This is a genomic window from Steroidobacter agaridevorans (genome assembly GCF_009932555.1).
Taxonomy (GTDB): Bacteria; Pseudomonadota; Gammaproteobacteria; order Steroidobacterales; family Steroidobacteraceae; genus Steroidobacter; species Steroidobacter agaridevorans.
Map to the genome: position 1 here is coordinate 61,972 of NZ_BLJO01000010.1, position 113,728 is coordinate 175,699.

The window sequence follows — 113,728 nt, forward strand, 5'->3', positions numbered from 1 at the left end:
GAGGCGTGACGTAACGGGTGACGACGACGGTTCGCAAGCGTTGAGGATCCACACTGCTTTCGGCGGCGGGAGTATATAGCCCAGATTCAGGCGGCTGGGAGCAGCTAATGCGACGAAGTGATGTGTGGTAGCGCGCTCAAGGCGCGCTACCGAGGTGAAATGTCCTGCTTATTAGAATGAGTCTTCAGACAATCAGACAATGCCGCCGCCAAAACTCTGACTCGCCGGACGTTTGTTGGCGCACTCCAGCCGATAGTTACTGCGGCGATAAGCGGCCACCGGATCGATCGCCGCGCCTTTCTGCAGCCGGGCGCGAGCCAGGATGGGCTGCACGTCGGTGGTGAACGCACGCTTCAGCGTCTGCGCCGCCATCAGCGCATCGTTCTGCTGTTGATAATCGGCAAGCACCTGCCGATCCACCAGCAGCGCCTGCGCATAAGCCCGCTGCAACTCGATGGCGCTGATCATCAGGCTCTCGATGGGATCGGTGACATTGTGGGACTGATCCAGCATGTGCGCCGGTTGGAAGTCCGGCGCCTGGCGCCACTGCGCATCGACCAGCTCGTTGAACACCAGGAACAGGCGGTACGGATCGATCGAGCCGGTGTCCAGATCGTCGTCGCCGTACTTCGAATCGTTGAAGTGGAAGCCGCCGAGCCGGCGGGCATGCACCAGGCGTGAGACGATCATCTCGATATTCACATTCGGCGCATGGTGGCCGAGATCGACCAGGCAGAACGCTTTCGGGCCAAGCGTCTGCGCCGCGAGCAGCGAGCTGCCCCAATCCTGAATCACGGTCGCGTAGAACGCCGGCTCATACATCTTGTGCTCGATGAGCATGCGCCAGTCCGCCGGCAGCGCCGCGTAGATCTGGCGGGTCGATTCGAGATAACGCTCGAAGGCACGGCCCAGATGCTGCTGACCGGGGAAGTTCGCACCGTCGCCGATCCAGACGGTCAGCGCCTTCGAGCCGAGCAGCTGGCCGATGCGAATGCAATCGATGTTGTGCTCGACGGCCTGGGCTCGCACCGCCGCGTCGGTGTGCGTGAGGCTGCCGAACTTATAAGAAAGCTTCTGGCCGGGGCGGTCCTGAAACGTGTTCGAGTTGACCGCATCGAAGCCGAGCCCGAGCGCGGTGGCCCGCTGGCGCAGCGCCGGCACGTCGTCGGTGTGATCCCAGGGCAGATGCAGCGAGACCGTGGGAGTGGCGCCGGTCAGGCTATGAATGACCCCGCAGTCCTCGAGCTTCTCGAACACATTGCGAGGCTCGCCGATGCCGGGGAAGCGTGCGAAGCGAGTCCCGCCGGTGCCGACGCCCCATGAGGGAATGGCCACGCCAAAGCTGGCGACGGTTGCGGTGACGGCGTCGATGTCGACGCCACGGCGACTCAGGATCGCGCCGAGCGCAGCGTAATCGGCCTCAACGTCTTTCAGCAGCTTCGCGTTGCCGTCGGCGATGAACGAGCGATCGCGCGGGTCGGAATAAGTGCCAGCCATGATGTCCCCCTCAACTCGCAGGGGATCGGGCGCGCCGCGCCGATCCCCTGCTCTCAAACCGTACTCGACTACCGCGTGAAGGCGGCTGCGTTACCGGCGTCGACGTTGATGATATTCCCGGTCGACTTCGATGCACGCTCGGATGCGAAGAAAGCCACCGCCTCCGCCACGTCCTCGGGATATACGCTGCGCTTGAGCAGGCTGCGCTCGCGGTAAATGGTTTCGAGCTCGTCGGTGCTGGTCTTGTACTGCTCGGCGCGCTGCTGGGCCCACTCGCCCTGCCAGATACGCGAGCCGCGCAACACAGCGTCCGGGTTCACGACATTCACGCGAATGCCGACCGGCGCGCCTTCCAGCGCCAGGCATCGAGCCAGATGCAGCTCGGCAGCCTTGGCCGTGCAGTAGGCGGCGGCGCCCGGCGACGCGGCCAGTGCGTTCTTGGAGCCGATGAACACGATGGAGCCGCCGATGTTCTGCGTCTTCAACAGCTGGAATGCCTGTCGCGAGACCAGGAAGTAGCCCGTGGACAGGATGTCCATGTTCTTCTGCCAGGTCGCGAGGCTGGTCTGATCGACCGGCGACGCCGACGCGATGCCCGCATTGGAAACGCAGATATCGACGCCGCCGAACTTCCACGAGCTGTCGCGGAAGCTGGCGACGACCGCGTCCTCGCGCGTCACGTCCATCCAGGTGCTGGCAACGACGTCGTTGCCATACTGTTTCTTCAAGCCCGCTTCGGCTTCGGCGAGCGCGTCATGATCGATATCGCACAGCACGACACACGCGCCTTCTTCCATCAACCGGCGTGCGGTCGCGAGGCCAATGCCGCCCGCACCGCCCGTGATGAGCGCGACGCGGCCCGCCAAAGGTTTCGGCTTCGGCATGCGCTGCAGCTTGGCTTCTTCCAGATCCCAATATTCGATATCGAATGCTTCCTGCTCCGGCAGGCCGCGATACGTCGACACCGCAGCAGCGCCACGCATGACGTTGATCGCATTGATATAGAACTCGCCGGCGATGCGCGCAGTCGCTTTATCGGCAGCGAACGTGATCATGCCGACGCCCGGCACCAGGTAAACGACCGCATTCGGATCGCGCATCTTCGGCGAGCCGGGCCGCTTGCAACGTTCGTAGTAAGCGGCGTAACGCTCGCGATACTGTTCGATGGCCGGCTGCACGCGACGGGCGAACTGCTCGATCGACTCGTTCGCCGCGTCGAACGGCAGCACCAGCGGCCAGATCTTGGTGCGCAGGAAATGATCCGGGCACGACGTGCCGAGATCGGCGAGCGCCTGCAATTTCTCGCTGCCCACGAATTCCAGCACCGCCGCGCTGTCGTCGAAGTGACCGACCTTGCGCGAAGTGCCAGAAATCAGGCCACGAATGCGCGGCATGATGGCGGCCGCAACTTCACGACGCTTTTCCACCGGCAAGGGCTGAGATTTGAGCGCACCGAACGGCAGCTTGCCGCGGCTCTTCTCAGCCAGCCACGTCGTCGCACGATTGATCACATCGAGCGTGTTCTCGTAGCAGTCCTTCGCAGTATCCGCCCAAGTGAACACACCATGCGCTTCGAGCACCACGCCGCGCGCTTTGGGGTTTTCACGAGTGAACTTGCGGAGCGCCAGGCCCAGTTCGTAGCCAGGGCGAATCCAGGGCAACCAGCCGATCTCGTCGCCATAGATTTCTTTGGTCAACGCCTTGCTGTCGGCGGACGCCGCAATCGCAATCAAAGCATCCGGATGCATGTGATCGACGTGCGCACGATCGACCAGGCCGTGCAACGGAGTATCGATACTCGCGGCCCGCGGATTCAGGTTGAACGTGCAGTGGGAATACAGCGGCACCAGCACGCTGTCGCTGTCCTTGCCCTTGTAGAACGGCTCGAGCGACAGGAACTTGTCCATATATAAGGTGGCGAAGCCGTCCAGCTTCATGGTGCCCAGGTCGCCGCCCGAGCCCTTCACCCACAGCACCTTCACGTCCTGGCCGGTGAGCGGATCCTTTTCGATGACCTTGGCGGAGGTGTTGCCGCCGCCAAAGTTGGTAATGCGCTTGTCCGAGCCGAGCAGATTGGAGCGGTACAGCAGCAGCTGGGCCGGCGTCATCCCGGCCGCGAGCGCATCGTTCCAGCGGTTTTCGACCAGCAACGAAGACGACTCGGCTTGCACCGGCTGAACCACACTCATCTAATCTCCCCCACAGGCAGTTTGATCGCGTTCGGGCATAAAAAATCGCTCCGCGCGCTATGAAATGACTGTTTACCACACGAATCGATCATATACAATCAGATGCGAGCATAATCGATCAGCAACGCGACAGCCGTGATCGAAACTGCTTTTAGGAGGTTCCATGTTGGAACGTGAGCGCCATAGCCTGATTCTGAAGCTCGTCGAAGAGCGCTCCATCGTGAGCGTCGGCGACCTGTTGGATTTGCTCGGCGCATCCGAGGCGACCATCCGTAGAGACATCAACACGCTGGCCGAGCGTGGCGAAGTCAAACGTATCCGCGGTGGCGCCGAAGCGGTGCGTCCGCGGCATCAGCCGCACCTGGTGGGCATGCCGTTCTCGCTGAGCCAGGACATCAGTGTTCCGCAGAAGCGCGCCATCGCTCGCGTAGCCGCGGAGCTCATCACTCCGGGCGAGAGCATCATTATCAATGGCGGCACCACCACGTTCGCGCTGGTGGAATTTCTCGCCGACCACGATCTGGACATCCTGACGAATTCGTTTCCGATCGCGGCCAAGCTGCTCGCGACCAGCCGCAATCGGATCACGCTGCCGGGCGGCACCATCTTCCGTGAGCAGAACATCGTGCTCAGCCCGTTCGACAACGACACCATCGACAACTTCTGGGGCAACAAGCTGTTCACCGGCTGCTACGGCCTGAACCGCTTCGGCATCATGGAAGCCGATCCGTTGATCGTGCAGGCGCAGACCAAGCTGTTGAAGCGTACCGAAGATGTGATCGTGATGGCCGACAGCAGCAAGCTGCGGCAGAAGTCGGCGATGATCGTCACGGGGCTGGAGCGGATCTCCACCATCGTCACCGACGACGGCGCCAAACCGGAAGAGTTGGAAGTATTCAAAGCGGCGGGCATCAAAGTGATCGTCGCCTCGGTGAGCCAGGACGACGAGTTGCAGAAACTCGCGTGAGTCAAAGCGCGGCGGCACGACCATAACGGTTGGCCGCCTGGATGCGGGGGATGAGAATGCGTAGAAGGGCAATGCTCGTGGGTGCGGTCTCGCTGGCCGCCGTGATGATCGCGGGCTGCGGCGATCGGCCGCAAGGCGCGGGCGACGGCAAGGCAGGCGAAAAACTTCGCATCGGCATCGTCGCCAAGAACCTGGGCAGCGGCTTCTTCGACGCCGTCCACAAGGGCGCGGACGAAGCTGCGGCGACACTCGGCGCAGAAATCATTTTCACCGGCCCCACCACGCCGACCGCCGAAGGGCAGATAGAAACATTGAATGCGCTGATCGCCCAGCGCGTCGACGCCATCGCGATTTCGGCGAACGATCCCGATGCCGTCGTGCCGACACTGCAGCGAGCGATGCAACGAGGCATCAAGGTCATTTCTTATGACTCCGCCGTTGCGAAGGCTGGCCGCGCCGTTCATCTCGCTCCGTCGTCGGACGAGTTGATCGGTCAGACCGTGGCGCAGCTCGCCGCCGAGCTGGCGCCGGAAGGCAAAGGCAAGATCGCGGTTGTTTCAGCGACGCCGACGTCGACCAATCAAAATTCCTGGCTCGCGCAGATGAAGCAGGCGCTGCCGCAGTACCCGGGGCTGGAGTTCGCAGGTGTTGTCTATGGCGACGATGTCGCAGACAAGTCCTATCGCGAGACCGTGGCGCTGGTGAAGCAGCATCCGGACCTCGCGGTCATTGTTTCGTTGAGCTCGGTTGGCATCGTGGCCGCAGCCAAGGCCATCGAGGATCAAGGGCTCACGGGCAAAGTGAAAGTCACTGGACTGGGCCTGCCCTCCGAGCTGGTCGGCTATGTGCGCAAAGGCGTCGTGCCGAAATTCGCGATCTGGAATCCCATCGACCTCGGCTACGCAGCGACTCAAGTCGCCGCCCAGCTCGCGCGCGACGCAAATCCTGAAGACGGCACGGAGATCTCATTGGGGCGCGTGGGTGCGGTGACGTTCGATGCCGACGGTGTCGGCGCGATGGCCAAACCGTTCATCTACGACCAGAGCAACGTCGAGCAGTTCGCGGCGATTTTCTGATGTCGGCGGCGATCCAGCAGGCACCGGCGCAGCCCATTCTGACGCTGACGCAGGTGAAGAAATCCTTCGGCGGCGCGCACGCGCTGCGCGATGCCAATCTCGATTTGTATCCGGGCCAGGTGACCGCGCTGATCGGCGAGAACGGCGCCGGCAAATCGACATTGGTCAAGATTCTGTGCGGCATCCATCAGCCGGACGGCGGTGAGCTCACGCTCGACGGCCGCTCCATCCGCGTGCGCGATCCCGAGCATGCGCGGCAGCTTGGCATCAACGTCGTGCATCAAGAGTGCGTGGTGTTCGACAATCTGACGGTTGCTGAGAACATCTTCGTCAGCAACCGCCCGAAGAATGGCCGCTTCATCGCATGGCGCGAGATGCGGACCCGGGCGGCGGAGATTCTGCGGCAGCTCGATGTTTCGTTCTCGCCCGACATGCTGGCAGGCCAGCTCAGCGTCGCCCAGAAGCACATCGTGCAGATCGCCCGCGCGTTGACGAGCGAAGCCCGCGTGTTGATTCTCGATGAACCGACCGCAGCGTTATCCCACCGCGAGGCTGAGGATCTGTTCCGCATCGCGCGTCGGCTGCGGGATGCCGGCTGCGCGCTGCTGTTCATCAGCCACAAATTCGAAGAGATCTTTTCGCTGGCGGACCGATACGTCGTGTTTCGCGATGGTGCGTCGGTGGGCAACGGCATGATTGCCGGCACCGGCAGCGAACAGCTGATTCGCATGATGGTCGGCCGTTCGGTCGAGCAGTTGTTTCCGAAACTGGAAACGACGCTGGGCAAGGAGCTGCTGCGCGTCGAGAGCCTGTCGCGTGCCCAGGAATTCGACAACATCTCCTTCTCCGTGCGACAGGGCGAAACGCTCGGCATCTATGGATTGGTCGGCGCGGGCCGCACCGAGCTGGCGCAATGTTTGTTCGGTTTGACGGCGCCGGATTCCGGCTCGATTCAGGTGGGCGGCAAGCCAGTATCGATCGCCAATCCAGCGGACGCGGTCCGTCATGGTCTGGCGTATGTTCCCGAAGACCGTCAGCAACAAGGCGCCATCCTGCCTTTCTCGATTGCCGCCAATGTCTCGCTCACCAATCTGAACTCGCTTGCACCGCGCGGCATTTGCAGCCGGCAACGCGAGTCGGCACTGGCGAATCATTGGATTTCTGCGCTTGGCATCAAAGCGACCGGCCCCGAGCAGAATGTCGGCGACCTGTCCGGCGGCAATCAGCAGAAGGTCGTGATTGCGAAGTGGCTGGCGCGCTCGCCGAAAGTTCTGATTCTCGACGAGCCGACCAAAGGCATCGACGTGGGCGCGAAATCGGCGGTGCATGCCGTCACCAGCGCGTTTGCTCAGCGGGGCAACGCCGTCGTGATGATCTCGTCGGAGTTGCCGGAGATCCTCGGCATGTCCGATCGCATCCTGGTCATGCGTCGCGGGCGCGTGCGTGCCTTGCTGGATAGAAGTGAAGCGACGGCGGAAAACGTCGTCCAGGCGGCGACCGACGCGTGATTCCAATGATACAAAACTCCGCCGCCCGGCGCGATCTCGCGCTCGGGGTCATCGTCGTGTTGTTGCTGGCTTCGGTCACGGCCGCGTTTCCGCAGTTCGCCCAGCCCGGCAACCTCGCCGAAATTCTCGACGACAGCGCCATTCTGATCCTGCTCGCGCTGGGGCAGATGTTGGTGATCCTCACGCGCGGCATCGATCTGTCGATCGCGGCGAATCTGGCGCTGTCGGGAATGCTGGTCGCACTGTTGAACAAGAACTATCCGGGCTTGGGCGTCGCGCCCGTGCTGTTGATCGCTCTCGTCAGCGGCACACTGCTCGGTGCGATCAACGGCCTCCTGGTGTGGCGGCTGAAGCTGCCGCCCATCGTCGTCACGCTCGGCACGATGTCGGTGTATCGCGGCGTGATTTATTTGCTGTCCGGCGGCACTTGGGTGAACGACAACCATATGTCGCCGCAGTTTCTCGGCTTCATTCGTTATGAGCTGCTGGGTCTCACCTTGCTCTCGTGGCTCGCAATCTTCGCTGTCGCTGCCTTTGCGGTGGTGATGCGTTACACCGTGTTGGGCCGGAATCTCTACACCGCCGGCGGCAATCCCGCCGCTGCGACCTACACCGGCATCGATCCCGGTCGCATGCAATGCATCGCGTACACGATCTGTGGCGCAATCGCCGGGCTGTGCGGTTATTTGTGGGTGGCACGCTTCGCGGTCGCCTACACCGACATCGCGCTTGGCTTCGAGCTGCAAGTGATCGCAGCATGCTTGATCGGCGGCGTCGCAATTGCGGGTGGCATCGGCACCGTGGCCGGCGTGGTGCTTGGCTGTCTGTTCATCGGTGTCATCAGAAATGCGCTGCCATTGATCGGCATCTCACCGTTCTGGCAGATGGGCATCAACGGCCTGGTCATCGTCGTAGCGGCCGTGCTGAGCGCGCGACGGCGCGAAGACAAGCGCGCCATCCTGGAGGCCCAAGCGGCATGAACACGCCAGGACACAAAAGCCTGCTGCGGCGGGGCTCGACGTTCGCGCTGATTCCGGTCATCGAGGCGACCTGACCATGCAGAGATTCAAGAGTCTGTTGCGCTGGGAGTCGATGCTCGCGCTGGTGCTGGTCATCGAGTTCGTCAGCTTCGCCAGCCTGTCGCCGTACTTCCTGGATGTGTGGACGCTGTCGGATGCCACGTTCAACTTCACCGAGCGCGCCGTCATTGCTCTGCCGCTGGCGCTGCTGATCATCGCGGGCGAGATCGATATCTCCGTTGCAGCCATCATCGCGTTGTCGTCCGTTGCGATGGGCTTGGCCGCCGCGGCCGGCATTCAAACGCCGGGCCTGGTTGCGATCGGCCTGGGCACGGGGCTCGCAGCGGGCATGGTCAATGGCGCACTGGTGACCTTGGGCCGCGTGCCCTCGATCGTCGCGACCATCGGCACGATGACGCTGTTTCGCGGGCTCGCCTATGCCGTGCTCGGCGATCGCGTGCTGAAGGAATATCCGGAATCGTTCTCTGTGTTCGGCCAGGGCTACGCGGCAGGCCCGTTATCCATCGAGCTGAGCCTGCTCATCGTACTTGCCGTCGTGTTCGGCTTGTTTCTGCATGTGACTCGCTGGGGGCGCACCATCTACGCTTTGGGTGCGAATCCCACCGCAGCGAAGTGGTCGGGCGTACCGGTCGATCGCTATCGCTTCGCGCTGTTTGCAGTGACCGGCCTTTGCAGCGGACTCGCAGCGGTGCTGCTCACATCGCGCCTCGGCTCGACGCGGCCGTCGATCGCGCAGGGCTGGGAATTGGAGATCATCAGCATGGTCATTCTCGGCGGCGTATCGGTGTGGGGCGGCAAAGGCACCATTCCGGGCGTGCTGCTCGCGGCCGTGGTGCTGGGCTTCGTGAACTTCGGGTTGGGGCTGTTGAACGTGCCGGGTATCGTGATGTCCATCATCGTCGGTGCGCTGCTCATCACCGTCGTCGCCATTCCGGTGATCGCCGAGCGCTGGTGGGGCCCGGCCCGCCGGCTTTCGTAACAACCTATGACGCATCCGCTGATCGCACTGATCGATATCGGCAAGACCAACGCCAAGGTCTCCGTCATCGATCCGCAGACAGGCACCGAGATTCGCGGCAGCCGACGGGCCAATGCCGTCGTTCAAGGTCCCGCGATGCGCGAACTGGACGTCGAAGCGATCAGCCGATGGTTGCTGGACGCGTTGCGCGACGCGCCTCATCGAGATCGCATTCGCACCATCGTTCCGGTCGCTCACGGAGCCGCCGCGGCCCTGATCGATCGCGACAATCGTGTAGTCGCCGCGCCGGACTATGAAGATGCTTGTTTCGAACGAGTGAACGCGGAGTATGGACAGCAGCGCGACGCTTACCAAAGCACGTACTCGCCAGACCTGCCGCTCGGACTGAACCTCGGCCGTCAGCTGTTTTTCCTGCAAGAAGCCCAGCCGCAGCTGTTCTCGCGAGTTGCTCACGCGCTGCTCTATCCGCAGTTCTGGGCATGGCGCTTGAGCGGCGTGATGGCCAGCGAAGTGACCTCGCTCGGTTGTCACTCCGATCTTTGGCTGCCACGAGAGCAGCACTTCTCGAAGCTGGCGCAGGTCCGAAGCTGGGACAAGCTGTTTCCGCCGAAGAAACTCGCGAGCGATGTGCTTGGGCCGATCTCGGCTGAGATCGCAGCCGCGACGGGCCTCGACCCGCAATGTCAGGTCACCAGCGGCATTCACGACTCGAACGCATCGTATCTGAAGTTTCTGATCGCGCGAGACCGCGAGGAGCCGTTCACGGTGATTTCGAGCGGAACGTGGACCGTCGTCATGGCGAACCGGGCGGATCTGTCACGACTTCGCGAAGACAAGGACATGCTCGCGAGCGTCGATGCCTTCGGATCGCCGGTGGCAACGGCGAGATTCATGGGCGGTCGCGAGTACGAAGCGATCGCGGGAACGGACGTCCGTCCCAATATGCCGGCGCTGCTCAATGTGATCGAGCGGCAGTCGATGGCCTTGCCGGCGTTCGCGAGTGGCGGACCGTTTGCCGGGCGCGAGGGGCGCGTAATCAATGCCGAGTCGTTGTCGGGCTCGGAACGGGCCAGCCTCGCAACGTTGTACATCGCGCTGATGTCCGAGTTGCTGATCGAGATGTTGGGCGCCGACGGCGCCGTGCTGATCGATGGCCCGCTCGCGACGAATCCCTTGTTCGGGTCGATTCTCGGTGCGTTACTGCCCGAGCGATCGATCGAGTTGAGCTCCGGCGACGGCGGCAACACGCGGGCTGCTTGTTATCTCGCGCGCTTCCATGACGCGCCACCTTCACCGATGACACCGGCGACTGCTGCGAGTCTCAAAGGATTGCCGGCCTATCGGGAAGCCTGGCGGAAACTGCTGGTGAGCTGACGACTCAGGTATTGCGCTTCGGGCCGAAGTCCGGTTCCTCGGTTCGTTTCTTGTCGCCCTTCTTGTCAGGCTCCTTTTTGGCATCGGACTTCTTGTCTTTGCCGTTCTTCTGATCCTTGTCAGCCGCCGGCTCGCCGATATCTTTCAAGTTGTCGCGGACTGCGCGAACCGAGATGCTGCCTTCGAGCGAGCGCGCAAAGGCGCTGACGAAAGCGTTATGCAGTACGCTGACAATGGTTTCGAGAATGCTGGTCTTGGGATTCTCGATCGTTCCCGTGAACGGGATGCGTGCGGCGACCTGCTCCTTCTCATCGTTCTCCAGCACGTTGGCCGCAAAATCCACCAGGCCTTCCCAGATGCGCTTCAGCACATTCTCTTCCGGCTCCTCGCTGCTGTAGATGTTGACGTGCTCCAGGATCGGCTTGGCGTAGCCTTTGAATTTGCCGTCGGCCGCGGCGAGCTCCAGGTACAGCTCGAAGTCGCCGGCCTCGGCATCGGCCTTGATGTACTGGCGCAGCCACGGATTCACTTGCGGCAGCTTCACGTTGCGCAACTGCAAGTTCACATCGAACGTCGGCTTGGCCTCGAGCGGATCGACGCTGCCGCTGACCTTGACGGAACCGCCGTCGAGCACCTGAGCATCGGCGCGAAAGCCGGCGAATGTTTCCTTGCCGCTGTCGACGACGTTGGTGAGATTGGTGAGCTCGCCTTCCAGCCTGGTCGCTTTGATCGCGTCCCGGGTGCTGATGCCAGGCGCGGTGAAGGTCACCGTGCCGTTGTGAACGCGCACCGTGTTGAACTTGAACGGAAACAGCTGCTCGAACCGGTCTGCCCAGTTCACGCCTTTACCGGTCTGCGACTGCTGTTCGTTCTCGGCCTTCACGAAGTTCACGTTGGGATTGAAGAACTCGGCTTCGGACACCAGCGAGCCGTGCAACAGACTGCGCCATTCGACCGAGAAATCGATGCGATCGCTGCTGAAGAACGGCACCGGCTGGCCCGAGCCGGTTTTCACGATCTGGATGTTGTCGATGCGGTAGGCGCCGCGGATCAGCGAGAGATCGACGTCGTCGATGTGGCCGTCATAGTCTTCGAGCGCCTGGAGCTGGTCGTTGACACGGTCGCGAATGAGGGTCGGCAGCGCTGCACGGATCGCCACAGCCAGGACGACCACGATGACGACGGCAATCAGCCATTTCTCACGCCTTCTCATGCCCCTGCAACGCATGCGGCTGGAAAGTGGTTTCGCCGGCAGCAAGACTTTGCCGGGCATTTCCCGCAATATTGCGGTTTTATCCTGACGAGGTCCCTCGCATGAACGCACGGCGTCTGGCAATTCTGACACTCGCCGCTCAGCTGGCCGTGGCGTTGGCCGGCTGCGGCAAACAGGACGGCTCGGCTCCGACCGGCCGCGACGCGCCGGTCATCCGCATCGACGGCTCGAGCACGGTGTTCCCGATCGCCGAAGCGGTCGCGGAGGAATTTCAGGTCGAGCAGCGGGGCGCGGTGCGCGCGACCGTCGGGCTGTCCGGCACGGGCGGCGGCTTCAAGAAACTGTGTCGCGGCGACATCGATATCTCGAACGCGTCGCGCCCCATCCTCAAAGAGGAAATGGAGATGTGCCGCGCCGCCGGCATCAACTTCATCGAACTGCCCGTGGCGTTCGACGCCATCACGGTCGTGGTCAATCCCAAGAACGATTGGGTGAAGTCGCTCACCGTCGCCGACCTGAAGAAGATGTGGGAGCCGACCGCGCAAGGCCAGGTCACGCGTTGGAACCAGGTGCGTCCCGAGTGGCCCGATGCGCCGCTGATGCTGTTCGGCCCGGGCGCGGATTCGGGCACGTTCGATTACTTCACCGAGGCGGTGACCGGCAAAGCAAAGTCCAGTCGAGGCGATTACACCGCGAGCGAAGACGACAACGTGCTGGTGCAAGGCGTGGAGAACAACAAGAACGCGCTTGGCTACTTCGGCTTCGCCTATTACATCGGCCACAAGGAACGGATGCGCGCCGTGCCCATCGAGAAGGACGATGGCACTCAGGTTCTGCCGAGCAATGCAGCCGTGATCGATGGCAGCTACCAGCCGCTATCGCGTCCGTTGTTCATTTATGTGAGCGACAAGTCGGCGCAGCGCCCCGAAGTGCGCAAGTTCATCGAGTACTACCTGACCGAAGGGCCGGCGCTCGCGGCCGACGTGGGCTTCGTACCGCTGCCCGAAGAGGCCGCGAAGACGGCGCTTCAACATTTCAACGACAACCGCTTGGGCACGGTGTTTGGCGGCGTACCCGAAGTGGGCGTCACCATCGAGGAATTGCTGAAGCGCGAGACGACGCAGTAATTATTTGCCTCCGCTGCCGGACGGCGCACTCGCCTGCAGCTTTCTCTTCTCGTCTTCACGCGCCCCGGCAAGGATGCCGGGCAGCGCGTAATTGCCTTCGTGGCACGCGTATTCGTAGATGGGCTCGTCGGTCGCGTAGAACGGATACTCGGCGGTCCACGGCTGTAAGAACGCGACCGGATCTTCCAGCGTCACGCGATAGTTGATCTTGTCCGGCCCGACGCGGGTGAAGCGCTCGGTGATCTTCATCTTCGGCGTCGAGCCACGGAACGATTCCCTATCGGTGAAGTTGGTGGTCTCGACCACCAGCGTGTCGCCTTCCCAGCGGCCGACGGAATCGCCCATCCATTTCTGCACGCCGCTCGGCTTGGCATTCAAACGGATGATGCGCGCGTCGTGGACCATCTCCACCAGGATCATGACCGTGTCCCGGCTCTGCACGATCTGATAATGATTGTTGTAGAGAACCGGCAGCATCGGCGGCCCCGAGCTCGAGCCGAACGCCAACAGGCAACGCTCCGCAAGCGGCCGCGCCTCGGGACCGTCGAAATTGGTCCGCATCGTCATGAAGCGCTCGCGCAGCATATTCTGCCGTTCCGGCGTGAGCGGAATGCGTCCGTCCTTGGGCGCGACGATCAGCGAGCTGCGCCGCTCGCCATTCACCTCGACCACGCTCTGGCCGCGATCAATCCAGAAATTGTTATAGCCGCAGTCGGCGCCGGTGAATCCGAGGCCGCAGCTGTTCGGTAAGTCCTGGGTGCGGGTCTTGGGATCGGTGGGCGCATCCGCCTCGTCGTTGAATTGCTGGTTCTGGGACTCGATGGTCCGGGCCTCCTCGGCGCTGATGACCAGCCGCTCGCCGAATTCCTTGGGCCGTTCCAGCGGCGTGATGGTCGCGTTGGTCCAGATCCCTTGCAGGTCCGGCTGCCCGTCGGCGGTGCGAGGCGGCTTCCATGCGTCGGCGGCGTCGGCCGAGGCTGTCAGCAACAGGGCGCACATCGCAACCGTGATCGCACCGCGTCCGCTCATGACTGTTTCCCCTTCTCGTTTCCATCAGGGCCGTCGTCCATCGCGCTCGAATAAAATAGATCCGTGGCGCGCATCGATGCAAATGCGGAACGCAAAGAATAATGTGCATGCTACAGTCTGCAGAGCAGATCAGAACAAACATTCAAGCGAAGGAATCCGCTATGACCGAGCCCGCCCAGAATGGCGACCGCGCTACCTTCAACGAAGTCTTGTGGCGCGAGCTGCAAGCGTTGCGGCCGGAGTACTGCGCGTCGAAATCGTTCGAACCGGCAAAATTCAGCGCGGAGCGGCCGGACGACGCCGGCACCGATGCTCAGTATCAGGACAACCTGCGCGAGTTGTTTCAGATGATCGGCACGCTCGACGCCGATACCGACAGCAGCAAAACGCAACCGCCGCTGTCCGCGCTGTGCCTGTCGGGCGGCGGCATTCGCAGCGCCACGTTCAACCTCGGCGTCTTGCAGGCCCTGGCCAAGAACAAGCTGCTGCCGGAGTTCGACTATCTCTCCAGCGTCTCCGGCGGCGGTTATATCGCCAGCTGGCTGCAGGCCTGGATTCACCGACAACAGCAGCAAGCAGATACGGCCGAGGAAGTGTTTCAGGAGCTCGGCGGCCGCCCCAAGCAGCCGGTCAAACCGCTCGCGCCCGAGCCCAAGCCGGTCGATCACTTGCGCCAGTTCAGCAACTACTTGACGCCGCGCCTCGGTCTTTTCTCGGCCGACACATGGACCGCCGCGGCCATCTTCGTGCGCAATCTGCTGCTGAACTGGCTGATCATTCTGCCGCTGCTGGCCGCGCTCGTCGTGATCCCTCAAGGCGTGTACCTGCTCGTGCAGAGCACGGTCAGCCCGGGCTTGGGAAGGAATCTGATGTACGCCTCGGTGATCGTGGAGCTGCTGGCGAGCTTTTCTGTTTATTACCACCGGCGCTTCGTGCGAGACCCCGATACGCCATCGCAGCGCTATTCGTTGCTCTGCGTGTTTCCGATCGTCGCCGCGGCGTCGCTGCTGTCGTTCACCGGACTGGGCTATGCAAGGGACCCCGACATCGTGCTCGACGCACCGTTCTGGTCGGCGGACAACGCTCCCCTTCTGATGTTCTCGGTGCTCTGGTGCACGGCGATCCCGTTGGTCGGCTGGCTGGTCGTCGAGCTGCTATATCGGCTGCGCCATAAGATTCCGTCCGAGTGCGTGCACACCGGCAAGTTCGAGTCCGGCGCGCTGCTGATTTCCGGGCTGGCGGTTTCATTGTTGTTGACGTGGGCCGTGCGTGCCCTGCTGCTGCCGTTCTACAACCACCCCGGCTTGTATGTGATGCTGACGTTGCCGGTGCTGCTCGGTTTGTATCTATTGGCGCGGACCCTGTTCGTGGGCCTGGCGAGCATGAGCGAAACATTCGTCACCGGCGCCAGGGCCGCGCTGGTCAACGATGGGGATCGCGAATGGTGGGCCAGGCTGTCGGGCTGGATCCTGGCGATCGCGCTGGGCTGGATCGTCGTCACCGCGCTGTGTGTGTTCGGCCAGTATCTGCTCGACAAGATCGTCTTCTCGGGCATATTCGACACGGAAGGTGGCCCCTTGAAGCTGCTGATTGCCGCGGCAGGCGGTATTTCCGGTATCGCCGCGGCCTTGCTTGGGAGCCGAAGCAACACTACGACCACAACGACGGACAAACCCTCGACCATGCAGCGAGTTGGGCTGGCGCTGGCGGCACCGATCTTCATAGTCTGCGTTGTGGTGGTGATGTCGTGGACAACCGCGGCGCTCGGCGGCTGGGTCATCGACAACCCACACGTCGCCGACGAGCACCTCTTTACCAATCCGATGCAGCGTCACTCGGGATTGCAGCACACCGACATCGACTTGTTCTGGACGCTGCCTGGCGTGCTATTGGGTGCGGCGCTGATCATGGGCCTGATCGTCAACGTGAATCGCTTCTCGTTGCACGGCTTCTATCGCAATCGACTGGTGCGCGCATACATGGGCGCGTCTCACACGAATCGTGAACCCGATCCGTTCACCGGCTTCGACGCATCGGACAACCTGCGCATGCACAAGCTGCGGCCGACTCAAGGCGCGCAGCGCCTGTTGCCTTTGATCAATGTCACATTGAACGTGCTTCGCGACGGCAATCTTGCATGGCAGGAGCGCAAGGCCGAGTCGTTCTCGATCACACCTTACTTCTGCGGCAACTTTCACGAAGGTTACCGCGCGTCTGAAATGTACGGCGGGCAAGGCGGCATCTCGTTGGGCACGGCGGTGACGATCTCGGGCGCCGCCGCCAATCCGCACATGGGTTATTGCTCGTCGCCGGCGCTGGCGTTTGTGATGTCGTTGTTCAACGTCCGGCTGGGCGCCTGGCTCGGCAACACCAATGCGCAAGGCGAAAAGGCGTATCACTTGCCTGGCCCGCGCCAGGCGTTGTCGCCGATGCTCGGCGAGTTGTTCGGCTACACCACGCCGGACTTCAAGTACGTGAACCTGTCCGATGGCGGCCACTTCGACAATCTCGGCCTGTATGAAGTGGTGCTGCGTCGCTGCCGGTACATCATGGTCTGCGACGCCGGCTGCGACCCGGACGCCAAGCTCGGCGACCTGGGCAACGCGATCCGCAAGATCCGCATCGACTTCGGCATTCCCATCAAGTTCGAGAAAGAGATCGAGATCTATCCCAACAGCGCCGCCAGGCAGGGCCTGTACTGCGCGACCGCTCGTATCGATTACGATGCCGTCGACAAGGGCACGCCGCCCGGCCGGTTGCTGTACATCAAGCCCACCTTGCGCGGACGGGGCGAGCACCCGGTGCCCTATGACGTGTACAGTTATAGCCGGACGGTCGACTCGTTCCCGCATGAGCCCACCAGCGATCAGTGGTTCAGCGAGTCGCAGTTCGAGAGCTATCGGGCGCTGGGCTTCCATTCGCTGGAGCAGATCCTGCGCGGCATGCCGCCGCAGGACTTCGGCGACTTCTTCGCGCGTGTCGCGAACTACATGAGCCCGAACCGGAAGCGCCGGGCCTTCAAGGAACGCGAGGCACCGCCCCTGTCTCGCACGTTACTGGACGACGAGTGAGATGCCATCACGGCGCGACATCCTTTGGATGTTGGGCGCAACAGGTTTGTCTTTGTCGAAGGTGAGTGATTCTGTGGCAGCGTCAACGTTGAATCCGGTGCGAGTACGAACCATCACTGCAGGCGTGGAGCTGAGCCCGGCCCTCGAGCTCGATCGCGTCGAAGCGGGCGTCGCCTTTCTCACGCGCGCCAGGCGAGCTTTCGAAAGTGCGGGCTATGAAGTTCAAACCGTTCGCGTGGCGGTGAACCCAGTCATTGCATCGCTCACGCCGGCTGCGCGGGACCAGGCGCTGGATCAGTTGCGTCGGATCGATGAGCTGGTCGCGTCACAAGGGGCGATCTTCAACATCGGCCCCATCCTCACCGAGGATCGATCGGACGACAGCCTGGTGGAATGGTCGCAAGCGCTAGTGAAGGGCACTCAGTCCATCAGCTTCTCGACCGCGATCGCCACGCCGAATGGCGGTGTGTTGCCAAAGGTCGCCGCGACCACGGCGAAGATCATGATCGCTCTGGCGAACGCACTTGCCGACGGCATGGCGAACTTCCGGTTCGCCGCCGCTGCGAACATTCCTCCCGGCACACCGTTCTTCCCCGTCGCCTGGCATCAAGGTCCGGCGTCGTTTGCGCTTGGCTTGGAAGGGGCGTCGGTCGTCGAATGGGCGTTCGCTTCGATGCGCACCGGCGATGATCCAATCGAGAAATTGAGAAGTGCGCTGAACGAAGTGCTCACGCCGGTTGAAAGACTCGCGAATGAGCTCGCCCAGCGTGAACGCCGTCAGTATCTCGGCATCGACACATCACCCGCGCCGGCGAAAGATCGCAGTATCGCCGCCGCTATCGAAGCGCTCACTCGCACGCCGTTCGGCAGCGCCGGCACGCTCGAAGCTTGCTCCATCGTCACTGCGGCGCTGAAGTCGGTGTCCGTTCGCACCTGCGGCTATTCCGGGCTCATGCTGCCCGTCCTCGAAGACCCCCTGCTCGCTCAGCGCGCCGGTGAGAATCGCTACAGTATTCGCGATGTGCTGCTGTACTCGAGCGTGTGCGGCACCGGCCTGGACGTCGTGCCGATCCCCGGCAACACCTCGCCCGATAGCATCGACGGCCTGCTTCGAGACGTCGCGTCGCTCGCAACGCGTCTTCGCAAACCTCTCTCCGCTCGCCTGTTCCTCGTCCCCGGCAAGAAAGCCGGCGACCTGGCTCGCTTCGACGATCCGGTGCTCACCGATTCGGTCGTAATGAAGCTGGACTGAGCCTGGCTCGCGACCGTGACACGCGAGCGGCGATGCGCAGGCCGAGTGTGAATATCACGAGCGCTCCGGCTGGAATGTAGGCCGGACTAGAAACTGCGCGAGCCAGGTAACTGTTCGCGAAGATCAGCCAGATGTAGTACGAGCCCACGGTGTGAAGCAGCGACCACGCGCGCGGGCTGATGAGTCGAGCGGTGCTGTCGAACGAGGTCGCGGTCATCAGCCCGATGAACACATAGGCCAGCCCGCCAAAGATCCACGTGATCGCATTTGTTCCTGCCGCCAGCTCCGCCGGCGCGATCCGACCGAGCGCGAACAGGGCGAGCAGGTGAACGAAATGCGAGAGCGCGAACGAGACGCCGAGGTAGCGGCGATTGCGCAGCTGCCAGCGGGTCCAGGTGTTCGGCCAGAAGTAACAAGCCGCCGACGCGGTAAACGCCAGCGAGAACAAAGTAAACGAGCTGCGGGCCGTTGCCCGAATGATGCCGCGAACGCCCTCGACAGGCCCGCCCGCCATCATTGCTTCCATGGTCACGACCAAAGTCAGCGCGATTGCCACAGCGCCGACGATGGACCAGCCTTCCCAGGCATCCTTGGACCTTTTGTCCATATCCCGCTCCCCTTATCTCGGGCTCAGGCCCGATTGTGCTGCGGTGAGCCATCATACTCGTTTCACCGGCAAGTGCGCGCTGTTGGCCGACAGGCCATGGCGCGTAGCAACTGCCCGCCCTACAGTTATCCCCCTGAAATGCAGCTGAACTAACATTCGCAGTCGCGATGTGACGTTGGAGGAACGATGCGGACCTTTTTTGTCAGACATGGGTCCCTGGTGAGGCGCTGGAGCTACATGCTCGCGGCGTTGCTCGCTATTGTTCCGGCCGTCGTCATGGCCGACTCGACCGAAGAAGAAGTCACGGCCGTATGGAAGGCCCAGCAGGTGGCTTTTGAGTATCGCGGCTACAGCACGATGTACTCGTGCCGGAGCCTCGAAGACAAATTGGAAATCATCCTGCGCACGGTCGGCGCTCGCGAGAACGTGCGATTGGAAAGTTACGTTTGCGACGAACAGCTGGGCATCGCCCGCTTTCAGATATCGATGCAATCGCCGGTGATCGCGTCCGAAGAGAACATCCGCGAGCTCACCACCCATGACTCGAAGGACGAGCTGGTTGCGCGTGTGAATGGCGCTCAACTCCCCAGCGCCGTGGATCTGGAACGCTTTCCCGCCGTGTGGAAGAAGGTGTCGTTCGCTCGCGATCGCTACATGCGCCTGGAGCGAGGCGACTGCGAGCTCGTCGAGCAACTGCGCCGGCAGATCCTGCCGCGCATGTCCGTGCAAGTCGTGAAGGACAACATCCGCTGCTCGTCGGTCTTTGGAAACATCGGCTCGCCGCGCTTGATTGTTTCAGCGTTGGTGCCGGCCAAGGACCCGCTGAAGCGCTAGCCCTCGATCATGTCGCGGATGCGTTCCGCCAAGGTTTCCAGCGCGAACGGTTTGGTGATCATCTGCATGCCCGGCGCCAGCAAATCGTTGCTGACCGCGGCATTGTGCGCATAGCCGGTGATGAACAGCACTTTCAGATCCGGACGATGCGCACAGGCCGCGTCGGCGAGCTGGCGTCCATTGAAACCAGGCAGGCCCACATCCGAGATCAGCAAGTCGATACGCACATCCGAGAGTGCGATGGCGAGCCCGCTCGGCCCATCGACCGCCTGCAAGGATCGATAACCCAACTCGGCCAGCAGGTCGACGACCAGATCGCGCACCACCTGCTCGTCCTCGACGACCAGCACCACTTCCTCACGGCCGGCGGGCAGCAGCGTGACCGGCGCGGGATCCGGCTCTTGTGAGAACTCATGCTCGCCGTGATATCGCGGCAGATAAAGCTTGACCGTGGTGCCCCTGGCCAGTTCCGACTGGATTTTTGCGTAGCCGCCCGATTGCCGGGTGAATCCATAGATCATGGACAAGCCGAGCCCGGTCCCTTGACCGATGGGCTTGGTGGTGAAGAAAGGATCGAACGCGCGGCTCATCACTTCCGGCGACATGCCCACGCCGTTATCGCACACGGAGATGGCGATGTAGTCGCCCGGCATCACATCGCGCAGTTTCGCTTCGTGCGCATCCTCGAGATGTTCGTTGGATGTTTGGATGATGAGCTTGCCGCCTTGCGGCATGGCGTCGCGCGCATTGATGGTCAGATTCAGCAGCGCGCTTTCCAGTTGATTCTGGTCGCAGCGCGTGAGCCAGAGATCGGGCTTTTCGACGAACTCCAGGGCGATCGCCTCGCCCAGCGTCCGGCGCAGCAACTCCTCCATGCCGAAGATCAAGCGATTCACATGCACGGGACGCGGATCGAGCGCCTGGCGACGAGAGAACGCGAGCAGGCGATGAGTCAGCGCGGCCGCTCGATTCGCAGCGGTCATCGCCGCCGAGACATAAGCGTTCACATCGATCTGCTGGCCGCGCGCCAGCTTCCTTTGCATCATGTCGAGCGAGCCGATGATGCCCGTCAGCAGATTGTTGAAGTCATGCGCGATGCCGCCGGTGAGCTGGCCGACCGCTTCCATCTTCTGAGATTGGCGCAGCGACTCTTCCGCTTCGCTCAGTCGCTGCTGGTCCCGCAATCGCTCGGTGACGTCCTGCGCATACTGAAAAGCGCCGATCACGCGTCCTGAAGGATCGCGCAACGAGGTGTAGGTAATCTCGAAATGCCGATCCGGATCGCCGTCGCTGGGCGCAGCCGGTTCGATCAGCGTGAATTCCTCTCCAGCCAGCGCGCGACTCCAACGACTCCCCGACAACGCAAGTTGCTCGCGCTGCGTCTTCATCAGCTCCAGCAGGCTCTCACCGACCTGTGGCCGCACGCCGAGGCGACGCTCGAAGCGATCGGCGTACGCCTTGTTCATCGCCAGGTATCGATAGTCGTTGCTGACAGCGGCGACCAAGGCCGTCACCGAGTCGAGCAGTTCGCCCCATAGCTTGCGCTGAGCAACTGCATCTTCAACCCGTTGTTCGAGCGTCGCGTTGAGCTGTCGAAGGGCATTCTCGGCTCGTGCACGTTCCACAGCTTCCCAGGTGCGCTCGGCGGTCTCTCGAGCCAACCTGACTTCATCGTCGGTCCAACGACGTGGCTCGGCCTGATGCACGTATAAAGCACCGACCAATCGTCCGCCCTTGATCAGCGGCACCGTAATGCCGGAGCGCGCACCGATCGCGCGATAGACATTCGCCCCGCTCGCATCCTTCGTCAGCGGATCGTTGAAGCCGTCCTCGAGCCGCACGATATGACCGGCTTGCAGCTCCCGAACCAGGTTCATTCCGAAATCGGTGAGTCGATGCTCTCCAGCGAGGCTGGCCATGCCCGGCGCCGTCCAATCGCAAACGACCAGCGCGCTCTTGCCCGAACTTTCGATCTCGCCGTAACCGACGCGCCCCGCGCCGAGTTGGCGGCCGACCATTTCCGCGGCGGTCAGCATGATTTCGGACGCGTCGCTCAGGCTGCGCAGCTTGTCGCTCAGCGCCAGCTGAAATGCCAGCTGCCGCTCGGCGCGCACCTTCCTGGTGGTCTCCATGCACAGGACCATGATGCCGCCGACGTGGCTTGCGGCGTCCGTGTCATCGATGGGGCTGAAGCTGTAGGTCCAGTAGATTTCCTCGCGCTGACCGAAGCGCGGAATCATGACCAGATGGTCTTCGGCCCAGGTCGCGCCGGCGCCCGACATCACACGCTCGATCTGCGGTCCCATCACAGACCACGTTTCAGACCACACTTGCCGTAATGAAGCGCCGAGCATCGCCGGGTGACGCTCCGGCCCGAGCGCGCCGCGATAAGCGTCGTTGTAAAAGCAAATGAGCTCCGGGCCCCAGAAAACGCAGGCCGGATGATGCGTGGTGAGCAGGATTCTCAGCGCGGTCCGCAACGACTGCGGCCATTGTTCGGGCGCGCCCAGGGAAGTGCGCTCCCATTCGAACGCGCGGATGAGCTCCCCCATCTCGCCGCCCCCGCTCAAAAAGTCGGCAGATCCTTCCACACGAATGACAGGCGAGGTGCTCACGCCCGAAGGGTGCCGCCTTCGTGCGTGCCGGTCAACGCAGCGCCAGCGCGATTTTCCGTGATTTAAAACATTTGGCGCGAACGGGCAGAATGTTACTGCAAGGCCTGATACACCAGGTTGCGCAACAACGATCGGTAATGAGTGCGCAGCTGAATGTCCGATGCTTGCAGCATCATGACGGCAACCAGTTTTTCCTGCGGATCGACCCAGAAGTAGGGACCGGTCGCGCCGCCCCAGTAATAATCTCCGAGCGAGCCGGGCACCATGCTTCGGCCCGCCTCCTTACGCACGCCGACGCCGAGTCCATAGCCTTGTCCGTATTGGGGCAAGGGCGCGGTCAATCCCAACTCCAGAGTGAATGCCCCATAGGTGGCATCAGGCGGAAGATGATTGCTGGTCATGAGCTCGACGCTCTTTCGTGACAGCAATCTGACACCCTCCAGCTCGCCGCCATTCAACAGCATCTGGCAAAAGCGGGCGTAATCCTCGGCGGTCGATAACAAGCCGCCGCCGCCAGAGAACCATTTCGGCGGCTTCGCGGGGTTGTATCCAATGATCAACGGCGGTGCGCCCGGCGCCGATTGCGCCTGCGCCAATCGCGCCGTTTGCTCGGCGTCCAACAGGAATGAGGTGTCACGCATACCGAGCGGCCTGGCGATGCGCTCGACGATGAATCGATTCAGATCCAGCCCGCTCTGCACTTCGACGATCCGGCCGATGACGTCGTTCGACATGCCGTACTCGAACGCCGCGCCCGGCTGAAACGCCAGCGGCAACTGCGCCAGCTTGTCGATCATCTGAGCATTGGTTTGCTGGTCGTCCATCGTGCCGGCCGCGCGATAGGCCCGCTGCACCAACGAGTCGCCGAAAATTCCGTAGGTCATGCCCGAGGTATGGCGCATGAGATCCTGAACCGTCATTTCACGACGCGCCGGCTCGAGCGCCAGACGACGCTCGCCGCTGCCTTCCTTGACCTCGACGCCCACTTGCAGGTTCTTCAGTTGCGGCAGATAGACGGATGCCGGATCCATCAGCTGCAGCTTGCCTTCCTCCGCCAGCATCAGCGCCGCGACCATGGTGATCGGCTTGGTCATCGAAGCGATACGAAAGATCGAGTCGGCACGCATGGTGCTGTTCGCCGCCCGATCCTGGAAGCCGAAGCTCTGGGCGTAGGCGACCTTGCCTTGTCGCATGACCATCACGACCGCGCCGGGGATCTTGCCGCTCTGCACGTCCGCATTGAATGCATCGGTCAGCCGCTGCAAACGTTGCGAAGAGAGTCCGACAGCTTCCGGCTTCGCAGCTTTGGGCAGTGGCGCCGCGAGGGTCGGCCCACCGGCGATCGTCAATGCCGCAGCCAGCATCCCACCGAGATATTTCTTCATGCTTGGTAAGCTCAAACGATGCCCGTGGCGTAGTACACGCCGATGACGAAGAACACGGCCAGCGTCTTCACGCAGGTGATGGCGAAGATGTCTTTGTACGATTGCCGATGCGTGAGGCCCGTGACGGCAAGCAAGGTGATCACGGCGCCGTTGTGAGGCAACGTATCCATGCCGCCGCTGGCCATCGCCGCCACTCGATGCAACACCTCAGGCGGAATGCCCGCAGCTTGCGCCGCCGACATGAAATGTTCGGACATGGCGGCGAGTGCGATGCTGAGCCCGCCCGACGCCGAGCCGGTGATGCCCGCGAGAGCGGTGACCGTGATCGCTTCGTTCACCAGCGGATCGGGAATCGACATCAACGCGTCACGAATGATCAGAAACCCCGGCAACGCCGCAATGACCGCGCCGAAGCCATACTCGGACGCGGTATTCATCGACGCCAGCAATGCGCCACCGACCGCCGTCTTCGTCCCCTCGGCAAACTTCGTGACAACCGGACGGAAGGCAAACAACAACACCGTCACGATGCCCAACAACAACGCGCCCATCACGGCCCAGATCGCCACGACGCTCGACAACTGCGTGACCAACGGCTGCGCGAGCCCTTCGAGGTGAGTCTCGATCGTCGGTTCGTAAAGTCGCGGGATGAGTCGCGTCAGGAATAGGTTGGAAATGCCGACCACCAGCAACGGCAGAATGGCCATGAGCGGATGCACGGAATTGCCCATCGTCACTTGTTCCGGCTCGTTGCTGTGTCCCGTGCCGTAACCTTCGCCACTAAGCAGCGCTTGCCGACGCCGCCACTCCAGGTACAACAAGCCGCACGTCAGGATGAAGCCGCCGCCGATCGTGCCGAGCAATGGCGCAGCCCAGGTGGTCGTGCCGAAGAAAGTCGTTGGAATGATGTTCTGGATCTGCGGCGTGCCGGGCAGCGAATCCATCGTGAACGTGAACGCACCCAACGCGATCGTGCCCGGGATCAGGCGCTTCGGAATATCTCCGCGACGAAACATCTCGGCGGCGAAGGGATAAACCGCGAACACCACGACGAACAGCGAGACGCCGCCGTACGTCAGCAGCGCACACACCAGCACGATGGAAAGAATCGAGCGCTCCTGGCCGACCAGGCGAATCACGGCGGCGGCGATGGACTGCGAGAACCCCGACAGCTCGATCAGCTTCCCGAACACCGCGCCGAGCAGGAACACCGGGAAATAAAGCTTCAGGAATCCGACCATCCGCTCCATGAACAGGCCGGTGAACACCGCAGGCACGGCGGCAGGATCGGTCAGCAGCACGGCCAGCAAAGCCGCCAGCGGCGCGAACAAGATCACGCTATAGCCGCGATACGCAGCCAGCATGAGCAATACCAACGCAAGCAGGACGATGGCGAAAGTCATTGCGCCCCTCACGGCGCAATCGCTGTCGCGGTCGCGCGCCCCCCGTCATGGCCATTGCTGGCCGGATCGGAATTAATTCATCAGATGATGATTTTCGGCCAGCTTGCCTTGCCGGGGCGGCGCGTGTCAACCGCCCGGCGCTATCAGTACACTGGCCGGATGGATAACGTTACTCACACCATCATCGGCACGCTGGTCGGTGAAGTTGCGGCCCGAGTCGCACCGAGCCAGAACAGCACGCTGCCCGCGATCACCCGTCGCAACCTGTGTGTCACGCTGGCGGCGATCGGCAGCAACCTGCCCGATGCCGATCTGCTGTATTCGTTCTTCGGCGCCGATCTCAACTACCTGCTCCACCATCGCGGCCATACACATACGATCCTGGTCGCGTTGCTGCTCGGGGCGGCGGCGCTCGCGATTACACGCTGGTGGTTGAGACGGCGGGGCTTGCAAGCTTCATCGCAGGACTACGCCCTGCTGGCCGCGGTGTTGTCGTTCACACCGCTGCTTCACATCGCGATGGACTTCACCAACAACTACGGCGTCCATCCGTTCTGGCCGGTCGACAACCGTTGGTTCTATGGCGATTCGGTCTTCATCATCGAACCGTTGTTCTGGGCGGCCTGCGCGCCGCTGGCGTTCATCTTCAAAACGCACATTGCGCGCTTCGCAGTGCTGCTGCTCATGGTCGCAGCGATTGCATTGTGCTTTTTGACCGGCATGGTGCCGCGGCCATTGGCTGCGGCCTATTCCTTGTTGGTCGCAGGGATGCTGCTGATCGGCCAACGCGCATCGGCCAATGTCGCGCTCGCAGCCAGCGTCATCGTCTGGCTCGGCTCGACGGCGATGTTCGCAATCACCGCGCAGGCGGCCAGATCGCGAATCGATGCGGTCGCGGCTCAACAGTTCCCGGACAGCACGCTGGTCGATCGCATCGTCACGCCCATGCCCGTCAATCCGGCATGCTGGGAAGTCATGATGCTGCAAAAGGAAGCGGACACCGCGGTCATACGGCGAGCGATGCTCACCATGGCGCCCGGCTTGCTGACGGCCGATAGATGCCTCAGCCGCAGCCTCGATATCGAAATCACTGCGCCGCTCGTGCCGGTTCCCAAGGAAAGCGCGGCGCAGGTGAAGTGGTACGGTCAGATCAGCACGCCGCTTGCACGATTGGTGGATCTGGCGCAAAAAAATTGCGAAGCGGCCGCTGCGTTCCGCTTCATTCGCATGCCGTGGCTCGCGAACGTCAAAGAAGGTCTGGTGCTCGGCGACCTGCGTTACGACCGCGAGCCCGAACTGGGCTTCGCGGAGATCGTCATCGCCGATCCACCGAACTGCCCGCGCCTCGTGCCGAACTGGGTCGAGCCGAGGCGCGATCTGTTGCGAGGTTATTGACGCTTGGCCGTGAACGTGCCTTCGCCGAACTGGCCGAATACCGCCTTGCCTTTCATGGTGTCGCCTTCCACCGTGCCGGTGTAGTCGAGCTTCAGGTCGGTCCCCTGGACACTGATGGTGAAGTCGAACGCCACTGCGGCGCCATTCACCGTGCCCTGGTAATCGACGCTGCCCGCTTGGCCAGTGATCGTGCCCGCCAGCGCGGAGCCGGTCTGGCGCACGGTCATTTGTGCATCCTGCGCGCCCATCTGGCTCTCAGTGGTGAGCACCCAATTGCCGGTGAGGTCCGCGCCTTTCGGCGCTGGTGGCTGGGTCGGTGTGGTGGAGCAGGCGCCTAACACAATTGCGGCGGCCGCGATAATCCATGCTCGTGTCTTGTTCATTGGTTCTCCCTGTGGTGTGCCAAAGCATAGCCCAGGGCGCGCGACCGACGAATGCGATTCGGTAACAACTCGGTCAAGGCGCGTGAAGCTTTGTCAGCCCACTCCGACGCGAGCCTGCATGACAGAAAAGTCAGCATGCTGTCAGCGAAAGATGGCTAAGCTGGTGGCCCAAATTGTTCCTGTTGTTCTGTCCCAGCCATAACTGCCAGGTGTCATCCATGAATCGAGTGCTTCGTACCGCCGTGTTCGCGACCTTGCTGGCCCCCGCTCTCGCGCTGGTGGCCCAGGCCTCCGAGCCGGCCAACGTCAAAGAACTGCAGAAGGCCCGCCACGACCATTACCACGAGCTCGGCGATTCCTTCAAAGTGATCCGCGATCAGATCAAGAACGACCAGCCGGACCTGGCTGCGATCAAGACCGCCGCGAAGGTGGTGAACGACGCCGCCGCGACTCAGGAGAAGTGGTTCCCGGCAGGCTCCGGCCCGGAAGCCGGCAAGACGCAGGCCAAGGCCGAGATCTGGACCAAGCCCGCCGAGTTCAAGACCGCGATGACGAACTTCGCGAATGCCGCTCCCAAGCTGCAGACCGCCGCCAACAGCGGCAACGTTGCCGCCATCAAGACCGCGTTCGCCGACACCGGCAAGACCTGCAAGGGCTGCCACGAAACATTCCGCGCCGAAGAGCACTGATCGCTCCGACCGCCCGCCATCAAAAGCGCCCGGGTGAGCTACGCTCTCCGGGCGCTTTTTTTGCGCGGAATAATCGGGAGGTTGCATGATCATTCGTGAATGGCGCGGCCGCGCCGCTCGATCGCGGACTGCCCAGTATCCAACTCACTTCAGAACGAACGTCGTGCCGGAGCTGCGCAACGTCCCGGGATTTCTCGGCGCGACGCTGAGCAAACGTGAGGATGGCGAGCAGGTTGAGTTCGTGGTTCTGACGCGCTGGCAATCGATGGAAGCAGTGCGCGCTTTCGCGGGCGCCGATCCTAGCCGGGCGGTCGTGGAGCCCGGAGCTGTTGCCGCGTTGAACGACTACGATCACACGGTGCGGCACTACGAAATCATCGAGGACATCGCTCCGGAATAACGAGCTCACCGAAAGCCCAATTCCACCAACGCCCGATCCATCCTCGTCCTCATCGCCTCCGATCTCATCGGGAACGAGCGAAAGAAAACCTCGCGCGTGAGTGAATCGTTGCGCTGACGTACGTTGTCCGCCCAGAAGCGTGCGCGAGCGGTGTGGCCGGCGAGCGTGTGAGCTGCGGCAGCGATGACTCCGATCAATACATGTGCACCGGGCGAGCGAGCGCCGCGCTCCGCCCAGTGGGCGGCTTGTTCGTCTTCGTTCGACGCCATATGAGTAAGCGCGCGCGTTGCGAGCATCGCATAGTGCAGCGGATCGAGCGGACTCAAGCGCATCGCCAGATCGACGTGCTCGCGACCTTCGAACGCCTTGCCCGCCAGCGCCTCCGTCCAGGCGCGAGCGTATATGCCTTGCGCATAGTGCGGGCTGATGTCAGTCGCGCGTTCGAGCCAGCTCAGGCTGGTTTCGAGATCGCCTTCCAGCCAATAGGTGCGACCCATGGTGAAGTTGACGAAGGGATCGAGCGGGTCGAGCTCGAGCCCACGCTCCGCGAAGCGACGGCCCCGATCGATCGCGCCGGCGATGTCGTCCGTGTAATGCATGAACGCACTTTGGAAGTGCACGAACGACATGCCGGCATTCGCGCGAGCAAACGTCGGATCCAACGCCACCGCCCGTTGAAACAAATTCAGCGCCGCGCTGTTGTCGACACGATTGAATCGATACAGGTGCTGCAGACCTAGATGATATGCAGACCACGCATCGAGATTCTCGACTGGGGCGAGGCGAGCCAGGGACGCTTCGTGCAGCGGGATTCGGATCTCGAGCGCCATGAGCACTTGCGACCGAATCTGCTCGCGCATCGAATGCACATCGTCGATCCGGCCCGCGAATCGATCGGCCCAGACGACGGCGCCATCGTTTGTATCGACCAGATCGACCAGGATCACGAGCCGGTCAGCCGACACCTCGACCGTGCCTGACAAGCAGTAACGCATACCAAGCAATCGCCCGATCTCACCGAAATCGGCCTCTGGCACACGCAGACGGAAAGAGGAGCCACGCGCGGTGACGAGCAACCAGCGCAGTCGCGAGAGATCGGCAATCAGCTCATCCGGCAGCGCGCTCGCCAGCGCCGCATACCGTTCATCGCCAGCGATGTAACGAAAAGGCAGCACGGCCAGCGAAGGACGGGACATCCGGTCGAGGCGGCGGACCATATCCACCAGAGCGGCATCTGTTCTGTTCGATTCGGCCGCCGAGATCGCGGGTCGCAGGACGCGGGTCTTGGCTACGAATCGATAGCCGTTGCCATGAAGGGTCCGGATGAATTGCTGAGACTTGCCGTCATCGCCGAGTGCCTGACGGGCGGTCTTCACCCGGCTCGCCACGGCCGCATCCGAAACGACACGGCCGTCCCAGACCTTCTCGATGATCTCGTCCTTGGAAACCACACGCTCGCTGTTCGCGACCAGCAGCGCGAGCAGCGCAAATACCTGCGGCTCGAGATCCACGAGCTTGCCGTCGCTGCGCAGCTCGACGGTTGCCAGATCCAGCTCGTATCGGCCGAACGCGTAGATCATATGGCCGGTAGGATACGGCCAGCCCGCGCGAATCCCAACAATCTCCAGGATTTCTCCAGGCCGTCTGCAAGCTTGGGCGGCGCGGCCGTGACACGATTTTCCCACTGGAACCGGAATCGTCCGCGCCAGCCAACCCAGGAGATGACCATGCCGCTCGTCACTATCGATGTAATCAAAGACGTCTTCACCCCGACTCAGAAGAAGGAGCTCATCGCGAAGGTCACCGAGGCGATGATCGCGGTGGAAGGTGAAAACATGCGCCCGGTCACATGGGTTCGCATCAAGGAGTTCGAAGGAGGCGACTGGGCGATCGGCGGCAAAGCGCTGAAGGCTTCCGACGTTCACGCGCTTGCAGCAGGCAAGGCCGCCTAGACGCTCGTCCGGATCCGCGTTTCGATGCTATCGGCGCGGATCCGGCGCCATGTCCATCTGTGCCGACAGACTTTTTCGGCCAGGCGATTCGGAACGCCTGGCCCGCGATCGCGTTAACCGTGGGTGGCATTGCATGGAGCTCGGACATGGACCCAGGAACCCGGCACCGAATTCGCCTGGCTGGCGGCACGGAGTTGTCCTTCATCAGGGCGGGTGACGCCTCACGGCCTGCCGTGCTGCTCCTCCACGGATTTCCGACCTCTGCGCGATCGTTTCGGGATGTCATCCCGGCGCTTTGGCAGGTTGCATACGTGATCGCGCCGGACCTGCCCGGCTCGGGTGAGTCCGACGTGCTGCCGGCAGTCTCGTTCCCAGCCTTCGGTGCAGCGATTTGCGAGTTGCTCGCGCAGCTCGCGATCGGGCCGCGCTACATCTACCTCCATGACTTTGGCGCGCCGGTCGGATTTCACGTTGCCATGCAGGCGCCGAAACAAGTACTCGGCCTCATCATCCAGAACGCCAACGCGCATCGCACGGGCTTCGGACCGCAATGGGCGGAGACGATGGCCTACTGGTCGCAGCCGACAGCGAATAACGAAAAGGCAGCAACTGCGCATCTCACATTCGAAGGCACGCGCGATCAGTACGTCGCCAATGTGCCATCGGACGTAGCTGCGCGGATCTCGTCCAAAGGCTGGGAGGAAGATTGGCGAGTGATGTGTTTGCCGGGCCGGATGGAGACGCAGCGCGCGCTCATCAAGGACTACGGAAACTACGCCGCGCGCTTCGACGCCATCGCCGAATATCTGGCGCGCTGGCAACCGCCTGCGCTGATGCTCTGGGGCAGGCACGACGCGTTCTTCGATATCGCCGAGACGCTGTCATGGATGCAGGCGCTGCCAAGAATGGAAGCTCACATTTTCGATGGCGGCCATTTGCTGCTCGAGACGCACGCGGCCGCCGCTGTGCCGCTGATGCTCGACTTTATCTGCCGCACCCGCCAGGCATAGCGCCGGTCAGCGAAACAGCCGTGGCGCCAGATCGTTCAGACTGCGGCGCCAGGTCTGCCACTCGTGAGCCGTGCCGTCGGATTTGAAGTACACCAGCTTCACGCCGGCTGACTCCAGCGCCTCCACAGCCCCGCCGATACTCGTAAGAAACATGTCCGGCTCGGCGCTGCCCACGCCGATCCACAGCAGTCGAACTCGCTGGTTGAAGGCCGCGGAATCAGCAAACATGCGGTTGTAGGCGATCTTGGTATCGAACGGGCCCGTAAAATCGATCTGCGCCCGCTCGCCCATCCGGTCGTTGCGAATCATGGGCCCGCTGAGCGACGCGATGTAGGCGAACTTGTCGAGATGATGAGACGCAATGAAAAGCGTCTGCATGCCACCCATCGACAAGCCCGCCATCGCGCGATGATCGCGGTCCGGGATCGTCCGATACGAGGCATCGATCGTCGGGATCAAATCGTCCACGATGACCTTCTCGAACGCACTGAAGGCACCTTGCATGTTCTGCTGCCTGATATCCGGTGTATTCGGCGTCGTATAGCCGCGATCCATCGCCACGATCATCGGCTTCGCTTTGCCGACGGCGATCAGGTTGTCCAGAATGAACTGCGCACGACCTTGCCGGGTCCAGCCGGTCTCGTTCTCTCCCGCGCCATGTTGCAGGAACAGCACGGGGTAGCGAGTCTTCGTGTTCTTGTCATAGTCGGGCGGCGTGTACACGAGGGCACGCCGCCACGCGCCGGTGGTCTTTGAGAAGTACGTTCTCTCTCTCACTTCTCCGTGTGGAACGTCCTTGATGGAATAGAAATCGCCAGCAGGGTCCGGCACGTCCAGGCCGCTGGTGGGCTTCCCGTAGCCGAAGAATGTTTCGCTCGCAGGATCGTTGACCTGGATACCGTCGAGCACGAACCAGTAGTAGTGAAATCCGGGCACGGCCGGCGGCGTGGTCACGCTCCACAGACCATCGGCATTCTTGGTCATCGGCAATGGCCCCACACCCAATCCGTCGCCGCCAGCAACGGCGACGCTACGCGCCTCCGGGGCCCTGAACGTGAAAGTGATCTTGCGGTCGGGGTGAATGACGGGCGGCTGCGCGGCCGCTGGCGATTGCTCCGCGCCATAGGTAAGCGTTGCGAGCAATGCTTGCGCAATCAGTAGGAACGTTGCGCCAATGGATAAATGTTTCATGGCGGGCTCGATCGCGTGGTTGCCACGGCCGTCATCATAGCCAAGATGGACGTTTCCTATACACTCTCATCGGGCCGACCTCAGGATCGTCAGACATGCAGTTCACCCGCGACGCCATTCAAGACGCTCAGCGAACCGTTTACTCGGTGATGCCGCCGACGCCTCAGTACAACTGGCCGTTGCTGAAGCAGGCGCTGGGCTTCGATCTCTGGGTGAAGCATGAGAACCATACGCCGCTCGGCGCATTCAAGGTGCGCGGCGGGCTGACCTACGTGGGCTGGCTGCGCCGAACTCAACCTGACGTCCGGCACCTGGTCAGCGCCACTCGCGGCAATCATGGCCAGTCCATCGGGTTCGCGACCCGACAGCACGGCTTGAAGGCCACCATCGTGGTCCCGCATGGCAACTCCGTAGAAAAGAACGCAGCGATGCGCGCATTGGGCGTTGAACTGGTTGAGTACGGAGAAGACTTTCAGGCCTCCGCCGAATACGCCGCCGTCCTCGCGGAACAGGGCAAGCTGCATCGGGTGCCCTCTTACCATCCGGAGCTCGTGCGTGGCGTCGCCACGGCTTACGTGGAATTTTTCGAGGCGTTACGCGATGCACCGCCCGATGTTTTGTATGTACCCATCGGCCAGGGATCCGGCATCACGGGCGCATCGATCGCTCGAGCGTACTGTGGCGTGAAGACCCGGCTGATTGGCGTGGTGTCGACCCTGGCGCTGGCTTATCAAAAATCATTTCAGAGCGGCGTGCCTGTCGATTCACCCGTCACCACGGCCATCGCCGACGGCATGGCTTGCAGGTCAACCGTACCTGAAGCGCTCGAGGTCATCCGGCGGGAGGTGGACGACGTTATTGCCGTCAGTGACGAAGAGATTGCGAGCGCGATGCGCCTGATCTACACGTCCACGCACAACGTCGCCGAAGGCGCCGGCGCAGCAGCTCTTGCAGCCGCGACTCAGCAGCGGGATCGATGGGCTGGCAAGCGAGTTGGCGTCGTGTTGTCTGGCGGGAACGTCGACGCAGCAGTGTTTGCTCGCGCGCTGAGGAACGAGATCTAGGGTTATTCGACGCCTTGCGCATCCAGCGCCCTCAGCATTCTGCTGAGCGCGAAGTGCCGATAGCTGAATAGCGCGAGCGAGCGAATCTCGCGCCAGTTCGCGTCCTTCGTGACATCGAGCGCGATCCAGCCGTTGTGCCCGAGATACGCGGGAATGCTGAAGTTCCCGTCGCGAATCAACAGCGCTTGTTGATCGACGCCGACCCAGAAAGCGAGCTGCAGTTTGCGATCCGCTCGATAGCAGTACGCCTGCGCGAAGACCTTCTTGCCCGCGCGCCACACCGGATTGCCGAACTGCTTGTCCTCGCTCGTTTCGGGAAGCGCAAGACAGATCGCGCGCATCTCCTTCAGCACGGCCTGACCGCGCTTCGATTGCATCGGATCGATATCTTCCGGCTTCAAGGCCGCGGTGGGCGGCGTGATCTCGATGGTGTCGCCCAGCGAGTTCGACAACGATGCCGGCGCGACCTTCGTATATGCCTCGCGCACCAGCGTCGCGATCGTTTTCCAGGAAATGCCCTTGTCGAGATTTACACCCAGCCAGCCGCGAGGGCCCACGTAGGGCGGCACGAAGAAATGCTTCGGCTCGTGCTTCACATAGTGAGATTGCGCGCCTTGCGGTGCGTTGAGCCACAGGGCGATGCGGCCGTCACCGTGATGGTTGATGACATAGGACGCAAACGTTTTGCCCTTCACCCGGAAATCGGGCGAGCCGTGCGCGAGCACTTCTTCAGTTTCGGGAAACCAGAGGCAGATTTCGCGGACGGCCTGACTGATGTCCTTTTTCTTTGCCATGGGCGGGCAAAAGCCGTTCGTGAGTTCAGATCGAGAGGGGGCGCCGGACGGCAAAAAGCGTTCTTCTCCTGGCGTGCTGAGAATATACCCCAGCCGGGGGCTTGCCGGAAGGCCCGCGTCGTGCCCCAGTATCGCCGGCCTTGCCGTAAAGGAGGCCGTGATATGCGCATACTGTTGACCACCTTCGGATCGCGTGGCGATGTTCAGCCCTTGCTTGCGCTTGCTGTCGCATTGAGAGCGCTCGGCGCGGATGCCCGCGTGTGCGCGCCACCCGATGCGGAGTTTGTAAACCTTTTCGCTGCTGCCGACGTACCGTTGCTGCCCGCCTTCAGGTCGGTGCGCGATTGGATCGCAGAGATGCTGCCAAAGCGCGCAACCCTCTCCTTGCCCAAAGTGGCCGCGCAGGTGATGGTCGCTCAGTACGAGGCGATCAATCGAGCCGCGGAAGGATGCGATGTGATGTTGGCGACCGGTCTCTTCTCGTCGGTATCGGCGGCGCGATCCGTTGCGGAGAAGCGGGGCATGCGCTACGTGCACGCGGCCTATTGCCCGATCTTTCTTCCTTCGCCGCAGCGACGGCCGTTCGAGTATCCGAGTCACCCTCTGCCGCGCGACGTGACGGACAATCAAGTGCTGTGGGACCGGGATGTACAGGTGATGAACGAGATCTTCGGTGAAGGGTTCAATGCCTTGCGTGTCTCTGTCGGTCTGCCGAAGGTCGACAACGTGCGTGACTATTGCTACACCGGCCAGCCGCTACTTGCCGCCGATCCGGTGCTCGCACCGTGGCGGCGCCCAGCACCGCTTGATGTCGCGCAGACTGGCGCTTGGATCTTGCCGGATGCGAGGCCGCTTCCGAATGAGCTGCTTGCATTCCTCGATGCTGGCGCGCCGCCTGTCTATGTGGGCTTGGGCAGTCTTCCCGCACCGGAGCAGTTCGCTCGAATGGCGATCGATGCCGTACGCGCGCAAGGTCGTCGTATCCTCATGTCGCGCGGCTGGGCGGAGCTTGCGTTGATCGATGAGCTCGACGATTGTTTCATCGTCGGCGAGGTCAACCAACAGGCGTTGTTTCCTCGCGTAGCTGCCGTAGTCCACCACGGCGGCGCCGGCACAACGACCGCGGCCGCGCGGGCGGGAGCGCCGCAAGTGATCGTGCCTCAGCTTGGCGATCAACCTTATTGGGCCGGTCGAGTTTGGGACTTAGGTATCGGCTCGGCGCATGACGGGCCGACACCAACTCCCAACTCGCTCTCTTCCGCGCTCGAGGCGGCGTTGAGTAATGGAACTCGCGCGCGAGCGCTGGCTATGGCAGATGCGATCGTGGGCGATGGAGCGATGCGGGCGGCCAGGCTTCTGATGGAATAAACAACCAGGCCGGCTCAACCCGCCAATACGCGCGCGCCCTCGCCGTCGAACCGCAGCCTCAGCTCGGAGAAATAGGCCATGGCGAGGGCCGCGCCCCACAACATCATTCCAACCTCGGTCAGCATGAGTGACCAGCCGGAATACAGAACAGGCCCGAGGAATGGATACGTCACGATCGAAGAAGCGGTCAACCAGAACGAGAGTCCCCGACCCCACCGTTTGAACAGCCAGAGCCCGACTGCCCCGACAATCGCGCCCACGACCAGGACGAGCGCGAGGATGCCCATGGCGAGAGCGAGCCATAGTTGCGGCTCCCCGGGGTCGTAGGCTTCGTATGCGTCATTGAGCTCCTGAGGGACCAACCCTGGCATGAAGAAGTCGACCAACGAGCCGAGTATCGCCAGGACCAGCGAAGCCAGGACAAGGAAGCGGAATATTGCGGTCTGACTCATATAGATTCATTGGCCCTCGGGTGGATGGGACTCGAGCTTCTCGAGATCTACTTCAGGCCGTTCCCGATCCGGCGCGAGCATGTCGACCAGCGCTGCGAGTGTGCGGGATATATCACGACAGCCGCGGCCGCCGCGAGTGACCTCGTCGAGAGAACGCCGCTCGCACTCCAGATGGAGTGCCAACTGTTAATTCGAACGGACAGTGGCCGGCCGTTAAGGCAAGGCGTAACCGACCGTCGATTGAGCGATCAGATGTTCTTCCGAGCCCTGCCACAATCTCACATCGACCGTGGCCAGCCGCTTGCCGAGTTTTATCAGACGGGCATCGGCAACCACCGTGTTCCATCGGCAGGCGCGGAGAAAAGCGACATTGATCGTATGTGTCACGGCCATGGCAACAGGGCCGATATGTGCAAGCACGACGGCGTAAGCAGCGACATCGATCAACGTCATGAGTGCGGGTCCCGAGACGATGTTCCCCGGCCGCGCCATCTCCGGGCGCGGCTGTAGAGTGAGCTGCACGTGATTGAGTTTCACGAACGCCACTTCGCCCACCGCGGGGCGCGCAGCCGCGAGGAAGGCGTCATCGAGGAAGGCGGTGAGCCCTTCCTTGTCGAAACAAAGTTTATTCTCGATCATGGCGGCAGCGGGCAAAGACGGATGGATACTACGCGCATGAGCACCAAACCAGAACCATCGGCGGTGGCAACAAACGCAGTTCGGATCGTTCGCGACTTCGACACGAACTGCGCAACTGTCTGGCGCGCGTGGACCGATCCGAAGATCGTAAGCCAATGGTTCGGCTCCGACCCGGCGGGCTCCGTCCTGAAGGCGACCTTAGACGTTCAGCCTGGCGGGATCTACAGCATTACCTTCCGAGATAGCAGCGGACAAGAGCATACGGCCAGCGGCCAGTACCGCGCCGTCCGCCACCCGCGGGAGCTCTCATTCACCTGGACCTGGAAGAGCGAGCCAGATCACCAGACGCTGGTGACAGTTTTGCTGGAGGATCGCGAGGGCGGCACGCGGATGACATTCGAGCATTCGCAGCTCTGGGCAGGCTCATCGCATGGCTACGCTGAAGGCTGGCGCAGTACCTTCGACAAGATGGCGCGCGCCCTCGCAGGTCTCGAAATGCCTCACCTCGAACCTTGAGGATGTGAAATGGATTTGTCCGCCGACCGTTGGAGAAACATCACACCCGCCGAGCGCCATACGCTGGCGCGGCATCTGGCCAGCGAGCTCCCGTCCGGCTTCGTATTCGACCGCGTTGCCACCTTTCGCCTGGGCGAGCGACAACAGGACGTGGCTCTCTACAGAAACGGCGGCGCAAGCTTCGCGCTGTTGCCAGGCGGCGTCGTGACAGTCGGATACGATCCAAACAAAGCATGGGAGCCGAGCCCGGATGAGCTGGAGAGCTGGCAAGGCTCAGCCGAGGAATACGGGATCGAAGGCACGATCGGGGACTATATTGGCAAAGTCACGCTGCCGCTTCGATGCGTAAGGCTTGCGCCGCTGCTCATGGAAACGACTGCCAGCGAACTCGGCTGGGACAGGATTGGCCTCGATGATCCTGAAGTCAAAGCCATCCTGCGCGAGCATGGCGATCGCACCAACATTACCGTCGTCGGAGGGCGCGACGATGCGAAAACACGCGTTCACAGGGACGAGAAAGGACGGCTAACCGCGGAACACTCGATCCCACGCACCCATGCGCAGCTGGCGGAGGAGCTCGCTAAGAGCGGCTTTCGGTTTCCGAGTTCAGATGAGTGGGAATATGCCTGCGGTGCTGGCTCGCAGACGTTGTTCCGCTGGGGCGATCATGTCCCTTGCGACCGTTACCCGACGGACATCAGTCCGGAGGAGGCCGCCTGGCGCAGAGAATGGGCTCTGTCTGGAGGCAATCTTTCGCCACCCGCCGAAAAGTTCGTCTCCGACTGGACCTGCCATTGGCAGCCGAACGCCTTTGGCCTGCTGATCGCTTCAGATCCTTACAAATACGAGCTGGTTGCTGAAATCGGCATGACTCGCGGTGGCGATGGCGGCACGATGGTCTGCGGCGGCGTGGGCTTTTTCATGGGCTGGTTGACCCTCGCCACCGCCTACTTCGAGGACAATTCGTGCAAGCACGACCCTGCGGAGTCGATCTCGCCGGGATACACAATCGGGCGGCGCGTATTGGAATTGCGCTGAGCTCTAACGCGCGGCATACGCGACCCAGCCACGAAACGTGAAGCCGGTATAAAACAAACTCACATCGGTGAAGCCTGCGTCGCGCAGGATCGCCTCGTCCTGCTCGGGTGCGAGGATCGGCAGCTGTGCAGCGATGGCTGTACGTGCATTCGTAGCACTCGCGGGATCGACGCCCGAAGAGATCGCAAAGGAGGCGTAGCGCGATAGCCAAAGCGCACGCTCCGGCTCGCCTTGCGGAAAGCTGAGATGCGCGACGACCAACGGCGCGCCGGGTTTCAATCGACGCCGAATTTCCCGCACCGTACGCAGTCGCTCTTCGGGCGCAACGAAGTGAAGGGTCAGCAGACAGGTCGCCGCATCGAAGGGACCTTCGGGTGCGACATCGATGTAGCCTGGATGTAACCGCACTCGAGGTACGAGCGGGCCGAGCGTCGCCTCGGCGAGTTTCAGCATTGCGGCGGAAGGATCGATTCCATCGAACTGCCAGCCGGGCTGGCTCTCCGCAAACACCTTCAATTCCAGGCCGCCGCCCGCGCCAACCACCAACACTCGTGCATCCTGGGGAGCCCGCTCGGCGATTAGCAGCCTGGCCATACGCTGCAGATCGGCGAAGCCTGGCACGAGACGCGGCGGCCCTTCCGCATATCGCGACACAGCTTCGGGATCTGCAAAGACGTCGGAGGGCTTACTCATGGGTACTTTTCGCAGATTTACCGAGGTGATTCAACACCGCCAATTGCCAACCTGCGCTCGCCCGAGTAGGCTTCGCCTCCTTCCATTCACCAACCCAGGAGAGGTCCAGAGAACTATGACTGTGCGAACCGCGATCTCCGCCGGGTTGATGCTGCACGCCCGCTAGACGAGCGAGCTTTTGCGTTCACCCCGGCGCTGTTACGCCCGTTCCTCGGACGAGGAGCGGATGGCATCGCGTTTCTGTGGGGTTCTCGCATGGCTTCTTTGTCACACCTTGGCTGGCGCTCGTTTCATTCTCAGCAACTGACGCTCGAAGATCTGGAAACCGCTCATCCCGCACGCGTGAGCAGCGTGCATCGGAGCGGTCTGGTGGTGATTTCGGAACAGGGCACGATCAACGTCACCGTTCCGCCCCGCTTGCTCGACACTCTGGAGCTGCCCATCACCGTGGGCGACTGGGTGCTCGTCGAGCACGCGGCGCCGCGCGTCCAACGCGTGATCGCGCCGTATTCCGTGATCAAACGTCACGCAGCCGGCACCGATCGTCGGCTGCAAACAATCGCAGCGAATCTGGACACGCTGTTCGTAGTCACGTCATGTAACGACGACTTCAATCCGTCGCGCCTGGAGCGATACCTCGCCGTGGCGTTCGAAGCGCAGGTCGAACCCGTGATCGTGATCACGAAGGCCGACCAGTGCGACAGTCCCGAACCGTTCATCGACGAGGCGAACGCATTGGGAACGACGGCCGCGGCGATCGCCGTCAATGCAATGGATACGACGACGGTGGCAGTGCTCGAGCAATGGCTGCAACCCGGTCAGACCGTCGCATTCGTCGGCTCGTCCGGCGTCGGCAAATCCACGCTGGTCAACACCCTTACTGGAAACACTCAACAAGCGACCGGCGGCATTCGCGAGGACGACAGCAAAGGCCGCCACACGACGACGTCGAGAGAGATGTTTGCTCTCGACAGCGGCGCGTGGGTCATCGACACACCGGGCATGCGGGAGCTGAAGATCGGCGCCGTCGAGGCCGGTCTGCGAACGGTGTTCGACAACATCGAAACGCTCGCAGCTCAATGCCGCTTCCGCGATTGCAAGCATGACTCGGAAGCGGGCTGCGCAGTGCTCGCGGCCGTCGCCGCCGGGCAACTCGACGCTCGGCGCCTGGCGAGCTATCACAAATTGCAACGCGAGGCCGCGCTGGCGGGAATGAGCACCCACGAGCGTCGTGCCCGCGACCGCAGTTTCGGCCGGATCACGTCATCGGCGCTGAAAGTGAAGGAGAAAAACAAGCGCTGAATTGCATGTCTATTACCGACACCGGAGCGAGGCAATGCACCTTCATTGCCTCGTTCAGGAACCCGCCGCTCGGCGGCGGGTTACATACCAGTCCAGGCTTCGAGGTGAGTGCACATGATCGATCAAGGGCAGGCGCTGGAGCTCAAGACTCGCTTGCGAGACCGGGCAGAGCAGCTGCGCGTCGACTTGCAGCGGGAGCGGGCGAAGTCGCTCGAAGAGACCCCTGGGAACGTGGCGGAACGCGCTCGGGATGCCGAGGACGACTCGTTCGCGACGCTGGTCGTCGATACCAATCTGACGGAGATCGAGCGCGACGTGGACGAGCTGCGGATGATCGACTCGGCACTGCAGCGGATCAACGCGGGCACGTATGGAACTTGCGTGGACTGCGGCAGGGAGATTCCGATCAAGCGCCTGCAGGCGGAGCCAACGGCCGAGCGCGATGTGGAATGTCAGGAGCTCTACGAGAAGACGCACGCCTCGGCACGCACGCCGAGCCTCTGACGATCGCGAGAGCCGATGTTACTTCGGCTCTCGATCCGGATACTCCTCCAGCACCCTCGCAACGATCTCGCGCGTCTCGTCCTCGTTCGGCTCGGACTTGAGGAATGAAGCATCGAGCGAGCCGCTCCACACTTGCGCATTCTTCGCTGTGTCGACGATGTCGATAGTGAAGGTGCCCGCTTGCTCGCTGCGCTTGCCAATCGGCAGCGTGACGCCGATGCCGCCACCGACACCGCCGGAACCGCCGCCCACACCCACGCCGACGCCGGGTTTGTTTACGGGCCGCTCATGGATGTCGAGCGCATACGTGACGCGACAGTCGCCTTTCTCGGCAGCTTGGGCATAGCCCTTCTCCTTGAGTTGCGACATCACCTCGCTCTTCACGCGCTGCTCGGTGAGGGTCGCGGGTTGCTGCTCCGTCGGCAGCCATTCGAACGATTGGCAATTCGGCAGGCCGCTCTCCGCCATATCGACCCGCACTTTCGACGGAGCCGTGGCCGTGCAGCCCGCGAGCAATGTCGCACCCAGCAGCAAACCCGAAGATACAGCGACAGTCTTCATAAGCAGCCTCAAGGATCGTACTCGTAATGCCACGGCTCGTAAGGCGATTGCAGTGGCCCGCGGAAGTTACTGTCCGCCATCGCCGCCTGCAATTTCTTCGTCCACCCCGGCGCATCCCAATTGCGCTTGACCGTGGCGGTTTCGGTAGGCGCCACAAGGGCGCCGTCCTTCATGATCTGAAAATCGATGGCCCGCAGCTGGCCGTGTCGAGAAATCCCCGGCGCGGCGAGCGGCGCGGCCGTCGGGGGCCGCCAGCGGGTCAAGAATGATTTGAAACGCTCGACAGCGTCGGCTTGATCCGGTGAGCCATAGGCAGATTTGCCAATCTCGGCGAGCGCCTGCTTATGCAGCGACGCGGCCACTCTGCCGACGGATGCATTCGTATTGAAACGAACGATTTGCAGCTCGAGGCTGCGCGCCTCGGTGTTGGCGTACAGCGTGTAACCCGGATTCTGCGACTCGAAACGGGCTCGAACCTTCTCGGTCTCGGCGAGCAGTGCGCGATACTCCGGTGAGCGCGCGTGCTTTTCGATCTCGTCCGCCGTCCAGCTCCAGCGCGAACGCAAAGTGTCGCCGGCTCGCAGATAAGAGCGCGCCGCCAGCAATCGGCGCGGCGTCCCGTCGATTTGTTTCAAGGCCGCGGCAGTTTTCTCGGGCAGACTGTCCGCGATGTGCGTCAGATATTCATCGAGCGCGTCGTCGGCCGACGCGAACGTCGTCTGCAACGGCGCAAGCAGCAAGGCGACAATCGCTACGATGCCGATGCGCCTCGCCACTCACAGCGCTCCGCAACTCACAGCGACGGCGTCACCGTCGAGGGAGTCTCGGCTTCCTTTTCGATGACGATGGAGCCCTTCAGCACCAGCGCGGCGATCGCGCCGATGGCCGCGAGCTGCGGCGCGAGCAGCGTGCCCACGACGCCCAGCGTCAAAGGAATATCGATCAATACGCGGCCCTCCTCGTTCTTGATGATCACGCGACGGACGTTGCCGGCGCGGATGATCTCCTTGATCTTGGCGAGCAGCGTATCGCCGCTGAACTGAAATTCTTCTGAACGCGGCGGCTCGTTACGGGTGGAATGCGTCTCGGTCATGGCAGTGCCTCCGGGAATGGTCATCCGATCAGCTCCTTCAACTTGGTATGCCCCGTGCGCGACATGGGCAGCTTGCTGCCGTCCGACAGGATGGCCAGCCAGCTGTCCTTGCCGTACAGATCGATCCGCGCCAGGCGTTCCACGTTCAGGATGAACGAACGGTGGATACGCACGAAACGCGTGGGATCCAGCTGAGTTTCCAGGTCGCTCATGGTCTGCTGCTTGCGCAGCCGCTTGCCGGCGGCCGCGAACGACAGGTAATCGTCCTGGGCTTCGATGAAATCGATCCGTTCCAGGGGCAGCACGTGCACGCGCCCCTCGTGACGGATCAGAATGCGCTCCAGCGTGCGCCCGGGCGGGCGGGCCGACGCCGACAATTGCTCCGGCGACGGCGCGGGCGTTTTGTTTCGCAAGCGCTCGGCGGCACGCTCGACAGCCGCGGCCAAACGCGGCGGCTCGACGGGCTTCAACAAATAGTCGACCGCATGCACCTCGAAGGCGCGTAATGCGTACTCGTCGAACGCTGTGCTGAATATGACGGCGGGGGCGCGCTCGCCCAACAGCTCCAGCACTTCGAAGCCGGACAGCTTCGGCATCTGGATGTCCAGAAACATCAGATCGGGATTCAGCTCCTCGGCCAGCTTCACCGCCTCGAAGCCGTTCGCCGCCTGCCCCACGATTTCGATGTCCGGCAACTTGACCAGGTGCTCGGCCAGGATGGAACGGGCCAGGGTTTCGTCATCGACGATCAGGACACGCACGGGAGATTCCTTTAAGACGTTGCATGGGTGCTGACGGCCGGCAGCAGGATCGAAACTCGAAACGCGGTCTCGCTGGCATCGACATCGACGCTGGCGCGATGACCGCACAATGTTTCCACGCGCGAGCGCACGTTGACCAGGCCGACGCCGGTGCTGCGCGAAGGCGGCCGATCGGGATCGCAGGGATTCGCGACCACCAGCTCCAGAAAACCTTCCCGGCGACGGGCCTGCACGCAGACTTCACCGCCTTCGAGCATGTGCGCAACGCCGTGGTGAACCGCATTCTCCACCAGAGGCTGCAACATCAGCGGCGGCACCGCCACTTCCCTCACGTCGTCGGCGATGTCGAAACTGGCGCGCAACCGATCGCCGAAGCGCACCTTCTCGATGGCAAGAAAAGTTTCGGCCAGCGACACTTCCTCGGCCAGCGGAATTGCCTGCTGGCGCGCCAGCGTCAGACTCTTGCGAAAGAACGTCGCCATCAGAAAACACATTTGCCGCGCGGCCTGGGTGTCGTTGCCGATCAACGCCGCCACCGAGTTCAAGCTGTTGAACAGGAAATGCGGATCGAGCTGCGCCCGCAGCGATTTCAGCTCGGCTTCGCGCGCCAGGACCTGCAGCTCCAGTGCGCGCCGTTCCGCATTCCGTGAACGTTGAAATGCACCGGCGAGATAGTGACCGAGCACCGCGAGCGACATGCCGATGGCGCCCGCGAATACCAGCAACGGCAGCAGCCCCGCCGCCGACTCCGGGTAAACCTCACCTTCTGGCAACAGCCACATCGCCCACGCGGACGCGATGGCGATCCAAACGATCAACGACACCAGCCCTGCGATCGCCCACGTCGTGACCAGGCGTGCGACCGGCGTGTCGTCGGGCGGCATGGCCTGCACGACGTACCAGAACGACAACGATTGCAGGCCGAGCACGATCGCTACCGGCACCGCGAACTCCAGCGACCAGGCCACGGGCGCGTTGCCGCCGAACACGAACACGACGGTCAGCAACAGGCCGAACACTACCCACACGCCGAGATACAGCAGCAGGCGGCCGCGGTGTTTGAAGATCGGATGCATTAATTTTTGATCTCGACGCCGGCCATCACCACCATGCCTTTGACGACCAGATGTTTGGTCGGCACGACACTGGTGGGGCGTCGCTTGTCGATGAACCCGGCCAGCAACGTCGTGACTTCGCTGGTCACGGTCCAGTCCGGCGGCACATAGATTTCCACGCCGCCCCAGAATGCAAACACTTCGATCACGGCGCTGTCGCCTTCCATGCGGGCGCTGGTCAGATCCAGTTTGATGCCGCCCATGATGGCATTCAGATCGGCGCCGCGAAACGGCCGCGACACCGGCCGGAGCTCGTGACCCGAGAGCATCGCGAACGAGCGCACGAATTCAGCGCTGTCGCTGGCCTGCGCACTGCCGAAGCTGAAGCCCTGATTCGTGTTATTCGTCTGATTCGTGCCGTTGGTGCTGGCGGTGCCGTTGATGTTTGGCGTGCCGGTCGATGAGGTCGTGGAATCGGGCCCGCTGGGCGGACCGCTCAACGAACGAAACACCAGCACGCCGCCGACGAACAGCAATATGCCGGGCAATATCAGCTGGCCGAGACTGACGTGGATCCAGCCGATCTTGTCGGCGAAGATCCAGAAGCCCACCGTGACCAGCACCCAGCCCCACGCGCGACTGCGTTTGTGTTGGGGATGACGGATCATCGCGACGCCGACCGCGACCAGCGCCAGCGGCCACAGGCTGCGCAAGATATGACGCGCTTCGAACCAACCGAGATTGTCGGCGAGCAGCGTGCCGCCGAGCAGGATGATGAGCAGCCCGACGATCAGCCGGGTCGAGAACATCTCGTGACGGGGGCTCGGTTGCTGCGCCGGGCGCGGCGGGTGCAACGGCCAATCCTCGTCCTGCTTCCGATTCGGATCGTCTCCTGGCGGGACCTGGTTCATGACACACCATTGCCCGACGGGCCGTTTCCCGAAGGCGGCAGCCGATCTTCATGCCGATGCAGGATGAAGCCCAGGCCCGCGGCGATCACGAAGATCGGCCAGGCGCCGGACCAGCCCAGCCCCCACCAGTTATTGAAGCCCATCAAGCAGTACAGACCGATGGCCATGATCCAGACACCGCCAACGCGGTCCATGTGCCGGCTCGGCACGATCAGGCCCCACCCGCCGATCAGGAACAGCGCCCACGGCAAGTATTGCCACCAGCCCCACGGCAACCCGTAGCCCAGGTTGACTGCCAGCAGCAGCCCACCCATCACGAGCAGGAAAATGCCCAGCACCAGCCGGGAGCGGCGCGGCCGTTGCTGTGCGGATAAATCGTTCATCGAGTGACTCCAGCCGTGAGCGCCCTGGATACAGGCCCGACGACGGGCACGAGGCCCTGAAGATGACGGGGGCGCTGACGGACTAACGACCATGGGCTCCGAAACTAAGTCCTGCCGCAGAGGGTTACCAGCAACTACCGGTGAACGGCGGATACGCGCCGGTAGGTGAGCGCGGATGTCTTTTCGTGGCGACTTAACGTCGCCGCGAACCGCGCGAACGCCGGGACACGGATGTACCGGCTGGCCGAGGATCCAGGGATGGCTGGTACAGCAGACTTGTTAAGATCTCCGCCCATGAAAAGCGCATCATGGATCGGTCGGGCCCGCTCGTGGCCATTGCTCGCGGTGTTGCTGCTCTCGGCGTGCGCCAGCTCGCCTCCGCAACAGGGCTCCTCCAATGCCCGGCCCGCCCCAGAACGCAGCGACGCGGATCAGATGGCCGCCACCGCTCTGGCGCTCTGGGGCACGAACGCCAGCACTAACGGCTCGCAGGCGCTGTCGCAGATTCAGCAAGCGACGCAGGCCGCGCCGGAGCGGCCCGAACTGCTGTGGTTACATTTGCGACTTTGCACGGAAGTGCCCGGCTGCGAGCCCCAGCCCATCGAAGCGCGCTTGCGCAAGCTCGATCCGGGCAGCGGCGCCGTGTGGCTGGGACCGCTCGCGCGAGCGCAGGCGCGCCGTGATGCACGAGCAGAAGCGCAGATTCTCGAGATGATGAGCAAAGCGGCGCACTTCAATGTTTATTGGACGACGCTCGTTGCGAAGCTCAGTCCTCCGTTGAGCCGCACGCCCGTCGCAACGTCCGCCGCGCAACCCGTCCCGACGCCGCTGACCAATGCGATGAATTCAACGATAGGCTGGTTGTCCTCGCTCGCGATTCCCGCGTTTCGCGCAGCGACTCAAGCGTGCGATGAACAACATGTGCGCGAGCCAGAGACTCGCGTGCGTTGTCAGCAAGTGGCTCAGGCATTGCAGAAGAGCGATACGACTTTGGCCGAGGGGATGGGATTGGGCATCGAGCAGCGCCTGGCGATTCCGGACTCTGCCAGTGCGATGCAAGTGACGGACAAGATCCAGACGGTGCGCCATCAGAGCCGGGCGGCCGCCGCCGTCGTGGCGGCGCAAGTGGAGAAAGAGAAATTCTCCGAGCAGCAGCTCAAGCTGATGGAGCAGCTGAAGAAGGAACAGGATGTGTCGCGGGCGATCTTGCGGTGGGCCGGTCAGCCGCTGACGCCCTGACGTCGTCGGCCGGCGATTCGCGGCCCCCTCTTCGGAAGGTTTACTTTTATTTTTTCCCCTGCGGGGGGCTTTCGGAAGGAGCCGCGGCCGCGAAGCGGCCAGCGATCTCGTTGAGCACATTCCCCGAAGGGGGAAAATAACCTGCTGCCGCGTTATGCGGCCGCGGCCTGCTTCTGCTCCGGCTCGCCGAGGGCTTTCGCCAAATCGCCCAGCAGGGCGGCGAGCTCGCCGGTCATCAGGGTGAAATCGATGTCGAACTGCTCGCCGGGATTCGCCGACTCGCCTTCCGCCGGCGTGTCCTTATCCATCAGCAGGAATTCGACTTTCTTCACGTGCAGCTTCTCGTTCAGCACGAACGAGACCCGATCCTTCCACGTCAGGCCGAGGCGCGTAGCAAACATACCGCCAGTGATCTGCGCGCGGATTTCCTTGCCGTCGAGCGGGTGACGCACGTAGCGAATCACCGGCTTGCTCTGATCCGCCGCCTGCAATTCGCAATCGTCATCGATGGTGAACGTGACGGGCGCATCGCCCAGCGCCAACCATGCAGTCATTGCCGACGCCGGCGAGCGCTCCGTTTCCAGCAGCGTGACCTGCAAGCTGCCCAGCGTGTCTCGCAACGTCTCGACCAGCTCTTCGGCTTTGCCTTCGCTGGACGCATTGACGACCAGCCAGCCGTGCGCCGGATCGATCCACGCATGCGTGATGCGTTTACGCGTCAACGCCCGACCGCGCAGCTCCTCGGTGACGCGCATCTTCAATTCGCGCATCTGACGACGGCCGACCGGGTAGCCCTGCTCCTTGGCGATCTCCTTGGCGCGATCGGTGGCGACCTGGCGGATGATGGAGCCGGGCAATAACTTCTGATCGACGCCGAGCGCGATCAGGTGCTGGCCGTTAACCGTGTGGACGTAGCGCTCCAGGTCGCTGGAGAACACCCAGCCCTTGCTCTGCATGTCGAAGCTGCCGCACGGCATGAGCGAGCGCGCGGCGAGCTTCTCTTCCAGCTCAGTCGCGGAGACAGAGAAGTCGTCGGGCAGGCGATAGACGATGAGATTCTTGAACCACATGGGCGGGCGCCGGCGCAAAACGGCGGAGTATACGTGGCGTACGCCGTCCGACCAGTCCTTGATTTTCCGGAAAATCTCCTGCCTCGATCCCCGATCCGGCCAGGCGCGAATATCGACGGCTATCGCGTTCAATCAGAACGGAATCGCCGAATTCGTGGGTCCGATAGCCGGCGCTCTCCAGCGCGTCATCCGCGCGAAGCAGCGCAGCTTTGTCGGCGAATGCTTGCAGCAACTCGTAATGGCTGGTCCCGGGCTCGTGCGTACCGGACAGAATCACGTCGACCACGCGCAGCTGCGTCTCGGCCCCGATCCGTAGGTTCGCGACGCTCTCGCCGGCCGCGACCGAGCCGAAAGTCGCGGCGCTGTGCTCCAGCGCCCGCACGACAGTCGTGCCGATCGCGACGATCCGCCGCCCCTCGCACAACGCGGCCGCAATCGCCTCTTCGGTCGCGACCGGAATCCGGTACGGCTCATCGAACGGCAGCATGCGATCCAGCTCCGGATCGCCCGTGGAAGAAATGCCCGCCGCGTGCGTGAGCGTCGCGAACTCGATGCCTCGCGCCTCGAAGTCCGCGAGCATCTGCCAGTCGAGCACAAAGCCGGCGGACGGTGGCTCATAGGCCACCGGCGTGCCCGCAATCGATGTCCAAACATCCCACAGCGACAGTGGCTCGCTGAGATGAGCGTATTGAATGGGACGACCGTGCGTGGCCAGGCCTCGCCACAACTCATCGACCTCAGCTTCGAAACGCAGCGCTAGCAGTCGCGGATGACCGAGAACGCGTTCGACACGCGCGCTCAACGAGCCCAGCTCGAGCTCATCGCCCGCCTCGAACACAGGCGGCGGCGGCCGATCTTCTGTGCGCGTGCGAAAGTCACCGGCCCCGAATGCCACGGCAATGAATCGCTGCACATCTCGATGAGCCAGCGATGGTTTCCCTGCGAGCCTCACCTCGATGCTTCGTCCAGTGCGCGCGTGCACGCCCTGCAAACTCGCCGGCAGCGTCGCTGCGTCATTCGCAATCACCAGATCGCCAGGACGCAGCAGGTTCACAAACTGCGAGCGCGGCGCATGACGGATCGCGCCGTGCGCGTCGACATACAACAAACGCGCAGTCGCGGGACGTTGAGTGGGACGATTGGCTGGCATCATGAGGCGTTTCTCAGCGCCGGGCGCGCCGGCAGCAAGTCACAAATGGTTTCCGCAAGCTCGTATGCTGATTGGGCCGGTTGCTTGAGCGTCGACGGATCGGCGTCAGGCAAAGCAGCCGCATGCATCGGCGTATCCATATCGCCTGGATCGAGCGCGATGAATCGCACCCCTTGCGCAGAGATCTCTTCGTTCCAGATGCGCGTCATATGGGCCAGTGCAGCTTTGCTAGCGCCATAAGCGCCCCACTGCGGGTAGGCGTTGACAGCCGCATCGCTGGAAATGTTCAACACCACCGAGCCTTTGCCTTCACGCGCGGAAGCAGCGAGCGAGCCGAGCAGCGCCTTCGTCAATCGGAACGGGCCGAGCACGTTCGTTACCAGCGCGCGCTCGAAATCCTCGCACTGAGTGTCACCGAGCAAGCTCAGCGGCACCGGCCCCAGATCGGACGCGTTGTTGATGAGTACATCGAGCCCGCCCAATCGGCCGGTGACTTGCAGCGCGATACGGTGAATGTCGTGCTTGTTCGAAACATCGCCGACGATGCCGTGCGCGGACGCTTCCGCCGCCACGGCAGCAACGCGAGTTGGCGTGCGAGCGATCAGAGCAACCTGTGCTCCGCGACGCGTAAGCTCTCTGACCAGCGCCAGGCCGAGCCCCGAGGTGCCGCCAGTGATCGCGACTCGTACGCCATGCAAGTGACGCGGAGTTTCGGACTGTCGTTGAGTTTGCATAGGGCCTCCTTCGATGACAGCATCTTAGGGACCCGCAGAAACTAGCCAACCGTCGTGTCCACTATATTGGCAAGCGGTAGCAAGCATGGACAAAGCATTTAAATACTCGGGATCGGGCATCCTGCCACGACTCTCGTGCGAGTCGGCAAAAGGCGTGACTTTTGCCTCTCGCCGCCGCAAGCGGCGGAGTACATCCATGTACCCAGGGCTGTAACACCATGGATAAACCTGAATTGGTGGCCGAACACCTCGCCCGCAATCTCGTCGCCTTTCGCCAGGTGCGCAATCTCACGCAAGGCGCGCTGGCGAAGAGCGCCGACGTGCCGCGCTCCACCATTGCCAATCTGGAATCGAGCAACGGTAATCCGTCGCTCACGGTGTTGGTCAAGGTTGCCAATGCGTTGGGTGTGCCGCTCGATGAACTGCTCGCGTCGCCACGAGCGAAGGTTCGGAAGTGGTCGAGCGAGGAGATGGCGTCACAGAACGCCGGACGTGGCGTCGCTATTCGCTCGTTGATCCCGGAGCGCGTGCCGGATGAAGTGCTCCAGGTGATGGATTTCGCGCCGGGCGCATCGATGCGAGGCTCGCCTCACTTGCCCGGCACGCGAGAATTTTTTACGTGCCTGTCAGGGCACGTGACGATCTTCGTCGCCGGCGACCGCTTCGATCTCGCCGCCGGCGATGTGCTTGCCTTTCCCGGCAACGTGCCGCATTCGTACAGGAACACCGACGCGAATCGGCCCGCGCAGGGCGTCTCGGCCGTGCTGTTCGCTAGAGCGGGCGTATAAATGCAGCTCGCCGATGACTCCCTAAGCGTCAGCGACTTTCAACACCAGCTTGCCGAAGTTCTCGCCGCTGAACAATTTCAGCAGCGTCTCCGGGAATGTTTCCAACCCGCTGACGATATCCTCACGCGTCTTGAGCTGCCCGCTCTTCAGCCAACCCGCCATCTCCCGCCCCGCTTCGGGATAACGATCGGCGTAATCGAACACGACCATGCCGGTCATGCTGGCGCGATTGACCAGCAACGACATGTAATTCGACGGCCCCTTCACACCCGTAGTGCTGTTGTACTGTGAGATCGCCCCGCAAATGACGATGCGCGCCTTGCGGGCCAACTGCGTGAGCACGATATCGAGAATGTCGCCGCCGACGTTGTCGAAATAAACATCGACGCCTTTGGGGCAATGCTGGCGCAGCGCCTTCTTCACATCGTCGGACTTGTAATCGATGGCGGCGTCGAAGCCGAGCGTTTGCGTGAGGTAATCGCACTTCTGCTTGCCACCCGCAATGCCGACGACGCGACAACCTTTGATCTTCGCGATCTGACCGACGACGGTGCCCACCGCACCGGCCGCCCCTGAAACAACGACCGTCTCGCCTGGCTGCGGCTTGCCGATATCGAGCAAGCCGAAATAGGCGGTCATCCCCGGCATGCCGAGCGTGCCGAGATAAACCGGCAGCGGCGCGACCGAAGGATCGACCTTGCTCAATCCTTTGCCGTCGAGCGTCGCGTATTCCTGGATGCCGAGCGTGCCGTACACGAAATCGCCGGCATTGAACTTGGGATGTTTGGACTCGACGACTTTGCCTACGCCGCCGGCGCGCATGACTTCGCCGAGGGCCACGGGTGGAATGTATGACTTGCCCTCATTCATCCAGCCGCGCATCGCCGGGTCGAGCGACAGATATAACGTCTTCACCAGTACTTCATTGTCGCCAGGCGAGCGCACCGGTTCTTCGACGTAGTTGAAGTCGGTGCGCTTCACCGCACCTACCGGCCGGGCTGCCAGACGGAACTGATGATTGCGAAGAGTCATGCGGCCTCCGAGCGTCGTTGCTGGAGGCAAGCATAAGGGATGTGGCCGCGAAAAATCGCGGCCCACATTACGGACGCGAGCGATTACTGCTCTGCAGTGTCTTCGTCGTCGTCAACGACGTCGTCGTTATCTTCCTCATCGCCGCAGTCCGCTCCAAGCCAGCGGCCTTTGAGCGTGCCTTTAATCACGAATGCGTCCGGCCCGTCGCCCGCCTTCAGATCGAGCGTGCCGTTCATGGTTTCCGGCGTCGGCGTGTTCACCTTGAAGGTGCCCGAGCCCTTGGTCTTGCCGGTGCACACCATGCGGATTTCCTGACTGGTGCGCGTGGTGCGAACGATGGTCGAAGTGCAGTCATCGGAGTTGGAGGAATGGAACGGCTTGTCCAGATCCTCCTGTGTAATGCATTCGCTGCTGGTTTCCGGTTCCGGCTCTTCCGCAGCGGCGGCCTTGAGGTCCGCGGCCAGCTTGGCGCGCTGCTGCGGCGTCATCTTGTCCATCACCTCCTTCGGCAACGGCGGCATGCCGCTGAAACGCATGATGGAGGTCATTTCCCACAAGCCGAGCTTGACGTTGAGACGCTCGGGAGCGGCCGCAGCCACGCTCAGGGCCGTCAGTGTCAGCGCCGCGATCGCAGTCGTTTTCAGCATTTTCATGGTTGTCTCAGGTTAAGGAACGTGGTCCGCTGTCACAGCGTTTCCACTTACTCGCCGGCGATTGTTTCCCGCAGAGGTGTGATGTGGCAACTCGCAAACTTTCACGCTATCGCGCCATGCGCGATTTCAACCAGACCGCCGAGCCCAGCGGCCGGCAAAAGGTGGACAAGTCGCCGGAGCTGCGTTTCGTGATCCAGAAGCACGCGGCCACCCGGCTGCACTTCGATCTCCGGCTGGAGCTGGATGGCGTCTTCAAATCCTGGGCAGTCACGCGCGGCCCGTCGCTCGACCCCAAGGACAAGCGCCTGGCCGTGGAAGTGGAAGATCACCCGCTCGATTACGGCGACTTTGAAGGCACCATCCCGAAAGGCCAATACGGCGGAGGTACAGTACAACTCTGGGATCGCGGCTTCTGGCGGCCCGAAGGCGAGCTGTCGGCCGAAGCGCAATTGAAAAAAGGCGAGTTGAAATTCCAGGTCGCCGGCGAGCGCCTGAAGGGCAGTTTCGTACTGGTGCGCATGAAGGGCGATCGTTATGGCGGCAAGCGCACCAACTGGCTGCTGATCAAACATCGCGACGCCTATGCCTTGGATGCGAAGGGCGTCGAGAAAATGATGGGCGAGGATCGCTCGGTCGCGTCGGGCCGTCCGATGGCGTCGATCGCTGCCGGCAAGGGTCGCGCGCCGAAACCGTTCATGCTGAGCGGCAAGCCCACCAAAGCCAATGCGGTATGGCACTCCAATCGCGACCCGGTGGAAGCAGCGCCCGGCACGACTGGAGTCGCTCACAAGAAAGCGCGCGCTAAGAAAACTTCAACCAAACGCGTCCGCATTCCGGCGTTCATCGAACCCGAGCTGTGCAAGCCCGTCGACCGCCCGCCGGTTGGCGACGGCTGGGGTCACGAGGTGAAGTTCGACGGCTATCGCCTGCAGCTGCGCATCGCGAATGGCGAAGTCACATTGAAAACTCGCAAAGGGCTCGACTGGACCCACAAGTTTCGAGCCATCGCCGATACGGCCGCCGAGTTCCCCAACGCCATCATCGACGGCGAAGTCGCCGCGCTCGACGAGAACGGCTCGCCGGACTTCGCGGCCCTGCAAGCTGCGCTGTCGGAAGATCGCACCGACGATCTGATCTTCTTCGCGTTCGATTTCATGTACAGCGACGAGGGCGATCTGCGCTCATTGTCGCTGCGGGATCGCAAGGCCGCGTTGCAGGAGTATTTGGGCGAGCAAGGGCAGGATTCGAGCTCGTTGATCCGTTATGTCGATCACTTCGAGACCGCCGGCGACGCAGTGTTGCAGTCGGCGTGTCGCATGAACCTCGAAGGCATCATTTCCAAGCGTCTCGATGCTCCGTATCGCGCCGGCCGCATCGGCGATTGGACGAAATCGAAGTGCCGCGCCGGGCAGGAAGTCGTGATTGGCGGCTGGACGCAAACCGGCGCGAACTTCCGTTCGTTGATCGTCGGCGTGAATCGCGACGGTCATCTCGTTCACGTCGGCCGGGTCGGCACCGGTTTCAGCGGCGACAAGGTCCGTCAGCTGTGGCCGAAACTGAAAAAGCTGGAGACCGACGAGAATCCCTTCGGCGGCAAGACAGCGCCGCGCAAGAAGCCCGAGATTCACTGGGTCAAGCCCAAACTGGTCGCGGAGATCGAGTTCGCCGGCTGGACCGGCGACGGCAATATTCGTCAGGCGGCATTCAAGGGTTTGCGCACCGATAAACCAGCGAGCGAGATCGTCGCGGAGCGGCCGGCCGAAGCCGAAGAGGTCGATGTCGTGGAGCCGACGCCGAAGGCCGCTCGCGGGAAGACCAAAGCCGCAACGAAGACTGCTACTCGCGGCAAAGCGGCGAAGAAACGTTCCGCCGCTGCGAAGTCGAGCAAGTCGGCCGCCGCAGGATCGAACGTCGTCATGGGCGTGCCCATCTCGAGCGCCGACAAAGTTCTGTGGCCGAACGCGAACGACAAGAAGCCCGTGACCAAGCTTGACCTCGCTCGCTACTACGAAAGCATGGGCGAATGGATCATGCCGCACATCGCGGGTCGTCCCTGCTCCTTGATCCGCGCACCGGACGGCATCGGCAAGGAACGTTTTTTCCAACGCCATGCCATGCAAGGCACGTCGAGCCTGCTCACGCTGGTGAAGGTGTTCGGCGATCACAAACCGTATCTGCAGATCGATCGGGCCGAAGCCCTGGCGGCGATTGCGCAGATCGCGGGCATCGAGTTGCATCCCTGGAACTGTCAGCCCGGCAAACCGGAAACGCCGGGCCGGCTGGTGTTCGATCTCGATCCCGGACCGGATCTCGACTTCAACGATGTCATCGCCGCGGCGAAAGAGATCAAAGAGCGGCTCGAAGCGCTGGGCCTGATTGCCTTCTGCAAGACGACTGGTGGCAAAGGCCTGCACGTCGTCACGCCGCTGGCCGATTCGAAGAACAATCGCCTGAAATGGCCGGAAGCAAAGGCGTTCGCACAAGGCGTGTGTACGCGCATGGCGGAGGACAGTCCCGATCGCTACCTGGTGAACATGTCGAAGAAGCTGCGCGGCGGAAAGATCTTCCTCGACTACTTGCGCAACGATCGTATGGCGACCGCGGTCGCGCCCTATTCGCCCCGCCTTCGCGAAGGCGCGACGGTTTCCATGCCGCTGAACTGGTCGCAGGTGAGAGCAGGTCTCGATCCGACGCGTTACACCATGCGAACTGCGGCGGACTACGCCAGCAAGGCTACCGAATGGCAGGACTACTGTGATGCGGAGCGGCCGTTGGAGGATGCGATCCGGAAGTTCGTTCAGCCGCGACAAACGGCCCACCGTCGCAAGCACTCGAATCACTCGCACGCGATGACTTAACATCGCTGCATGAGAAAACTTGCGAGCGCGTTGGCCGTCCTTTGCGGCGCATGGATTGCGACGCCGGCACTCGCGGACATTGCGGACGACCTGAATCAGCTTCGACGCCAAGGCTGCGACAATCGACCCGGCGTTTCGCAGCCGCTGCGATCCAGTAAAGGGCTCGATGTCGTTGCGCGAGAATGGTCGAAGGGCGGCCGATTGCGGGATGCGATGGAGCGCGGCGACTATCGATTCACGAACTCCGCCTCAATGCACGTGGAAGGCGCCACCGACCGGAAAGCCATTCTCGATGTCCTGCGCGCCAACTATTGCGAGACCATCACCGACGCCACGCTCAAGGAAATTGGTGTTTATCAGAAGCGCGATGGTATCTGGATTGTCGCGGCGACACCGTTTGTCACGCCTGGCGTGAAAGATGCGGCGCAGGTCAGCAAGGAGGTTTTATCGCTCGTGAATGCGGCCCGTGGCAAAGCCCGCAAGTGCGGGCGGAAACAATTTGCGTCGGTTCCACCGTTGACGCTGTCCGCCGTGTTGAATCGGGCCGCGTTGATTCATAGCCAGGACATGGCGAGCAAAAGCTTTCTCGAACACCGGGGCTCAGATGGGAGCATGGTCGGCGAACGCGCGGCGCGCGTTGGTTACAAGTGGCGCACCGTCGGAGAAAACGTCGCCGACGGCGCCCAAACGGCCGAAACCGTCGTCCAACTCTGGCTCAAAAGCCCGGGCCACTGCGCCAATATCATGACGGCCGGATTTACCGAGATGGGCATCGCTTTCGCGGTGGATCGCAAGAGCGATGCGGGCATTTACTGGACACAGGTGTTCGCGGCGCCTCGATGAAGCGGAAGATCGTCTCGTTTCAGCAAGATGACGAGCAGCACTGGGTGGCGCGGCTGGAGTGTGGGCACAACCAGCATGTTCGTCACAATCCACCTTGGACCAACAGACCGTGGGTCGTTACGCCGGAAGGCCGCCAGGCGGCGCTCGGAGTGGAATTGGATTGCAAGAAATGCGATGAGGGCCGACCGCCGGATTGAGAGCGCCGAGGATTGTTCCTCGGCGCCCTTACCTATCGTTGTTACTTGCGCGAGGCGCTCATCGAACCGTCACCTTCGGTGGAGACTCCACTGCGCGATGCGGAGGCCGAGCCGTTCGCATTGCCGGCGATGTTCAAACCACTGGAAGGCTGCGAAGACTCCGACGCCGTCGTGGCCTTCGGCGCATCCGCGGCCTTCGGAGCATCGAGCAGACCACCGCCCGCATTGCTCGATTCGCTGGCATTCGCTGCGCCAGTCGCGCCGCCTAACAAGCCAGACGCGGAACCTTCCTTGCTCGGCTGCGCCGCAGACGCGGCGGTTGTTGGCTCGGCAATGCCCTGAGTTGCATTAGAAACATTTGGCGCCTCGCCGCTCGCCAGCTTTGCGGGAGCCACGTTCGCCAACTCCGGCTGCGGCAGCGCCGCTCCATTCACGGCTCCACTGCCCGCACCCTGCGCAGCACCGACGAGGTTGACGCCATCGCGACTCACGTTCGAGGCCGCCGAGCCGGCCACATCGGCGGCGCCTTCAATCTGCACGTCTTTCACCGCACCGACCGCTGATGCTGCAGCGGATGAAGTCGCGGCCGTCGCCATCTGGCGCGTCTCGCCCACCTTCTCTCGCGTCTGATCAACCGTGCCGGTCGCTCGATCGCGCACAGCGCTCGTCGTGCTATGCGCACGATTCGTCGCGCGCTCCGCAGTGTCACGAGTGGTCCGGCGCAGCGCCCCTCTGTCGAGGTCGGCACCGAGCGATCCATTCAGTGTGCCGTGCGTGGCCATGCCCATATCGCGCAGACCACCCGACAATCCACCGCCCAACCCGCCGCCGAGCCCGCCCAAACCCTGAGCGTTGACAGCGGCACAATTCAACACGGCAGCCACCGCAACACCGATCAGCATGTAACGAACTTTCATGTGAGTCTCCTGTCCGGCACGCAGCCAATCTGCAGCCTTTGATAGGAGTACGAGGCAGCCAGGCGATTTCTTCCGCCGCCACGAAAAAAAGATGAGCTTGACGTAATGAGCCCGCAATGCGCCCAACACTACCACGGTGCTCGATGGGCCCCTTCGTACGGTCACGCCGCCACGCTAAAGGGGCTCTTTGTGCGCTCAACGGCGACAGTGTAGATGAGCCTGCTCGTACGGTCATGCCGCCGAGGGTGCGGAATGCACGTCTTCCTAGGCTCGACTTCACCACAGTGGTGTCGGCGTCTGTCGGGAAGGGGTGTCTTCTTCCGGCAGCTTTTCGGCACATGGACGGGGCCGAAACAGCAGGGCTCATCATGGGCTCGGCGGTGCCTTTCAGCGAAGCATGCTTCGCTCCGCCGAGCGGGTGTACATGGATGCATACCCTGGGCTTGCACGGAGCAGGACTGCGCAGTGCAATGGGACGCGAGGAGCGCAATGCGCTCCGGCGGGCGCCCGGTGCCGGGAGGAGACACCCCCTTCCCGGCAGCCGCGAGCCACTGCCCGTAACTACCCAGCGACTCTTCTCCGGTAGACGCAAGCACTGCGTCTGCCGTGCCGACAGCGCGAGCCGCCGCGGCCTCGGCGATCAGTGCGCAGCCGAGGACAGCTGCTCCGGTGGTCGGAGATCGTTCCCAACGAGCCCATTGCCGTAGATCTTATCGACACCTCGCGCACCCAAATCGGTTGCCCGGGCAGCGAGATCTGCGATAGCCGCCTCGGCTTGTTCCTTACCTCCAACAGCGAGGAGCTGGCGCGCCAGCAGCCCAGCAACGAGCGGCGCAGCGAACGAGGTCCCGCGCACTACACCGAAGGGAGCCTCAATACCTGCAGCAGACATGTTCGCCCCGGGCGCCGAGAAATCGACGTGCTTGCCTCGACAGGCCTCCACGAGCACTCGTTGTTTCGCATCGACGCCGGTTACAGCAACGACTTCCGGATACGCAGCAGGAAACAAAGGCGGCGCACTCGGCCCATCGTTACCCACCGCAGCGACGACGATGTGCCCTCGCGCCGTAACGACTCGAACGATTCGTTCGAGCAACACATTGGCAGGCCCGACCAAGCTGATATTGATGACAGGAACCTTTTCCCTCGACATCCAAGCAAACGCCTCGGCAACGGAATCGAGCGCACCGCCAGTCGCCAGCCCACAATAAACATCCGCCGCAAACAGCTCCGCGCCCGGCGCGGCGCCATGAAACACATCGCCCTGACCGACCAACAACGAGGCCACGGCTGTCCCGTGCGCGCTCGGCACAGCGCCGCCAGTGCAGCCGTGCTCGTGCACGTTGACGCCATTGAATACGGGATGAGAGCGCTGTACGCCGCCGTCGATCAACCCAACTCTGGCGGTTACCGCAGGCGACCCGTTCGACGCCACGACAGATGTTTCCTCCGCGGCAGCAGCCGGAACTACCCCGCTCTCCAAATAAACATGGTTGTAATCGTACGTCCCCTCCGGATCCTCTCTCCGCAACCGCTCCAGCGCACGCCGGGTGGACATCCCCTGCGGGGCCTGCAGGACGACAATGGAAACATCCAGCCCTTCCAACGTCCTCGTCCGCCCAATCCCAAATCCGGCCGCACGCGCGCGGTCCAACGCAGCCGGCGTAGGCGACAACGCCACGACCTCGCTGCGAACGATCGGCGCGCCGCGGGGGTCAGCTTCGAGAACCGTCCGATTTGTCCGAAGCAGATGACGAATCCTCACCTGCCGCAGCTCTCGCAGGCGCTGCGGATCGGCCTGATCGAGCACGTCATTGACGGTCCGATTGAGCGGTTCGGTCGGCAGCCCCGGCAAGTTGGGCACCTGCACCTGCGGCAGCGTGACCTGCGCACGCGCCACCCCGCCGGTCGCAAGCAGCAGGAAAGCAAGCAGGATGGATTTAGTCGGGAACATGAGTACGCTCAGCCATCTTCTGAATATACGCGCCAGGAACCCGAATCCTTCCAAGTCGCCCGCCGGCGTCAGGTTGGGGCACAATTATTTTGACCGCTCGGGAATAAACCCAGACTCGAACTCGTAGTAATGAACGAGACACCCGCCAGCACGCAGTCCTCCTTGCAGCAGGTGCGCGAGCAGATCGTGGCGCTTCTGCCCAGGTTGCGGCGTTTTGGCCGCGCGATCGCCCGCCATCCGGCCGATGCGGACGATCTGGTGCAGATCTCGATCGAACGCGCCCTGTCTCGCCATGAGCAGTGGCGGCCCGAGGCGCCGTTTCACAGCTGGATGTTCGGCATCATGCGCAATGCCTGGATCGATGAGGCTCGGGCTCGCGGCCGCCACGGCAAGGTCCTGGCGCCGGAAGAGGCCGGCCTCGACGTGCCCGACAACGCCAGCGAGGCTCAGCTGCGGCTGTTGTCGGTGCAGCGAGCGATGGCTTCGTTGCCGGAGGAGCAGCGGATGGCCGTGGCGCTGGTGCTGGTCGAAGGGCTCTCGTACAAGGAAGCCGCCGAGGCGCTGGACGTGCCGATCGGAACGTTGACGAGCCGGCTGGCGCGGGGCCGCGAGGCGCTGCAGAAGCAGCTGGAATGAAGGTGGACCATGCAGTTCTCGGATGAAATCCTGATGGCGTATGCCGACGATGAAGTCGACGCCGACCTGCGCCGCCAGATCGAAGCTGCGATGGCGCTCGATCCATCGATCGCCGAGCGCGTCGCGAAGCATCGCAGTCTGCGGGCCGATCTCGGCGTCGCATTCGACGGCGTCCTCGACGAGCCCATTCCCGATCGTCTGCTCGAAGCCGCAGCGTCATCGCCCGCCAAACCCGCGTCCGTCACCGATCTCAAAGCAGCTCGCATGGCCAAGGAGCGGGCCGCCCATCCGCGACGCTGGTCCTGGGTGGAATGGACCTCGATCGCTGCCAGCCTGATCATCGGCATTCTCGCCGGGCGCACCGCCCTGCATCCTTCGCGTTCTGATTTGTTTGCAACCAGTGCCGACGGCATCGTCGCGCGCGGCGAGTTGTCCGCCGCACTCACCGATCAAATCGGTGGCGATGCCAAAGATGCAAAAGTTCGGATCGGGCTGACGTTCCGCGTTACGAGCGGCGATTACTGCCGCACATTCGTCACCGCTTCGGCCGCCGGGTTCGCGTGCCGCGAGCCGAATGAATGGAAAGTGCGCGCATTGAGCGAAGGCGGTTCCGACGTCAACGGCGGCGACTATCGCATGGCCGGCACCGAACTGCCGCCGGCCATTCTCGCAGCCGTGGAACAAAGCATGGCCGGTGAGGCGCTGGATCGCGAACAGGAACAGGCCGCCCGGGCGCGCGACTGGAAAAAGTAACGCAGCACGCGACGCAGTTCCGGAAACAAACACTCGGTTGCAGCGTTGCCGCCCGAGGCCCACTACAATTCAGGCATGGATTCCTTGCTAGAAGAAGAACCGGCGCCGCGTCGGCGCTTTCAAAAGCGCTGGCTCTGGTGGGCATTCCTGGCGTGGTGGGCGGCAGTCGCATTGTGGAATGTCAGCAAGCCCATGCCACCCGGCACCGATGTCAGCTCGCCGCTCATCACCGCCGCAGCCAGCGACGTGCAGTTTCTTTACGACCTCACGACCGCGTTGCCGGACGGCAAAGCCGTTCGCGAGCAGCGCATCTTCGATGAAGTGTTCGACATCATCGATCAGGCGCAGTCGTTCGTGATCGCGGATTTCTTTTTGCTCAACGACATGATGGGCGCGGCCGACGGCGTCTATCGCCCGCTCAGTCGCCAGCTCGCGGACCGGCTGCTCGCGCGCAAGGCCGCCAATCCCGCACTGAACATTCTGCTCATTACCGATCCTATCAACGATGTCTACGGCGGCATGCCGTCGCCGTTGTTGAATGAGCTGCGCGCTGCCGGCATCGAAGTCGTCAGCACAAATCTCGATCGGCTGCGCGACTCCAATGCCATCTACTCGGCGCTGTGGCGCATGTTCCTGCAATGGTGGGGCAACTCGCCGGACGGCGGCTCGATGATGAATCCGTTTGCGCCGCCGGGCAGTCCGCCGATTACGTTTCGCAGCTGGCTGGCGCTGGCGAACTTCAAAGCGAATCATCGCAAGGTCATCCTTGCCGATCGTGCCGACGGCACGCTCACCGGCATGGTCACGTCGGCAAATCCGCACGACGGCAGCAGTTCGCATTCGAATGTGGGGCTGCGCTTCAATGGCGCTCTGGCGCAGGAGATCGTCAACAGCGAAAGGGCGGTGGCGCGCTTCTCGGGCTGGCGAGGTCAACTCTACGCCCCCGCCCCCATACCCCCTGCGACCGAGCCTGCCGATCCCGTGCAACTGCAATTCCTCACCGAGGAAGCGATTCGCGATCACCTGGTCGGCGCGATCGACACGACGCGCAACGGCGACGCAGTCAGCATCGCGACGTTTTATCTCTCGGACCGCAAGATCGTGAAGTCGCTGCTGAACTCCGCGTCGCGTGGCGCAAAAGTCCGGCTGATCCTCGATCCCAACAAAGATGCGTTCGGACGCGAGAAGGACGGCGTGCCGAATCGTCCGGTCGCCAGCGAGCTGGTGAGAAGGAGCGACGAAAAGATCCAGGTGCGCTGGTATCGCACGCATGGCGAGCAATTCCACACCAAGCTCGCCCTGGTAACGCACGGCGACCGGCTGATCGCGTCGCTGGGCTCGGCGAACCTCACCCGGCGCAACATCGGCAATTACAATCTGGAAGCGAACGTCGCGGTGGAGCTGAGCGCGGCGTCACCGCTGGGCATCGAGCTGATCAGCTATTTCGACCGGCTGTGGAATAACGACGGGCCACCCGGAACCAGCTTCACCGCCGGGTTCGGCGCCTGGAAAGACGATGACACCGGCCGCTACTGGCGCTATCGCTTGATGGAAGCCACCGGACTGAGCACTTTCTAACGCAACGCGCGCGGCGCGCTTCGGCTTCTGTCGCTGCAGATATCGGTATTGCCACGGCGGCAATCGATCGTCGGCTGGCAGTGCCCACAAGCCACGCCGACTCGCACGCGCGGTGTCTTCGAGCTCGATCAACGATCGATCGTGAATCGTGCGTCGATACACCCAGACATGACCGTCGCGCACCATCGCCTTCACGACATCGAGCCGGTCCGGCTCTCGATACACACGCACGACCTTGCGACCGTAGCGATCGGTCTCGATCACATCGACGAACACGTTGCGATCGGCAATCAGTTCGACCAGGGCCGCGCGGGCGGTGTTGCCGTACGGCTGAGATTTCTCTGGCGCGTCGATGTCCTGCAAACGAACGTCGATATCGCGGCCCTTCGCAGGCCGCACGAGAAAGCTGTCGCCATCGAAGATGCGTCCGACCGTGCCCGAAAAATCCAGCTCATCCGCAGTTGCGGCGCCTGACAGCAGGCATGCGGTAACAAACAACCAGACTTTAGCCACTCTCACCGCGCAGTTTGCGTAGGTTGGGCTGATCGTCGGCGACCACCGTCGCGGTTTGCTTCGCCAGGTCCAGGGAAACTTTCTGAGCAGCGGATTCGAACGCCGCCGCGACCGCGCCCATGCGATCTTCGGCCGCGCGCTCTCGAGCTTCGCTGGTCACCGTCGCCACCAACTTACGATCGGCGACACGGATCAGGCGGCCGATGATCGTCACGTGCGCTTCGGGAAGCTTGCCGTCCGCAGTGCTCGCCTCGAAATGGCGCACTTCCACGTCGACGATATAGTCGTTGGCGACGCGCGCCTGCTCGGCCGTGACGCTGCGAAAGATGTTCTGGTCGTTCCATGAACCGACCAACACGCTCTGCACGACCTCGACCGTGCGACTGCCCCACCGCACGCCACGGTAGTAGTCGAGGTGCCGCCCCTTCAGCACGGCAATGCGATCGCTATCCAGTCCGGGCGCGAAATCGGGCCGACCGATCGACAAATCCACTGGCGTAGTCGGCACGCCCGTAAGCGAGCCGGCGGCGGCAGGCGCAATCACATAAGCGCTCGGCACAGGCACATCGCTATCGAATAGCGAGCCTGTGCTACAGCCGGCACAAGCCAATGCAGCAACAGCAGCGACCAGCACAGTTCTCATGCGTGTGCTCATTTCTTGATCTCGACGCCGCTCTCCGGCGGCTCATACAAAATCTGCGACGGGTTTTCCTGCAGGCTGCGCGACAGGTCGCGGAACTCGCGCGCCGCCTGGCGTGTCTCGCGCATCAGCCGCTCCAGCTCGAACAAGCCTTGCTCGGTGAAATTGCCCAGCTGCACTTCGCTCTTTTGCGTGAAGGTGTCGATGCGCTTGGAAGCGTCGGCAAGATTGTTCGCAATGTCGTTCATGCGAGCCAGCGCCGTCTGCACTTCGGGCCGCGCATCGGTCGTCATGCCACGCAGCGATTCGGAAGCCCCATGAATCTCCGCAACCGTCGAGCGCAGCTCCGCGACCAGCAACTGCACGTCCTTCGCGGTCTGCGGCATGGTCTGCATCGTGTCACGCATGCCTTTGATGGTGTCGGCGATGCCGGCAAGGTTCTCGTCGGAGACCACACGCGAGATACGCTCGAGCAATGTGTTCGCGCGACCCATCAGTTCCGGCAAGCTGGCGAGGAAGGCGTCGAAGTCGGACTCGACCGCCTCGATCACGGGATATTGCTCGCCCTGCATGAGCGGCGCGCTGCGATCCACATCGGACGCTTCTTTGAGGTTCACATAGAGCAGACCGGTCACGCCCTGCAGACCGAGGCTGGCACGCGTGGCCGCCGAGATCGGCGCGGTCTTGTCGACTTCGACCACGACATGAACCCGTGTAGCATCGCTGGAATCGATGGCCAGCCGGCGCACCCGGCCGACATCGACGCCGAGGAAACGAACCGGGCTACCGCGGTCCAGGCCGCTCACCGAGCCGGTGAAATAAATCTCGTAGCGTTCGTACTCGCGGCCGTCGTTCGCGTCCGTGTACCAAAGCACGAAGCCGATGGCCATCGCGACCACCAGCAGGATGAAGGCGCCGACGGCGACGTAATGAGCGTCTCTTTCCATGATGACTTACACGGCCGCCTGCGCCGCCCGGGCGCGGGGGCCGTGGAAGTACTCCTGAATCCACGGATGCGGGTTCTTCATGATGCCGTCGAGCGTATCGACCACGATTTTTCTGTCAACCAGCACCGCCACGCGGCTGCAGGTGGCCAGCAATGTATCCAGGTCGTGGGTGATCATGACGATGGTCAGCTTCAGGCCCCGATGCAGATAGGTCACCAGCTCGTCGAAACCGGCCGCCGAGATCGGATCGAGGCCGGCGGTGGGCTCGTCGAGAAACAACAAGGCCGGATCCAGCGCCAGCGCCCGGGCCAGCGCGGCGCGCTTGACCATGCCGCCGGACAGCTGCGAGGGCAGTTTCCCGCCGGCATCCACCGGCAGCCCCACCATGCGCAGCCGCAGCTCGGTCAATGACTCCAGGGCTTGGGGCGAGGCGTCGAAATACTCGCGAATGGGCAATTGGATGTTTTCCGCCACGGTGAGCGAACTGAACAGCGCGCCGTGCTGGAAAGTCACGCCGTAACGCCGCTTGACGGACAGCAGTTCCGCGTCGCTCATCCGGGTGATATCCCGATCCTCGATCAGAATCTGCCCGGAGGCAGGCCGCTGCAGGCCGAGCATGGTCCGCAGCAGCACCGATTTGCCGGTGCCCGAGCCGCCGACGATGCCGAGCACCTCGCCGGGCATCACATCCAGGTTCACCCCGTCGTGCACGACTTGTTTGCCGAAGCGATTGACGAGGTTGCGTACCGAGATGATCGGGGTTGGCTGGCGGGCGCTCATCAGAAGTCCAGCTCCACGAACACCACGGCGAAGATGGCGTCGGCGAAGATCACCAGGAAGATCGATTGCACGACCGCCAGCGTGGTCAGCCGGCCGAGCTCGCGGGACGAGTCGCGCACCTGCATGCCGCGATAGGTGCCGACCAGCGCAATCAACATCGCGAACACCGGCGCCTTGATCAAGCCGGCCCAGAACGTGGTCGGCGCGAGCGCGTCCTGCACGCGAGGAATGAATTGTGACAATTGGATATCGAGCAGCAGCGACGAGAGCAGCGCGCCGCCGGCCAGGCCCATGGCGTCGGCGATGATGGTCAGCAGCGGCAGCGCGACGACCAGGCCGATCAGGCGCGGCACGACCAGCACCTCGTAGAAATCCACGCCCATGGACTGCAAGGCGTCGACCTCGTCGTTCAGCCGCATGACGCCGATCTCCGCGGCGAAGGCGCTGCCGGAGCGGCCGGCGACGATGATCGACGTGAGCAGCACGCCCATCTCGCGCAGCACCGAGATCGCCACCAGATCGACGGTAAAGATCTCCGCACCGAACGTTTGCAACTGCTGGGCGCCGAGATAGGCCACGATCACGCTGATCAAAAACGCGATCAAAGAGACGATCGGGATGGCCTGGATGCCGGTCTCATATATATGACGGACCACGGACGGCAGGCGCAGATGGTGCGCGCTGCGCATGGAGCGGACCATGGTGGCGGCGATCCGCCCGAAAAAACCGATGGCGTCGCGGGTCTGGACGCCTTGCTGAACCGCGCCTCGCCCGATCCAGACCACGGCGTCTCGCAACGAGGTCGCGGCCGGCTGGGGCTCGCCCGGTTTGGCGGCCTTTTGCTCGAGCAGCTCATCGAGAAAGGCGAAATGCGCGGGCCGCTCGCCCACCACTTCGAAGCGCACGCCGGCGTGCTTGGCGCGCTCCAGCCAGTTACGCAGCAGCCAGGCCCCGGACAGGTCCAATGTTTCAATGCCGCTGAAGTCGAGCCTGACGTGCCGGCCCTGTTCGTTCAGTTGCGCGAGCGAGCTTTCGATCTCACGAAGATTGTCGATGCACCAGCCGCCGCGCAGCCGCAGCGTCAGCCCATCGCCAGATCGTTCCGATTCGAAAAGCACCGGGTTGGAGATCCTGAACTCAGTAGGAATGCGCGCAAGATTAACAGAGCCTTCTGACCGGCGGCACATCGCGATATCCTGCGCGATTCTCGAGCTTGGGATCCGGACATGACGGACGTTGAAGGCTTGGTCGAAGCTACATACATGGGCAATACGCTATGGCACTGGGCCGTGGCGGCCGGCGTTGCCCTGGCGGCGTTTGTCGTGCTGCTGCTGATCCGGCGTGCGGTCCGGTCGCGTTACCAGAAGCTGGCGGCCACGCCGGAAACGGAGTTCCTGGAGCTGCCCCTCAAAGTCGCCAGCCGCACGACGGTCTTTACCGTGGTGGTCACTTCGCTATTCATCGGCTCGCAATGGCTGACGCTGGCGCCGGCAGTCAGCAAGGGCATTCTGTCCCTCTTCACGATTGCGATTTTCTGGCAGGTCGGGCTGTGGGCCACGATCGCGGTGATCGCCGCGCTGGAGCGCAAACGGCAGGCGGCGGATCCGGCGGCCGCCAGCTCCATGGGCATCATCGGCTTCCTGGCCCGCGCGACCATCTGGTCGTTCGTCCTGCTGCTGACGCTGGACAACCTCGGCATCGAGATCAAGCCGCTGCTGGCCGGCCTGGGCATCGGCGGCATCGCCGTCGCGCTCGCCGCCCAAAACATCCTCGGCGACCTGTTTGCCTCGCTGTCGATCACGCTCGACCGGCCGTTCGTGGTCGGCGACTCGCTGCAGGTGGATGAATTCAACGGCACGGTCGAATACATCGGCGTGAAGAGCACGCGCCTGCGCAGCCTCAGCGGCGAACAGATCATCATGCCGAACGCCAACCTGCTGAGCAGCCGCGTGCGGAACAACTCGCGCATGAGCCAGCGGCGCGTCGTGATCAATCTCAGCGTCGATCAGCAGACGCCGGTGGAGAAATTACAGGAGATCCCGGGCAAGGTGCGCGAGCTGATCGAATCGCACCAGCCGATCAAGTTCGACCGCTCGCACTTCTCCAGGATCGGCCCGGCGTCGTTCGATTTCGAAGCGGTGTACATCCTGTTGACGCCCGACTACGGCAAGCACATGGACATCCTGCAGGACATCAACCTGCGGCTGGTGGAGTGGTTCAACAAAGAACGCATCGTGTTCTCGACGCCGCAGCGGGTGTATTACGTGGAGTCGCAAACCGGCGCGCACACGACGTTGGAAAAGAACGGCGAGCGCAGCCCGCCGACATCGCGAGACAGCTGAGTTATTTGAGGTTGCTGATCGCGCGGACGCGGCTCTCCGGCGCCTGCGTCTGCTCGAGGGCTTCCATGAAGCGGCGCGTCCAGGCCGCGATGTCGTTCCGACGAAGGACTTTCATCATGTCGGCGTGCCGCTCGCGCCTTTCATTCAGCGGCATGGATAACGCCGCCTGAATCGCGTGGCTCACGCCGCGCACATCGTAGGGATTCACGAGCAGCGCCGACGACAGTTCACGCGCGGCGCCGGCGAGGTTGGAAAGAATCAACACGCCCGGGTCGGCGGGATCCTGAGCTGCGACGAATTCCTTCGCGACCAGGTTCATGCCATCGCGCAACGGCGTCACCAGACCCACCTTCGCCGCGCGCAGAAAGCCCATCAACGTGGCATGCGGGAAGTTGCGATTGAGATAACGAATCGGCGTCCAGTCGGTATCGGCGAAGCGGCCATTGGTGCGGCCCGCCGCCTGTTCGAGCGCCTGACGAATCTCGGCGTAAGCACGCACGTCAGTACGCGACAGCGGCGCGATCTGAATGTATGTAATGCGCCCGAGATTTTCCGGATGCGTTTCCAGGAACTGCTGATAGGCGGAGAAGCGCTCCACCAGGCCTTTGCTGTAGTCGAGCCGGTCCACGCCCATCATCAATGAACGCCCGACCAGACTGTCGGTCATGCGGCGCACGACATCCGTAGCGCTCGCTTCGAGACCTTCGCTCTCGACCGCCGCGACATCGATGCCGATAGGAAACACTTCGGCGCGGATGGTGCGATCGCCGATGCGAATGCGCCCATCCGGCCGCAGCGCGTCCGCGCCGAACAAATGTTCGATGCCGCTGTGAAACGAGCGCAGATCGTTGTGCGTCTGGAAACCGACTACATCGTAGCTGGTGAGATCGCGCAGCAGCTCCGAGTAGCACGGCAGCACGCGGAGCATTTCGATGTTGGGAAATGGAATGTGCAGGAAGAAGCCCATCGGCCGCTGCACGCCCAGCTCGCGCAGCCGACGGCCGAGCGGGATCAGGTGATAGTCATGCACCCAGATGAGATCGCGCGGCTGCAGCAGCGGCAACAGCTTCTGCGCGAAGATGCGATTGACGTTCTCGTAGGCCTCGCGCTGCTCGTTCGAGTAGCGCATGCCCTTCGAGAAGTAATGAAACAACGGCCACAGCACATCGTTGGAATAGCCGTTGTAATAAAGCTCGAATTCAGCGCGGCGCAGATCGATGGTCGCGTAGGTGACGCCTTCGCGAATATGGATGTCCGGATCGGCCGGCTCGGTCTCGATGGTTTCACCGCCCCAGCCGAACCATAGCCCGCCGGTGCGCTTCAGCGCGCTGAGAATGCCCACCGCCAGTCCACCGGGCGCAGCCGATTTGCGTGGCAGGGAAATCCGGTTGGAAACGCAGACAAGTCGTGTCATCTAGTCCGTGTGCTCGATATAGACCCTACAAAAAAAGCTGTGGCGCAGGGTTGCCGACAACGCGGCTTAACGCACCAAGGGCCGGTAATGTTTCACAAAACCCGTATGCACGCTTCGTAAATTTCTATGACCAGCGTTGTCGGCGCGTCGCGTTCCATGGCGCAGCCCGTGAAATTACCAGACGATTCAATTAATTGATCCTCATCGAGCGGCTGACGCGCCGCGCGAAGGCTGCGTTCACCGGATGAGTAGCCGCCTTGCTGCCTGAAAGCACATCGAAAACGCTAGAATTCGCGCCCCTATCGATGCAGTTCTCGTCCCATTCGTCGTCTTGGAGTGAGCGGTCTCATGAAAAAGCCCGTCAATGTTGCCATCACCGGCGCCGCCGGCCAGATCGGCTATGCCCTCGCCTTCCGTGTCGCCTCCGGCGCCATGCTGGGTCCCGATCAGCCGATCAATCTGCACCTGCTGGAAATCACGCCGGCCCTCGGCGCGCTGCAGGGCGTGGTGATGGAGCTCAACGATTGCGCGTTCCCGACGCTCAACAAGATCGTCGCCACCGATGACGCCAAGGTCGCGTTCAAGGATTGCGATGTCGCTCTGCTGGTCGGCGCACGTCCGCGCGGCCCGGGCATGGAGCGCAAGGATCTGCTGCTCGCGAATGCGCAGATCTTCTCGGCACAGGGCAAGGCGCTCGATGCGGTCGCGAACCGCAACGTCCGCGTGCTGGTCGTCGGCAACCCGGCGAACACCAACGCGCTGATCGCTCAGCGCAACGCGCCTGGCCTGAATCCTCGCAACTTCACTGCGATGGTCCGTCTCGATCACAACCGTGCGCTGTCGCAGCTCGCCGAGAAGACCGGCAGCCACAGCACCAAGATCAGGAAGGCCATCATCTGGGGCAATCACTCGGCCACTCAGTATCCCGACCTGCATCAGGCCACGGTCGACGGCAAGCCGGCGCTGTCGCTGGTCGATCAGAAGTGGTACGCCGAAACATTCATTCCGGTCGTGCAGCAGCGCGGCGCGGCCATCATCAAGGCTCGTGGCCAGTCGTCGGCGGCGTCGGCGGCCTCCGCGGCCATCGACCATATCCGTGACTGGGTGCTGGGCACGCAGGAAGGCGACTGGGTCAGCATGGGCGTGCCCTCGGACGGCAGCTACGGCATTCCGGAAGGCGTCATCTATGGCTACCCGGTGACCTGCAAGAACGGCGATTACCAGATCGTGCAGGGCCTGTCGGTCAACGACTTCAGCCGTGCGCGCATGGACGCCACCCACAAGGAACTGCTGGAAGAGAAGGACGGCGTAAAGGAACTGATCTAACAGATCCTTCCCGCCACTTCCGATTCGCACTTGAACGGCGAGCGCATCATATGGATGCGTTCGCCGTTTTCTTTTATTTGACGCCTTGCCCGACTTGCCGCTGTCCGCCGCGCAAGTTACTGTCGTCGGGACCGCGCGACACAGCAGGCCGTGACCGCATTGTCGGACATTCCGACTGAATTTGTTTCTCGCCGTCCCGCGCACAGCTTTCAAGAGGTTCACATCGTGAGCAGCGTGATCTGGTTCCTGGTGTTCGTGCTCGGCGCACTGACGCTCGCTTATAACCGCGCTTCGTTGCTGACAACGACGCTGGTGTACGGCGGCGGCCTGCTGGCCTACGGTTTGTTCGGCGACCCCTCGCTGCCATTGCTGGTGGTGCTGTGGACGGCGCTGGCGGTGCTGGTGTTCCTGAACATCGACGCACTGCGCATTCGTTTCATCTCGCGCCCCTTCCTGCGCGTCTATCGACGCATGCTGCCGTCGATGTCACAAACCGAAAAGGATGCGCTCGAAGCCGGCACCGTATGGTGGGATGGCGAGCTGTTCACCGGCGGCCCGGATTGGGACAAGCTGCTGTCCGCCGCCGCGCCGAAGCTCACTGCCGAAGAGCAGGCCTTCATCGACGGCCCCTGCGAAGAGCTGTGCCGCATGATCGACGATTGGGACATCACCCATCGCCGCGCCGACCTGCCGCCGCACATCTGGGAATACGTGAAGAACAAAGGTTTCTTCGCGATGATCATCCCGAAGAAATATGGTGGTCTGGAATTCTCCGCCTACGCTCACTCGTGCGTGCTCGTGAAGCTGTCGAGCCGTTCCGGCGTCGTAGCGTCCACGGTCGCCGTGCCGAACTCGCTCGGTCCCGGCGAGCTGCTCCTTCATTACGGCACGCAGGAACAGCGCGACTACTACCTGCCGCGCCTGGCGCGTGGCGAAGAGGTGCCCTGCTTCGCGTTGACCGGGCCGCGCGCCGGCTCGGACGCCGCGTCGATTCCCGATTTCGGCGTGGTCTGTAAAGGAACATTCGAAGGCCGCGAAATCCTCGGTGTGAAGCTGAACTTCAGCAAGCGTTACATCACGCTCGCGCCGATCGCGACCGTCATCGGTCTCGCGTTCAAGCTGTACGATCCCGACAAGCTGCTCGGCGAAGACAAGACCGATTACGGCATTACCTGCGCGCTGATCCCGCGCAACACTCCGGGCATCACCATCGGCCGTCGTCACTTCCCGATGAACGCGCCATTCCAGAACGGCCCCATCCAGGGCAAGGACGTGTTCGTGCCGCTCGATTATCTGATCGGCGGCATGAAGATGGCCGGTCAGGGCTGGCGCATGCTGGTGGAGCAGCTGTCGGTCGGTCGTTGTATCTCGCTGCCCTCGAGCGCGACCGGCGCAGCGAAGGCCGCGGTGTTCGCGACCGGCGCGTACGCTCGTATTCGTCGTCAGTTCAACGTCTCCGTCGGCCAGTTCGAAGGCGTGATGGAAGTAATGGCTCGCATGACCGGCACGACCTACATCATGGATGCGGCCCGATCCGTCACCGCCGGCGCCATCGATGGCGGCGAGAAGCCGTCGGTGCCCTCGGCGATGTTGAAATATCACCTCACCGAATACGGACGCGTGATCGCGAACGACGCGATGGATATTCACGGCGGCAAAGGCATCTGCCTCGGTCCGAAGAATTATCTGGGTCGCGGTTATGAGCTGGTGCCCGTGGCGATCACGGTGGAAGGCGCGAACCTGCTGACGCGCAGCCTGATCATCTTCGGTCAGGGCGCGATTCGCTGCCATCCGTTCGTGTTGCGTGAAATGAATGCCGCGAAAGACAAGGACAAGCGCAAAGGCACGATCGAGTTCGACAAGGCGCTGTTCGGCCACATCGGTTTCACGATCAGCAACGCCGTGCGCTCTATGGTGATGGCGCTGACACTCGCGCGCTTCTCGAAGGTGCCGGAAGGACCGACGCAACGTTTCTATCAGCACATCAACCGGTTCAGCGCCTCGTTTGCTTTCGCGACCGACGTGGCGATGCTGTCGCTCGGCGGCTATCTCAAGAAGAAAGAAAGCCTGTCGGCACGCCTCGGCGATGTACTGTCGTGCATGTATCTGGCCTCGATGGTGCTGAAGCACTATGAGAACCAGGGCCGTCAGGAAGCGGACCTGCCGTTGGTGGAATGGGCCTGCCGCACGCTGCTGTACAAGGCTCAGGAACAATTGCACAGCTTCCTGCGCAACTTCCCGAATCGGTTCCTCGCGGGATTCATGCGGCTGTTCATTTTCCCACGCGGCCAGACGTATCACGCGCCTTCGGATCCGCTCAGCCACCAGCTGGTCGATCAGGTCATGCACCCGACCATCACGCGCGATCGCCTGACCGATGGCGTGTATCGCACGGTCGAGCCGACCAATCCGCTGGGCCTGCTGCATGAAGCGCTGGTGCTGAGCGAAACCGCCGAGCCGTTGGAAAAGCGCATTCGCGTCGATGGCGTGAAGACCGGCAAGGTCACAGCGCTCGATCTGCCGGGACAGATTCAGCAGGCGTTGGCGGTGGGCATCCTGTCCGAGACCGAAGCCGCGATGCTGCGCGACTACGATCGGCGCGTGATGGATATCATCAACGTCGACGACTTCAACACCGAAGACCTGGCCGCCGGCCTTGAGCCGGTCGAGCTGCGTCAGGTGCGGGTCGGCAACGCCTGACGCGGCTCCATGCTCGTGGCGTTGCTAGGCTTTCGTTTTGTATTCGAGCACGACCAGTCCGCCCGTGAACGATTGCGCCGAGACTAGTGACAGTCGGCGCAAGCTCATGTCCGACGGGGTAAAGGATCTACCGCGACCAAGCAGGACCGGAAGCACGCGCAGGCGCAATACGTCGACTTCGCCCGCGCGCAGCAACGCATCGCTCAGGCTCAGACTGCCCCAAACGATCAGGTCGCCGGCGAATCGATGGCGTAGGCCGCGAACCGCAGCCACGGCGTCACCCCTGAGGATCTCGGCGGAAGCGTTCGTTCCCCAGGGGGCCGACTCGAGCGTGGAAGAAACGACGAACTTGGGCAACTCCCTGATCGGAGCCGCGATCGGTTCGGCAGCCGGGTCCGCGGACGGCCAGTAGTCCGCGAACATGCGGTAGGTCTTCGAGCCGAGGACGATGGCAGAAACGCCGGACAACATCCGCAATTGTTCGGTATCGGCGTCGTTGACCCAATTCGCATTGACGAAAAAGTCGATACCGCCATCCGCATCCTCGGCGTACCCGTCGAGGCTGACGATCTGTTCCACGATTACCTTGCCCATGCTGCCCTCGCTACGTTGGCGCCGGAGATCGGCGCCGGTTTCCCTGAAAGACGAACGAGCGAGCGCGCAGCCGACATGACGCCTGCAGCCGTCACTTCCACCAAAGATTCATCTCATGTTCCCACAGCCAGCGCGACACCAGGCACCGCTCCCAGAGTCAGCATGTGATCGATGCTGGCGCGACCGTAAGCGCCGCGATATATCACGACAGCCTCGGTGCTTCCACCGCCATCTCAGCGCGGGTACATTAACGGCGTGCACCTCCTGTGTACGCTCGGTTTGCGTCGGAGCTGATCATCCGACCCGCCGGTAGACGCGAACCAGAGCGTACCCGTCATCGCTCATCCCATCGGAGTCCTCCAAGAATGAAACACCAATTCAAGGCTCGATTCGCGCTCGCCGCGGCGGCTGCTCTTTCCATCGCCGCCGGCGTCGCGCTCGCTGATGGCCTGAAGCGCACGCCTTCGCCTGCCGGCGCGGAGGTGTATTTCATCGCGCCCGTCGATGGCGCGACAGTCACCAGCCCGGTGACGGTGAAGTTCGGCTTGAAGGGCATGGGCATCGCCCCGGCGGGCATCACGTTCGACAACACCGGCCATCATCACCTCATCATTGACGCGGACCTGCCGCCGGCCGGCGCGCCGATTCCGACCGACGCGAATCATATGCACTTCGGCAAAGGCCAGACCGAAGCGACCCTCGAACTCAAGCCGGGCAAGCACACGTTGCAGCTGTTGCTCGGCGACTTCGGCCACGTGCCGCACGATCCGATCGTGACTTCGAAGAAAATCACGATCACGGTGAAGTGACGCGATCCATCCTGCATGTGGACATGGACGCGTTCTACGCGTCCGTGGAGATGCGCGACAATCCCGAGTTGCGCGGCAAACCAGTGATCGTGGGCGGCCTCGGCGGACGTGGTGTCGTCGCGGCCGCTTCCTATGAAGTGCGCAAATACGGCGTGCACTCCGCCATGCCGATGCGCGAAGCGCTGAAGCGCTGCCCGCACGCGGTATGCGTGAAGCCGCGTTTCGAACAGTACAAATCAGTCTCCAACGCCGTCTTCGAGATCTTTCATCGCTTCACACCGTTGGTGCAGGGATTGTCGCTCGACGAGGCGTTCCTCGATGTAACTCACAGCCAGGCGGCGCTTGGCTCGGCGGAATCGATTGCGAAGCAGATCAAGCAGCTCATCCTGCAGCAGACTCAGCTGACGGCGTCGGTCGGGGTTGCGCCCAACAAGCTGGTTGCGAAGATTGCCTCGGATCTGCGCAAGCCGGATGGGCTGGTCGTGGTGCCGCAGGAACAGGTGACCGCGATTCTGGATCCGCTGCCGATTCGACGCCTGCATGGCCTTGGCAACAAGACCGCTCCCCTGCTCGAGCGAATCGGCATCGTGACTTTGCGCGATCTGCGGCTCGCGCCCGACGCGACGTTGCGCTCTGTGTTTGGGAAATACACGTCGCAGATGAAGGCGCGTGCCGCCGGCGAAGACGATCGACCGGTGATTCCGGATTACGATGAGAAGCAGATCTCTTCCGAAACGACTTTCGATAAAGACATCGTCGATCCTTCGCAGCTGCACGCTGTGCTCGCACAGCTAGCCGATCGAACCGCAGCCCGGTTGCGGGCGCAGGGCTGGCTGTCGGAGCGCGTGACAGTGAAGATTCGCCGCCACGACTTCAAAACATACACGCGCCAGTGCGCCGTTCGCCCGGCGACCCAGGAAACAAAGCCTCTCGCCGCGGCGGCAGCGAACCTGCTCAACGAATGGATCAAAGCACAGCCTCGCACACCGGTTCGCTTGCTCGGCGTCGGAGCCGGAGATCTCACAGCTCAACCGCAGCTGGAATTGTTTTCGGCGCCAGAGTCGAAGAAGAACAAGCACCTCGACGCGGCGCTGGATGATATTCGCGCGAAGTTTGGGAATACGGCGGTGTCGCGGGCGAGCTCGCTGAAGAGTCGCGACTCGCACTAACCATGCGCGCGTCAGGCAGCAACAGTAATTCCGGCCGCCTGAGCACGGCGCGCGGGCTGCACAACAATCTGGACATGCTGATCCAGCGACACCAGCGCCTGCATCAAGCGTTCGAGCGAAATGTTCTGAAGCTTATAGCGCCGGACCTGAGAGACTTTGGGTTGGCTCATGCCGATGATGGCGGCCGCTTCCGTTTGGCTCAGGTTGCGTTGGTCGATCAGACCATTGAGCTTCATCGCGAGAACAGCTTTCGCCGACAGCTCTGCCGCATCCTCGAAACCGAGATCCACCAGGGCGTTGGTGGTGCCCTTGGAATTTTTGGCCTTGCGACTCATTGCACGCTCCCGCTCGCCTCGTAACGGGCGAGCACCGACTTCATTCGTTTCTCGATCAGCTCCACATCGGGCCGCGGCGTGGCGATGCCGGACTTGGATTTCTTCTGAAATGCATGCAGCACATGCACCCTATCGCCGATCCGCACCGTATAGACGGCGCGAAAGGTGTCGCCCCGATGATCCTCGACCAGCTCGTACACTCCCGAACCGTTCTCTCTCCAGGGTTTGGCAGAGTCAGGCGTGCCGCCCAACTGCACGACGAATAGCGCAACGCCCATGTCCTTCTGGACGGGAAGCGGAAACTCCTTGAAATCCTTCTTCGAGGAGCCCTCCCAGTACAGAGGCTTGCGGTTCTCAGGCATCACTATACCCGTTCGGGTATAGATTTCAAGCTGCGTGATCTTCGGCATCCTTGCCATTCCTCGACATAACGTCCGCGACTTCCACTTAAGGCTGTATCTTTGCTCGCGAGCGCGCGGCTACATTTGGCCGCGGCTCGCCGAGCCGGGACGTTTATTTATTTGGACTCCTCATCATGGATCGATGTTTTCTTCCCCACCGAAACCCGCGGCGCCAGTTGCAGCTTCCTCGCACGCAACCGAGGTGAAGCTAACGCGGGAGCGATGCGCGGGCACTGGCGCGAGATTTCGCACGCCACTTCCAGTTCAGCCGCGATGAGTTGAGTGCCGAGCAAGCGCGTCATGTGCAGTCGGCGAGTGTCGTTTGCAGCGGCGAAGCGGATCAGATCCGGCCAGAAGGCGGGATTGGTGGGCCAGCGAGGCATCATCAGTTCGCCGTAACTTCCAGCAATGCATCTGATTTGCCAGAGCGGTGTGTTGACCAACCGCTTGGCCGTGGCGTGGGGCATTGCGTAGACCATGCGCGCAGCCATCGTGTTCTTTCCCGCGACATGCCACGCATGTAGCAGCGCCAATTCACAGAACGAACACTGCGCCGACGCATCCCCCACGCGCGCATAACGCTGAACGGCCAACGCGCTCGCCGATGAGGTCGCGTTGTCGCACACCGCATTCCAGAAGTTTTCGTCCTCGAACCCAAGCGAATAAAGCGAATAAGGCATCTCCGCGAGTGCACGCAATGCGCGAGGGGATAGTGCGCAGAGTGCCGCGCGTTGTCGCGGCGGCAGGTGCTGCAGTTGAGTCGAGCTATCCGTGGAGTCGCGCTCCGCTACGAGCAGCTCGAGGTAATCCAGATTGAGGTGACGAATCCGCGCGAGCAGCGCGGCATTGAGCACAGGTGCGCGCACCTCGACATCACGATCGAGCGTCGCTCTTTCGACAGCAATCGAATGTGCGCTCGCACCGTTAACTAAAGACTGTTCCGTGTAGCTCGATGACATGCCGCTTCCTTGCGAACTGAGGGGCGACGAATGTATTCGGAGCTTTACGCGCAGGTCAATTGCGGAGCACACTATGCGCGTCCGCAGACAAGTCAACAGACATCAATGGACGGCACAGAACAGGGAGTTCGCATGGACCACGACAACGATTCGTATAGTAACGAGCGCAGCCGGAATGACCTCGCGCTGCGCATGATTCGCCATGAAGCGCGTACGTGCACGATTCGGGAATGCACCGGCCTCACGGACGATCGCATTCGTCGCCTTTATAAATCGTATGCACATGAGCTGAGCGAAGCACCCGTGCGTCGTCGCCGCGGGAAATCGCCGCGGCAGGTGACCTTCTTCGTCCGCAACACTCGCGCGCAGTTCGAATCTTCGCTACTCGCCGGCGCATTCGCCGCCTTCGGCCTCTTGTATGCAATAACGAACCAGATGCCGAGCGAGCCACCCGATGCGCTCGACTACGGCCGCCGGTTCTGCGATGCATACGAAACACACCAACAGCTACTCAACACGCCGACGCTCTCGTTCGAGCACGCGTGGTTCCTGCTCCAGCTCCTGAACCGCAGCGGCGATCTGCGCGCCGTGCGTTGTCGACACTGCGACAGCTACTACCTGCGCGACAAATTCAACCTCTGTCGCCACACCTGCCCGACATGCAGACTGAAACGGGCGCGCGTCCGGCGCGTCAGGCCCCGCAGACCCTGTTCCAGTTCACGCGCTGTAATGCGCGACTGATAAACTGCCCGCATGCCACTGCGCTCGCCCAACATCCTCGCCGGACCTTATCTCGAACGTGCCGCGCACCGTCGCAAGGACGAGACGCATGTGCAGGCGGTGCTGGCCGATCCGCGGACGCTGTTCGTGCCGGTCTGGCAAACGCGCAATTCCGTGCTTCGGCAGGGCGAGCTGCTGACCGCCCATTTCGTCACCGGCATGCAGGCCTTCGGCCCGATCGCCGTCACCGATTACGTGTGGTTGGGCGAGTTTCGCGGCCAAGCTGTTTTTGCTGTCGGCTTGTCAGGCGAACGCCCGCAACTGGCCGACCCGACCGTGGATTTCCAGGACTTGCGCATGCTCGCCGGAGCGCTGCCGGCCGACGAGGCCGGGCTGCTGGCATACGCGCGCGCCATGATTCACTGGCGCGAGGCCCACCGCTTCTGCGGCCGGTGCGGCTCGCCGACCGAGGCCGTCGATGGCGGCCATGTGCTCAGATGCAGTAACGAAAGCTGCCGTTCGCAGCAGTTTCCCCGCATCGACCCGGCAGTAATCGTGCTGGTCACGGACGGCGAGCGCGCCCTGCTCGGCCGCCAGGCAAGCTGGCCGCCGGGCCGCTACTCGACGATTGCAGGGTTCGTCGAGCCGGGCGAAAGCCTGGAAGACGCCGTCGCGCGTGAAGTCCACGAGGAAACCGGCGTGGATGTGGGCGTGGTGGACTACCATTCGTCTCAGCCGTGGCCTTTCCCCTCATCGTTGATGCTGGGATTTACGGCATACGCCCGTAGCACGGATATCTCGCGAATCGACGACGAGCTAGAGGACGTACGCTGGTGGACGCGCGCCGAGATCGCCGGCGGAGCGGTCGCGCTGCCGATCACGCATTCGATCTCCTTCCGGCTGGTCGAGGATTGGTACGACTCGGGCGCGGCTCGCCCGCTGCGGGAAGAGCCTGGCGTACGAATGTGGCAGTTGCCGCGCCGCTGACCGCGCGACCCATGCGCCTATTTTCAGTGCGCATTCATCCACCGTTAGATCTGCTGCTCTACAATCCTCGCCCATGTGCCTGCTCGTCCTCGCCTGGAAACACCACCCTCGTTACCGCCTGATCCTCGCCGGCAACCGCGACGAGTTTCATGATCGCCCGGCCGCGCCGCTCAATTGGTGGCAGGACGATCCGCGCATCCTCGGCGGACGGGACCTCAAAGCCAACGGCACCTGGCTCGGCGTGGCCCGCTCGGGGCGGTTTGGCGTCGTGACCAACTACCGCGACCTGCAGGCGCCCGTGGAGAACGCCCCTTCGCGCGGCCAGCTGATCCCGCGCTTCCTCACTGGCGCCACCTCCCCGAAAGAATTCCTGGACGACCTGCGCGGCGCGGCGCCTCGCTACTCGGGCTTCAACCTGCTCGTCGGCGGCACACGCGCGCTGTACTACTTCTCCAACCGCGGACCGAACCCTAGGGCGCTGGCGCCGGGCGTATACGGGTTGAGCAATCATCTGCTCGACACGCCGTGGCCTAAGTTGGCGCGCACCCGCGAGCGTTTCAACACATTGCTGTCGCAACCGGAAATCTCGCCGGAAGATCTGTTCGCCATGCTCGCGGACCGTGAGCAGGCCACGGGCACAGACCTGCCGTCCACCGGTCTGCCCGAGGATTGGGAACGCGTGGTGTCCGCGCCGTTCATCGTGAACGAGCGCTACGGCACCCGCTGCTCCAGCGTGCTGCTGGTGGAGCGCACCGGTCGCACGATTCTTCAGGAGCGCCGCTTCGATGCCGCCGGCATCCAGAGCGGCAACTCGCGCTTCGAATTCACCAGCGCCGAAGTGCCCGAGGTGTGGTTCGAAGCCGAAGATCCCGACGAGACGGTGGCGACCGACACTTCGTTCGATTCTTCGCCGGAATAGCCATACGAGCGGCGCTCTCGTGACAGCGAGGATGCGTGCGATGGCGACGGGAGTGCTGGCGACAGCATTGCTGTTGCCATTGCAGGCGGACGCCAAGATCGAGATCGCCATCCCCGAAGTCAGCGAAGCGATCCAGACCAACGTTCGCGCCTTCCTCAGTCTTACGCGCTACGCCGAGCGTGACGATGTCACCGCGGAAGTGATGAGTCGATTGCAGCGGCGCATCGTCAGCGAGACGAGGCAAGCTCTCGAACCCCTCGGCTTCTACGACCCCAATGTCACCTACGACGTAAAGCAGGAAGGCGCCGTCTGGAAGGTGACCATCCACATCGAGCCCGGCCGTCCGGTGCGTCTGTCCGAAGTGAACATCAATGTCACCGGCGCCGGCGCGGAAGATCGCGCGATTCGCGAGCTGCTCGATCAGCAAGAGATCAAGCCCGGCCTGCGCTTGAATCATGGCACTTACGAGCGCGTCAAAGGCAACCTGGTGCGCGTTGCCAAGAACGAAGGCTATCTCGATGCCAAGCTCACGCGACATGACCTGGTGATCGATCGCTTCGAGCGGCGCGCCACCGTCGACCTGGAAGCCGACACGGGCGAACGTTATCTCTTCGGCGACATCGACATCGCGCAGGACGTGATCACCGACGAAGCGATGCGCCGTCTGCTGCGCATGCAGCCCGGCGATCCCTACACGCTAGATACATTGCTGAGAACGCAGTACACGCTCGACGATACGCAGTACTTCTCGGTCGTCGACATCGAGAGCGGCGATCCCGATCCCGTGACTCGCACCGTTCCGATCACGGTGACCGCCGAGCCCAGCAGGAAACATCGCTACGCAGCCAGCGTCGGCTACGGCACCGATACCAAAGCACGCGGCAAGTTCACGTGGGACAACCGGCGCGTGAACGAGGACGGCCACAAGTTCAAGCTCGAGCTGCTCGGCTCGTCCATCGTGAGCGACCTCACCGGCCGCTACGTCGTGCCGGTCATGGATATCGCGCTCGAGAAGCTGGAATTCACCGGTACGCTCCGCGACGAAGAGCTCGGCGACACCCAATCCAAACGGGCCGAAGTCAGTGCCGGTCTCACGCAGGTGCAGGGCCGTTGGCAGCGCGTGCTGAAAGTCGCGCTGGCGGAAGAAGAGACCATCGAGGCCGACAACACGTCGAGCACGAATTTTTATATCGTGCCCAGCATCGCTTACTCGACGCTGCCGAGCTACATCGTCGGCGGACGCAGGCGTCCTTACTCTTTCTCGGCCGAGCTACGCGGCTCACCGGAAACACTGGGCTCCGACGCCTCGTTCCTGCAGCTGCGCCTGAAAGGCGAGCGCATTTTCGACATGAGCGAGCTGTGGCATCTGCATTTGCGCAGTGAGCTTGGCCTCAGCCGCATCGCCGCCACGTCCGACCTGCCAGCCTCGCAACGTTTCTTCGCTGGCGGCGAAGGCAGCGTGCGCGGCTTCGCTCTCAACGAGCTCTCACCCAAGGACGACCAAGGACGGACCGTCGGCGGACGCAATCTTGTGACAGGCACGGTCGAAGTCGTACGCGACCTGCCACGCAACTTCGGCGTCGCGGCCTTCTACGACATCGGCAACGCCTTCGACGATTTCAGCGACCCCATGCTGGAGTATTCGGCCGGGCTCGGCGTCCGCTACAACATCGCCGTGGCCACCTTCGGCGTCGATGTGGCCCAGGCATTGTCCGAGTCGGGCCGCTCGCCGCGCTTTCATCTGTACATCGCGACCCAGTTTTGATGCGCACGCGCCTCATCCTGATCGTTGTCGCGCTCATCCTGCTGGTACCGGTGGTGGCCATCGGCGTGCTGCTGTACTCAGAAGCGGGCCTGCAGATGGTTGCCGCGCAGCTGTGGCGATTGGAGCGCTTCAACGTAAAAATCGAAGGCGTGTCGGGCACGCTCGCCGGGCCGCTACGCGTCGCTCGTTTTGAGCTGAATCATCCGCGCGTGCATGTCGTAGTGAACGACATCGTCATCGAGCCGCAGCTGCGCGGCTTGTTGCTTCAAACATTGCAGGCCGGATCGGTGACGGCGCGCGAGTCGCTGGTCGAACTGCACCAGGTCGACATGCCTCCGAACACGAAACCGCCGCGTTTCCTGCCGCCGTTCCTGCGCGTTGACGCCCGCAATGTCGAGCTCACCAACGTCCGCTACGTGCATATGAATGGCACGGCGGTCGATGCGAAGACCATTCGCGGCCGCGTGACGATCAACTCCAGCCGGCTGCGAGCGCGGGATTTCGCGGTCGACGCCGATCTGTTCGATGCCACCGGCAATGTCGAATTGCTGGCGGCGGCCGCCGCGGATCTGCCGATGGGATTGAAGGGCGAGACCAGCGGTCAGCTGCATCTGCCGGATGTCGATCTGGATTTGAAAGGCGCGGTCGATGGCACCATCGATGAGCTGAAGATCGACGGCGAATTGCTCAAGCCCAGCTCCGTCATGGTCGCCGCCGTCATGACGCGCCCCGAAGACAGCTGGAACATCGCGGGCAAAGTGACCTCGAAGCAGTTTCTGCTCGATCCCTGGCTACCCGACCCGCCGCTGTCGCTGCGAGATATCGCGCTCGACGTTGAATTCAATCCGCAGGGCGTGCACGCCAAAGGCCTGATCGGCGTTCCAGAGATCGACGATCAGGAACTGCTGATCGATGCGCGCGGCCGATATGCGGATCGCACCCTGTTCCTGACGGATTCCGACATCAAGCTGCAGGACTCGCCGGCGGCGCTGCAGACCACCGGCAAGCTGGTCTTCGACGGCTCGGCGCCGACGATCGACCTGTCGGCTCAATGGCAGAACCTGCAATGGCCATTGCGTGGTAAAGCGATTGTCACGAGCTCCAACGGCGACGGCACGCTGAGCGGACCGCTGCCATATGACTTCGCAGTCACGACCAGCCTGGCCGGGCCCAACTTTCCTTCCGGCGCCGGCTCAGCCAGAGGCGTGATCTCCAAGGAGCAGGTCACGGTCGCGAGCTATTCCGTGAATGCATTGGGCGGATCGCTGACGGGCAACGGCCAGCTGCAATTCGCCCAGCCGCGCGCGTGGCGACTCGCGACGAGCACGACCAATGTCAATCCAGCGGGGCTGTTCAAGGATTTTCCCGGCAGCGTGAACATGACGGCCAACGCCTCGGGCGAAGGCTTCGATAAGAAGGCCGCGTTCATCGCCGACGTGAGCGAGCTTCGAGGCACGTTGCGAGGCGAGCCGCTGCGAGGCCGCGGTTACATACAAAGAGATCGTCGCGGCGGCTGGACCGTGCGGAACGCAAGTGTGGGCCTTGCCGATGCACGACTGTCGTTGGATGGCATCTGGAAAGAAACGATCGAAGCGACCTGGTCGTTGGACGCGCCTTCGCTGGATCGCTTGCTGCCGCAAGCCAAGGGCAGGATCGTTTCCAAAGGCAAAGCCAGCGGACCGCTCAAAGGTCTGCACATCACGGGCGATCTGACCGCGAACGACATTCGCTATGAGCAGTGGCAGGCGGGCCAGCTCACGATCAACGGCGATATCGACGCGAGCGGCAAGGCGCCGTCGCGACTGGTCGCGTCCGCCAGCCGGCTCGGCGCCGGCCAGCCCATTGTCGAGAACATGCAGCTCAGTGGCGAAGGCACGGCGCTCGATCACCGTATCAGCATGAATGTCACAGGCGCCGCCCCGACGCCCCGCGACACGCCGCCATCCGCCGAGATGCAGATCGCCGGCAGCTACGATCAAAAGGTATGGAACGCGACGGTCACGACCACGAAGCTCGTCACTGGCAAGGCCGACGACAAGCTTTCCATCGCCGAGCCCGCGAAGATCATGGCGTCGAGCGACCGGGCACAGCTCGACAACTTCTGTTTGATTGCCGGCGCCGGTCGCATTTGCGCGAGCGGCAAATGGCAGCGAGCCGGCGCGTGGGAAGGCACGGTATCCGGATATGAGATTCCATTGGCGCTGCTGCTGCCGCCCGCCGGTCACGAAGCGGAGTACGGCGGACGCATCGAAGGCCGAGTGCATGCATTCGGCGCGCCGAATCAGCCGTGGCAAGGCGAAGCCGGCATGCGCATCATCGACGCCGCCATCATTTATCGCCCGCAAGGCGCCGAGCCGGAAACCTTGAATCTGGGCACGGGCGGTCTCGCCGCCACCGCGAAGCCCGAGCAGATCGATTTCTCGTTCGGTGTGCAGGCGTTCACCGACACCTATCTTTTCGCCAACGCGCATCTGGATCGAAAGCACAGCAACGATCTGCTGCATCTGCCCCTGACCGGCGACATGCGCGCACGCGCGGCGGACGCAAACATTCTGCCGCTGCTGTTTTCCGAAGTGGATAACGCAGCTGGTCTGCTGACCGCGAACGCCACCATCGGCGGCACACTGGCCGAACCGGAGATCAATGGACGCATCGAGCTGGCGAACGGCGAGCTGGATTCGTATCGGGTGAACTTCGCGCTGCGCAATCTGAATCTGGTTGCCGACCTTGCCAGTAACGGCCTGGACTTTCGCGGCACCGGCCGCGCCGGTGAAGGTGAGATGGAAGCGCAGGGAAGATTCAGCTGGAGCGAAGGCAAGTCGCAAGGCAACTTGCATCTGCGCGGCTCGAACTTGCTCGTGGCCGATCTGCCCGAGTATCGCGTGATCGCCTCTCCCGATCTGCGCTTCCTGATCGATGGCAATCAGATCAATGTCGCTGGCGATGTGTTGATTCCGAGCGCACGCGTGCAGCCGAACCAGATCTCCGGCGCTGTGCGCGCGTCAGACGATGCTCGCTACATCAACGAAACTGAAGCGGAGCGCGCCGGTCGCACCACCGTGCACAGCGAGATCAAAGTCACGATTGGCGACGACGTGCGCGTCGAGGCGTTCGGCTTGCAAGGCAGGCTCGCCGGAGGCGTAGGCACAACGGTGCGCACGGGCGAGATTCCTATCGGTCGCGGCGAGCTCATTGTCGTCGATGGGCGTTACGAGGCGTACGGTCAGAAGCTCGAGATCAGCAAAGGCGAGCTGCTGTTCGATGCCTCGCCGCTCGACGATCCGGGCTTGGATATCGAAGCCCGCCGCAGGATCGACACCGTGACGGTAGGCCTGAACGTGCGTGGCACCTTGCAGGCGCCGCGGCTGTCATTCTTCTCAGACCCAACCATGCCGCAGACTCAGATCGTGACTTATCTATTGACCGGCAAGGGATCCGACTCGGTGACGAGCAACGACACCGCGACCATGACGTCGGCTCGCGATACTTTGACCATGCAAGGCGGCGGCCTGCTCGCTTCGCAGATCGGCCGTCGACTCGGCTTGGAAGAAGTCGGTGTCGAAAGCTCGCTCGGCACCGACGGCACCGCGAACACGGCGCTGGTGCTCGGCAAGTTCCTCTCGCCCCGGCTGTTCATCAGCTACGGCATCTCGCTCACGGAGTCGATCAACACGCTGAAGCTGCGTTACACGATCAGCGATAAGTGGGTGTTCAAGACCGAGGCCGGCGAGAATCAGAGCGCGGACCTCGAGTACACGATCGAGCAGTAGCGCTCAATACAGCAGCGCCCGCAGCGTCGCCACCAACGACAGCGGCTGATCCAGCATGACGTGATGATGCGACTCGGGAATCGCGATCGGCCCGCGGCAATTGGGAATGTGAGCGACGATTTCCGCCGCATGCTCGTGAGGCACGATGATGCTGTGATCGCCATAGACATACGACACCGGCGTCACGATGCGCTTCAACATGCTCGACACGTTGTGATGGATGACGAGGCGCGGCTGCGTGTCGTCGAACTTCCAGGTGTAGCCGTCGTCGACCCGTTTGATCGAATGTTCGGCGATGTAGTTGATGATGTACGGCGCCGCCCGATTGTCCGCTGGAATGAGCCGAAAGCGGGCGCGAGCCGCTTCATACGTCGGATAGATTTTCTTCGGCCGCAACTCCGAACTGCGGATCCGCGGCTCGCCATCGTGCAGCTGCAGGTGTGAATCGACGATGATCGCGCGGCCCACCCGTTCGGGGTGCTCCGCGCAAGCTTGCAGTACTCGCCCGCCACCGAAGCTATGACCGACGACCACAGGCCGATCGAATCCGGCCGCATCGATCGCTGCCAGCAAGTCGCGCGTGTAGTTCTCTTCCGTGTATTGATCGCGGTTGCCGCTGTCGCCCATCCCGGAGAAATCGAATGCGACGACGCGGAAGCGCTCCATAAAGAACGGCGCAATGAAACTCCACCAGCGAGCGTGCGCGCGAAAGCCGTGTGCGAGCACGAGGCCGGGCTTGTGCGTCTCGTGCTCGTTCCAGATCAAATAATGAATCGCCGTGCCGCCGGCATCCACATAGCGGGACTCGCACGGCGCAGCGAGCGCTCGTGTGAACCATTCAGGCGGTAAAAAATCCAGGACCGGAGCGTCGCTCATCGCTCAATCGAACTCGGTGGGCAGCGCGCGATCCAGATGATGCTTGTAGGCGCACTGGATCTGCGCCGCCGTGACGCGCCCGGTCGATAGCTCCGGCAGCTCGGCGACCGGAAAAAACTTCACGTCGGTAGTTTCGTAGCTGGTCCGGAAATCGCCGCCGGTGATTTCGCAGACGAAGAACATCTTCCAGACGTGGTACAGAAACTTCGGATGATTGTGTTTGTTACGGTCGAAGATCGCCGCCAGCTTGACGGCCCGCGCGGTGAAACCCGACTCCTGTTCGATCTCTTTTTCCACGGCGTGCGACGGCGTGTCGTTCACGTCCGCCCAGCCGCCGGGCAAAGTCCACTTGCCATCGACGCGCTCTTTCACCATCAATACCTGCTCGCCGCGAAACACCGCGCCGCGCACGTCGACCTTCGGCGTCGAATAGCCGTCTTCGACCATCCACAGGGCGCGCACCTTGTCCGGCGTCATTGCCGACTCGAGTGCTAGCAGTTCGCCGGCTATCTGCGCCATCTCGCGATATCGCTCTCTGTCGTATTCTTCCTGTGAGAAATGCAGACCGGTTTGTGACAGCGCCAGCAAGCGGCGCGAGAGGTCGAGCACTGACATAGTTAACAGAGAATTTAGCAAAGAGACCCGAAGCTTCTCGCGCCGGCGCGATGCATGCAACTTCAGAAAGACCGACATGCCCCTGCGTACTGCACTATGATTGCCGCCCAGCAGACTGTTCCCTGTCCATGAACGATTCCTCTCACGTGGCCTCCGCCACGTCCGCGGCTCAACGCATCGATGGCCGCGGCCTCTCCGCCGCCATCTCCGCCTTCCTGATCTGGGGGCTGATGCCGCTGTACATGAAACTGTTGGCGACGATCCCGGTCCTGCAAATCACCGCGCATCGCATGTTGTGGGGCTGCCTGGTCGGTTTCGGCTGGCTGGCGGCGCGTGGCGACACGCACCAGACATGGAGCGCGCTGTCGAATCCGCAAGTTCGCCTGCGGCTGTGCGCCTCGGCGACGTTCATCGCGATCAACTGGTCGATTTTCATGTGGGGCATCGCTACCGCCCACGTCGTGGAAATCAGCCTCGGTTATTTCATCGGGCCGCTGCTCAACGTGGCGCTCGGCGTCGTTTGTTTTCGCGAGCGGCTCAATCGTATGCAATGGCTGTCCGTGGCGATCGCCGCGGCCGGTGTGCTCTATCTCACCTGGGCTGCGGGTCGGCCGCCGTATGTGTCGATCGCGCTGGCGCTGAGCTTCGGCCTGTATGGCCTGGTGCGAAAAACCGCCAACGTCGAAGCGCTGCCGGGCTTCACCGGCGAAACGCTGTTGTTGCTGCCGTTCGCGGCGGGATTTGTGATGTGGTGTGAGCTCTCGGGCAGCGGCGCGATGAGCCAGAACTCGTTCGAGACCACTCTTCTTTTATTGTTGGGTGGACCGCTGACCGCCGTTCCGCTGGTCTTGTTCGCCGTGGGTGCGCGGCGCATTCCCTTGTTCACCATCGGACTTTTGCAATACATCGCGCCCAGTCTGCAGCTGGCGTGCGCGGTGCTGGTATTTGGGGAATCGTTCAGCGGACCGCGCGTGGTCGGTTTCTCGATGATCTGGACGGCGCTCGCCGTTTTCGCCCTCGACGGAGTGCTCGCCTCCCGCCGTCGGACCTGACGCAAAATCCGTTATTGACGGCCTCTGCATAATTATGCATGATGCGCGCCTTTTTATGCACAGGTGCGTCTGGGCGCCCGTGCCGCTACCGAGGGCGTCCACACCGACATGGCTGCTGAGATTCACCAATCCGTCGCGCGCCGGGCCGCGATTCTCCGAATCATCGGAGAGTCGACCGTGCGCAATCAGGACGAATTGGTGAAAATCCTTCACAAACAAGGATTTGACGCCACTCAGTCGAGCGTCAGCCGCGACTTGCGCGAGCTCGGCGTCGCCAAGGCCGGCGACCGCTACATCCTGCCCGCGCAGGATGCCGCCGCGACCAACAACCCGTTCGCCGCCGTCGCCAGGTTCGTGCTCGAGATCAAGACCGCCGGCACGTCGCTGACCGTCCTCAAGACCATGACCGGCACGGCGCAAAGCGTGGCGGTCGCCATCGACAGCTCGGACTGGGCCGAGGTGGTCGGCACCATCTCGGGCGACGACACGATCTTCATCGCGACCGACGAGCCGAAGGATCAGAAGAAGCTGCGCGAGCGCCTTCGCGGCATCTTCGGCATCTGAGCGGCACAGCCGCCTCGCGCGAACCTCTATGGCAGACCAGCTATTTGTTTTGATACGGAAACAAGCATGAGCACACTTCCTCCTGGCAACGAACCGATTCTGCTGGCCTTCTCCGGCGGCCTGGACACGTCATTCCTGGTGCCGTGGCTGTCCGAGAACTACAAGCGTCCGATCATCACCGTGACCGTCGATACCGGCGGTATCGACGCCGAAGCGGCGAAGGTGCTGGATCAGCGTGCGCGTGCGCTCGGCGCGAAGGATCACATCCTGGTCGAGGCGAAGAAGGATTACTTCGAGCAGGTGATCAAGTACCTGATCATGGGCAACGTGAAGCGCGGCCAGATGTATCCGCTGTGCGTCGGCGCCGAGCGCGTCATGCAGGCGCAGACCATCGCCGAATACGCGAAAAAGCTGGGCACGAAAGTGATCGCTCACGGCTGCACCGCCGCCGGCAACGATCAAGTGCGCTTCGAAGTCGCGCTGCGTACGCTCGCGCCCGAGCTGACCATTCTCGCGCCGGTGCGCGACCAGGCGTTCAAGCGTCCCGATCAGTTGAAGTATCTGCAGGATCGGAATCTCACCATCCCGCCGTACGGCGCCGCCTATTCGGTGAATCGCGGCCTGTGGGGCGTGACGATCGGTGGTAAAGAGACGCTCACGTCGGATGGCAGCATTCCGGATCATGCGTGGGTGCTGTCGAAGGATGCGTACTCGAATCCGCAGGCGCCGGAAGTGCACACCATCGGCTTCGAGAAGGGCATTCCCGCCAGCCTCGACGGCGTGAAGCTCGATCCGGTGAGCGTGATCGAGAAGGTCGAAACGATCGGCGCGAAGTTCGGCGTCGGCCGGGGCATTCACCTGGGTGACACGATCATAGGCACCAAGGGCCGCGTTGCGTTCGAGGCGCCCGCTGCCGAAGTACTGATTACTGCGCATCGCGAGCTGGAGAAACTGGTAATGACCGGCCGTCAGCAGCGCGTGAAGGAAATGTTGTCCGGTCCGTACGGCGATCTGGTGCACGAAGGCCAGCATCTGGATCCGGTGTGCCGCGACATGGAAGCGCTGTTCGTGAATTCGCAGGCGCGGGTCACCGGTGAAGTGAAGGTGCAGTACCACCCGGGCAACGCGTTTGTCGCCGGAGTGACTTCGCCCTACTCCATCATGGCCGCCTCCAAGGGCGTCTATGGTGAAGCGGCTGGTGAGTGGACAGCAGCCGATGCCCTGGGCTTCTCGAAGATGGTCGGCCTGCCCGGCATGTTCTGGACGCGTGCCGGTGCTGGGCAGGACGCCCGAATGCCGGGGGCGCAGGGAAGCGCTGGACCGGCCCAGAACAAGTGAGTTGTTTCTTAACTTCTGAACAGGTGAATCGAACACAGCCATGAAGACAGTAGTCGTCGACAAGATCGCGTCCATCACCCAGGCACTGAACCTGGGGCATGAGTTGCGTGTCGCCACGGACAACATTCCTTGCGAGGAAGGCGTGGTGCTGGTTGTCGAGATCCTCAACAACAAGTCGACATACAACACCCTGGAGCTGACCAGCGGCCGCATGGCCAAGGCCGCCAAGGGCGACATCATCGTCGGCGCGCTCGGCCATCGTCAGGCGCTGTTCGGTTACTCGGGTCATTTGCCGACCTCGGTGAAGGAAGGCGACATCATCCAGGTGCTGAACATCGGCGGCGTGCTGGGCGTGGTCGAGTCGGTGAACCCGGAAAAGGGCCAGCCGTTCAACGCCAAGGTCATAGGCGTGGTGCTGCAGTTCCCGTATCTGGGCGAGCGCATCGGCGTGCCGGCGCGGGTCGGCTACAAACGTCTCGACTACAACGTCGCTGTGAACACGCGGAATGTGCCGGTCGTGGCGCTCGCGGGCACTTGTATGGAAGCGGGCAAGACGGCAGCGGCGTGCGCCATCGTCGCTCGCATGCGGCACCGTGGCTTGAACGTGCATGCATTCAAGGCCACCGGTGTTTCTCTGCGCCGTGACATTCTGGCGATGGAAGACGCCGGCGCCCGCAAGAGCATGATCTTCACCGATCTGGGCGTCGTCACGACCACTGCGAAGACGGGCCCGGCAATCACGCGCGCGCTGCTGACGGAAATGTCGCAAGGCGAGCCGGATGTGATCGTGTTCGAGCTCGGCGACGGCATCCTCGGCGCGTACGGCGTCGAAGCGATTCTGTCGTCGCCGGATATTCGTAACGCGCTCACCTCGGTGGTGTTGTCGGCGAACGATCCGGTCGCTGCGTGGGGCGGCGTGAAGCTGCTGCGCGAGCAGTTCGGCATCGAGCCGTCGGTCGTCACGGGTCCGGCGACGGACAACGCGGTCGGCGTGAACATCATCAAGGACAAGTTCGGCGTGCCGGCCTTCAACGCCATCACCGACGGCGCGGCGCTGGGCGACTGCGTGATCGATTCGTTGAAGCTGACTCCGAAGACCAAGGCGGAAGTGATCGAAGAATGAGCGACGCAAAGATTCCTGTCATTGTCCTCGGCGGCACCGGCTACGTGTCGGGCGAGCTGCTGCGCCTCATTGCCGGTCATCCGCGCCTGCAACTGAAAGCCATTCTTTCGGACAGCCAGCCCGGCGAGCCGGTGGCGAAGTTCTTTGCGCATCTGGCGCCGATCTATCCCGAGCTGAAGTTCTCCAGCCTGGATGAGGTGAAGCAGCTGGTCGGCACGCTGCCGACGTCGGCCATCATCTCCGCCGCGCCTCATGGCGTGGCGGCGAAGCTCATCGATGACGTTCTCACGGCTGCCGAAGCAAAAGGCACGAAGCCGCGCGTCATCGACATTTCGGCCGACTATCGCTACAGCACGGCCAGCGCCTATGAAGCGGTGTACAAGCATGCTCACGGCGCGCCGAATCGCATCGCGCAGTTCAGCTGCGCAGTGCCGGAGCACCTGGACAAGATCACGACACCGCATGTGGCGCATCCGGGTTGCTTCGCGACCGCGGTGTTGCTGTCGAGCGTGCCGTTGTTGTCGCTGGGCCTGGTCGAGCCGCGTTTGTTTGCTGCCGGCATCACGGGCAGCACCGGCTCGGGCCGCACGCCGAGCGCAGGCACGCATCATCCGCAGCGGCACAGCGATCTGTACGCGTACAATCCGCTGTCGCATCGGCATACGCCGGAGATCGCAGCGCTCGCGCAAGTGGCGTCACAGGTGAAGGCGGAGTTCAGCTTCGTTCCGCACTCCGGCCCGTTCGCGCGTGGCATTCATGTCACGGTGCAGGCGAAGGCGCTGAAGCCGATCAAAACGCCCGAGCTGCTCGAGGCGCTGAAAGGTTTCTACGCCGGCAGGACTTTCGTTCGTGTCGTCGGCGAGATGCCTCATGTAAAAGACGTCGCGGCCAGCAACTACGCGTTCCTGAGCGCGGCTGCCAATGGGGAATCCGTCGCCGTGATGTGCGCCATCGACAACCTGGTGAAGGGCGCAGCCGGCGGCGCGATGCAATGGTTGAATCGAGTGTTCGACCTGGACGAAACGACCGGCCTGACGACGCCGGCCGCCGGTTGGACCTGATTGCTTAGAAGAGTGCAAACAACTTGAGCGCAGCTACCACGAGTTCGAACGCCCCCGCCGATCATCTGGCGCCCGTCTACGCGCAGTTTCCGTTGCAGATCACGGACGCGCGCGGCGTGTTCTTGCACAAGCCCGACGGCGGCAAAGTGCTGGACCTCTATGGCGGTCACGCCGTGGCGGCGCTGGGCTACGGTCATCCGCGCTGGGTCGAGGCGCTGACCGAGCAGGCGAAGTCACTTTGTTTCCAGAGCAATGCCGTCGCGCTCGACGTTCGCCGTCGCGCAGCGACCCGGCTCGCGAAGTTCTGCGGGCTCGGGCTCGACACCGTGTTCTTCGTGAACTCGGGCGCGGAAGCGAACGAGAACGCGCTGAAGCTCGCCTGCAAAATGACCGGCGGCACACAGGTGATCGCGGTCGAGGGCAGCTTCCATGGTCGCACCGCCGCTGCCGGCGCAGTGACCTGGGGCGCGGACAAGAAGTGGTACGGCTTCCCGAACACCCCGTTCGAAGTGAAGTTCATCAAGCCGACGACCACCGCGGCCGAGCTGAGCGCGCTGATCAACGATCAAACGGCCGCCGTCATCGTCGAGCCGGTGCAAGGCGTTGCCGGTGCCGTCGATATGCCGAAGGAATTCCTGCAGGCGCTGCGCTTCCGCTGCAGCGAGAACGGTTCCGTGCTGATCTTCGACGAGGTCCAATGCGGTTTCGGACGCACGGGCCATCCGTTCGCGGCCAACATGTATGAAGTGACGCCGGACATCATCACGACCGCGAAGGCGCTCGGTGGCGGCTTCCCCGTGTCGGCGATGCTGGTGGCGGATCATGTCGCGCCTTATTTGAAGATGGACTCGCTGGGCACGACGTTCGGCGGCGGCCCGATGGCCTGCGCCATCGTCGAAACCGTCGTCGACATCATCGAATCGGAAGGCTTGCTGAAGAACGTCCAGCAGCGCTCGGCGGAAATTCGCGAGACCTGCATGGTCGGTCCGGTCGTCGGCTCGCAAGGCGCCGGCTTGTTGCTGGGCCTGCGCACCTCGCGCCCCGCCAAGGACGTGCAGGCGGAGCTGTTGAAGCTGGACATCCTCACCGGCACCAGCGCCGATCCGAATATCCTGCGTATCCTGGCCCCCTTCGTCTTGGAAAGTGAGCACGTCGAGCTGCTGCGCAAGGCGCTCGCCCGACTGCCGAAATGACTCAGCGCATGAGTCGCAAACTCAGCGAGCAATAACCATGAATCGTTTTCTCGACCTGGGCGATTTTCCGCGCGAGCAAGTGAAGGACCTGCTGGGTCTCGCCGCTCGCCTGCAGCAGACACCGCAGCCGCAAGCGCTTGCCGGCAAAGTGCTCGGCCTGCTGTTCTTGAATCCGTCGCTGCGTACGCTGGCTTCGTTCCAAAGCGCGATGATGCGTCTCGGCGGCACCGCCGTCGTCATCACACCGGGCCAGGGCACGTGGCAGATGGAAACGCGCTCGGGCGCGATCATGAATGGCGCCGCCGCCGAGCACGTGCGTGAAGCGGTGCCGGTGCTCGCTTCGTACTGCGACGCTATCGGCATTCGCATGTTTGCCGAAGGCCGCAACCTCGCCGCCGATCTGGCCGAGACCGGCTTCCGCATGATGGCGGACCTTTGTGACAAGCCGCTCGTGAACATGGAGTCGGCGATGGGACACCCCTGCCAGGCGCTGGCCGACTGGCACACGATGGATGAGTTGCGCGTGCCCGAGCGCGGCAAGTTCGTGCTGAGCTGGGCGAATCATCCTCGCGCGCTGCCGCTGGCCGTGCCGTCATCGACAGTTCACATGGCCGCGATGCGCGGCATGGACGTCGTCGTGTTGCGTCCGGAAGGGTTCGCGTTGCCCGAGCCCATCATGGAAAAAGCACGACAGGCCGCGAAGGCGTCGGGCGGTTCCGTACGTGAGACGGACAATCGCGCCGAAGCGCTCGATGGCGCGCACGTGATCTACGCCAAAGAGTGGGGTTCGCCCCAGCACTACGGCGACGACGAGGCCGACAAGCGCCTGCGCGAGTACCTCAGCGACTGGTGTGTGAAGGAGAGCTGGTTCCGGGCGGCGGATCCCGGCTGTCATTTCATGCATTGCCTGCCAGTTCGGCGTAATGTCGCGGTGGCCGACGAAGTTCTGGACGGACCGCGCAGCGTGGTCATCCGTGAAGCGTTCAACCGCATGGTCGTGCAGATGGCCGTCCTGTACCGGCTGCTCCGGGGCTGATCGGTATCCCGACCAGTCATCATTCATTGTCATTCGTCATTTCTAAGGAATATTGCCGTGGTGCTTCGCTCTGATCCCTCCGTTGCCGTTCGCGCTCTGCGCAGCGCCGCACCGTACATCCGCATGTACAAGGGCAAGGTGTTCGTCATCAAGGCCAGCGGCGGTGTGTTCGGCGACATCGAGTCCACCCGCACGCTGATCGAACAAGTCGCGATCCTGCATCAGGTCGGCATCCGCGTCGTGCTCGTGCATGGCGGCGGTCCGCAGCTGTCGCAGATCCAGGAATCCTTGGGCATCACGCCGCGCATGGTCGCGGGCCGTCGCGTTACCGACGAGAAGTCCATGGAAGTTACGAGCATGGTGCTCAATGGCCTGGTGAACACCCAGATTCTCGGCATCTGTCGCGAACTGGATATCGCCGCGGTTGGCGTCAGTGGCGTCGACGCGGGCTTGGTCCGCGCGCACAAGCGACCGCCGGTGCAGGTCGAAGGTCAGACCGTCGATTACGGTTTGGTCGGCGACATCGATTTGATCGACGCGAAGGTGCTGCAGCAGTTGCTCGAGGACGGCTTGATGCCGGTCGTGAGCCCGGTGTCGGCCGATGACAAAGGCACGCTGCTGAACATCAACGCCGACACGGTCGCGGCCGGCATTGGCGCCGCGCTGAAGGCGGAGAAGCTGATGCTCGTCACTGGCGCGCCCGGCATTCTCGAGTCGCTGGAAGATCCGCGCTCCATCATTTCGTACACCGATCTGGCGGGCCTGAAGAAGCTCAAGGATCAGGGCAGCCTGAAAGACGGCATGCTGCCGAAGGCCAAGGCCATCGAAGAAGCGATTCGCGGCGGCGTGCGTCGCGTGCACATCACTTCCTACAAGACCCCGGACAGCATCCTCGCCGAAGTCTTCACGAACGAAGGCACCGGCACGCTGGTGGTCGAAAACGTCAGCGCGCTGAGCGCGGCCGAGCAGCACGCTTAACCATGAGTCGGCTCTGGGACAAAGGCGCCCCCCTCGACGAGCGTGTATTGCGATACACGGCCGGCGAGGATCACGCGCTCGACAATCGTCTGGTCGAATACGACGTGCGCGCTTCGATCGCGCACGCCGAGATGCTCAATGCCCAAGGTTTCCTGCCGGCAGCGGATCTGGAAGCGATCCGTCGCGGCCTGAGCGAAATCGCCGCCGAGCACGCGGCCGGCAAGTGGCAAGTGTCGCTCGAGCATGAAGACGGTCAGACTGCGCTGGAAAGCTTGCTGACGGAACGCATTGGCGAGGCCGGCAAGCGCGTCCATCTCGGTCGCTCGCGTAACGATCAAGTGCTCACAGCGCTGCGTCTCTATCTGCGCGACGCCGTCGATGAATTGAAACAACGCGTCGAAGGCGCGGTCCAGGCGCTCGATGAGTTGGCGGCACGCGAAGGTGACGTTGCGTTGCCTGGCTACACTCACATGCAGCAAGCGATGCCCAGCTCCGTGAAGTTGTGGGCCGGCGGCTTCGCTGCGGAGTTGCGCGACGACGCCGAGGGCTTGCAACAGGTGCATCGTCGTTTGCAGAAGAGCCCGCTCGGCTCCGCTGCAGGCTATGGCTCGCCGAATCTGTCGATCGATCGTGAAGCGACCGCGAAGAAGCTGGCGTTCGCGTCAGTTCAACAACCCGTGACATCGGTGCAGCTGTCGCGTGGCAAGGCTGAAGCGCAGCTGTTGTTCGAGATCTCAATGGTCATGCAGGACGTGGCGCGTCTCGCGTCCGACCTGATGCTGTTCTACACGCAGGAGTTCTCGTTCGTCGCGCTGCCGGATGCGTTCACGACCGGCTCGTCGATCATGCCGCAGAAGCGCAATCCAGACGTGTTCGAGCTGATCCGCGGCCGCAGCGCCAGCGCGCAGGCCTGTTTGCTCGAAGTGATGGGCATCGTCGCCAAGCTGCCGTCGGGATATCAGCGCGACCTGCAGTTGATCAAAGTGCCTTTGTTCCGTGGCATCGATCTATGCCTGGACACGCTGGGAATTCTGCCGTCGGCGCTGGCCGGCGTGACCTTCCGCAAGGATCGCATCCGGCTCGATCCGTCGATCCACGCGGCCGCGGAGGCCAACGAACTGGTGGTCAAGGAAGGAATCTCTTTCCGCGAAGCTTATAGACGCATCGGGGACAAGCTGCGTAAAACGTAGCCTTCGACCTCGGAGCCCAGCAGTCATGTCCATCTGGTTCAAGCCCTACAAGCTCGCCGATCTCACCGCTCACATCGGCATGGCGAAACATTTGGGCATCGAATTCACCGAGCTCGGCCCGGACTTTCTCCGGGGTCGCATGCCCGTGGAAGATCGCACCCATCAGCCCCATGGCATCCTGCACGGCGGCGCATCGGTTGCTTTAGCCGAAACGCTCGGCAGCTACGCGGCCATGCTGACGACCGATCCGGACAAATATCGGTGTCTCGGTCAGGAGATCAACGCCAACCACATCCGCGGCGTCTCCAGCGGGTTCGTCATCGGCACCGCGCGCCCGATTCATCTCGGCCGTCGCAGTCATGTCTGGGACATTCGTATCGTCGACGAACGCGACAAGTTGGTGTGCATTTCGCGCCTCACGATGGCGGTGATCGAGATCGAGCCCAAGAACTGACCCCGGCCGGGGAGGGTCATTTATAATGCGCCGATGAAATCATCCGTGCGCAGATTCGGGCCGGCCCTGCTGCTGTTCAGCCTGGCGGGTTGCGGCCTGAAAGGTCCGCTGTATTTACCTGACGACAAGCAGCAGGAAGTGCCTGCGCAGACGCCGAAGCCGGTGCTCGAAGGCAGCAAAGTTCGTACGCTGCCGCCGGCGCCTCAGGCGCAAAAGAAAGATCGCGAGCGCTCGCGCACCGAGCAATCGACGCCCGATCCGTCGGCGCCGGCGCAATCGCAGCCGACGCCGGTCTCTCCGCCCGATCCCGATCGTCCCGCCACCCCTCCGCCGCCGCCGAAATCGGGTCAGTAATGGCAACTCAACGCAAGCTCGTCCTGGTGGACGGCTCAGGCTACTTGTATCGCGCATTTCATGCGTTGCCGCCGCTGACCAACTCGCGTGGCGAGCCCACGGGTGCGGTGCTCGGCGTGCTCAACATGCTGCAGAAACTGCGCAAGGAAGAGTCGCCGGATCTGATCGCCGTGGTATTCGACGCGCCCGGCAGAACATTCCGCGATGAGCTGTTCGAAGAGTACAAGGCTACGCGCACGCCCATGCCCGACGAGCTGCGCTCGCAGTTGCAGCCGTTGCTCGACAGCGTTCGCGCCATGGGTCTGCCGTTACTGCGCATCGAAGGGGTCGAAGCCGACGACGTGATCGGCACCTTGGCCTGCGAAGCCGCCGCGCAGAATTACGATGTGATCATCTCCACCGGCGACAAGGACATGGCGCAGCTGGTGAACGAGCGCATCACGCTGGTCAACACGATGACCGGCTCGCGCTTGAATCGCGACGGCGTGAAGACCAAGTTCGACGTGTATCCCGAACAGATCATCGACTATCTCGCGCTGGTCGGCGACACCTCGGACAACATTCCCGGCATTCCCAAAGTCGGCCCGAAAACCGCGGCGAAATGGCTCGGCGAATACGGCACGCTCGACAAGCTGGTGGAGAACGCCGCCGCCATCACTGGCAAGGTCGGCGAGAACCTGCGCAACGGCATGAAAGAGCTGGAGCTGTCGCGCAAGCTCGCAACGATCGACCTCAAAGTGAAATTGGAGCAGCCGTTCGAAACATTGAAGGTCGGCGACCCCGATAAAGATCGTTTACGAGAGCTGTTTACGCGCATGGAGTTTCGCGCGCTGCTGAAGCAGATCGTCGGCGACGAAGGTCCCAGCGCATCGGCAGCGGCCGCCGTAACTTCTGCAGAGCCTCCCGCCGAAGGCGCTCCGCCTCCTCCCGTTCCGCGCAACTACGAAACCGTGGTGACAGCCACAGCGCTGGAAACATGGGTCGCGCAGCTCAAATCGGCGAATGTGATGTCGCTGAATGTAGCGACTACCTCCGGCGGCTACATGCAGGCCGACATCGTCGGTCTCGCATTCAGCGTCGAGCCCGGCGCCGTAGCGTACGTGCCGATCGGTCACAACTATCCCGGCGCGCCCGAGCAGCTGTCGCGCGACGTCGTATTGAAAGCACTGAAGCCCGTACTCGAAGCCGAGCAGCCGCTCAAAGTCGGCTACGACCTGAAATACAAAGGTCACGTGCTGAAGCGCGCCGGCATCGAGCTGCGCGGCGACAAGTTCGACATCATGCTCGAGTCGTACGTGTTGAACAGCACCGCGGCCAAACACGAGCTGGGGCCGATCTCACGTCGCTATCTCGGCATCGACCCCATTGCTTATGAGAGCGTCGCCGGCAAAGGCGCGAAGCAAATCGAATTCAACCAGGTGGCGCTCGATACGGCGACTAACTATGCAGGCGAAGAAGCAGACCTCGCTCTGCAACTGCATCGCCTGCTCTGGCCGCGACTCGAAGCGTTGCCGCCGCTGAAAGAGCTGTACGAGAACATCGAACAGCCGCTGGTGCCGGTGCTGCTGAAGATGGAACAGGCGGGCGTGCTGCTCGATGGCGACCTGCTTCGCAAACAAAGCGGCGAGCTGGCCACGCGGATGCGCGAGATCGAGGCACAAGCATACGCAGCCGCGGGCCAGCAGTTCTCGCTGGAATCGCCCAAGCAACTGCAGGAAGTCCTGTTCAACAAGATGGGGCTGCCAATCATCCGTAAGACACCGACGGGTCAGCCGTCGACCGCGGAAGACGTGCTCGAAGAGCTGGCGGCGAGTTATGAGCTCCCCAAGCTCATCATGGACTACCGCGCGTTCGCGAAGTTGAAATCCACGTACACGGACAAGTTGCCGCTGGAGATCAATCGCTCCACGCAACGCGTGCATACTTGTTATCAGCAAGCGATCGCTGCGACTGGCCGGCTGTCTTCCGCCGAGCCGAATCTGCAGAACATTCCGATCCGCACGCCGGAAGGCCGCCGTATCCGGCAAGCGTTCGTGGCGCCGAAGGGCTGGTGCATCGTCGCGGCCGATTATTCCCAGATCGAGCTGCGCATCATGGCGCACCTGTCCGGCGACGAAGGCCTGCTGAAAGCCTTCAGCGAAGATCGCGACATCCATCTGGCAACCGCTGCCGAAGTGTTCGGCATGACTCTCGACACCGTGACCGCGGATCAGCGCCGCACGGCGAAGATGATCAATTTCGGCTTGATTTACGGCATGTCGGCATTCGGCCTGGCCTCGCGGCTCGGCATCGAGCGCAGCACGGCGGCGCGCTACGTGGAGACATATTTCCAGCGTTATCCCGGCGTGCGGCGTTACATGGATGAAACACGGCAGCTCGCGCACGAGCGCGGTTTCGTCGAAACGGTGTTCGGGCGTCGTTTGTATCTAAACGATATCAACGCACGCAACGCAGCTCTGCGCCAGGCGGCCGAGCGCGCCGCAATCAACGCACCGATGCAAGGCACGGCGGCGGATGTGATCAAACGCGCCATGATCCAGGTGGCTCATTGGCTGTCGCAATCCAAGCTCGAAGCGCGCCTGCTGTTGCAGGTGCATGACGAACTTGTCTTCGAAGTGCGACGCGAGCTCGCGGAAGATCTGATCGCACATGTACGGGAGCTGATGAGCGGGGCCGCGGAGCTGCGTGTGCCGCTCAAAGTGGATGCCGGCATCGGCGAAAACTGGGACGAAGCGCACTGATCATCGCGGTGCGCGGTCGCGCACGGGCGTCGTCACCCCCATTTCATTTCCGATTCAGGTTGATCATGCATCCTGGTGCAACCTGATGCCCTGTCCGACTATTTCATTAGTCGGTCGTCATTAGTCACATCAAAGGACTTCATCCATGCGTAAAGCAATTCTGGCCTCCGCGTTGTTGCTGGCGAGCACGGCCACGATGGCCGCCGACAACGGCATCTATCTCGGCGCCAGCCTCGGCCAGGCCAACACCGAGCTCGATCGGGACGCCACTGGCCTGGACCTCGATGGCGACGACACCGGCTTCAAGATCATCGCGGGCATCCGGCCGCTCGACTGGTTCGGCATCGAGGCGAGCTATGTGAATTTTGGCGAAGTGAAGGAAGGCCCGTTGTCCGTGGAGAGCGACGGCATCACGGGGTTCGGCGTGTTTTTCTTACCTGTCGGCCCGGTCGACCTGTTTGCTAAAGGCGGTGTGATCAGCTTCGACACCGACGTCAAAATCCGCAACTTCGGTAACTTCCGCGATGACGGCACGGACTTCGCGTACGGCGTCGGCGCGCAATTTCGCTTCCTCAGCCTGAGCGTGCGCGCCGAATACGAAATGTTCGATATCGATAACGTGGACGACGCCAACATGCTCTCCATCGGCGTTACGTATACGTTCCTCTAAAGCATCCGCTCTGACGAAGTACAAGGGAGCAACATCATGCGTTTGCCCATCCGCTGGTTGTCACTGCCTCTTGCGCTCTGCGCGGCGAGCCCCGCCGCCTTTGCGCGCGACCCCGCCTTGTTGGGTCCGTATCTAGGCGCCTCCATCGGCGATTCGACCGTCCAGTTCAAAGACGACGAGACGCGCCAGGAATTCGATGCCGACGACACCGGGTTCAAGATCAACGCCGGCTATCGCATCATCGACTGGGTCGCTGTGGAGTTGAACTACACCGACTTCGGCAAGCCGGTGGACCGCATCTTCGGCGTGGACATGGAAGCCCAGTACACGGCGGTCTCGGTCAGCGCCCTAGGCATGTTGCCTCTGGGCAGTAACTTCGACCTGTTCGGCCGGCTCGGCCTGGCCCGCCTGGACGCGGACTTCAGCGCCCGCGGCTTTGCCGGCTCGGACAGCGACAAGAGCACCGAACCGCTGTTCGGCATCGGCGCGCAGTTCCGCGCCAGCAATCTGGCGATCCGGCTCGAGTACGAAGGCATCCTGCTGGATGCCAACAATCGCGATGACGACGACTGGTGGGACGATTGGAACGACGATGACGACTGGGACGACCATAACGACAGCGACTGGGTGAGCATGCTGTCGCTGGGGTTCACTTATAAGTTCGGTGGGCCGGCGCGCTGAATTGGTCAGGCCAATTTGTTGCTCGCGTGCCACAAAAGCGACGGAAACGGCCCGGCTCAACGCTGCCGCCTGTGGTTCGCGAGACGCAACTCAATTGCGGTTAACCACCTGAAAGCATAAAGATTTTTTCACACGAGTCGGGTGAAAAAGATCCGGAACTTTCGCCTGCGGCGGGCGTCATAACTCCCGAGCGTCGGCCAGGACGCTCCCGTTCGCTGACCTCCCTGAGTGAACGGTAACCCGGTCCATCCCCATGCCGGGTAATACTGCCCCGGTGGCTCCAGAAGTCGCCGGGGTTCTTTTTTATTGGAGACCGACTCGGGCATCCTGCCACTCGCGTTCTCGCACGCTTGAGAAAAGGCGTGACTTTTCCCGCGCGTGCCGCCGCCGAAAGGCGGCGGGCACATCCCTGTGCCTGGGGTAGCACAAAGTAAGCCTCGGTTTGCTATTGCCGGCTTCCGGTCCGGGCCGGGCGAAAGGTCTTTATTTATTGTTCTGCTGTATCCGAAGCGCGCTGAGGCATCCCAGCCAGCATTTTCAGGACCTCTTTGCGGGCCTCGTCGACGCCGGTCTTGGCCACCGCGGAAAACAGCTGGGCAGAAACCCCCTCGCCTACCTCACCGCGGACCTTCTTGAGCGTCGCCATCGACTCGCCGCGGCCGAGCTTGTCGGCCTTGGTCAGTAGTAAATGCACCGGCAGATTCTGCGCGCCGGTCCATTCGAGCATCTGCCAGTCGAAGTCCGTCAGCGGATGCCGCGAGTCCATCACGATGATCACCCCCGCCAATGACGCTCGGGTCTCGACATAGCGCCCCATCAGCTGTCGCCAGTGATCCCGCATCTTCTCCGGCACTTTCGCGTACCCGTACCCCGGCAGGTCGGCGAGCCGCTGCTGCTGGTTGAGGGCGAAGAAGTTGATCAGCTGCGTGCGCCCCGGCGTCTTGCTGGTCCGCGCCAGGTCCTTGCGGCCGGTGATGGCGTTCAAGGCGCTGGATTTGCCGGCATTGGAGCGGCCGGCAAACGCCACCTCCGCGCCCTGGTCGGCGGGAAACTGGCGCGGCTGCCAGGAGCTGGTCAGGAACTCGACGGGGGGGAATTGCGGCATGTTGGACTGTATGTTGCGTGAGGCTGAGGCAAGCCATACCGCTAGTGTACAATTCCGCGCCTTTTGGCCAGCCGCCGCTACGGAGTTACGAATAATGAAGTTTCAGTCGATGGTCCTGCTCACCGTTCTGTGCGGCCTGCAGGCGGGCGTTAGCTTCGCTGCCGAGCAGCCTGTCGCAGGCTCGGCCGAGAAAGGCCAGGCGAAAGCCGCGCCCTGCGTCGCCTGTCACGGTGTCAATGGCAACAGCGTGAACCCCGAATGGCCGAACCTGGCCGGCCAGCACGAGACCTACATCAAGCGCCAGCTGAGCGCGTTCAAGAGCGATCAACGCCAGAACGTGCTCATGACGCCGATGGCCAAGCCGCTCTCGGACGAGGACATTGCCGATCTCGGCGCGTACTTCGCCTCGCAGAAGTCCACGGGCACGCTGGAAGCCGAGCCGTCGAAGGTCGCGCTGGGCCAGAAGCTGTTCCGCGGCGGCGATCCGGCCAAGGGCATCGCGGCCTGCGCGGCTTGCCACGGCCCGGACGGCGCGGGTAATCCTGCGGCCGGCTATGCGCAGATCAAAGGCCAGCACGCCACCTACACGATCAATCAGTTGAAGGCGTATCGCTCGGGAACACGCCAGACCGATCCGAATCAAATGATGCGGAACGTGGCTTCCCTGCTGACCGACGAACAAATCGACGCGGTCGCTGCCTACATCCAGGGCCTGCGCTGATCGAACTATTGGCAGGCGCTCAAACTGCTCGGAACGACGCATGAACAAACTCGCTGCTCTGCTCTCGACCCTGGTTCTGCTCGCGGCCTGCGGTAAGCAGGAATCCGCCCCAAGCGCCCCGGCGCCCGCTGCGGCTCCGCCCGCGGCCGAGCAGCCCGCAGCCCCGGCTGCGGAAGGCGGAGCAGCGGCGCCGACGGATCAGGCCGCCGCCGATCAGGCTGCGACCGCGCCGACCGAAACTGTCAGCGAGATGGACGATGGGCCGGCCGCTACGGAGCAGCAGCACACCGCCTCGACGACTCAGCCCTCGTTGAAGCTGGGCGGCTCGGCCGGCGGCCCGCCGACCTCCTCGAAGTTCAAGGAAGGCACGAACTATCAGAAGATCGTGCCGGCCCAGCCCACCAATGCGCCGCCGGGCAAGGTCGAAGTGACCGAGGTGTTCTGGTACGGCTGCGGTCACTGCTTCGCGCTCGATCCGGCGGTCGAGTCCTGGCGCGCCAAGGGCAAGGCTCCGTACATCGAATTCAACCGCGTCCCGGCGATGTGGAATGAAGGCACCCGCATGCATGCGCGGGTCTATTACACCGCCGAAGTGCTGGGCAAGCTCGAAGAGCTGCACTCGCTGATCTTCCGCGAGGTCAACGTCAACGGCAATCAGCTCAACAACGTCGACAAGATCGCTGCGTTCTTCCAGCAGCACGGCGTGAGCAAGGAAAAGTTCACCGAGACGTTCTCGTCGTTCGCCGTCGAATCCAAACTGCAGCGCGCGGACTTCCTCAACAAGCGCTACCGCATCCAGTCCGTGCCCACGGTCATCGTCAACGGCAAGTACAGCACCGACGTCGGCACCGCCGGCGGCGAAAGCCAGCTGTTCAGCCTGATCGACGAGCTCTCGGCTCACGAGCACGGCGGCTGATCCCCGCCGAGCATGCTGAACATCTTCGTCCCGGCAGCGCAGGGCCTGACCAAGGTCAAGGCTGGCACGGGCGACGATGGGCCGCCGATTCCGACGCAGGCGGTGTGGGTCGATCTGCTCGAGCCCACCGTCGAGGAAGAGAAGCTGGTCGAAGCCTCGTTCGGCATCGAAGTGCCGACGCGCGAGGAAATGAAGGAGATCGAAACCTCCAACCGGCTGTACGAGGATAACGGCGCGCTCTACATGACCATGACGGTCGCCGCACAGCTCGACACCGACCGGCCGGTGAGCATGGCGGTGACTTTCATTCTGGCGGGCAATCGGCTCATTACGAACCGATACATGGATACCAAGCCCTTCCAGCAGTTCATCGCCTACGCCGGCAAACATCCGGCGGCATGCCCGAACGCCGTGACCATCCTCGCGGGCTTGATGGAAGCATTCATCGAGCGCATCGCCGATGTGCTCGAGCGGGTCGGCGCCGATCTGGACAGCGTGTCCAGCAACATCTTCGCCCGCCACGGCAACGGTCAACCGACCAGCCGCGACCTGCGCGCGATGATCGAGCGCATCGGCTTCAACGGCGAGCTCAACTCCAAAGGCCGCGAGAGCCTGGTCAGCCTGGGGCGTCTGCTGATGTTCGTGCAGCAGTCGGTGCCGGGCATCAGCACCGAGCAGCGCGACCGCTTTCATTCCATCAGCCGCGACGTGCTGTCATTGTCGGATCATGCGTCGTTTCTCGGCTCGAAGGTGTCGTTCCTGCTGGAAGCGACGCTCGGCCTGATCAACGTCGAGCAGAACAACATCATCAAGATCTTCTCGGTCGCGGCCGTGCTGTTCCTGCCGCCGACCTTGATCGCCAGCATCTACGGCATGAACTATCACCTGCTGCCGGACCTGCCGGGCAAGTACAGCAATTTCTTCTTTTCCATCGGGCTGATGGTGGCCTCGATGGGCGTCACTTACGCGCTGTTCAAACGCAAGGGTTGGTTGTAGATGGCGGCTCACAACATCACCAGCATGGCGCTGTTCTGCGATTTCGAGAATATCGCGCTCGGTGTACGTGACGCCCAGTACGCCAAGTTCGACATCGACCGCGTGCTCGAACGGCTGCTGCTCAAGGGCAGCATCGTCGTGAAAAAGGCGTACTGCGACTGGGATCGCTACAAGGATTTCAAGAAGCCCATGCACGAGGCGTCGTTCGAGCTGATCGAGATCCCGCACGTGAAGATCTCCGGCAAGAACTCCGCCGACATCCGCCTGGTCGTCGACGCGCTCGACCTTTGCTACACCAAGGCGCACGTCGACACGTTCGTCATCATCAGCGGCGACTCGGACTTCTCGCCGCTGGTCAGCAAGCTGCGCGAGAACAACAAGACCGTCATCGGCGTCGGCGTGAAGAGCTCGACGTCGGACCTGCTGATCGCCAACTGCGACGAGTTCATTTATTACGACGATCTGGTGCGGCAGGAAGAAAAGAAACGTCACCAGCGCGCACGTCGCAAGCAGCCCGCGAGCGCCAAAGCCACGGCCGCCGCCGGCGCCGAGACGCCGAAGGCAGCGAAGCCGGTCTCCAGCGAGGAAGATCGCAAACAGGAGGCGTTCGACCTGGTCGTCGACACCATCGATGCGCTGGCCGAGGAGCGCGATCAGGACGAGAAGATCTGGGGCTCCATGGTCAAGCAGACCTTGAAGCGGCGGAATCCCGGTTTCAACGAAAGTTATTTCGGCTTCCGCACGTTCAGCGATCTGCTCGAAGAGGCGCAGGCCCGCAAACTGCTGACGCTCGAACCCGATCAGAAATCCGGCGGCTACATCATCCGCCGGGGCACGCGCACGGAATAGTCAACGACGCAACGACACATCCGCCACCAGCGGCAGATGATCCGAGCCGAGCGCCGGCCCCAGCTTCGTGCTCACCGCCCGCCAGTGACGCGACAGCAAACAGTGATCGATGCGTATGCCGACCGGCGCGAACTGCGACGGCCAGCTGCGAGACAGTCCGAAGCCGAGCGCGGCGTCGTGCAGCCCTGACTGTTCCAATGCATCGCTGAAGTATTCCGACCAGGGCGTCAGATTGAAATCGCCCGCGACCAGCAGCGGCCCTCGCTGCGCCTTGCTGAACGCGGCCAGCGAATTCAGCTCCTGATTGCGAAACGCCGAATTGCGCGGGCCCAGTGGCCAGTTCAGATGCACGCCGAGCACACTCACCGGCGTGCCCTGCCAATCCAGCATCAATCGCGCCGCGACCGCGCCACCCTGCGAGAGAGGCACCGACTCCGCGGAAATCACTGGCCATTTGGTGAACACCGCCGCGCCCATGCGGCTGGGATCGATGTGATAGTGCGGATACGTGGGCAGCAGCGGCGCCAGCATCTCCACTTGCGGCGGCGTCAGCTCGAGCAGCACGACCGCATCCGCTTGTGACTTTTCGATGTACTCCGCGACCTGCGCCATGTCGGGATTACGGAACCAGACGTTGAAAGACAGCAGCCGGAATGTTTCCTCGCGCGTGGTCGCGACGGCGGTAGACACGGACTCGCTCGCGACATAGGGAAGTAGCGGCACGACGCTGACTCCGAAGCCCACCGCGGCCGCGACCGCAATTCCGAAACGTCGCAGCAGCATCAATAGGCAGGCCAACAATACGAACAGCGCCGCGTACTGCACTCGAAAATGAGCGAACAAGTCGAAGGGCCACGCGAACTGTCCCAGCAGCCCAGCCAGCAAACACAGCCAGACAGCGGCCGTGCCGAGGATCGCGAGTTTATTGGTGACGCGGAGGAGTGCTTGACGGAACAATGCAATGAACCCGAAACGGCTGCCGGACAGCCGCAGATCGACGACTTTGTTACATCAATACTTTGGCTGTGGCGCGCGACGGCCCGGCCCGGCCCGTGGCGGTGGCGTAAAACAAATCCATCGTCCGAATCCCTTTCACACGCCGAGTGGAGCGCCGGACCTCGCGCAACAGCTTCAACAGCAATTGTTCGTTGGCGCGCCGGCCGCCGCTCGCGAATTCCGAGGTGATGCCGATGTGTACGACCGTGACGTGCTCGATGTCCTGGCGCGCGTAGACGGCAACGCCCACGGGCCGACCGGTCTGCACATCGATGGCGAACAACGACTGCACTTCCGGCAGGCCTTTCATATGTATCCGCAGCCGGTCGCGATCGGCGACGATCTCCGGCGCACCGAATTTCTCGATGGCGTCGGCAATGCAGGCGCTGACCCGTTCCTGGCAGGCATTGAAGAACAGCAGCGCTTCCAGCGCCGCCTTTTGCGCAACGGGCACGTGCGATTTGAATTCTATTTTGCTCATGACCCTACGGCGTTCCTGATGAAAGGCGGCCCCTGCCTCGACCATTGGCTGAACAGGGGCGTTGCTCCATCGCGAGGAGCGCATCATGAGCGGCGGCCACGGGCTTGTCGAGCATCCCCCGCTACTTACCGCGGTGCGTAACTGCTTGCAACGGCGTCGAAAACACCTGCTTGTCGCATAAACGCGCCATTGACTTGACCCCACCCTCGCAGGCAAAACTGTCTGCTGCAGCGCCTTCGACAATGTATCGTCGGCGCGCTGTTGCAGTCCTGTCACATCAGCGGGCCGAGCCCTTGCCGCGAGCTTGGGAACGGCAACTAAGGCGGGCCCGGCAGCAGGTTTAAGCCTTTCCGGAAGCGAGACGAGCGCGATTCGCGCAGCCCCTTAATCGAAAGTGGGCGAAACTTTGAACTGGCGCATGTTTCCGCGATTAAAAAACGGGAACTGAGTCGAGCGACAGTCAAAGTGCTTATTGTCAGATTACATACTTGTTCATCAGGGAGCGGAAAGCCGCAGTCTGGGAAGACATCACTCCGCGAAATGCGGAGCTGAAGGGTGGGTTTTTCGCATATTCCGGCTTGCTTGATGGTAGGTCAGCGCGGTCGCTAGCCGCGCGGGCGACCAAGGGGAAGAGACATGGGAATTCTTGATCTGGGTCGGTACAAGGGAATCGTATTCGCGATCACCGGGTTTCTGGTGTTCATGGCCATCATCATGGCGGTGAACCACGGCAAGGCCGGCCAGTTCTCGGACAACGTCGCGGGCGTGCGCTTCCTCGAAAACCGGGCGCAACAGCCTCATGCGGTCTACGACGCGGGCTTACAGCTGGCGCAGCGCCTGGAAAACGGCGAAAAGATCGACGACGCGCTGGAAGCCTTGCGCAAGGCGACCAACACGTTCGAGACCTCCCTGAGCGGCCTCGCCAATGGCGGCATGATTTCCGATAGCACCGGCGACATCGTGGTGTTGCCGGCCATGACCACCAAGGAAGCGGTCGTTCAGCTGCGCGAGGGCAGCAAGCTGTGGGACAGCTATCGGGTCAAGATCGACCCGGTCTTGCGCTTCTCGGGCTCGCCTTACGTCGCGACTCAGCCGGCACCCGCCCCGGCGCCGGCCGCTACGAATGGCAAAAACGCCGCTGCCGTGGCGGCCCCGGCTCCCGCCGCTCCGACCGTGCAGCTCAGCCCCCGCGGCCGTCGTCTGCAAGCTGCTCTGAACGACCTGAACCAGTTCGGCGCCGCTGCCCATGGCCAGCTCGGCAAATTGCTGCTCGACATGTCGGCCCGCGTTGAAGCGGACAGCCGCAAGCAGACCGACACGCTGCGTTACATCCAGATCGGCGGCATGGTCGCGGCCTTGTTGCTGCTCGGCGCGATCTTCCTGTTCTTCGCCCGCAACCTGCGCAAGGAAGAGGCTTCCTCGAACCGGCAGCGCAAAGAAACGCAGGACATTCTGCGCACGGTGAACGAAGGTCTGTTCCTGCTGGACAAGGACCTGAAGCTCGGTAGCGAGCGCTCGATGGCGCTCAACGCCATCTTCCGGCGCGAAGACTTCCTGGACCTGACCTTCGACAAGCTGCTCAAGGACATCGTCCCGGAAAAGACCCTGCGCACGGCGATGGACTATGTCGCGCTGCTGTGGGGCGAGCGCGTCAACGAGAAGCTGGTCAAGACCATCAACCCGCTGAACGAAGTGGAAGTGCACTTCGACAACCCGGCCGGCGGCTTCGACACGCACTTCCTGGAATTCGACTTCAACCGCGTGAAATCCGAAGGCTCGCTGTCGCACCTGCTGGTGACGGTGAACGACGTGACCAAGCGCGTGATGCTGTCGCGCGAGCTGCAGGAATCGCAGGAAAAGGCGCAGGCCCAGCTCGACCTGCTGTTGCGCATCCTGCACGTGGAGCCGGACAGCCTGACCAGCTTCCTCACCGATGCCGACGTGTCGTTGAAGATGGTGAACTCCATCCTCAAGGAGCCGGCGCGCGAAGAATCGGCGTTCCGCGCCAAGATCGACGGCATCTACCGTCAAGTGCACGCGGTCAAGGGCGAAGCGGCGGCGCTCGGCCTCAAGACCGTCGAGCAGCGCGCCCACGCGTTCGAAGAATCCCTCAACGACCTCAAGGGCCGGCCGTCGCTGTCGGGCAGCGACTTCCTGCCATTGGTCGTGAAACTGGACGATCTGTTCAACCACCTCGCCCAGGTGCGCGAGATGTTGAGCCGACTGGTCGACCTGCACCACGCCATCGCCACCCGCCGCACCGCTGGCGGCGAAGTCGGGGCCGAAAAGGTGGATCAGTGGCTGGCCGGCCAGGATCAGACGCAGATCACCAAGGCCATCATCGCCCCGCCGGATCTCGGCGAGACCACCGGCGCCATCGGCGGTCTGGAACGCACGCTCGAGGACCTCGCGGCCCGTGTCGCCAGCAGCCAGGCCAAGCAGGTCAACCTGCGTTGCGCCGGCCTGGACGGCGTGCCCGAGGCTTATCGTCGCGCGGTCAAGGACATCACCATTCAGTTGGTCCGCAACGCGGTCGTGCATGGGATCGAAGAGCCGAGCGAGCGCACCAAGGTCAACAAGGCCGCGGCGGGCGCCCTGGCCGTGGAATTCACGCCTCGCGGCACCGATGGCTATGAGCTGATCGTGCAGGACGACGGCCGTGGCTTGCAGCTGGAGCGGATCAAGGAAGTCGCCGTGGAGCGCGGCCTGATCACCCCGGCCCAGGCTGCGATGCTCGACCCGCGCCAGACCATGGCGCTGATCTTCCGCCCCGGCTTCTCGACGGCGGATCGCGTGACCACCGACGCCGGTCGCGGCGCCGGCATGGACCTGGTCCGCATCCTGGTCGCCGAGCTTGGCGGCCGCGTCGGCCTGGCCTCGGCCGGCGGCAAGTTCTCCAAGTTCAAGATCTGGCTGCCCGCAACGCAGAGCGCGGTGGCGGCCTGATCGCCCCTTATTTGACGGACCGAATTACTTCGCCTGGAAATATTGAAGACTAAGAGGGACTGTAATGGCGAGCGCCAATGCCAAGGCTGAACCGTTGACGAACGGGAAGCTCAAGCTCATGATTTGTGACGATTCGAACATAATTCGCCGCAAGATCGAGCGAGAACTGCAGATCGAGCGTCTGCAAGTGATCGCCACCGCGGCGAACGGCAAGCAGGCCGTCGAGGCCTTCCGCAAGGAGCCGGCCGACGTCGTCACCATGGACATCACGATGCCCGAGATGGATGGCATCGAGTGCGTCGAGAACCTGGTGAAGATCAAGCCGGACGTTCTCATCCTGGTGATCTCGGCGCTTTCCGACAAGGCGACCGCCATAGAAGCTTTGAAGAAGGGCGCCAATGGCTTTCTTTGCAAACCATTCACAGATCGCCAGCTTACGGAAGCGCTGGAAGAGCTGTTGAGGGGCGCCGGCAATGATGACTAAAGTTGAATTGGAAACGTTCGTCGAAGGAACGACGCACTACTTCGCGACCGCGGCCAACCAGCCCGCGTCGGTGGGCTCGCCTTATATCGTGCAGGAAGGCAGGCCGACCGTTCAGGAATTCACCGGACTGATCTCCATCGCCGGCAAGCGGCGTGGCATCGTCTATTTCACGGCTTCGCGCCCCATGCTCACGGTCATGCTGATGCGCATGGGCGAGACGGAATTGACCCAGGAAAACATGTGCGACCTGGTGGGCGAAGTCGCCAACACGATCTCCGGCAACGCGCGCCGGGATTTCGGCAAGGACTTCATGATCTCGGTGCCGACCGTGCTGGCCGGCGAGCCCGAGAAGATCGTCACTCCCGACAACATCCGCTCCTTCGTCATTCCGATCAACTGGCGCAGTCATTCGGCGCAACTGGTCGTTTGTCTCGAATGAGAGGCATAAGCTGAGGATGACGTGCCCAGTACGCGGCCCGATGATTTTCTCAACACGGTCCGCACCACTGCGGCGCGGCCGGGTCAGATCATTGATGTCGTCGTACTGACGTCGGACGCCGGTTTGCTCGAGGCCCTGCGAAGCTCCGCGGGGTCCGAGCACGCCCTCTGGGATGTTCCTTCCGCCGATGCCGCCGTCGACTATCTGGTCGGCGGCCGCTGCGACGTGCTGATCGTCGACCTGGGCTCGCTGCACGGCGATGTGACTTCGCTGCTGGAACGTTTGCAGGCGCAATTCCCCGAGCTGATCTTCATGGCCACCGGCCGGCGTGACGAGGAAGGCTCGATCGCGTCGTTGCTCAGCACCGGCCAGATCTATCGGTTCCTGCACAAGCCCATCTCACCGGGCCGCGCCTTTCAGTTTCTAAACGCGGCCACGCGTCGTTATAACGAACTGGCCGATATACAGCCCGTCGCTTTGCAGACGGTGCGCGCGATCGCTCGCAAGCAGCCGTATCTCGGCAAAGCCATCGCGGCCGGCGCCGGCGTGCTGGCGGCCATCGTGGTATTCGCTATCTGGTGGCACTCACGCGATCAGGGCTTGCCAGCGACGTTGCAGACCACGCAGGTCAGCGACGCACGCGTCGAAGATCAGGTGAAGTCGAAGCTGGGCAGCGCGCAGATCGCTTATCTCAGCGGCCGGCTCATCGATCCCCGCGGCGACAATGCGCTTCAATACTATCGAGACGTGCTGACGCTCGACGCGAACAACGCCGACGCTAAGGCCGGCACGCAGAAGGTCATCGACACGCTCGAACTAAGGGTTACCAAAGCGTTGGACGAACGAAACGCGCCACGCGTTGTGACCGCCTGGACAGCATTGCAGCGAGCCGCCCCGACTCATCCGCGTCTCGATGCTTTACGTGCGCAGTTGTTGGCGCTGTCCCGATCGACGCCGAAGCCTGCACAAGCCGTCGTTAGCGATACGCAGCCACAAGTTGCGGCTCAACCGACCGTCACTCCGGCAGTGCCCACTCCGGAGACGACTCCCACTGCCGAAGATGTTGCTGCGTCCGCCATCGCCGAGCAGGAACTCGCAGACGCCATCGCGCGCGAGCTTGCCGAGCAAGAAGCTGCAGCGAACGCGCCACCGGTCGAGCAGGTCGCCGAAACAATTGACGAACCAGCAGCAGCACCGGCTGCCGAGCCGCAAGAGCCGGCGCTTGCCGAACAAGTTGAAGAAGTTCGCAACGAACAGCAGGAACCGGCGCAAGCCGCCTCGTTGAAACGCGTTCGCGAAGTGCCGCCGGTGTATCCGAGAGAAGCGCAGCGCTCAGGCACCGAAGGCTGGGTGCAGGTCGAGTTCACGATCGCGCCCGACGGCAGTACTCGAGATCTGCGGGTTCGCGACTCGGCGCCCGAGCAGGTATTCGACAAAGCCGCGCTCGACTCCGTGAGCAAATGGCGTTTCGAGCCCATTCGCAAGAACGGCGCGCCGGTGGCCCAGCGCGCCGTGCTGCAAGTGAGATTCGTGCTGAATAACTAGCCGGCGACCCGCCGACCTTCCGGTGAATGCCCCGGAACCGCCGGCGCTGGGCTCTCGCCCTGCAGCTTCTCTTTATTCTCGAAGCTGCGACCCAGCAAGTAACCCAATACTCCCCACAGCGCCGCGACACCGGCGCCGAGCCAGGCCACGGCGGCGATACCGAAGCCCGCGCCCGCGACCCAGTTGTTCAACTGCGCAGACATCGCATCCGAGAGGCGATAGACCGGCACGTCGACGGTGTTCTTGGCCTTGTACTTCGTTTCCTTGTCCAGCGGGCTCCACAGCATTTCGCGGCCCGGCCGCACGAACGCATATTCCATCGCGCGCCGGCCGATCACGACCATCGTCAGCACCGCGAACGCGCCGGACATCGCCAGCCCCGCGAACGCAAACACCATGATCAGCGGCACGAAAGTAATCAGCGCCTTCACGCCGAACTTCTGCGCGATGCGTCCGGTCAGGAAGATCTGCGACAACACCGTCAACGCCTGCACGATCCAGTCGAAGCGCGCGAAGATCTGAGTGCGGTTCTCGAGGCCGGGGAAATGCTCTTCGACCATTCGCAGCTGTTCGAAGTACAGCAAGGTGTTCACACAGGAAATGCCCACCACGAACAGCGCGATGCCCAGCACGTACGGCGAGCGCAGGATGATCAGCGCGCCGGCAAACGGATTGCCGCCGATGGGACGATCCTCGGCTTTGTTCGAGGCATCGGTGCGCGTCGACCAGACCCCGAGCAGGACGCGCTGACAGAAAATCGCGGCTACAAACAACGTCGCGCCGAAGAACAGCACGCCGCTGTTGCCGATATAAGGCACCGCGATGTCCGAGATGAACGGCCCGACCAGCGCGCCCGCACTTCCGCCCGCCGCGATGACGCCGAACAGCCGCTTGGTCTGGCCGCGATCGAACAGCTCCAGCAGGAAACTCCAGAACACCGAGATCAGGAACAAGTTCACCACGCTGATGAACACGTAGAAGAACTTGCCCGCGGTCATGTTGATCTCTTCACCGTGCAGCGCCAGCCCGGTGATCACCAGCACGAGTGCGACCAGGCCGTACATCCAGGGCAGGAACACGCTGCGACGGAAGCGCGCGACCACGGCGCCGTAGAGCGGAATGATCAGCACCGAAACGATGGACGTGACGATCCAGATATCGGCCAGCCTGTCGCGGCCGATGATGGTGCCGATGGTCTCGCGCACCGGGCGCACCGAGAAATAACCGGCCCACATGAAAAAGAACAGCAGGAACGCGGCCGCCACCGCCCCGGTCTCCGCCGGTTGTATCGGTGCGAGGCGTGACAACAACCGGGCGAAAGGCGAAGGCGGAGCGTGCTGCGTGGGTGTATTCATATAGTGTCGTTCGACATCACATCGGAGTCGCGGGCTCGACGGCGCCGTATTTCTCCAGCACCTTGCCGACCTGCTTGGCATCGCCAACGGCGATGATCTGCAGCTGGCCGCGGTCGTAATATTTCTTCGCGACGCGCTGGATGTCGGCGGGCGTGAT

106 protein-coding genes and 1 pseudogene (1 of these 107 cut by a window edge) are annotated in these 113,728 nt (G+C 62.6%); 61 read left to right on the plus strand and 46 right to left on the minus strand.

The window, feature by feature from the left end:
• Positions 1–192: 192 nt before the first annotated feature.
• Together rhaI and GYH35_RS30260 are read right to left on the minus strand one after the other, a co-directional pair.
• On the minus strand, positions 193–1,497 hold the full coding sequence (gene rhaI / locus GYH35_RS30255; protein WP_161830364.1) for an L-rhamnose catabolism isomerase: 1,305 nt from the start codon (positions 1,495–1,497) through the stop codon (positions 193–195).
• Between the two features lie 68 nt (positions 1,498–1,565).
• Positions 1,566–3,686 (minus strand): bifunctional rhamnulose-1-phosphate aldolase/short-chain dehydrogenase, encoded by a 2,121-nt coding sequence (locus GYH35_RS30260; RefSeq protein ID WP_161830365.1) that lies wholly within the window; start codon positions 3,684–3,686, stop codon positions 1,566–1,568.
• A gap of 163 nt (positions 3,687–3,849) precedes the next feature.
• Here GYH35_RS30260 and GYH35_RS30265 point away from each other — a divergent pair, with 163 nt between their 5' ends.
• From GYH35_RS30265 to GYH35_RS30290, 6 genes are all read left to right on the plus strand, one after another.
• Positions 3,850–4,653 carry a DeoR/GlpR family DNA-binding transcription regulator gene (locus tag GYH35_RS30265; RefSeq protein WP_161809992.1) on the plus strand — a complete coding sequence of 268 codons (804 nt, stop codon included), beginning with the start codon at positions 3,850–3,852 and terminating at the stop codon, positions 4,651–4,653.
• Between the two features lie 104 nt (positions 4,654–4,757).
• Complete coding sequence (rhaS, locus tag GYH35_RS30270) at positions 4,758–5,729, plus strand: rhamnose ABC transporter substrate-binding protein (RefSeq protein ID WP_407700237.1); 972 nt, start codon at positions 4,758–4,760, stop codon at positions 5,727–5,729.
• Positions 5,729–7,237, plus strand: coding sequence for a sugar ABC transporter ATP-binding protein (locus GYH35_RS30275; RefSeq protein WP_161830366.1), 1,509 nt, complete (start codon positions 5,729–5,731; stop codon positions 7,235–7,237). Before rhaS ends, GYH35_RS30275 begins: the two co-directional genes overlap by 1 nt.
• Before the next feature lie 5 nt (positions 7,238–7,242).
• Positions 7,243–8,217: an ABC transporter permease gene (locus GYH35_RS30280; RefSeq protein WP_161830367.1), complete on the plus strand. Its 975-nt coding sequence runs from the start codon at positions 7,243–7,245 to the stop codon at positions 8,215–8,217.
• 76 nt (positions 8,218–8,293) lie between these two features.
• A complete protein-coding gene (locus GYH35_RS30285) occupies positions 8,294–9,256 on the plus strand; it encodes an ABC transporter permease (protein WP_161809996.1) in 963 nt (320 codons plus the stop codon).
• A 6-nt stretch (positions 9,257–9,262) separates the two neighbouring features.
• The gene (locus tag GYH35_RS30290; protein ID WP_161830368.1) at positions 9,263–10,630 is read left to right on the plus strand and encodes an FGGY-family carbohydrate kinase; all 1,368 of its coding nucleotides are present in this window, start codon (positions 9,263–9,265) and stop codon (positions 10,628–10,630) included.
• Positions 10,631–10,634: 4 nt separating this feature from the next.
• Here GYH35_RS30290 and GYH35_RS30295 read toward each other — a convergent pair whose 3' ends face one another.
• Complete coding sequence (locus tag GYH35_RS30295) at positions 10,635–11,843, minus strand: DUF748 domain-containing protein (protein ID WP_161830369.1); 1,209 nt, start codon at positions 11,841–11,843, stop codon at positions 10,635–10,637.
• 101 nt (positions 11,844–11,944) lie between these two features.
• Here GYH35_RS30295 and GYH35_RS30300 point away from each other — a divergent pair, with 101 nt between their 5' ends.
• A complete protein-coding gene (locus GYH35_RS30300) occupies positions 11,945–12,970 on the plus strand; it encodes a PstS family phosphate ABC transporter substrate-binding protein (protein ID WP_161809999.1) in 1,026 nt (341 codons plus the stop codon).
• On the opposite strand, the gene GYH35_RS30305 is transcribed toward GYH35_RS30300, so the two are convergent.
• Complete coding sequence (locus tag GYH35_RS30305; protein WP_161830370.1) at positions 12,971–13,999, minus strand: hypothetical protein; 1,029 nt, start codon at positions 13,997–13,999, stop codon at positions 12,971–12,973.
• 161 nt (positions 14,000–14,160) lie between these two features.
• On the opposite strand from GYH35_RS30305, the gene GYH35_RS30310 reads away from it, so the two are divergent.
• Both GYH35_RS30310 and GYH35_RS30315 read left to right on the plus strand, forming a co-directional pair.
• On the plus strand, positions 14,161–17,070 hold the full coding sequence (locus GYH35_RS30310) for a patatin-like phospholipase family protein (protein WP_202624866.1): 2,910 nt from the start codon (positions 14,161–14,163) through the stop codon (positions 17,068–17,070).
• Between the two features lie 73 nt (positions 17,071–17,143).
• Positions 17,144–18,322: a DUF711 family protein gene (locus tag GYH35_RS30315; RefSeq protein WP_161830371.1), complete on the plus strand. Its 1,179-nt coding sequence runs from the start codon at positions 17,144–17,146 to the stop codon at positions 18,320–18,322.
• Here the strand turns inward: GYH35_RS30315 and GYH35_RS30320 are convergent.
• Positions 18,291–18,929, minus strand: a complete 639-nt coding sequence (locus GYH35_RS30320; RefSeq protein ID WP_161830372.1) for a hypothetical protein — start codon at positions 18,927–18,929, stop codon at positions 18,291–18,293. The genes GYH35_RS30315 and GYH35_RS30320 overlap by 32 nt on opposite strands.
• A gap of 186 nt (positions 18,930–19,115) precedes the next feature.
• Here GYH35_RS30320 and GYH35_RS30325 point away from each other — a divergent pair, with 186 nt between their 5' ends.
• Complete coding sequence (locus GYH35_RS30325; protein WP_161830373.1) at positions 19,116–19,763, plus strand: hypothetical protein; 648 nt, start codon at positions 19,116–19,118, stop codon at positions 19,761–19,763.
• Here GYH35_RS30325 and GYH35_RS30330 read toward each other — a convergent pair.
• From GYH35_RS30330 to GYH35_RS30340, 3 genes are all read right to left on the minus strand, one after another.
• Complete coding sequence (locus GYH35_RS30330; RefSeq protein WP_161830374.1) at positions 19,760–22,378, minus strand: GAF domain-containing hybrid sensor histidine kinase/response regulator; 2,619 nt, start codon at positions 22,376–22,378, stop codon at positions 19,760–19,762. The genes GYH35_RS30325 and GYH35_RS30330 overlap by 4 nt on opposite strands.
• Before the next feature lie 92 nt (positions 22,379–22,470).
• The gene (locus GYH35_RS30335; protein WP_202624868.1) at positions 22,471–23,763 is read right to left on the minus strand and encodes a serine hydrolase domain-containing protein; all 1,293 of its coding nucleotides are present in this window, start codon (positions 23,761–23,763) and stop codon (positions 22,471–22,473) included.
• An 11-nt stretch (positions 23,764–23,774) separates the two neighbouring features.
• Positions 23,775–25,166: a GntP family permease gene (locus GYH35_RS30340; RefSeq protein WP_161810005.1), complete on the minus strand. Its 1,392-nt coding sequence runs from the start codon at positions 25,164–25,166 to the stop codon at positions 23,775–23,777.
• A 123-nt stretch (positions 25,167–25,289) separates the two neighbouring features.
• Between GYH35_RS30340 and GYH35_RS30345 the strand changes: the two genes are divergently transcribed.
• On the plus strand, positions 25,290–26,561 hold the full coding sequence (locus GYH35_RS30345) for a metal-dependent hydrolase (RefSeq protein ID WP_161810006.1): 1,272 nt from the start codon (positions 25,290–25,292) through the stop codon (positions 26,559–26,561).
• On the opposite strand, the gene GYH35_RS30350 is transcribed toward GYH35_RS30345, so the two are convergent.
• Positions 26,555–26,944 carry a hypothetical protein gene (locus tag GYH35_RS30350; RefSeq protein ID WP_161810007.1) on the minus strand — a complete coding sequence of 130 codons (390 nt, stop codon included), beginning with the start codon at positions 26,942–26,944 and terminating at the stop codon, positions 26,555–26,557. The two genes, GYH35_RS30345 and GYH35_RS30350, sit on opposite strands and share 7 nt — an antisense overlap.
• A 218-nt stretch (positions 26,945–27,162) precedes the next feature.
• Between GYH35_RS30350 and GYH35_RS30355 the strand changes: the two genes are divergently transcribed.
• Complete coding sequence (locus tag GYH35_RS30355; RefSeq protein ID WP_161810008.1) at positions 27,163–27,633, plus strand: c-type cytochrome; 471 nt, start codon at positions 27,163–27,165, stop codon at positions 27,631–27,633.
• Positions 27,634–27,718: 85 nt separating this feature from the next.
• A complete protein-coding gene (locus tag GYH35_RS30360; protein WP_161830375.1) occupies positions 27,719–28,033 on the plus strand; it encodes an antibiotic biosynthesis monooxygenase family protein in 315 nt (104 codons plus the stop codon).
• Between the two features lie 5 nt (positions 28,034–28,038).
• Here the strand turns inward: GYH35_RS30360 and GYH35_RS30365 are convergent, their stop codons facing one another.
• Positions 28,039–29,613 (minus strand): winged helix-turn-helix domain-containing tetratricopeptide repeat protein, encoded by a 1,575-nt coding sequence (locus tag GYH35_RS30365; protein WP_161830376.1) that lies wholly within the window; start codon positions 29,611–29,613, stop codon positions 28,039–28,041.
• Positions 29,614–29,760: 147 nt separating this feature from the next.
• Between GYH35_RS30365 and GYH35_RS30370 the strand changes: the two genes are divergently transcribed.
• Positions 29,761–29,985 carry a tautomerase family protein gene (locus tag GYH35_RS30370; protein WP_161810011.1) on the plus strand — a complete coding sequence of 75 codons (225 nt, stop codon included), beginning with the start codon at positions 29,761–29,763 and terminating at the stop codon, positions 29,983–29,985.
• A 146-nt stretch (positions 29,986–30,131) separates the two neighbouring features.
• Positions 30,132–30,995, plus strand: coding sequence for an alpha/beta fold hydrolase (locus GYH35_RS30375; RefSeq protein ID WP_161830377.1), 864 nt, complete (start codon positions 30,132–30,134; stop codon positions 30,993–30,995).
• 6 nt (positions 30,996–31,001) lie between these two features.
• On the opposite strand, the gene GYH35_RS30380 is transcribed toward GYH35_RS30375, so the two are convergent.
• A complete protein-coding gene (locus tag GYH35_RS30380) occupies positions 31,002–32,186 on the minus strand; it encodes an alpha/beta hydrolase-fold protein (RefSeq protein WP_161830378.1) in 1,185 nt (394 codons plus the stop codon).
• 95 nt (positions 32,187–32,281) lie between these two features.
• Between GYH35_RS30380 and GYH35_RS30385 the strand changes: the two genes are divergently transcribed.
• Complete coding sequence (locus tag GYH35_RS30385; protein ID WP_161810014.1) at positions 32,282–33,250, plus strand: threonine dehydratase; 969 nt, start codon at positions 32,282–32,284, stop codon at positions 33,248–33,250.
• A 2-nt stretch (positions 33,251–33,252) separates the two neighbouring features.
• Here GYH35_RS30385 and GYH35_RS30390 read toward each other — a convergent pair whose 3' ends face one another.
• Positions 33,253–34,044, minus strand: coding sequence for an MmcQ/YjbR family DNA-binding protein (locus GYH35_RS30390; protein ID WP_161830379.1), 792 nt, complete (start codon positions 34,042–34,044; stop codon positions 33,253–33,255).
• A 162-nt stretch (positions 34,045–34,206) separates the two neighbouring features.
• On the opposite strand from GYH35_RS30390, the gene GYH35_RS30395 reads away from it, so the two are divergent.
• On the plus strand, positions 34,207–35,412 hold the full coding sequence (locus GYH35_RS30395; RefSeq protein WP_161830380.1) for a glycosyltransferase: 1,206 nt from the start codon (positions 34,207–34,209) through the stop codon (positions 35,410–35,412).
• Between the two features lie 14 nt (positions 35,413–35,426).
• On the opposite strand, the gene GYH35_RS30400 is transcribed toward GYH35_RS30395, so the two are convergent.
• Both GYH35_RS30400 and GYH35_RS30405 read right to left on the minus strand, forming a co-directional pair.
• Positions 35,427–35,864: a hypothetical protein gene (locus GYH35_RS30400; protein WP_161810017.1), complete on the minus strand. Its 438-nt coding sequence runs from the start codon at positions 35,862–35,864 to the stop codon at positions 35,427–35,429.
• Between the two features lie 213 nt (positions 35,865–36,077).
• Complete coding sequence (locus tag GYH35_RS30405) at positions 36,078–36,503, minus strand: PaaI family thioesterase (protein ID WP_161830381.1); 426 nt, start codon at positions 36,501–36,503, stop codon at positions 36,078–36,080.
• Positions 36,504–36,539: 36 nt separating this feature from the next.
• Between GYH35_RS30405 and GYH35_RS30410 the strand changes: the two genes are divergently transcribed.
• Together GYH35_RS30410 and GYH35_RS30415 are read left to right on the plus strand one after the other, a co-directional pair.
• On the plus strand, positions 36,540–37,019 hold the full coding sequence (locus GYH35_RS30410) for an SRPBCC family protein (RefSeq protein ID WP_161810019.1): 480 nt from the start codon (positions 36,540–36,542) through the stop codon (positions 37,017–37,019).
• Positions 37,020–37,028: 9 nt separating this feature from the next.
• A complete protein-coding gene (locus GYH35_RS30415) occupies positions 37,029–38,057 on the plus strand; it encodes a hypothetical protein (protein ID WP_161810020.1) in 1,029 nt (342 codons plus the stop codon).
• 3 nt (positions 38,058–38,060) lie between these two features.
• Here the strand turns inward: GYH35_RS30415 and GYH35_RS30420 are convergent, their stop codons facing one another.
• Positions 38,061–38,750, minus strand: coding sequence for a class I SAM-dependent methyltransferase (locus GYH35_RS30420; protein ID WP_161830382.1), 690 nt, complete (start codon positions 38,748–38,750; stop codon positions 38,061–38,063).
• A gap of 255 nt (positions 38,751–39,005) precedes the next feature.
• On the opposite strand from GYH35_RS30420, the gene rsgA reads away from it, so the two are divergent.
• Together rsgA and GYH35_RS30430 are read left to right on the plus strand one after the other, a co-directional pair.
• Complete coding sequence (rsgA, locus tag GYH35_RS30425) at positions 39,006–40,052, plus strand: ribosome small subunit-dependent GTPase A (protein ID WP_161830383.1); 1,047 nt, start codon at positions 39,006–39,008, stop codon at positions 40,050–40,052.
• A 114-nt stretch (positions 40,053–40,166) separates the two neighbouring features.
• Positions 40,167–40,556 carry a TraR/DksA family transcriptional regulator gene (locus tag GYH35_RS30430; RefSeq protein ID WP_161810023.1) on the plus strand — a complete coding sequence of 130 codons (390 nt, stop codon included), beginning with the start codon at positions 40,167–40,169 and terminating at the stop codon, positions 40,554–40,556.
• 18 nt (positions 40,557–40,574) lie between these two features.
• Here the strand turns inward: GYH35_RS30430 and GYH35_RS30435 are convergent, their stop codons facing one another.
• From GYH35_RS30435 to GYH35_RS30465, 7 genes are read right to left on the minus strand one after another with little or no spacing between them, the layout of a single operon-like run.
• Entirely contained in the window at positions 40,575–41,117 is a 543-nt protein-coding gene (locus GYH35_RS30435; RefSeq protein WP_161830384.1) for a DUF4136 domain-containing protein, read from the minus strand.
• A gap of 8 nt (positions 41,118–41,125) precedes the next feature.
• On the minus strand, positions 41,126–41,893 hold the full coding sequence (locus GYH35_RS30440; RefSeq protein ID WP_161830385.1) for a hypothetical protein: 768 nt from the start codon (positions 41,891–41,893) through the stop codon (positions 41,126–41,128).
• Positions 41,894–41,910: 17 nt separating this feature from the next.
• Positions 41,911–42,234, minus strand: coding sequence for a DUF4342 domain-containing protein (locus GYH35_RS30445; protein WP_161810026.1), 324 nt, complete (start codon positions 42,232–42,234; stop codon positions 41,911–41,913).
• On the minus strand, positions 42,231–42,971 hold the full coding sequence (locus GYH35_RS30450) for a LytR/AlgR family response regulator transcription factor (RefSeq protein ID WP_161810027.1): 741 nt from the start codon (positions 42,969–42,971) through the stop codon (positions 42,231–42,233). The genes GYH35_RS30445 and GYH35_RS30450 overlap by 4 nt, the downstream gene beginning before the upstream one ends.
• Before the next feature lie 11 nt (positions 42,972–42,982).
• Positions 42,983–44,047: a sensor histidine kinase gene (locus tag GYH35_RS30455; RefSeq protein WP_161810028.1), complete on the minus strand. Its 1,065-nt coding sequence runs from the start codon at positions 44,045–44,047 to the stop codon at positions 42,983–42,985.
• Positions 44,047–44,937 carry a LiaF transmembrane domain-containing protein gene (locus GYH35_RS30460; protein WP_161830386.1) on the minus strand — a complete coding sequence of 297 codons (891 nt, stop codon included), beginning with the start codon at positions 44,935–44,937 and terminating at the stop codon, positions 44,047–44,049. Before GYH35_RS30460 ends, GYH35_RS30455 begins: the two co-directional genes overlap by 1 nt.
• Positions 44,934–45,320, minus strand: a complete 387-nt coding sequence (locus GYH35_RS30465; RefSeq protein WP_161830387.1) for a LiaF transmembrane domain-containing protein — start codon at positions 45,318–45,320, stop codon at positions 44,934–44,936. Before GYH35_RS30465 ends, GYH35_RS30460 begins: the two co-directional genes overlap by 4 nt.
• A gap of 294 nt (positions 45,321–45,614) precedes the next feature.
• Between GYH35_RS30465 and GYH35_RS30470 the strand changes: the two genes are divergently transcribed.
• A complete protein-coding gene (locus GYH35_RS30470; protein WP_161830388.1) occupies positions 45,615–46,559 on the plus strand; it encodes a hypothetical protein in 945 nt (314 codons plus the stop codon).
• A 152-nt stretch (positions 46,560–46,711) separates the two neighbouring features.
• Here GYH35_RS30470 and GYH35_RS30475 read toward each other — a convergent pair whose 3' ends face one another.
• From GYH35_RS30475 to GYH35_RS30485, 3 genes are read right to left on the minus strand one after another with little or no spacing between them, the layout of a single operon-like run.
• On the minus strand, positions 46,712–47,629 hold the full coding sequence (locus tag GYH35_RS30475; protein WP_161810032.1) for a recombination-associated protein RdgC: 918 nt from the start codon (positions 47,627–47,629) through the stop codon (positions 46,712–46,714).
• Complete coding sequence (locus GYH35_RS30480; protein WP_161830389.1) at positions 47,568–48,782, minus strand: S-adenosylmethionine:tRNA ribosyltransferase-isomerase; 1,215 nt, start codon at positions 48,780–48,782, stop codon at positions 47,568–47,570. Before GYH35_RS30480 ends, GYH35_RS30475 begins: the two co-directional genes overlap by 62 nt.
• A complete protein-coding gene (locus tag GYH35_RS30485) occupies positions 48,779–49,513 on the minus strand; it encodes an SDR family oxidoreductase (protein ID WP_161830390.1) in 735 nt (244 codons plus the stop codon). Before GYH35_RS30485 ends, GYH35_RS30480 begins: the two co-directional genes overlap by 4 nt.
• 218 nt (positions 49,514–49,731) lie before the next feature.
• Here GYH35_RS30485 and GYH35_RS30490 point away from each other — a divergent pair, with 218 nt between their 5' ends.
• Complete coding sequence (locus GYH35_RS30490; protein ID WP_161810035.1) at positions 49,732–50,301, plus strand: helix-turn-helix domain-containing protein; 570 nt, start codon at positions 49,732–49,734, stop codon at positions 50,299–50,301.
• Positions 50,302–50,322: 21 nt separating this feature from the next.
• Here GYH35_RS30490 and GYH35_RS30495 read toward each other — a convergent pair whose 3' ends face one another.
• Together GYH35_RS30495 and GYH35_RS30500 are read right to left on the minus strand one after the other, a co-directional pair.
• Positions 50,323–51,333, minus strand: coding sequence for an NADP-dependent oxidoreductase (locus GYH35_RS30495; RefSeq protein WP_161830391.1), 1,011 nt, complete (start codon positions 51,331–51,333; stop codon positions 50,323–50,325).
• A gap of 83 nt (positions 51,334–51,416) precedes the next feature.
• Entirely contained in the window at positions 51,417–51,986 is a 570-nt protein-coding gene (locus tag GYH35_RS30500) for a DUF3617 domain-containing protein (protein ID WP_161810037.1), read from the minus strand.
• An 83-nt stretch (positions 51,987–52,069) separates the two neighbouring features.
• On the opposite strand from GYH35_RS30500, the gene ligD reads away from it, so the two are divergent.
• The 3 genes from ligD (at position 52,070) to GYH35_RS35560 (ending at position 55,884) form a co-directional block, all read left to right on the plus strand.
• Positions 52,070–54,844 carry a DNA ligase D gene (ligD, locus tag GYH35_RS30505; protein ID WP_202624870.1) on the plus strand — a complete coding sequence of 925 codons (2,775 nt, stop codon included), beginning with the start codon at positions 52,070–52,072 and terminating at the stop codon, positions 54,842–54,844.
• A 213-nt stretch (positions 54,845–55,057) separates the two neighbouring features.
• Positions 55,058–55,687 carry a CAP domain-containing protein gene (locus GYH35_RS30510; RefSeq protein WP_161830392.1) on the plus strand — a complete coding sequence of 210 codons (630 nt, stop codon included), beginning with the start codon at positions 55,058–55,060 and terminating at the stop codon, positions 55,685–55,687.
• A complete protein-coding gene (locus GYH35_RS35560) occupies positions 55,684–55,884 on the plus strand; it encodes a DUF3565 domain-containing protein (RefSeq protein ID WP_161830393.1) in 201 nt (66 codons plus the stop codon). Before GYH35_RS30510 ends, GYH35_RS35560 begins: the two co-directional genes overlap by 4 nt.
• A 41-nt stretch (positions 55,885–55,925) precedes the next feature.
• On the opposite strand, the gene GYH35_RS30520 is transcribed toward GYH35_RS35560, so the two are convergent.
• Both GYH35_RS30520 and GYH35_RS30525 read right to left on the minus strand, forming a co-directional pair.
• Positions 55,926–56,801, minus strand: coding sequence for a hypothetical protein (locus GYH35_RS30520; RefSeq protein WP_161830394.1), 876 nt, complete (start codon positions 56,799–56,801; stop codon positions 55,926–55,928).
• A 640-nt stretch (positions 56,802–57,441) separates the two neighbouring features.
• Positions 57,442–58,755, minus strand: a complete 1,314-nt coding sequence (locus GYH35_RS30525) for a S8 family serine peptidase (RefSeq protein ID WP_161830395.1) — start codon at positions 58,753–58,755, stop codon at positions 57,442–57,444.
• A 129-nt stretch (positions 58,756–58,884) separates the two neighbouring features.
• Between GYH35_RS30525 and GYH35_RS30530 the strand changes: the two genes are divergently transcribed.
• The 3 genes from GYH35_RS30530 to GYH35_RS35280 all read left to right on the plus strand — a co-directional run bounded on the left by GYH35_RS30530 (position 58,885) and on the right by GYH35_RS35280 (position 61,722).
• The gene (locus GYH35_RS30530; protein WP_161810042.1) at positions 58,885–59,391 is read left to right on the plus strand and encodes an RNA polymerase sigma factor; all 507 of its coding nucleotides are present in this window, start codon (positions 58,885–58,887) and stop codon (positions 59,389–59,391) included.
• A gap of 9 nt (positions 59,392–59,400) precedes the next feature.
• The gene (locus GYH35_RS30535) at positions 59,401–60,144 is read left to right on the plus strand and encodes an anti-sigma factor family protein (protein ID WP_161810043.1); all 744 of its coding nucleotides are present in this window, start codon (positions 59,401–59,403) and stop codon (positions 60,142–60,144) included.
• Between the two features lie 75 nt (positions 60,145–60,219).
• Positions 60,220–61,722 (plus strand): phospholipase D-like domain-containing protein, encoded by a 1,503-nt coding sequence (locus tag GYH35_RS35280; protein WP_161810044.1) that lies wholly within the window; start codon positions 60,220–60,222, stop codon positions 61,720–61,722.
• A gap of 93 nt (positions 61,723–61,815) precedes the next feature.
• On the opposite strand, the pseudogene GYH35_RS35285 reads toward GYH35_RS35280, so the two are convergent.
• The 5 genes and pseudogenes from GYH35_RS35285 to GYH35_RS30565 form a co-directional block, all read right to left on the minus strand.
• Positions 61,816–62,241 (minus strand): annotated as a pseudogene (locus tag GYH35_RS35285) (thermonuclease family protein); the annotation flags it as partial.
• Positions 62,228–62,878 (minus strand): ABC-type transport auxiliary lipoprotein family protein, encoded by a 651-nt coding sequence (locus GYH35_RS30550; RefSeq protein ID WP_161810046.1) that lies wholly within the window; start codon positions 62,876–62,878, stop codon positions 62,228–62,230. The pseudogene GYH35_RS35285 and the gene GYH35_RS30550, both read right to left, overlap by 14 nt.
• Positions 62,879–62,886: 8 nt before the next feature.
• Entirely contained in the window at positions 62,887–63,822 is a 936-nt protein-coding gene (locus GYH35_RS30555; RefSeq protein WP_161810047.1) for an MlaD family protein, read from the minus strand.
• Positions 63,823–63,828: 6 nt separating this feature from the next.
• The gene (locus GYH35_RS30560) at positions 63,829–64,602 is read right to left on the minus strand and encodes an ABC transporter ATP-binding protein (RefSeq protein WP_161810048.1); all 774 of its coding nucleotides are present in this window, start codon (positions 64,600–64,602) and stop codon (positions 63,829–63,831) included.
• Positions 64,602–65,720, minus strand: a complete 1,119-nt coding sequence (locus tag GYH35_RS30565) for an ABC transporter permease (protein WP_161810049.1) — start codon at positions 65,718–65,720, stop codon at positions 64,602–64,604. The genes GYH35_RS30560 and GYH35_RS30565 overlap by 1 nt, the downstream gene beginning before the upstream one ends.
• Before the next feature lie 108 nt (positions 65,721–65,828).
• Here GYH35_RS30565 and GYH35_RS30570 point away from each other — a divergent pair, with 108 nt between their 5' ends.
• Positions 65,829–66,944: a mechanosensitive ion channel family protein gene (locus GYH35_RS30570; protein WP_161810050.1), complete on the plus strand. Its 1,116-nt coding sequence runs from the start codon at positions 65,829–65,831 to the stop codon at positions 66,942–66,944.
• Position 66,945: 1 nt separating this feature from the next.
• Here GYH35_RS30570 and otsA read toward each other — a convergent pair whose 3' ends face one another.
• Positions 66,946–68,358, minus strand: coding sequence for an alpha,alpha-trehalose-phosphate synthase (UDP-forming) (gene otsA / locus GYH35_RS30575; protein WP_161810051.1), 1,413 nt, complete (start codon positions 68,356–68,358; stop codon positions 66,946–66,948).
• A gap of 348 nt (positions 68,359–68,706) precedes the next feature.
• Between otsA and GYH35_RS30580 the strand changes: the two genes are divergently transcribed.
• The gene (locus tag GYH35_RS30580; protein WP_161810052.1) at positions 68,707–69,684 is read left to right on the plus strand and encodes a malate dehydrogenase; all 978 of its coding nucleotides are present in this window, start codon (positions 68,707–68,709) and stop codon (positions 69,682–69,684) included.
• 225 nt (positions 69,685–69,909) lie between these two features.
• The gene (locus GYH35_RS30585) at positions 69,910–72,384 is read left to right on the plus strand and encodes an acyl-CoA dehydrogenase (RefSeq protein ID WP_161810053.1); all 2,475 of its coding nucleotides are present in this window, start codon (positions 69,910–69,912) and stop codon (positions 72,382–72,384) included.
• Between the two features lie 24 nt (positions 72,385–72,408).
• Here GYH35_RS30585 and GYH35_RS30590 read toward each other — a convergent pair whose 3' ends face one another.
• Complete coding sequence (locus GYH35_RS30590) at positions 72,409–72,978, minus strand: dihydrofolate reductase family protein (RefSeq protein ID WP_161810054.1); 570 nt, start codon at positions 72,976–72,978, stop codon at positions 72,409–72,411.
• A gap of 365 nt (positions 72,979–73,343) precedes the next feature.
• On the opposite strand from GYH35_RS30590, the gene GYH35_RS30595 reads away from it, so the two are divergent.
• Both GYH35_RS30595 and GYH35_RS30600 read left to right on the plus strand, forming a co-directional pair.
• The gene (locus GYH35_RS30595; RefSeq protein WP_161810055.1) at positions 73,344–73,787 is read left to right on the plus strand and encodes a DUF4399 domain-containing protein; all 444 of its coding nucleotides are present in this window, start codon (positions 73,344–73,346) and stop codon (positions 73,785–73,787) included.
• Positions 73,784–74,956 carry a DNA polymerase IV gene (locus GYH35_RS30600; RefSeq protein WP_161810056.1) on the plus strand — a complete coding sequence of 391 codons (1,173 nt, stop codon included), beginning with the start codon at positions 73,784–73,786 and terminating at the stop codon, positions 74,954–74,956. The genes GYH35_RS30595 and GYH35_RS30600 overlap by 4 nt, the downstream gene beginning before the upstream one ends.
• 11 nt (positions 74,957–74,967) lie before the next feature.
• On the opposite strand, the gene GYH35_RS30605 is transcribed toward GYH35_RS30600, so the two are convergent.
• The 3 genes from GYH35_RS30605 to GYH35_RS30615 form a co-directional block, all read right to left on the minus strand.
• Positions 74,968–75,291 carry a helix-turn-helix domain-containing protein gene (locus GYH35_RS30605; RefSeq protein ID WP_161810057.1) on the minus strand — a complete coding sequence of 108 codons (324 nt, stop codon included), beginning with the start codon at positions 75,289–75,291 and terminating at the stop codon, positions 74,968–74,970.
• Positions 75,288–75,653, minus strand: a complete 366-nt coding sequence (locus GYH35_RS30610; protein WP_161811308.1) for a type II toxin-antitoxin system RelE/ParE family toxin — start codon at positions 75,651–75,653, stop codon at positions 75,288–75,290. Before GYH35_RS30610 ends, GYH35_RS30605 begins: the two co-directional genes overlap by 4 nt.
• A 155-nt stretch (positions 75,654–75,808) precedes the next feature.
• The gene (locus tag GYH35_RS30615) at positions 75,809–76,651 is read right to left on the minus strand and encodes a hypothetical protein (RefSeq protein WP_161810058.1); all 843 of its coding nucleotides are present in this window, start codon (positions 76,649–76,651) and stop codon (positions 75,809–75,811) included.
• A gap of 132 nt (positions 76,652–76,783) precedes the next feature.
• Between GYH35_RS30615 and GYH35_RS30620 the strand changes: the two genes are divergently transcribed.
• The 5 genes from GYH35_RS30620 (at position 76,784) to GYH35_RS30640 (ending at position 84,812) form a co-directional block, all read left to right on the plus strand.
• Complete coding sequence (locus GYH35_RS30620) at positions 76,784–77,392, plus strand: FlhC family transcriptional regulator (RefSeq protein WP_161810059.1); 609 nt, start codon at positions 76,784–76,786, stop codon at positions 77,390–77,392.
• 90 nt (positions 77,393–77,482) lie between these two features.
• Entirely contained in the window at positions 77,483–78,358 is an 876-nt protein-coding gene (nudC, locus tag GYH35_RS30625) for an NAD(+) diphosphatase (protein WP_202624872.1), read from the plus strand.
• A 73-nt stretch (positions 78,359–78,431) separates the two neighbouring features.
• A complete protein-coding gene (locus tag GYH35_RS30630) occupies positions 78,432–79,277 on the plus strand; it encodes an NRDE family protein (RefSeq protein WP_161810061.1) in 846 nt (281 codons plus the stop codon).
• Between the two features lie 40 nt (positions 79,278–79,317).
• On the plus strand, positions 79,318–81,042 hold the full coding sequence (locus GYH35_RS30635; RefSeq protein WP_161810062.1) for an autotransporter assembly complex protein TamA: 1,725 nt from the start codon (positions 79,318–79,320) through the stop codon (positions 81,040–81,042).
• Positions 81,042–84,812 (plus strand): translocation/assembly module TamB domain-containing protein, encoded by a 3,771-nt coding sequence (locus tag GYH35_RS30640; protein ID WP_161830396.1) that lies wholly within the window; start codon positions 81,042–81,044, stop codon positions 84,810–84,812. Before GYH35_RS30635 ends, GYH35_RS30640 begins: the two co-directional genes overlap by 1 nt.
• A 3-nt stretch (positions 84,813–84,815) precedes the next feature.
• On the opposite strand, the gene GYH35_RS30645 is transcribed toward GYH35_RS30640, so the two are convergent.
• Complete coding sequence (locus GYH35_RS30645) at positions 84,816–85,688, minus strand: alpha/beta fold hydrolase (RefSeq protein WP_161810064.1); 873 nt, start codon at positions 85,686–85,688, stop codon at positions 84,816–84,818.
• Positions 85,689–85,691: 3 nt separating this feature from the next.
• Entirely contained in the window at positions 85,692–86,303 is a 612-nt protein-coding gene (locus GYH35_RS30650; protein WP_161810065.1) for an NUDIX hydrolase, read from the minus strand.
• A 128-nt stretch (positions 86,304–86,431) separates the two neighbouring features.
• Here GYH35_RS30650 and rarD point away from each other — a divergent pair, with 128 nt between their 5' ends.
• The 14 genes from rarD to GYH35_RS30720 all read left to right on the plus strand — a co-directional run bounded on the left by rarD (position 86,432) and on the right by GYH35_RS30720 (position 100,738).
• Positions 86,432–87,355 carry an EamA family transporter RarD gene (gene rarD / locus GYH35_RS30655; protein ID WP_161810066.1) on the plus strand — a complete coding sequence of 308 codons (924 nt, stop codon included), beginning with the start codon at positions 86,432–86,434 and terminating at the stop codon, positions 87,353–87,355.
• 108 nt (positions 87,356–87,463) lie between these two features.
• A complete protein-coding gene (locus GYH35_RS30660) occupies positions 87,464–87,919 on the plus strand; it encodes an arginine repressor (RefSeq protein WP_161810067.1) in 456 nt (151 codons plus the stop codon).
• A gap of 66 nt (positions 87,920–87,985) precedes the next feature.
• Positions 87,986–89,257, plus strand: a complete 1,272-nt coding sequence (gene argG, locus GYH35_RS30665) for an argininosuccinate synthase (protein WP_161810068.1) — start codon at positions 87,986–87,988, stop codon at positions 89,255–89,257.
• A gap of 40 nt (positions 89,258–89,297) precedes the next feature.
• Positions 89,298–90,380, plus strand: a complete 1,083-nt coding sequence (locus tag GYH35_RS30670; RefSeq protein ID WP_161810069.1) for a hypothetical protein — start codon at positions 89,298–89,300, stop codon at positions 90,378–90,380.
• Positions 90,377–91,441 carry an N-acetyl-gamma-glutamyl-phosphate reductase gene (argC, locus tag GYH35_RS30675; RefSeq protein WP_161830397.1) on the plus strand — a complete coding sequence of 355 codons (1,065 nt, stop codon included), beginning with the start codon at positions 90,377–90,379 and terminating at the stop codon, positions 91,439–91,441. Before GYH35_RS30670 ends, argC begins: the two co-directional genes overlap by 4 nt.
• A 23-nt stretch (positions 91,442–91,464) precedes the next feature.
• Complete coding sequence (locus GYH35_RS30680) at positions 91,465–92,634, plus strand: aspartate aminotransferase family protein (protein ID WP_161810071.1); 1,170 nt, start codon at positions 91,465–91,467, stop codon at positions 92,632–92,634.
• Between the two features lie 37 nt (positions 92,635–92,671).
• Positions 92,672–93,670, plus strand: a complete 999-nt coding sequence (locus tag GYH35_RS30685; RefSeq protein ID WP_161810072.1) for an N-acetylornithine carbamoyltransferase — start codon at positions 92,672–92,674, stop codon at positions 93,668–93,670.
• Between the two features lie 57 nt (positions 93,671–93,727).
• A complete protein-coding gene (gene argB, locus GYH35_RS30690) occupies positions 93,728–94,648 on the plus strand; it encodes an acetylglutamate kinase (protein WP_161810073.1) in 921 nt (306 codons plus the stop codon).
• 2 nt (positions 94,649–94,650) lie between these two features.
• Positions 94,651–95,838 carry an argininosuccinate lyase gene (gene argH, locus GYH35_RS30695; RefSeq protein ID WP_161810074.1) on the plus strand — a complete coding sequence of 396 codons (1,188 nt, stop codon included), beginning with the start codon at positions 94,651–94,653 and terminating at the stop codon, positions 95,836–95,838.
• Positions 95,839–95,863: 25 nt separating this feature from the next.
• The gene (locus GYH35_RS30700) at positions 95,864–96,292 is read left to right on the plus strand and encodes a hotdog fold thioesterase (RefSeq protein WP_161810075.1); all 429 of its coding nucleotides are present in this window, start codon (positions 95,864–95,866) and stop codon (positions 96,290–96,292) included.
• Positions 96,293–96,325: 33 nt separating this feature from the next.
• A complete protein-coding gene (gene lptM, locus GYH35_RS30705) occupies positions 96,326–96,646 on the plus strand; it encodes an LPS translocon maturation chaperone LptM (protein ID WP_161810076.1) in 321 nt (106 codons plus the stop codon).
• On the plus strand, positions 96,646–99,387 hold the full coding sequence (gene polA, locus GYH35_RS30710) for a DNA polymerase I (RefSeq protein WP_161830398.1): 2,742 nt from the start codon (positions 96,646–96,648) through the stop codon (positions 99,385–99,387). Before lptM ends, polA begins: the two co-directional genes overlap by 1 nt.
• Before the next feature lie 145 nt (positions 99,388–99,532).
• A complete protein-coding gene (locus tag GYH35_RS30715) occupies positions 99,533–100,057 on the plus strand; it encodes an outer membrane beta-barrel protein (protein WP_161810078.1) in 525 nt (174 codons plus the stop codon).
• Between the two features lie 36 nt (positions 100,058–100,093).
• Complete coding sequence (locus GYH35_RS30720) at positions 100,094–100,738, plus strand: outer membrane beta-barrel protein (protein ID WP_161810079.1); 645 nt, start codon at positions 100,094–100,096, stop codon at positions 100,736–100,738.
• A gap of 487 nt (positions 100,739–101,225) precedes the next feature.
• Here the strand turns inward: GYH35_RS30720 and yihA are convergent, their stop codons facing one another.
• Entirely contained in the window at positions 101,226–101,843 is a 618-nt protein-coding gene (yihA, locus tag GYH35_RS30725) for a ribosome biogenesis GTP-binding protein YihA/YsxC (RefSeq protein ID WP_161810080.1), read from the minus strand.
• A 94-nt stretch (positions 101,844–101,937) separates the two neighbouring features.
• On the opposite strand from yihA, the gene GYH35_RS30730 reads away from it, so the two are divergent.
• The 4 genes from GYH35_RS30730 to GYH35_RS30745 are packed head-to-tail and all read left to right on the plus strand — an operon-like array spanning position 101,938 to position 105,325.
• A complete protein-coding gene (locus GYH35_RS30730) occupies positions 101,938–102,564 on the plus strand; it encodes a c-type cytochrome (RefSeq protein ID WP_161810081.1) in 627 nt (208 codons plus the stop codon).
• A 40-nt stretch (positions 102,565–102,604) separates the two neighbouring features.
• A complete protein-coding gene (locus tag GYH35_RS30735) occupies positions 102,605–103,480 on the plus strand; it encodes a thiol:disulfide interchange protein DsbA/DsbL (protein WP_161810082.1) in 876 nt (291 codons plus the stop codon).
• Positions 103,481–103,492: 12 nt separating this feature from the next.
• A complete protein-coding gene (locus GYH35_RS30740) occupies positions 103,493–104,476 on the plus strand; it encodes a magnesium transporter CorA family protein (protein WP_161810083.1) in 984 nt (327 codons plus the stop codon).
• A complete protein-coding gene (locus GYH35_RS30745) occupies positions 104,477–105,325 on the plus strand; it encodes an NYN domain-containing protein (RefSeq protein ID WP_161810084.1) in 849 nt (282 codons plus the stop codon).
• Here the strand turns inward: GYH35_RS30745 and GYH35_RS30750 are convergent, their stop codons facing one another.
• Positions 105,326–106,282 carry an endonuclease/exonuclease/phosphatase family protein gene (locus GYH35_RS30750; RefSeq protein ID WP_161810085.1) on the minus strand — a complete coding sequence of 319 codons (957 nt, stop codon included), beginning with the start codon at positions 106,280–106,282 and terminating at the stop codon, positions 105,326–105,328.
• Positions 106,283–106,331: 49 nt separating this feature from the next.
• Positions 106,332–106,802 carry a hypothetical protein gene (locus tag GYH35_RS30755; protein WP_161810086.1) on the minus strand — a complete coding sequence of 157 codons (471 nt, stop codon included), beginning with the start codon at positions 106,800–106,802 and terminating at the stop codon, positions 106,332–106,334.
• A 636-nt stretch (positions 106,803–107,438) separates the two neighbouring features.
• Between GYH35_RS30755 and GYH35_RS30760 the strand changes: the two genes are divergently transcribed.
• The 4 genes from GYH35_RS30760 (at position 107,439) to GYH35_RS30775 (ending at position 112,216) form a co-directional block, all read left to right on the plus strand.
• Positions 107,439–109,748, plus strand: a complete 2,310-nt coding sequence (locus GYH35_RS30760) for an ATP-binding protein (RefSeq protein ID WP_161810087.1) — start codon at positions 107,439–107,441, stop codon at positions 109,746–109,748.
• 64 nt (positions 109,749–109,812) lie between these two features.
• A complete protein-coding gene (locus tag GYH35_RS30765; protein ID WP_198683083.1) occupies positions 109,813–110,232 on the plus strand; it encodes a response regulator transcription factor in 420 nt (139 codons plus the stop codon).
• Positions 110,222–110,671, plus strand: a complete 450-nt coding sequence (locus tag GYH35_RS30770) for a chemotaxis protein CheX (RefSeq protein WP_202624874.1) — start codon at positions 110,222–110,224, stop codon at positions 110,669–110,671. Before GYH35_RS30765 ends, GYH35_RS30770 begins: the two co-directional genes overlap by 11 nt.
• Positions 110,672–110,692: 21 nt before the next feature.
• Entirely contained in the window at positions 110,693–112,216 is a 1,524-nt protein-coding gene (locus tag GYH35_RS30775; RefSeq protein ID WP_161830399.1) for a TonB family protein, read from the plus strand.
• Here GYH35_RS30775 and GYH35_RS30780 read toward each other — a convergent pair.
• On the minus strand, positions 112,213–113,571 hold the full coding sequence (locus tag GYH35_RS30780) for an NTP/NDP exchange transporter (protein WP_161830400.1): 1,359 nt from the start codon (positions 113,569–113,571) through the stop codon (positions 112,213–112,215). The genes GYH35_RS30775 and GYH35_RS30780 overlap by 4 nt on opposite strands.
• A 16-nt stretch (positions 113,572–113,587) precedes the next feature.
• Positions 113,588–113,728, minus strand: partial view of a M16 family metallopeptidase gene (locus GYH35_RS30785; protein ID WP_161830401.1) — the final stretch only. It continues 1,335 nt past the right edge of the window; only the last 141 of its 1,476 coding nucleotides appear in the window; its start codon lies beyond the right edge, outside the window; it ends in the stop codon at positions 113,588–113,590.

What these genes read in the sequence shown, in the direction of transcription:
- rhaI (WP_161830364.1), bottom strand. Translation starts at nt 1,497, where the DNA reads ATGGCTGGCACTTATTCCGACCCGCGCGATCGCTCGTTCATCGCCGAC.
- GYH35_RS30260 (WP_161830365.1), bottom strand. Translation starts at nt 3,686, where the DNA reads ATGAGTGTGGTTCAGCCGGTGCAAGCCGAGTCGTCTTCGTTGCTGGTC.
- GYH35_RS30265 (WP_161809992.1), top strand. Translation starts at nt 3,850, where the DNA reads ATGTTGGAACGTGAGCGCCATAGCCTGATTCTGAAGCTCGTCGAAGAG.
- rhaS (WP_407700237.1), top strand. Translation starts at nt 4,758, where the DNA reads ATGATCGCGGGCTGCGGCGATCGGCCGCAAGGCGCGGGCGACGGCAAG.
- GYH35_RS30275 (WP_161830366.1), top strand. Translation starts at nt 5,729, where the DNA reads ATGTCGGCGGCGATCCAGCAGGCACCGGCGCAGCCCATTCTGACGCTG.
- GYH35_RS30280 (WP_161830367.1), top strand. Translation starts at nt 7,243, where the DNA reads ATGATACAAAACTCCGCCGCCCGGCGCGATCTCGCGCTCGGGGTCATC.
- GYH35_RS30285 (WP_161809996.1), top strand. Translation starts at nt 8,294, where the DNA reads ATGCAGAGATTCAAGAGTCTGTTGCGCTGGGAGTCGATGCTCGCGCTG.
- GYH35_RS30290 (WP_161830368.1), top strand. Translation starts at nt 9,263, where the DNA reads ATGACGCATCCGCTGATCGCACTGATCGATATCGGCAAGACCAACGCC.
- GYH35_RS30295 (WP_161830369.1), bottom strand. Translation starts at nt 11,843, where the DNA reads ATGAGAAGGCGTGAGAAATGGCTGATTGCCGTCGTCATCGTGGTCGTC.
- GYH35_RS30300 (WP_161809999.1), top strand. Translation starts at nt 11,945, where the DNA reads ATGAACGCACGGCGTCTGGCAATTCTGACACTCGCCGCTCAGCTGGCC.
- GYH35_RS30305 (WP_161830370.1), bottom strand. Translation starts at nt 13,999, where the DNA reads ATGAGCGGACGCGGTGCGATCACGGTTGCGATGTGCGCCCTGTTGCTG.
- GYH35_RS30310 (WP_202624866.1), top strand. Translation starts at nt 14,161, where the DNA reads ATGACCGAGCCCGCCCAGAATGGCGACCGCGCTACCTTCAACGAAGTC.
- GYH35_RS30320 (WP_161830372.1), bottom strand. Translation starts at nt 18,929, where the DNA reads ATGGACAAAAGGTCCAAGGATGCCTGGGAAGGCTGGTCCATCGTCGGC.
- GYH35_RS30325 (WP_161830373.1), top strand. Translation starts at nt 19,116, where the DNA reads ATGCGGACCTTTTTTGTCAGACATGGGTCCCTGGTGAGGCGCTGGAGC.
- GYH35_RS30335 (WP_202624868.1), bottom strand. Translation starts at nt 23,763, where the DNA reads ATGAAGAAATATCTCGGTGGGATGCTGGCTGCGGCATTGACGATCGCC.
- GYH35_RS30340 (WP_161810005.1), bottom strand. Translation starts at nt 25,166, where the DNA reads ATGACTTTCGCCATCGTCCTGCTTGCGTTGGTATTGCTCATGCTGGCT.
- GYH35_RS30350 (WP_161810007.1), bottom strand. Translation starts at nt 26,944, where the DNA reads ATGAACAAGACACGAGCATGGATTATCGCGGCCGCCGCAATTGTGTTA.
- GYH35_RS30355 (WP_161810008.1), top strand. Translation starts at nt 27,163, where the DNA reads ATGAATCGAGTGCTTCGTACCGCCGTGTTCGCGACCTTGCTGGCCCCC.
- GYH35_RS30360 (WP_161830375.1), top strand. Translation starts at nt 27,719, where the DNA reads ATGATCATTCGTGAATGGCGCGGCCGCGCCGCTCGATCGCGGACTGCC.
- GYH35_RS30365 (WP_161830376.1), bottom strand. Translation starts at nt 29,613, where the DNA reads ATGATCTACGCGTTCGGCCGATACGAGCTGGATCTGGCAACCGTCGAG.
- GYH35_RS30370 (WP_161810011.1), top strand. Translation starts at nt 29,761, where the DNA reads ATGCCGCTCGTCACTATCGATGTAATCAAAGACGTCTTCACCCCGACT.
- GYH35_RS30375 (WP_161830377.1), top strand. Translation starts at nt 30,132, where the DNA reads ATGGACCCAGGAACCCGGCACCGAATTCGCCTGGCTGGCGGCACGGAG.
- GYH35_RS30380 (WP_161830378.1), bottom strand. Translation starts at nt 32,186, where the DNA reads ATGAAACATTTATCCATTGGCGCAACGTTCCTACTGATTGCGCAAGCA.
- GYH35_RS30385 (WP_161810014.1), top strand. Translation starts at nt 32,282, where the DNA reads ATGCAGTTCACCCGCGACGCCATTCAAGACGCTCAGCGAACCGTTTAC.
- GYH35_RS30390 (WP_161830379.1), bottom strand. Translation starts at nt 34,044, where the DNA reads ATGGCAAAGAAAAAGGACATCAGTCAGGCCGTCCGCGAAATCTGCCTC.
- GYH35_RS30395 (WP_161830380.1), top strand. Translation starts at nt 34,207, where the DNA reads ATGCGCATACTGTTGACCACCTTCGGATCGCGTGGCGATGTTCAGCCC.
- GYH35_RS30400 (WP_161810017.1), bottom strand. Translation starts at nt 35,864, where the DNA reads ATGAGTCAGACCGCAATATTCCGCTTCCTTGTCCTGGCTTCGCTGGTC.
- GYH35_RS30405 (WP_161830381.1), bottom strand. Translation starts at nt 36,503, where the DNA reads ATGATCGAGAATAAACTTTGTTTCGACAAGGAAGGGCTCACCGCCTTC.
- GYH35_RS30410 (WP_161810019.1), top strand. Translation starts at nt 36,540, where the DNA reads ATGAGCACCAAACCAGAACCATCGGCGGTGGCAACAAACGCAGTTCGG.
- GYH35_RS30415 (WP_161810020.1), top strand. Translation starts at nt 37,029, where the DNA reads ATGGATTTGTCCGCCGACCGTTGGAGAAACATCACACCCGCCGAGCGC.
- GYH35_RS30420 (WP_161830382.1), bottom strand. Translation starts at nt 38,750, where the DNA reads ATGAGTAAGCCCTCCGACGTCTTTGCAGATCCCGAAGCTGTGTCGCGA.
- rsgA (WP_161830383.1), top strand. Translation starts at nt 39,006, where the DNA reads ATGGCTTCTTTGTCACACCTTGGCTGGCGCTCGTTTCATTCTCAGCAA.
- GYH35_RS30430 (WP_161810023.1), top strand. Translation starts at nt 40,167, where the DNA reads ATGATCGATCAAGGGCAGGCGCTGGAGCTCAAGACTCGCTTGCGAGAC.
- GYH35_RS30435 (WP_161830384.1), bottom strand. Translation starts at nt 41,117, where the DNA reads ATGAAGACTGTCGCTGTATCTTCGGGTTTGCTGCTGGGTGCGACATTG.
- GYH35_RS30445 (WP_161810026.1), bottom strand. Translation starts at nt 42,234, where the DNA reads ATGACCATTCCCGGAGGCACTGCCATGACCGAGACGCATTCCACCCGT.
- GYH35_RS30455 (WP_161810028.1), bottom strand. Translation starts at nt 44,047, where the DNA reads ATGCATCCGATCTTCAAACACCGCGGCCGCCTGCTGCTGTATCTCGGC.
- GYH35_RS30460 (WP_161830386.1), bottom strand. Translation starts at nt 44,937, where the DNA reads ATGAACCAGGTCCCGCCAGGAGACGATCCGAATCGGAAGCAGGACGAG.
- GYH35_RS30465 (WP_161830387.1), bottom strand. Translation starts at nt 45,320, where the DNA reads ATGAACGATTTATCCGCACAGCAACGGCCGCGCCGCTCCCGGCTGGTG.
- GYH35_RS30470 (WP_161830388.1), top strand. Translation starts at nt 45,615, where the DNA reads ATGAAAAGCGCATCATGGATCGGTCGGGCCCGCTCGTGGCCATTGCTC.
- GYH35_RS30475 (WP_161810032.1), bottom strand. Translation starts at nt 47,629, where the DNA reads ATGTGGTTCAAGAATCTCATCGTCTATCGCCTGCCCGACGACTTCTCT.
- GYH35_RS30480 (WP_161830389.1), bottom strand. Translation starts at nt 48,782, where the DNA reads ATGATGCCAGCCAATCGTCCCACTCAACGTCCCGCGACTGCGCGTTTG.
- GYH35_RS30485 (WP_161830390.1), bottom strand. Translation starts at nt 49,513, where the DNA reads ATGCAAACTCAACGACAGTCCGAAACTCCGCGTCACTTGCATGGCGTA.
- GYH35_RS30490 (WP_161810035.1), top strand. Translation starts at nt 49,732, where the DNA reads ATGGATAAACCTGAATTGGTGGCCGAACACCTCGCCCGCAATCTCGTC.
- GYH35_RS30495 (WP_161830391.1), bottom strand. Translation starts at nt 51,333, where the DNA reads ATGACTCTTCGCAATCATCAGTTCCGTCTGGCAGCCCGGCCGGTAGGT.
- GYH35_RS30500 (WP_161810037.1), bottom strand. Translation starts at nt 51,986, where the DNA reads ATGAAAATGCTGAAAACGACTGCGATCGCGGCGCTGACACTGACGGCC.
- GYH35_RS30510 (WP_161830392.1), top strand. Translation starts at nt 55,058, where the DNA reads ATGGAGCGCGGCGACTATCGATTCACGAACTCCGCCTCAATGCACGTG.
- GYH35_RS35560 (WP_161830393.1), top strand. Translation starts at nt 55,684, where the DNA reads ATGAAGCGGAAGATCGTCTCGTTTCAGCAAGATGACGAGCAGCACTGG.
- GYH35_RS30520 (WP_161830394.1), bottom strand. Translation starts at nt 56,801, where the DNA reads ATGAAAGTTCGTTACATGCTGATCGGTGTTGCGGTGGCTGCCGTGTTG.
- GYH35_RS30525 (WP_161830395.1), bottom strand. Translation starts at nt 58,755, where the DNA reads ATGTTCCCGACTAAATCCATCCTGCTTGCTTTCCTGCTGCTTGCGACC.
- GYH35_RS30530 (WP_161810042.1), top strand. Translation starts at nt 58,885, where the DNA reads ATGAACGAGACACCCGCCAGCACGCAGTCCTCCTTGCAGCAGGTGCGC.
- GYH35_RS30535 (WP_161810043.1), top strand. Translation starts at nt 59,401, where the DNA reads ATGCAGTTCTCGGATGAAATCCTGATGGCGTATGCCGACGATGAAGTC.
- GYH35_RS35280 (WP_161810044.1), top strand. Translation starts at nt 60,220, where the DNA reads ATGGATTCCTTGCTAGAAGAAGAACCGGCGCCGCGTCGGCGCTTTCAA.
- GYH35_RS30550 (WP_161810046.1), bottom strand. Translation starts at nt 62,878, where the DNA reads ATGAGAACTGTGCTGGTCGCTGCTGTTGCTGCATTGGCTTGTGCCGGC.
- GYH35_RS30555 (WP_161810047.1), bottom strand. Translation starts at nt 63,822, where the DNA reads ATGGAAAGAGACGCTCATTACGTCGCCGTCGGCGCCTTCATCCTGCTG.
- GYH35_RS30560 (WP_161810048.1), bottom strand. Translation starts at nt 64,602, where the DNA reads ATGAGCGCCCGCCAGCCAACCCCGATCATCTCGGTACGCAACCTCGTC.
- GYH35_RS30570 (WP_161810050.1), top strand. Translation starts at nt 65,829, where the DNA reads ATGACGGACGTTGAAGGCTTGGTCGAAGCTACATACATGGGCAATACG.
- otsA (WP_161810051.1), bottom strand. Translation starts at nt 68,358, where the DNA reads ATGACACGACTTGTCTGCGTTTCCAACCGGATTTCCCTGCCACGCAAA.
- GYH35_RS30580 (WP_161810052.1), top strand. Translation starts at nt 68,707, where the DNA reads ATGAAAAAGCCCGTCAATGTTGCCATCACCGGCGCCGCCGGCCAGATC.
- GYH35_RS30590 (WP_161810054.1), bottom strand. Translation starts at nt 72,978, where the DNA reads ATGGGCAAGGTAATCGTGGAACAGATCGTCAGCCTCGACGGGTACGCC.
- GYH35_RS30595 (WP_161810055.1), top strand. Translation starts at nt 73,344, where the DNA reads ATGAAACACCAATTCAAGGCTCGATTCGCGCTCGCCGCGGCGGCTGCT.
- GYH35_RS30605 (WP_161810057.1), bottom strand. Translation starts at nt 75,291, where the DNA reads ATGAGTCGCAAGGCCAAAAATTCCAAGGGCACCACCAACGCCCTGGTG.
- GYH35_RS30610 (WP_161811308.1), bottom strand. Translation starts at nt 75,653, where the DNA reads ATGCCTGAGAACCGCAAGCCTCTGTACTGGGAGGGCTCCTCGAAGAAG.
- GYH35_RS30615 (WP_161810058.1), bottom strand. Translation starts at nt 76,651, where the DNA reads ATGTCATCGAGCTACACGGAACAGTCTTTAGTTAACGGTGCGAGCGCA.
- GYH35_RS30620 (WP_161810059.1), top strand. Translation starts at nt 76,784, where the DNA reads ATGGACCACGACAACGATTCGTATAGTAACGAGCGCAGCCGGAATGAC.
- GYH35_RS30630 (WP_161810061.1), top strand. Translation starts at nt 78,432, where the DNA reads ATGTGCCTGCTCGTCCTCGCCTGGAAACACCACCCTCGTTACCGCCTG.
- GYH35_RS30635 (WP_161810062.1), top strand. Translation starts at nt 79,318, where the DNA reads ATGGCGACGGGAGTGCTGGCGACAGCATTGCTGTTGCCATTGCAGGCG.
- GYH35_RS30640 (WP_161830396.1), top strand. Translation starts at nt 81,042, where the DNA reads ATGCGCACGCGCCTCATCCTGATCGTTGTCGCGCTCATCCTGCTGGTA.
- GYH35_RS30645 (WP_161810064.1), bottom strand. Translation starts at nt 85,688, where the DNA reads ATGAGCGACGCTCCGGTCCTGGATTTTTTACCGCCTGAATGGTTCACA.
- GYH35_RS30650 (WP_161810065.1), bottom strand. Translation starts at nt 86,303, where the DNA reads ATGTCAGTGCTCGACCTCTCGCGCCGCTTGCTGGCGCTGTCACAAACC.
- rarD (WP_161810066.1), top strand. Translation starts at nt 86,432, where the DNA reads ATGAACGATTCCTCTCACGTGGCCTCCGCCACGTCCGCGGCTCAACGC.
- GYH35_RS30660 (WP_161810067.1), top strand. Translation starts at nt 87,464, where the DNA reads ATGGCTGCTGAGATTCACCAATCCGTCGCGCGCCGGGCCGCGATTCTC.
- argG (WP_161810068.1), top strand. Translation starts at nt 87,986, where the DNA reads ATGAGCACACTTCCTCCTGGCAACGAACCGATTCTGCTGGCCTTCTCC.
- GYH35_RS30670 (WP_161810069.1), top strand. Translation starts at nt 89,298, where the DNA reads ATGAAGACAGTAGTCGTCGACAAGATCGCGTCCATCACCCAGGCACTG.
- argC (WP_161830397.1), top strand. Translation starts at nt 90,377, where the DNA reads ATGAGCGACGCAAAGATTCCTGTCATTGTCCTCGGCGGCACCGGCTAC.
- GYH35_RS30685 (WP_161810072.1), top strand. Translation starts at nt 92,672, where the DNA reads ATGAATCGTTTTCTCGACCTGGGCGATTTTCCGCGCGAGCAAGTGAAG.
- argH (WP_161810074.1), top strand. Translation starts at nt 94,651, where the DNA reads ATGAGTCGGCTCTGGGACAAAGGCGCCCCCCTCGACGAGCGTGTATTG.
- GYH35_RS30700 (WP_161810075.1), top strand. Translation starts at nt 95,864, where the DNA reads ATGTCCATCTGGTTCAAGCCCTACAAGCTCGCCGATCTCACCGCTCAC.
- lptM (WP_161810076.1), top strand. Translation starts at nt 96,326, where the DNA reads ATGAAATCATCCGTGCGCAGATTCGGGCCGGCCCTGCTGCTGTTCAGC.
- polA (WP_161830398.1), top strand. Translation starts at nt 96,646, where the DNA reads ATGGCAACTCAACGCAAGCTCGTCCTGGTGGACGGCTCAGGCTACTTG.
- GYH35_RS30715 (WP_161810078.1), top strand. Translation starts at nt 99,533, where the DNA reads ATGCGTAAAGCAATTCTGGCCTCCGCGTTGTTGCTGGCGAGCACGGCC.
- GYH35_RS30720 (WP_161810079.1), top strand. Translation starts at nt 100,094, where the DNA reads ATGCGTTTGCCCATCCGCTGGTTGTCACTGCCTCTTGCGCTCTGCGCG.
- yihA (WP_161810080.1), bottom strand. Translation starts at nt 101,843, where the DNA reads ATGCCGCAATTCCCCCCCGTCGAGTTCCTGACCAGCTCCTGGCAGCCG.
- GYH35_RS30730 (WP_161810081.1), top strand. Translation starts at nt 101,938, where the DNA reads ATGAAGTTTCAGTCGATGGTCCTGCTCACCGTTCTGTGCGGCCTGCAG.
- GYH35_RS30735 (WP_161810082.1), top strand. Translation starts at nt 102,605, where the DNA reads ATGAACAAACTCGCTGCTCTGCTCTCGACCCTGGTTCTGCTCGCGGCC.
- GYH35_RS30740 (WP_161810083.1), top strand. Translation starts at nt 103,493, where the DNA reads ATGCTGAACATCTTCGTCCCGGCAGCGCAGGGCCTGACCAAGGTCAAG.
- GYH35_RS30745 (WP_161810084.1), top strand. Translation starts at nt 104,477, where the DNA reads ATGGCGGCTCACAACATCACCAGCATGGCGCTGTTCTGCGATTTCGAG.
- GYH35_RS30755 (WP_161810086.1), bottom strand. Translation starts at nt 106,802, where the DNA reads ATGAGCAAAATAGAATTCAAATCGCACGTGCCCGTTGCGCAAAAGGCG.
- GYH35_RS30760 (WP_161810087.1), top strand. Translation starts at nt 107,439, where the DNA reads ATGGGAATTCTTGATCTGGGTCGGTACAAGGGAATCGTATTCGCGATC.
- GYH35_RS30765 (WP_198683083.1), top strand. Translation starts at nt 109,813, where the DNA reads ATGGCGAGCGCCAATGCCAAGGCTGAACCGTTGACGAACGGGAAGCTC.
- GYH35_RS30770 (WP_202624874.1), top strand. Translation starts at nt 110,222, where the DNA reads ATGATGACTAAAGTTGAATTGGAAACGTTCGTCGAAGGAACGACGCAC.
- GYH35_RS30780 (WP_161830400.1), bottom strand. Translation starts at nt 113,571, where the DNA reads ATGAATACACCCACGCAGCACGCTCCGCCTTCGCCTTTCGCCCGGTTG.